Annotated in this window: 96 protein-coding genes, 2 tRNA genes, 3 other RNA genes and 1 riboswitch (2 of these 102 cut by a window edge); of the genes, 44 read left to right on the top strand and 57 right to left on the bottom strand. The window is 57.7% G+C overall.

The window, feature by feature from the left end; genetic code table 11:
* Positions 1 to 233: the 3' portion of a type II toxin-antitoxin system RelE/ParE family toxin gene (locus AFK63_RS19590; protein WP_038866886.1), read on the top strand. It extends 43 nt beyond the left edge of the window; 233 of the gene's 276 nt are visible here — the last part of the coding sequence; its start codon lies off the left edge, out of view; the stop codon is at positions 231 to 233.
* 66 nt (positions 234 to 299) lie between these two features.
* Here the strand turns inward: AFK63_RS19590 and rsmJ are convergent, their stop codons facing one another.
* Positions 300 to 1,052 carry a 16S rRNA (guanine(1516)-N(2))-methyltransferase RsmJ gene (gene rsmJ / locus AFK63_RS19585; protein WP_038866884.1) on the bottom strand — a complete coding sequence of 251 codons (753 nt, stop codon included), beginning with the start codon at positions 1,050 to 1,052 and terminating at the stop codon, positions 300 to 302.
* Between the two features lie 8 nt (positions 1,053 to 1,060).
* The gene (gene prlC, locus AFK63_RS19580) at positions 1,061 to 3,103 is read right to left on the bottom strand and encodes an oligopeptidase A (protein WP_038866883.1); all 2,043 of its coding nucleotides are present in this window, start codon (positions 3,101 to 3,103) and stop codon (positions 1,061 to 1,063) included.
* Positions 3,104 to 3,296: 193 nt separating this feature from the next.
* On the opposite strand from prlC, the gene AFK63_RS19575 reads away from it, so the two are divergent.
* Together AFK63_RS19575 and gorA are read left to right on the top strand one after the other, a co-directional pair.
* The gene (locus tag AFK63_RS19575; protein WP_038866881.1) at positions 3,297 to 4,139 is read left to right on the top strand and encodes a 23S rRNA (adenine(2030)-N(6))-methyltransferase RlmJ; all 843 of its coding nucleotides are present in this window, start codon (positions 3,297 to 3,299) and stop codon (positions 4,137 to 4,139) included.
* A gap of 74 nt (positions 4,140 to 4,213) precedes the next feature.
* Positions 4,214 to 5,566 (top strand): glutathione-disulfide reductase, encoded by a 1,353-nt coding sequence (gorA, locus tag AFK63_RS19570; protein WP_038866878.1) that lies wholly within the window; start codon positions 4,214 to 4,216, stop codon positions 5,564 to 5,566.
* Positions 5,567 to 5,645: 79 nt separating this feature from the next.
* Here the strand turns inward: gorA and AFK63_RS19565 are convergent, their stop codons facing one another.
* Together AFK63_RS19565 and AFK63_RS21760 are read right to left on the bottom strand one after the other, a co-directional pair.
* Positions 5,646 to 7,250 (bottom strand): STY4199 family HEPN domain-containing protein, encoded by a 1,605-nt coding sequence (locus tag AFK63_RS19565; RefSeq protein WP_038866875.1) that lies wholly within the window; start codon positions 7,248 to 7,250, stop codon positions 5,646 to 5,648.
* A 58-nt stretch (positions 7,251 to 7,308) separates the two neighbouring features.
* On the bottom strand, positions 7,309 to 7,488 hold the full coding sequence (locus AFK63_RS21760; protein ID WP_038866873.1) for a hypothetical protein: 180 nt from the start codon (positions 7,486 to 7,488) through the stop codon (positions 7,309 to 7,311).
* 33 nt (positions 7,489 to 7,521) lie between these two features.
* On the opposite strand from AFK63_RS21760, the gene AFK63_RS19555 reads away from it, so the two are divergent.
* Complete coding sequence (locus tag AFK63_RS19555) at positions 7,522 to 8,097, top strand: GNAT family N-acetyltransferase (protein WP_038866871.1); 576 nt, start codon at positions 7,522 to 7,524, stop codon at positions 8,095 to 8,097.
* A 112-nt stretch (positions 8,098 to 8,209) separates the two neighbouring features.
* The gene (locus AFK63_RS19550) at positions 8,210 to 8,608 is read left to right on the top strand and encodes a YdeI family stress tolerance OB fold protein (RefSeq protein WP_007730710.1); all 399 of its coding nucleotides are present in this window, start codon (positions 8,210 to 8,212) and stop codon (positions 8,606 to 8,608) included.
* A 45-nt stretch (positions 8,609 to 8,653) separates the two neighbouring features.
* Here the strand turns inward: AFK63_RS19550 and AFK63_RS19545 are convergent, their stop codons facing one another.
* Positions 8,654 to 9,412 carry an SDR family NAD(P)-dependent oxidoreductase gene (locus tag AFK63_RS19545; RefSeq protein WP_038866866.1) on the bottom strand — a complete coding sequence of 253 codons (759 nt, stop codon included), beginning with the start codon at positions 9,410 to 9,412 and terminating at the stop codon, positions 8,654 to 8,656.
* A gap of 118 nt (positions 9,413 to 9,530) precedes the next feature.
* Between AFK63_RS19545 and AFK63_RS19540 the strand changes: the two genes are divergently transcribed.
* The 3 genes from AFK63_RS19540 (at position 9,531) to AFK63_RS19530 (ending at position 13,120) form a co-directional block, all read left to right on the top strand.
* Complete coding sequence (locus AFK63_RS19540; protein WP_038866864.1) at positions 9,531 to 10,430, top strand: LysR family transcriptional regulator; 900 nt, start codon at positions 9,531 to 9,533, stop codon at positions 10,428 to 10,430.
* Between the two features lie 52 nt (positions 10,431 to 10,482).
* On the top strand, positions 10,483 to 11,517 hold the full coding sequence (gene yhjD / locus AFK63_RS19535; protein WP_038866854.1) for an inner membrane protein YhjD: 1,035 nt from the start codon (positions 10,483 to 10,485) through the stop codon (positions 11,515 to 11,517).
* Between the two features lie 274 nt (positions 11,518 to 11,791).
* Positions 11,792 to 13,120 carry an MFS transporter gene (locus AFK63_RS19530; RefSeq protein WP_038866852.1) on the top strand — a complete coding sequence of 443 codons (1,329 nt, stop codon included), beginning with the start codon at positions 11,792 to 11,794 and terminating at the stop codon, positions 13,118 to 13,120.
* 253 nt (positions 13,121 to 13,373) lie between these two features.
* On the opposite strand, the gene AFK63_RS19525 is transcribed toward AFK63_RS19530, so the two are convergent.
* Together AFK63_RS19525 and pdeH are read right to left on the bottom strand one after the other, a co-directional pair.
* Positions 13,374 to 15,431: an AsmA family protein gene (locus AFK63_RS19525; RefSeq protein ID WP_038866850.1), complete on the bottom strand. Its 2,058-nt coding sequence runs from the start codon at positions 15,429 to 15,431 to the stop codon at positions 13,374 to 13,376.
* 64 nt (positions 15,432 to 15,495) lie between these two features.
* The gene (gene pdeH, locus AFK63_RS19520; protein ID WP_038866848.1) at positions 15,496 to 16,269 is read right to left on the bottom strand and encodes a cyclic-guanylate-specific phosphodiesterase; all 774 of its coding nucleotides are present in this window, start codon (positions 16,267 to 16,269) and stop codon (positions 15,496 to 15,498) included.
* Positions 16,270 to 16,502: 233 nt separating this feature from the next.
* On the opposite strand from pdeH, the gene kdgK reads away from it, so the two are divergent.
* Positions 16,503 to 17,435 (top strand): 2-dehydro-3-deoxygluconokinase, encoded by a 933-nt coding sequence (kdgK, locus tag AFK63_RS19515; protein WP_038866846.1) that lies wholly within the window; start codon positions 16,503 to 16,505, stop codon positions 17,433 to 17,435.
* A 106-nt stretch (positions 17,436 to 17,541) separates the two neighbouring features.
* On the opposite strand, the gene AFK63_RS19510 is transcribed toward kdgK, so the two are convergent.
* The 9 genes from AFK63_RS19510 to bcsR all read right to left on the bottom strand — a co-directional run bounded on the left by AFK63_RS19510 (position 17,542) and on the right by bcsR (position 33,355).
* Positions 17,542 to 19,020: a M16 family metallopeptidase gene (locus AFK63_RS19510; RefSeq protein WP_038866844.1), complete on the bottom strand. Its 1,479-nt coding sequence runs from the start codon at positions 19,018 to 19,020 to the stop codon at positions 17,542 to 17,544.
* Between the two features lie 198 nt (positions 19,021 to 19,218).
* Positions 19,219 to 20,505 (bottom strand): dicarboxylate/amino acid:cation symporter, encoded by a 1,287-nt coding sequence (locus AFK63_RS19505; RefSeq protein ID WP_038866842.1) that lies wholly within the window; start codon positions 20,503 to 20,505, stop codon positions 19,219 to 19,221.
* A gap of 180 nt (positions 20,506 to 20,685) precedes the next feature.
* Positions 20,686 to 22,629 carry a sensor domain-containing phosphodiesterase gene (locus AFK63_RS19500; RefSeq protein ID WP_038866840.1) on the bottom strand — a complete coding sequence of 648 codons (1,944 nt, stop codon included), beginning with the start codon at positions 22,627 to 22,629 and terminating at the stop codon, positions 20,686 to 20,688.
* Positions 22,630 to 22,752: 123 nt separating this feature from the next.
* On the bottom strand, positions 22,753 to 26,256 hold the full coding sequence (gene bcsC, locus AFK63_RS19495; RefSeq protein WP_038866837.1) for a cellulose synthase complex outer membrane protein BcsC: 3,504 nt from the start codon (positions 26,254 to 26,256) through the stop codon (positions 22,753 to 22,755).
* Complete coding sequence (gene bcsZ, locus AFK63_RS19490) at positions 26,238 to 27,353, bottom strand: cellulose synthase complex periplasmic endoglucanase BcsZ (protein WP_038866835.1); 1,116 nt, start codon at positions 27,351 to 27,353, stop codon at positions 26,238 to 26,240. The genes bcsC and bcsZ overlap by 19 nt, the downstream gene beginning before the upstream one ends.
* Positions 27,354 to 27,359: 6 nt before the next feature.
* Positions 27,360 to 29,792 (bottom strand): cellulose biosynthesis cyclic di-GMP-binding regulatory protein BcsB, encoded by a 2,433-nt coding sequence (gene bcsB / locus AFK63_RS19485; RefSeq protein ID WP_071882539.1) that lies wholly within the window; start codon positions 29,790 to 29,792, stop codon positions 27,360 to 27,362.
* Between the two features lie 10 nt (positions 29,793 to 29,802).
* Complete coding sequence (gene bcsA / locus AFK63_RS19480) at positions 29,803 to 32,421, bottom strand: UDP-forming cellulose synthase catalytic subunit (protein ID WP_053531593.1); 2,619 nt, start codon at positions 32,419 to 32,421, stop codon at positions 29,803 to 29,805.
* Positions 32,418 to 33,152 (bottom strand): cellulose biosynthesis protein BcsQ, encoded by a 735-nt coding sequence (gene bcsQ, locus AFK63_RS19475; RefSeq protein WP_038866833.1) that lies wholly within the window; start codon positions 33,150 to 33,152, stop codon positions 32,418 to 32,420. Before bcsQ ends, bcsA begins: the two co-directional genes overlap by 4 nt.
* Positions 33,149 to 33,355, bottom strand: a complete 207-nt coding sequence (bcsR, locus tag AFK63_RS19470) for a cellulose biosynthesis protein BcsR (RefSeq protein WP_038866831.1) — start codon at positions 33,353 to 33,355, stop codon at positions 33,149 to 33,151. Before bcsR ends, bcsQ begins: the two co-directional genes overlap by 4 nt.
* Before the next feature lie 172 nt (positions 33,356 to 33,527).
* On the opposite strand from bcsR, the gene bcsE reads away from it, so the two are divergent.
* From bcsE to bcsG, 3 genes are read left to right on the top strand one after another with little or no spacing between them, the layout of a single operon-like run.
* Positions 33,528 to 35,102 (top strand): cellulose biosynthesis protein BcsE, encoded by a 1,575-nt coding sequence (bcsE, locus tag AFK63_RS19465; protein ID WP_038866828.1) that lies wholly within the window; start codon positions 33,528 to 33,530, stop codon positions 35,100 to 35,102.
* Positions 35,099 to 35,296 (top strand): cellulose biosynthesis protein BcsF, encoded by a 198-nt coding sequence (bcsF, locus tag AFK63_RS19460; RefSeq protein WP_007753678.1) that lies wholly within the window; start codon positions 35,099 to 35,101, stop codon positions 35,294 to 35,296. The genes bcsE and bcsF overlap by 4 nt, the downstream gene beginning before the upstream one ends.
* On the top strand, positions 35,289 to 36,974 hold the full coding sequence (bcsG, locus tag AFK63_RS19455; RefSeq protein WP_038866826.1) for a cellulose biosynthesis protein BcsG: 1,686 nt from the start codon (positions 35,289 to 35,291) through the stop codon (positions 36,972 to 36,974). Before bcsF ends, bcsG begins: the two co-directional genes overlap by 8 nt.
* Before the next feature lie 160 nt (positions 36,975 to 37,134).
* On the opposite strand, the gene dppF is transcribed toward bcsG, so the two are convergent.
* The 13 genes from dppF to AFK63_RS19400 form a co-directional block, all read right to left on the bottom strand.
* On the bottom strand, positions 37,135 to 38,148 hold the full coding sequence (gene dppF, locus AFK63_RS19450; RefSeq protein ID WP_038866824.1) for a dipeptide ABC transporter ATP-binding subunit DppF: 1,014 nt from the start codon (positions 38,146 to 38,148) through the stop codon (positions 37,135 to 37,137).
* The gene (gene dppD / locus AFK63_RS19445; RefSeq protein WP_007703029.1) at positions 38,135 to 39,130 is read right to left on the bottom strand and encodes a dipeptide ABC transporter ATP-binding protein; all 996 of its coding nucleotides are present in this window, start codon (positions 39,128 to 39,130) and stop codon (positions 38,135 to 38,137) included. Before dppD ends, dppF begins: the two co-directional genes overlap by 14 nt.
* Positions 39,131 to 39,141: 11 nt before the next feature.
* Positions 39,142 to 40,044, bottom strand: a complete 903-nt coding sequence (gene dppC / locus AFK63_RS19440; RefSeq protein WP_038866821.1) for a dipeptide ABC transporter permease DppC — start codon at positions 40,042 to 40,044, stop codon at positions 39,142 to 39,144.
* A 9-nt stretch (positions 40,045 to 40,053) separates the two neighbouring features.
* Positions 40,054 to 41,073 (bottom strand): dipeptide ABC transporter permease DppB, encoded by a 1,020-nt coding sequence (gene dppB, locus AFK63_RS19435; protein ID WP_007724059.1) that lies wholly within the window; start codon positions 41,071 to 41,073, stop codon positions 40,054 to 40,056.
* Positions 41,074 to 41,268: 195 nt separating this feature from the next.
* A complete protein-coding gene (gene dppA / locus AFK63_RS19430; RefSeq protein ID WP_038866819.1) occupies positions 41,269 to 42,876 on the bottom strand; it encodes a dipeptide ABC transporter periplasmic-binding protein DppA in 1,608 nt (535 codons plus the stop codon).
* 687 nt (positions 42,877 to 43,563) lie between these two features.
* A non-coding RNA gene (locus AFK63_RS20930) (RtT sRNA) lies at positions 43,564 to 43,699 on the bottom strand.
* Between the two features lie 32 nt (positions 43,700 to 43,731).
* Positions 43,732 to 43,867, bottom strand: a non-coding RNA gene (locus tag AFK63_RS20925) — RtT sRNA.
* Positions 43,868 to 43,899: 32 nt separating this feature from the next.
* A non-coding RNA gene (locus AFK63_RS20920) (RtT sRNA) lies at positions 43,900 to 44,035 on the bottom strand.
* A 32-nt stretch (positions 44,036 to 44,067) separates the two neighbouring features.
* Positions 44,068 to 44,144, bottom strand: a tRNA-Pro gene (locus tag AFK63_RS19420).
* A 91-nt stretch (positions 44,145 to 44,235) separates the two neighbouring features.
* Positions 44,236 to 45,915 (bottom strand): kdo(2)-lipid A phosphoethanolamine 7''-transferase, encoded by a 1,680-nt coding sequence (gene eptB / locus AFK63_RS19415; RefSeq protein ID WP_038866783.1) that lies wholly within the window; start codon positions 45,913 to 45,915, stop codon positions 44,236 to 44,238.
* 216 nt (positions 45,916 to 46,131) lie between these two features.
* Entirely contained in the window at positions 46,132 to 46,563 is a 432-nt protein-coding gene (locus AFK63_RS19410; RefSeq protein WP_007753714.1) for an organic hydroperoxide resistance protein, read from the bottom strand.
* 121 nt (positions 46,564 to 46,684) lie between these two features.
* The gene (locus tag AFK63_RS19405; protein ID WP_038866781.1) at positions 46,685 to 47,887 is read right to left on the bottom strand and encodes an L-lactate MFS transporter; all 1,203 of its coding nucleotides are present in this window, start codon (positions 47,885 to 47,887) and stop codon (positions 46,685 to 46,687) included.
* A gap of 156 nt (positions 47,888 to 48,043) precedes the next feature.
* Complete coding sequence (locus AFK63_RS19400; RefSeq protein ID WP_038866778.1) at positions 48,044 to 48,676, bottom strand: lipase; 633 nt, start codon at positions 48,674 to 48,676, stop codon at positions 48,044 to 48,046.
* 155 nt (positions 48,677 to 48,831) lie between these two features.
* On the opposite strand from AFK63_RS19400, the gene AFK63_RS19395 reads away from it, so the two are divergent.
* Together AFK63_RS19395 and AFK63_RS19390 are read left to right on the top strand one after the other, a co-directional pair.
* Complete coding sequence (locus tag AFK63_RS19395) at positions 48,832 to 49,395, top strand: DNA-3-methyladenine glycosylase I (RefSeq protein WP_038866776.1); 564 nt, start codon at positions 48,832 to 48,834, stop codon at positions 49,393 to 49,395.
* Positions 49,392 to 49,832 carry an N-acetyltransferase gene (locus tag AFK63_RS19390; protein ID WP_038866774.1) on the top strand — a complete coding sequence of 147 codons (441 nt, stop codon included), beginning with the start codon at positions 49,392 to 49,394 and terminating at the stop codon, positions 49,830 to 49,832. Before AFK63_RS19395 ends, AFK63_RS19390 begins: the two co-directional genes overlap by 4 nt.
* Here the strand turns inward: AFK63_RS19390 and AFK63_RS19385 are convergent.
* On the bottom strand, positions 49,801 to 52,080 hold the full coding sequence (locus AFK63_RS19385) for a molybdopterin guanine dinucleotide-containing S/N-oxide reductase (protein WP_407638556.1): 2,280 nt from the start codon (positions 52,078 to 52,080) through the stop codon (positions 49,801 to 49,803). The two genes, AFK63_RS19390 and AFK63_RS19385, sit on opposite strands and share 32 nt — an antisense overlap.
* A 233-nt stretch (positions 52,081 to 52,313) precedes the next feature.
* Here AFK63_RS19385 and AFK63_RS19380 point away from each other — a divergent pair, with 233 nt between their 5' ends.
* Positions 52,314 to 52,976 carry an OmpA family lipoprotein gene (locus AFK63_RS19380; protein ID WP_038866770.1) on the top strand — a complete coding sequence of 221 codons (663 nt, stop codon included), beginning with the start codon at positions 52,314 to 52,316 and terminating at the stop codon, positions 52,974 to 52,976.
* 46 nt (positions 52,977 to 53,022) lie between these two features.
* Here AFK63_RS19380 and zinT read toward each other — a convergent pair whose 3' ends face one another.
* Positions 53,023 to 53,661 (bottom strand): metal-binding protein ZinT, encoded by a 639-nt coding sequence (gene zinT, locus AFK63_RS19375; protein WP_038866767.1) that lies wholly within the window; start codon positions 53,659 to 53,661, stop codon positions 53,023 to 53,025.
* A gap of 211 nt (positions 53,662 to 53,872) precedes the next feature.
* Between zinT and AFK63_RS19370 the strand changes: the two genes are divergently transcribed.
* The 5 genes from AFK63_RS19370 (at position 53,873) to ghrB (ending at position 59,264) form a co-directional block, all read left to right on the top strand.
* Entirely contained in the window at positions 53,873 to 54,892 is a 1,020-nt protein-coding gene (locus tag AFK63_RS19370; RefSeq protein ID WP_038866764.1) for a LacI family DNA-binding transcriptional regulator, read from the top strand.
* A 112-nt stretch (positions 54,893 to 55,004) separates the two neighbouring features.
* On the top strand, positions 55,005 to 55,754 hold the full coding sequence (locus AFK63_RS19365; RefSeq protein ID WP_038866762.1) for a sugar phosphate isomerase/epimerase family protein: 750 nt from the start codon (positions 55,005 to 55,007) through the stop codon (positions 55,752 to 55,754).
* 2 nt (positions 55,755 to 55,756) lie between these two features.
* Complete coding sequence (locus AFK63_RS19360; protein WP_038866753.1) at positions 55,757 to 56,695, top strand: sugar kinase; 939 nt, start codon at positions 55,757 to 55,759, stop codon at positions 56,693 to 56,695.
* Positions 56,696 to 56,936: 241 nt separating this feature from the next.
* Positions 56,937 to 58,217: an MFS transporter gene (locus AFK63_RS19355; RefSeq protein WP_038866751.1), complete on the top strand. Its 1,281-nt coding sequence runs from the start codon at positions 56,937 to 56,939 to the stop codon at positions 58,215 to 58,217.
* Between the two features lie 69 nt (positions 58,218 to 58,286).
* Positions 58,287 to 59,264 carry a glyoxylate/hydroxypyruvate reductase GhrB gene (gene ghrB, locus AFK63_RS19350; RefSeq protein WP_038866749.1) on the top strand — a complete coding sequence of 326 codons (978 nt, stop codon included), beginning with the start codon at positions 58,287 to 58,289 and terminating at the stop codon, positions 59,262 to 59,264.
* 44 nt (positions 59,265 to 59,308) lie between these two features.
* Here the strand turns inward: ghrB and AFK63_RS19345 are convergent, their stop codons facing one another.
* On the bottom strand, positions 59,309 to 60,019 hold the full coding sequence (locus tag AFK63_RS19345; protein ID WP_038866746.1) for a DUF3053 domain-containing protein: 711 nt from the start codon (positions 60,017 to 60,019) through the stop codon (positions 59,309 to 59,311).
* 850 nt (positions 60,020 to 60,869) lie between these two features.
* Positions 60,870 to 60,964, top strand: a riboswitch (guanidine-I (ykkC/yxkD leader).
* A 59-nt stretch (positions 60,965 to 61,023) separates the two neighbouring features.
* On the opposite strand from AFK63_RS19345, the gene AFK63_RS19340 reads away from it, so the two are divergent.
* The 7 genes from AFK63_RS19340 to AFK63_RS19310 all read left to right on the top strand — a co-directional run bounded on the left by AFK63_RS19340 (position 61,024) and on the right by AFK63_RS19310 (position 69,307).
* Positions 61,024 to 62,079: a putative urea ABC transporter substrate-binding protein gene (locus tag AFK63_RS19340; RefSeq protein WP_038866744.1), complete on the top strand. Its 1,056-nt coding sequence runs from the start codon at positions 61,024 to 61,026 to the stop codon at positions 62,077 to 62,079.
* A 14-nt stretch (positions 62,080 to 62,093) separates the two neighbouring features.
* Positions 62,094 to 62,906 (top strand): ABC transporter permease, encoded by an 813-nt coding sequence (locus tag AFK63_RS19335; protein WP_038866742.1) that lies wholly within the window; start codon positions 62,094 to 62,096, stop codon positions 62,904 to 62,906.
* Between the two features lie 9 nt (positions 62,907 to 62,915).
* Entirely contained in the window at positions 62,916 to 63,731 is an 816-nt protein-coding gene (locus AFK63_RS19330; RefSeq protein ID WP_038866740.1) for an ATP-binding cassette domain-containing protein, read from the top strand.
* Between the two features lie 14 nt (positions 63,732 to 63,745).
* Positions 63,746 to 64,456 (top strand): urea amidolyase associated protein UAAP1, encoded by a 711-nt coding sequence (locus AFK63_RS19325; RefSeq protein WP_038866738.1) that lies wholly within the window; start codon positions 63,746 to 63,748, stop codon positions 64,454 to 64,456.
* A gap of 2 nt (positions 64,457 to 64,458) precedes the next feature.
* A complete protein-coding gene (locus AFK63_RS19320) occupies positions 64,459 to 65,094 on the top strand; it encodes an urea amidolyase associated protein UAAP2 (RefSeq protein WP_038866736.1) in 636 nt (211 codons plus the stop codon).
* A gap of 74 nt (positions 65,095 to 65,168) precedes the next feature.
* The gene (gene uca, locus AFK63_RS19315; RefSeq protein ID WP_038866734.1) at positions 65,169 to 68,735 is read left to right on the top strand and encodes an urea carboxylase; all 3,567 of its coding nucleotides are present in this window, start codon (positions 65,169 to 65,171) and stop codon (positions 68,733 to 68,735) included.
* Positions 68,736 to 69,013: 278 nt separating this feature from the next.
* On the top strand, positions 69,014 to 69,307 hold the full coding sequence (locus tag AFK63_RS19310) for an HTH-type transcriptional regulator (protein ID WP_038866733.1): 294 nt from the start codon (positions 69,014 to 69,016) through the stop codon (positions 69,305 to 69,307).
* A 141-nt stretch (positions 69,308 to 69,448) separates the two neighbouring features.
* Here the strand turns inward: AFK63_RS19310 and AFK63_RS21815 are convergent, their stop codons facing one another.
* From AFK63_RS21815 to AFK63_RS19295, 4 genes are all read right to left on the bottom strand, one after another.
* Positions 69,449 to 69,532: a Hok/Gef family protein gene (locus tag AFK63_RS21815; protein ID WP_234004966.1), complete on the bottom strand. Its 84-nt coding sequence runs from the start codon at positions 69,530 to 69,532 to the stop codon at positions 69,449 to 69,451.
* A 376-nt stretch (positions 69,533 to 69,908) separates the two neighbouring features.
* Positions 69,909 to 71,978 carry a glycine--tRNA ligase subunit beta gene (gene glyS / locus AFK63_RS19305; RefSeq protein ID WP_038866731.1) on the bottom strand — a complete coding sequence of 690 codons (2,070 nt, stop codon included), beginning with the start codon at positions 71,976 to 71,978 and terminating at the stop codon, positions 69,909 to 69,911.
* A gap of 9 nt (positions 71,979 to 71,987) precedes the next feature.
* Positions 71,988 to 72,899, bottom strand: coding sequence for a glycine--tRNA ligase subunit alpha (gene glyQ, locus AFK63_RS19300; protein WP_004387598.1), 912 nt, complete (start codon positions 72,897 to 72,899; stop codon positions 71,988 to 71,990).
* Between the two features lie 118 nt (positions 72,900 to 73,017).
* Positions 73,018 to 73,329: a YsaB family lipoprotein gene (locus tag AFK63_RS19295; RefSeq protein WP_038866729.1), complete on the bottom strand. Its 312-nt coding sequence runs from the start codon at positions 73,327 to 73,329 to the stop codon at positions 73,018 to 73,020.
* Between the two features lie 186 nt (positions 73,330 to 73,515).
* Here AFK63_RS19295 and AFK63_RS19290 point away from each other — a divergent pair, with 186 nt between their 5' ends.
* Positions 73,516 to 74,508 carry an acyltransferase gene (locus tag AFK63_RS19290; RefSeq protein ID WP_038866727.1) on the top strand — a complete coding sequence of 331 codons (993 nt, stop codon included), beginning with the start codon at positions 73,516 to 73,518 and terminating at the stop codon, positions 74,506 to 74,508.
* On the opposite strand, the gene AFK63_RS19285 is transcribed toward AFK63_RS19290, so the two are convergent.
* From AFK63_RS19285 to xylA, 4 genes are all read right to left on the bottom strand, one after another.
* On the bottom strand, positions 74,501 to 75,421 hold the full coding sequence (locus AFK63_RS19285; RefSeq protein WP_038866725.1) for a GlxA family transcriptional regulator: 921 nt from the start codon (positions 75,419 to 75,421) through the stop codon (positions 74,501 to 74,503). The two genes, AFK63_RS19290 and AFK63_RS19285, sit on opposite strands and share 8 nt — an antisense overlap.
* Positions 75,418 to 75,960 (bottom strand): isochorismatase family protein, encoded by a 543-nt coding sequence (locus tag AFK63_RS19280; protein ID WP_038866723.1) that lies wholly within the window; start codon positions 75,958 to 75,960, stop codon positions 75,418 to 75,420. The genes AFK63_RS19285 and AFK63_RS19280 overlap by 4 nt, the downstream gene beginning before the upstream one ends.
* 123 nt (positions 75,961 to 76,083) lie before the next feature.
* On the bottom strand, positions 76,084 to 77,538 hold the full coding sequence (gene xylB, locus AFK63_RS19275; protein ID WP_038866721.1) for a xylulokinase: 1,455 nt from the start codon (positions 77,536 to 77,538) through the stop codon (positions 76,084 to 76,086).
* 48 nt (positions 77,539 to 77,586) lie between these two features.
* The gene (xylA, locus tag AFK63_RS19270; RefSeq protein ID WP_038866718.1) at positions 77,587 to 78,909 is read right to left on the bottom strand and encodes a xylose isomerase; all 1,323 of its coding nucleotides are present in this window, start codon (positions 78,907 to 78,909) and stop codon (positions 77,587 to 77,589) included.
* A gap of 383 nt (positions 78,910 to 79,292) precedes the next feature.
* Here xylA and xylF point away from each other — a divergent pair, with 383 nt between their 5' ends.
* The 4 genes from xylF to xylR all read left to right on the top strand — a co-directional run bounded on the left by xylF (position 79,293) and on the right by xylR (position 84,338).
* On the top strand, positions 79,293 to 80,285 hold the full coding sequence (xylF, locus tag AFK63_RS19265) for a D-xylose ABC transporter substrate-binding protein (RefSeq protein ID WP_038866717.1): 993 nt from the start codon (positions 79,293 to 79,295) through the stop codon (positions 80,283 to 80,285).
* Positions 80,286 to 80,351: 66 nt separating this feature from the next.
* Positions 80,352 to 81,893, top strand: coding sequence for a xylose ABC transporter ATP-binding protein (locus AFK63_RS19260; RefSeq protein WP_038866715.1), 1,542 nt, complete (start codon positions 80,352 to 80,354; stop codon positions 81,891 to 81,893).
* Positions 81,871 to 83,061, top strand: a complete 1,191-nt coding sequence (gene xylH / locus AFK63_RS19255) for a xylose ABC transporter permease XylH (RefSeq protein WP_038866712.1) — start codon at positions 81,871 to 81,873, stop codon at positions 83,059 to 83,061. Before AFK63_RS19260 ends, xylH begins: the two co-directional genes overlap by 23 nt.
* 98 nt (positions 83,062 to 83,159) lie before the next feature.
* Positions 83,160 to 84,338 carry a D-xylose utilization transcriptional activator XylR gene (xylR, locus tag AFK63_RS19250; RefSeq protein ID WP_038866710.1) on the top strand — a complete coding sequence of 393 codons (1,179 nt, stop codon included), beginning with the start codon at positions 83,160 to 83,162 and terminating at the stop codon, positions 84,336 to 84,338.
* A 147-nt stretch (positions 84,339 to 84,485) separates the two neighbouring features.
* Here xylR and AFK63_RS19245 read toward each other — a convergent pair whose 3' ends face one another.
* On the bottom strand, positions 84,486 to 85,310 hold the full coding sequence (locus AFK63_RS19245) for a protein bax (protein ID WP_071603762.1): 825 nt from the start codon (positions 85,308 to 85,310) through the stop codon (positions 84,486 to 84,488).
* A gap of 317 nt (positions 85,311 to 85,627) precedes the next feature.
* Between AFK63_RS19245 and AFK63_RS19240 the strand changes: the two genes are divergently transcribed.
* The gene (locus AFK63_RS19240; RefSeq protein ID WP_038866705.1) at positions 85,628 to 87,658 is read left to right on the top strand and encodes an alpha-amylase; all 2,031 of its coding nucleotides are present in this window, start codon (positions 85,628 to 85,630) and stop codon (positions 87,656 to 87,658) included.
* Between the two features lie 175 nt (positions 87,659 to 87,833).
* Positions 87,834 to 89,090, top strand: coding sequence for a valine--pyruvate transaminase (gene avtA, locus AFK63_RS19235; RefSeq protein WP_038866703.1), 1,257 nt, complete (start codon positions 87,834 to 87,836; stop codon positions 89,088 to 89,090).
* Positions 89,091 to 89,143: 53 nt separating this feature from the next.
* On the opposite strand, the gene yicI is transcribed toward avtA, so the two are convergent.
* Both yicI and AFK63_RS19225 read right to left on the bottom strand, forming a co-directional pair.
* Positions 89,144 to 91,465, bottom strand: a complete 2,322-nt coding sequence (gene yicI / locus AFK63_RS19230; RefSeq protein WP_038866701.1) for an alpha-xylosidase — start codon at positions 91,463 to 91,465, stop codon at positions 89,144 to 89,146.
* A 3-nt stretch (positions 91,466 to 91,468) separates the two neighbouring features.
* Positions 91,469 to 92,872: a glycoside-pentoside-hexuronide family transporter gene (locus AFK63_RS19225; protein ID WP_038866699.1), complete on the bottom strand. Its 1,404-nt coding sequence runs from the start codon at positions 92,870 to 92,872 to the stop codon at positions 91,469 to 91,471.
* 290 nt (positions 92,873 to 93,162) lie between these two features.
* On the opposite strand from AFK63_RS19225, the gene AFK63_RS19220 reads away from it, so the two are divergent.
* The 3 genes from AFK63_RS19220 (at position 93,163) to AFK63_RS19210 (ending at position 96,601) form a co-directional block, all read left to right on the top strand.
* A tRNA-Sec gene (locus tag AFK63_RS19220) sits at positions 93,163 to 93,257 on the top strand.
* Positions 93,258 to 93,419: 162 nt separating this feature from the next.
* A complete protein-coding gene (locus AFK63_RS19215; RefSeq protein ID WP_038866697.1) occupies positions 93,420 to 94,583 on the top strand; it encodes a tyrosine-type recombinase/integrase in 1,164 nt (387 codons plus the stop codon).
* Positions 94,584 to 94,597: 14 nt separating this feature from the next.
* Entirely contained in the window at positions 94,598 to 96,601 is a 2,004-nt protein-coding gene (locus AFK63_RS19210) for an AAA-like domain-containing protein (protein ID WP_038866695.1), read from the top strand.
* Positions 96,602 to 97,118: 517 nt separating this feature from the next.
* On the opposite strand, the gene AFK63_RS19205 is transcribed toward AFK63_RS19210, so the two are convergent.
* From AFK63_RS19205 to AFK63_RS19195, 3 genes are read right to left on the bottom strand one after another with little or no spacing between them, the layout of a single operon-like run.
* On the bottom strand, positions 97,119 to 97,685 hold the full coding sequence (locus AFK63_RS19205; RefSeq protein WP_038866693.1) for a phage polarity suppression protein: 567 nt from the start codon (positions 97,683 to 97,685) through the stop codon (positions 97,119 to 97,121).
* 28 nt (positions 97,686 to 97,713) lie between these two features.
* Positions 97,714 to 97,932 carry an ogr/Delta-like zinc finger family protein gene (locus AFK63_RS19200; RefSeq protein WP_024558415.1) on the bottom strand — a complete coding sequence of 73 codons (219 nt, stop codon included), beginning with the start codon at positions 97,930 to 97,932 and terminating at the stop codon, positions 97,714 to 97,716.
* A 2-nt stretch (positions 97,933 to 97,934) separates the two neighbouring features.
* Positions 97,935 to 98,678, bottom strand: a complete 744-nt coding sequence (locus AFK63_RS19195) for a hypothetical protein (RefSeq protein WP_038866691.1) — start codon at positions 98,676 to 98,678, stop codon at positions 97,935 to 97,937.
* Between the two features lie 536 nt (positions 98,679 to 99,214).
* Here AFK63_RS19195 and AFK63_RS19190 point away from each other — a divergent pair.
* From AFK63_RS19190 to AFK63_RS19170, 5 genes are read left to right on the top strand one after another with little or no spacing between them, the layout of a single operon-like run.
* A complete protein-coding gene (locus tag AFK63_RS19190; protein WP_038866689.1) occupies positions 99,215 to 99,481 on the top strand; it encodes a helix-turn-helix transcriptional regulator in 267 nt (88 codons plus the stop codon).
* Positions 99,478 to 100,029: a host cell division inhibitor Icd-like protein gene (locus AFK63_RS20905; protein WP_071603760.1), complete on the top strand. Its 552-nt coding sequence runs from the start codon at positions 99,478 to 99,480 to the stop codon at positions 100,027 to 100,029. The genes AFK63_RS19190 and AFK63_RS20905 overlap by 4 nt, the downstream gene beginning before the upstream one ends.
* Positions 100,026 to 100,253, top strand: coding sequence for a hypothetical protein (locus AFK63_RS19180; protein ID WP_024558419.1), 228 nt, complete (start codon positions 100,026 to 100,028; stop codon positions 100,251 to 100,253). Before AFK63_RS20905 ends, AFK63_RS19180 begins: the two co-directional genes overlap by 4 nt.
* On the top strand, positions 100,250 to 100,570 hold the full coding sequence (locus AFK63_RS19175) for a DUF5375 domain-containing protein (RefSeq protein ID WP_038866681.1): 321 nt from the start codon (positions 100,250 to 100,252) through the stop codon (positions 100,568 to 100,570). The genes AFK63_RS19180 and AFK63_RS19175 overlap by 4 nt, the downstream gene beginning before the upstream one ends.
* A gap of 14 nt (positions 100,571 to 100,584) precedes the next feature.
* Entirely contained in the window at positions 100,585 to 102,918 is a 2,334-nt protein-coding gene (locus tag AFK63_RS19170; RefSeq protein ID WP_038866680.1) for a primase-helicase zinc-binding domain-containing protein, read from the top strand.
* A gap of 331 nt (positions 102,919 to 103,249) precedes the next feature.
* Here AFK63_RS19170 and AFK63_RS21080 read toward each other — a convergent pair whose 3' ends face one another.
* The 6 genes from AFK63_RS21080 to AFK63_RS19150 form a co-directional block, all read right to left on the bottom strand.
* The gene (locus AFK63_RS21080; protein ID WP_050568194.1) at positions 103,250 to 103,708 is read right to left on the bottom strand and encodes a DUF1311 domain-containing protein; all 459 of its coding nucleotides are present in this window, start codon (positions 103,706 to 103,708) and stop codon (positions 103,250 to 103,252) included.
* A complete protein-coding gene (locus tag AFK63_RS21705; RefSeq protein ID WP_038866678.1) occupies positions 103,705 to 104,628 on the bottom strand; it encodes a peptidoglycan-binding protein in 924 nt (307 codons plus the stop codon). Before AFK63_RS21705 ends, AFK63_RS21080 begins: the two co-directional genes overlap by 4 nt.
* Positions 104,629 to 105,759: 1,131 nt before the next feature.
* Complete coding sequence (locus AFK63_RS21700) at positions 105,760 to 106,023, bottom strand: hypothetical protein (protein ID WP_236613134.1); 264 nt, start codon at positions 106,021 to 106,023, stop codon at positions 105,760 to 105,762.
* Positions 106,007 to 106,522: a DUF2778 domain-containing protein gene (locus AFK63_RS20890; RefSeq protein WP_071603759.1), complete on the bottom strand. Its 516-nt coding sequence runs from the start codon at positions 106,520 to 106,522 to the stop codon at positions 106,007 to 106,009. The genes AFK63_RS21700 and AFK63_RS20890 overlap by 17 nt, the downstream gene beginning before the upstream one ends.
* Before the next feature lie 9 nt (positions 106,523 to 106,531).
* Complete coding sequence (locus AFK63_RS19155) at positions 106,532 to 107,023, bottom strand: Hcp family type VI secretion system effector (RefSeq protein ID WP_038866677.1); 492 nt, start codon at positions 107,021 to 107,023, stop codon at positions 106,532 to 106,534.
* Positions 107,024 to 107,276: 253 nt separating this feature from the next.
* Positions 107,277 to 107,897, bottom strand: a complete 621-nt coding sequence (locus AFK63_RS19150; RefSeq protein WP_038866675.1) for a TetR/AcrR family transcriptional regulator — start codon at positions 107,895 to 107,897, stop codon at positions 107,277 to 107,279.
* 75 nt (positions 107,898 to 107,972) lie between these two features.
* Between AFK63_RS19150 and AFK63_RS19145 the strand changes: the two genes are divergently transcribed.
* Complete coding sequence (locus AFK63_RS19145) at positions 107,973 to 108,839, top strand: aldo/keto reductase family oxidoreductase (RefSeq protein WP_038866670.1); 867 nt, start codon at positions 107,973 to 107,975, stop codon at positions 108,837 to 108,839.
* 33 nt (positions 108,840 to 108,872) lie between these two features.
* On the opposite strand, the gene AFK63_RS19140 is transcribed toward AFK63_RS19145, so the two are convergent.
* The 5 genes from AFK63_RS19140 to paoA all read right to left on the bottom strand — a co-directional run bounded on the left by AFK63_RS19140 (position 108,873) and on the right by paoA (position 114,190).
* The gene (locus tag AFK63_RS19140) at positions 108,873 to 109,448 is read right to left on the bottom strand and encodes a nucleotidyltransferase family protein (RefSeq protein ID WP_038866661.1); all 576 of its coding nucleotides are present in this window, start codon (positions 109,446 to 109,448) and stop codon (positions 108,873 to 108,875) included.
* On the bottom strand, positions 109,448 to 110,392 hold the full coding sequence (locus AFK63_RS19135; protein ID WP_038866659.1) for an XdhC family protein: 945 nt from the start codon (positions 110,390 to 110,392) through the stop codon (positions 109,448 to 109,450). The genes AFK63_RS19140 and AFK63_RS19135 overlap by 1 nt, the downstream gene beginning before the upstream one ends.
* Before the next feature lie 71 nt (positions 110,393 to 110,463).
* Positions 110,464 to 112,665 (bottom strand): aldehyde oxidoreductase molybdenum-binding subunit PaoC, encoded by a 2,202-nt coding sequence (gene paoC, locus AFK63_RS19130; RefSeq protein ID WP_038866658.1) that lies wholly within the window; start codon positions 112,663 to 112,665, stop codon positions 110,464 to 110,466.
* Positions 112,665 to 113,618 (bottom strand): FAD binding domain-containing protein, encoded by a 954-nt coding sequence (locus AFK63_RS19125; protein WP_038866657.1) that lies wholly within the window; start codon positions 113,616 to 113,618, stop codon positions 112,665 to 112,667. Before AFK63_RS19125 ends, paoC begins: the two co-directional genes overlap by 1 nt.
* Positions 113,615 to 114,190 (bottom strand): aldehyde dehydrogenase iron-sulfur subunit PaoA, encoded by a 576-nt coding sequence (gene paoA / locus AFK63_RS19120; RefSeq protein WP_038866654.1) that lies wholly within the window; start codon positions 114,188 to 114,190, stop codon positions 113,615 to 113,617. Before paoA ends, AFK63_RS19125 begins: the two co-directional genes overlap by 4 nt.
* Positions 114,191 to 114,385: 195 nt before the next feature.
* On the opposite strand from paoA, the gene AFK63_RS19115 reads away from it, so the two are divergent.
* On the top strand, positions 114,386 to 114,700 hold the start of the coding sequence (locus AFK63_RS19115) for a glycosyltransferase (protein WP_038866653.1). Its footprint extends 735 nt past the window's final position; only the first 315 of its 1,050 coding nucleotides appear in the window; its start codon is at positions 114,386 to 114,388; its stop codon lies beyond the right edge, outside the window.

The raw sequence follows: 114,700 nt of genomic DNA, 5'->3' as shown, positions 1-114,700 counted from the left end.
TTGCGCTTATTAGCGTTGTCGCCAGTGACAATCCTTCCGCCGCGCAGGCGTTATTAACGCGTATTGAAGCGTCGATTTTACCCGCAGCGCATTATCCGGAGATGTTCCGCGAAGGCCGAGTGGCGGATACCCGCGAAATCATCGCCCATCCGAATAATATCGTCGTTTATAACGTCACTTCCGAATACCTGCTGGTGCTGAGCGTGCTGCATGCCCGTCAGCAGTTCCCGTAATGACTATCGCGATATGGGCGAACAGCCAGACCGCCCGATACGCACACGCTTACCGGGCCAGGCTGTTTAGGCCAGCGTGCCCGTGTAGATATCAAACCGATGTCCTTTCGTGACCACGGCATTCGGGGTAGCCACGTCGCCAAGCGGCGGCGCGTAATCGGGGCGTTTAACTACCACACGTTTTGTGGCGAGCGCGCGCGCAGGCGCCAGCAGTCCGTCGGCATCGAGATCCGGCCCCACCAGCGACTGAAACACCCGCATCTCTTTTTTCACCAGGGCGCTCTTCTGCTTGTGCGGAAACATCGGGTCGAGATAGACCACTTCCGGGCGCGGCGTAATGGCTTCCAGCGCCGTCAGGCTGGAGGCATGGATAAGCTGTAACCGCTCGCGCAGCCACGGCCCGATTTCCGCATCCTGATAGCCGCGCGTCAGGCCGTCATCCAGCAGCGCCGCGACTACGGGGTTGCGCTCCAGCATCCGCACATGACACCCCACCGACGCCAGCACGAACGCATCGCGCCCGAGCCCCGCCGTGGCATCCACCACCTGCGGCAGATAGCTGCCCTTCACGCCGACCGCTTTGGCCACCGCCTCGCCGCGTCCACCGCCGAATTTCCGCCGGTGCGCCATCGCGCCATCGACGAAATCAACAAAAATTCCGCCAAGCTTCGGCTCGTCGCGCTTGCGCAATTCAAGATGCGCAGGCGTCATTACCAGGGCCATCGGGTTATCGGCGTCGTGCCTCAGCCCCCAGCGGGCCGCCAGAACAGATAAGGCGCCGTCTCCGGCGCCTGTTTCATCAATCAGACAAATGTTCACGCGTAAGATCAGCCCTGAATGCCATAATGTTCCAGCATCGCGTCGAGTTGCGGTTCGCGGCCGCGGAAGCGTTTGAACAGCTCCATCGGCTCTTCAGAACCGCCGCGCGTCAGGATGTTATCGAGGAACGACTGCCCGGTTTCGCGGTTGAAAATCCCCTCTTCTTCGAAACGGGAATAGGCGTCCGCCGCCAGCACATCGGCCCACAGATAGCTGTAGTACCCCGCCGCGTAGCCGCCGGCGAAAATATGGCTGAAGGCATGCGGGAAGCGGCCCCAGGTCGGGCCTGGCACCACGGCCACCTGCTTTTTGATCTCCGCGAGGGTTTCCAGCACTTTCGCGCCCTGCTCCGGGCTGAACTGCGCGTGCAGGCGGAAGTCGAACAGGCCAAACTCCAGCTGGCGCAGGATAAACATCGCCGCCTGGTAGTTTTTCGCCGCCAGCATTTTATCCAGCAGCTCCTGCGGCAGCGGCTCGCCGGTGTCGAAATGACCGGAGATAAACGCCAGCGCGTCCGGCTCCCAGCACCAGTTTTCCATAAACTGGCTCGGCAGTTCGACGGCGTCCCACGGCACGCCGCTGATGCCCGCGACCCCTGGGGTTTCTATACGGGTCAGCATATGGTGCAGGCCGTGACCGAACTCATGGAACAGCGTAATGACTTCATCATGCGTGAACAGCGCCGGTTTGCCGCTCACCGGACGGTTAAAGTTACAGGTGAGATACGCCACCGGTTTTTGCAGCGAGCCATCCGCTTTACGCATCTGGCCGACACAGTCGTCCATCCACGCCCCGCCGCGCTTGTTTTCACGCGCGTAGAGATCGAGATAGAAGCTGCCGCGCAGTTCGCCGCTCTCGTCATAGAGTTCGAAGAAGCGCACGTCCGGGTGCCACACGTCGATATCTTTGCGCTCTTTCGCGCTGATGCCGTAAATGCGCTTCACGACCTCAAACAGGCCGTTAACGGCTTTGTTTTCCGGGAAATACGGACGCAGCTGTTCATCGCTAATGCTATAGAGATGCTGCTTCTGTTTTTCGCTGTAGTACGCGATATCCCACGGCTGCAGCTCGTCCACGCTGAAATGCTCTTTGGCGAAGGCGCGCAACTGGGCGAGTTCCTTTTCACCCTGCGGGCGCGCGCGTTTGGCCAGATCGGTTAAGAAATCCAGCACCTGTTGCGGGTTTTCCGCCATTTTGGTGGCGAGCGATTTTTCCGCGTAGCTGTCGAAGCCGAGCAGTTGCGCCAGCTCGTGACGCAGCGCCAGGATTTCTTCCATTACCGGCGTGTTATCCCATTTACCGGCGTTCGGCCCCTGGTCGGAAGCGCGCGTGCTGTAGGCGCGATACATCTCTTCGCGAAGCCGCCCGTTATCGCAGTAGGTCATTACCGGCAGATAGCTCGGGATATCCAGCGTCAGCAGATAACCCTCTTGCTCTTTGGCTTCGGCCATTGCTTTCGCGGCCGCCAGCGCGCTTTCCGGCATACCGGAGAGTTCAGATTCATCGGTCACAAGCTTCGTCCAGCCCTGAGTCGCGTCCAGCACATTGTTGCTGTAGAGCGAGCCCAGCTCGGAAAGACGCGCGGCGATTTCGCCGTAGCGCTTCTGTTTTTCTTTCGGCAGGCCGATGCCGGAGAGTTCGAAATCGCGCAGCGCGTTATCAACCGCTTTTTTCTGAGCGGTGTCGAGCTTCGCGTAGTTTTCGCCGTCGCGTAAATCGCGATAGGCCTGGTAAAGCCCTTCGTGCTGGCCCACCCAGGTGCTGTATTCAGAGAGCAGCGGCAGCGTCTGCTCATAGGCTTCGCGCAGTTCGGGGCTGTTTTTCACGGAGTTCAGGTGGCTCACCGGCGAAAAAATACGGCCCAGTCTGTCGTCCGTCTCCGCAAGCGGCTGGCAAAGCGATTCCCAGCTGTAAGGCGCGCCGCGGCTGACTACCGCCTCCACCTGCGCGCGGCACTCTTCCAGCGCTTTCGTCACGGCTGGCACCACGTGCTCGGGTTTAATGGAGGAAAACGGCGGCAGTTCAAAAGGCGTCAGTAATGGATTGGTCATAAGCGCGTCCTGATTAGTGTTTGTTAAGCGCATCTTGCAGCGACAATGTCTTGTAGCATGGGGTTTAGTGTAGTTAATTTCAATGCCCCGCGCTGGGCTTTACCCGTTCAGAGAGCACATCCCGTAAGCGGTCACTTTCCGGTATACTGTTCAAAATCGATGTTCATTTACGCCTTTTGGAAACCCATCCCGCATGCTCAGTTACCGCCACAGCTTCCACGCCGGCAATCACGCCGACGTCCTCAAACACACTGTCCAGAGCCTGATCATTGAGTCGCTCAAAGAGAAGGAAAAACCGTTCCTGTATCTGGACACCCACGCGGGTGCCGGGCGCTATCAGCTGAGCGGCGAACACGCCGAACGCACGGGCGAATATCTCGACGGCATTGCGCGCATCTGGCAGCGGGACGATTTACCTGCGGAGCTTGAGCCGTACATCAGCGCGGTGTCGCATTTCAACCGCAGCGGCCAGTTGCGCTACTACCCCGGCTCGCCGCTTATCGCGCGCCAGCTGCTGCGCCCGCAGGACAGCCTGCAACTCACCGAGCTGCATCCGAGCGATTTCCCGCTGCTGCGCGGCGAATTTCAGAAAGATGAACGCGCCCGCGTGGAGCGCGCCGACGGCTATCAACAGTTGAAATCCAAACTGCCGCCCGCCTCGCGTCGCGGCTTGATCCTTATCGACCCGCCTTATGAAATCAAAACCGATTATCAGGCGGTAGTGCAGGGCATCAATGAAGGCTATAAACGCTTTGCGACCGGCGTTTACGCGCTCTGGTATCCGGTGGTGTTGCGTAACCAGATCAAGCGTATGCTAAACGATCTGGAAGCCACCGGCATCCGCCGCATTCTGCAAATCGAGCTGGCGGTGCGCCCGGACAGCGATCAGCGCGGCATGACCGCGTCGGGCATGATTGTAATCAACCCGCCGTGGAAGCTGGAACAGCAAATGGCGAATGTCCTGCCGTGGCTGCATCAAACGCTTGTGCCGTCAGGCATTGGCCACACCTCGCTGAAATGGGTCGTGCCGGAGTAATCGCAGCCATAGATGGACCCTTTTTTCGTCAGGACTACAATCGCGTTAATTCGAATCATTAAAAGGTAACAGCCATGACCAGACACTACGACTACCTCGCCATCGGCGGCGGCAGTGGCGGTATCGCTTCTGTCAACCGCGCCGCCATGTACGGCCAGAAATGCGCCCTGATTGAAGCCAAAGCGCTGGGCGGCACCTGCGTCAATGTCGGCTGCGTACCGAAAAAAGTGATGTGGCACGCCGCGCAAATCGCTGAAGCTATCCACCTTTACGGCCCGGACTACGGCTTCGACACCACCGTAAACCATTTTGACTGGCAAAAGCTGGTGGCGAGCCGCACCGCCTATATCGACCGTATCCACACCTCGTATGACAACGTGCTGGGCAAAAATAATGTCGATGTGATTCAGGGCTTCGCCCGTTTTGTGGACGCGCATACGGTGGAAGTGAACGGCGAGCGGATCACGGCCGATCACATCCTGATCGCGACCGGCGGCCGTCCGAGCCACCCGGATATTCCGGGCGCGGAATATGGCATCGATTCTGACGGTTTCTTCGCGCTGTCGGCGCTGCCGAAACGTGTGGCGGTGGTGGGCGCGGGCTATATCGCCGTTGAACTGGCAGGCGTGATTAACGCGCTGGGCGCAAAGACGCACCTGTTTGTGCGCAAGCACGCGCCGCTGCGCACTTTTGATCCGATGCTTTCTGAAACGCTGGTGGAAGTGATGCAGGCCGAAGGCCCGCAGCTGCACACCCACGCAACGCCAAAAGCGGTTGTCAAAAACAGCGACGGCAGCCTGACGCTGACGCTGGAAGATGGCCGGTCAGAAACGGTGGACGCGCTGATCTGGGCGATTGGCCGCGAGCCGGAAACCGATAATTTCAACCTGGCGGCGACGGGCGTTAAAACTAACGAAAAAGGCTACATCGTCGTCGATAAATACCAGAACACCAATGTGCCTGGCATTTATGCCGTGGGTGACAACACCGGCGCAGTAGAACTGACGCCTGTCGCGGTCGCCGCGGGCCGTCGCCTCTCCGAACGCCTGTTTAACAACAAGCCGGATGAGCACCTTGATTACAGCAATATTCCGACCGTGGTGTTCAGCCATCCGCCGATCGGCACCGTCGGGCTTACCGAGCCGCAGGCGCGCGAGCAATATGGCGACGATCAGGTGAAAATCTATAAATCGTCGTTTACCGCGATGTACACCGCCGTGACCTCACACCGTCAGCCGTGCCGCATGAAACTGGTGTGCGTCGGGCCGGAGGAAAAGATCGTCGGTATCCACGGGATCGGCTTCGGCATGGACGAAATGCTGCAGGGCTTTGCGGTAGCGCTGAAAATGGGCGCGACCAAAAAAGACTTCGACAACACGGTCGCCATCCACCCGACCGCGGCGGAAGAGTTTGTGACCATGCGTTAATCGCATTTACGCATAATGCAAAAAAGAAGGGGAAGCCAACGCTTCCCCTTTTTGCTGCCGCGCTTTTACCGCCGCGAAATTACCGAATCGTCTGGTAAATCGCCTCGCGAATCTTCACCCATTTCTTTGTTTCGTCGCCCGGATTCGCCTGCGCACGCAGCTGCGCCTGCTCCAGCTCATGCTTCTGGCGCTGTACCACCACCGGCGCGGTGCAAAACGCCTGCAAATATTGTTTACGCATCGACGTCAGCTTTTCGCCCTGCGACATCGCGTGGCTCAGGGTCGTGATCATCCGCCGGCACGGCTTTGACTCATCCATCTGCACGCGATAGCGCAGCAGCGTCTCAAGCGTCGCCTCCTGGTTTTTCGCGAGCGCCTGCTCGGTCCAGGCTAATTTCCAGTTCATCCCGGCTTCTAAAAAGAGGCGCGTAACTACAGCGTCGTCACGGTCGATAGCGGCGCGCAGATTTTCTTCATCCCAGGTGATGCCCATATTGTTGAGCTTGTGGCGCGGGCTGTCGTCATTGTTTTCCGGCTCGGCGGCCATCGCGGTGGCGACCGGCGCCGTGGTGTCGCGCGCCGCAGTCGGCGGGTTGAGCGAATCACTGGCGATAAACAGCGCGCCAACCACCAGCGCGATAGCGCCAAGACCCACCGCACCCCACACCGCGCCCATAACCAGCTGGCGCGTCTCCTGCTTTTTGCCGTCCTGCCGCTTGCTCGGGCTTTCGATAGTGTCGCGCACCTCAAAAATATCGCCGCCGACCACGCTGTTTTTCTTCGCCGCATGCTCGAAAAAGGTTTTTAACTGCGCGTCATCCGCCTTCATCAGCGCGGCAGGATTCACGCGCGTGCGCCCTTCGCCGCAGGCTTTATGCAGAGGTGCGCTGATGGCGTTGAAATAGTTATCCAGCATCACTTCCTGCGCGCCGGAGAGCGGTTTGCCGAGCGTGGCGGTATTACGGATATCACGGATGTCATCCAGCAGCGTTTGCAGCGTTTTACGCGGCTCGACGAACAGCGTCAGCGAGGTCGCGCCCTGGAAAAGCCGGTCGTAATGGCGGGCGAAGAGCTTTTTATCCACTACCAGCATCGCCAGCTCGCTGAACAGCATGCCGCTCAGCACATCGCCTTTATCGCCCATTTTCAGCCAGCGACGCACTTTATCGCCGCCGCACAACTGCTTAAGCTGATTGACGCGCTGCTGTTCATCAGGCCATGCCTCGCGCACCATGCCGCGCAGTGTCAGATCCAGCGCGCGCAGCTGGCGCAGCGCTTCTCCCTGCTTCGCCTCTTTATTCACGTCCATATCGGTGGAGTAGCCGAGCTTCGGCTGCTGGTTGCGTACCTTCTCAAGGCAGGTCACGAAGCGCAGCGCGGCAAGAAGCTGATTCTCGGTAACATCCTGGCCGCTCTCATACTGCGGCACCAGCTGCTGCAAATGGCGTAGTTGCAGGGTGAACTGGGACATGTCGGCGTCGTTGAGATTCAGCCGCCGGGCGACGGTCGCCCAGTTGCCGAGATTCAGGCGCGCCTGATCAAGCTGTTGCAGAAACCATTGCGGATCTTTTCCTTCCGCGACGTTAACGCCAAGCAAAACCAGGATCTCAACCGACGCCTGACGAATCACCGTGAGCGCAGTTTCAAACGTTTCTCTTACCAGAGGCTGTGTGGTGCGGGCCATTTTGCATCCTTTTCACGCTCAACGCCCCGCAATTATCACGAACGGGACGGGCGAAATTTCACTTAAGTATATTGTTATTTCTGAATTTTTTGTCTGCGCTGACAGGCAGTGAAACAACATAACTGAAAATAGCCGGAAAAAAAGTGACAGCGCGATTTTTGCGTAAAAAATCGCCGCGCCCTGCCTGAATTAGCGGGGAAAGCGCGCGCCGGATGACAGCGGCGCGTTTTTCGGGCAAGACTGTTCTGCCTGTTCACGCGACGGAGATTGTATGCCACCCGAGACGCCTTTTAACGACGCTCTGTTGACCTTCGGGTCCGCCAGTCTGAGTTACCGGCCCATTACGCCCGACGACTGGCCCTTCTTTTTAAGCCTGCAACGCGACGACGCCGTGATGCGTTTTGTCGCCGACCCGCGCACTGACGCGCAGAGGATGCAGGATTTCGCCGCACGTCTGCCGCCCTGGACGCCGCTGAGCGCTCACTGGCTCTGTCTGCTTATCCGCGAAACGCGCAGCGGCCTGCCCGTGGGCGTGACGGGGTTTGTCATGCGCGGCGACGGTATCGCGGAAGTAGGGTTTCTGCTCAGCAGCGCCTTTCAGGGGCGCGGCTACGGTTATGAGTCGTTGCGCGCTATTTGCCGCTTAGCCTTTAAAGAATGCGGCCTGCGCCGGCTGGTTGCGACCGTCACCGGCGGCAATATCGCCTCGAAGAAAACGCTGGAGAAAGCCGGGTTTATTCAGGAAGGCACGCTACGTGAGAGCTATTATCTCGGCGGGCGCTGGCACGACGACTGGCTGTTCGGCCTGCTGGCGCGGGATGATAACTACCACAACCCGCAGGGCTAAGGGCGCAGGGCGCGCCCTTTAACCCCCTCACACGCGGCTTTCGCTGAAAGACGTTTTCGCTTCCTTGTGCCAGGCTTAAAAGACATTCACCTGAAACGACACAGGGAGACGTATGAAAAAAACAGTGATTATCGCAACGCTTTCCGCGTTATTAACGCTGCCTGCGCTGGCCGAAGAGAAAGGCGGTTTCAAAAATGACGAAGCGCCGCCACCGCCGCACCAGCTAAAAGATGGCTATCGCGGCATCACGGACGCCCGTTCTATAGACGTGAAGCAGGCCAAAGAGATGCACGACGGCGGAACCGTGACGCTGCGCGGTTATCTGATCAAGAAAAAAGGCGACGATCTCTATCAGTTCCGCGATAAAGGCGGCGATATTGATGTCATGATCCCGCATGCGGTTTTTCAGGGCAAAGACGTGAGCCCGGATGAGCTGGTCGGCATCAGCGGCACGCTCGATAAGAAACAAAAGCCGTACCGCATTCGTGTGAGCCATTTCCAGAAAGAGTAACCCGTCTGAATACCTTGCCCGGTCGCACCGGGCAAGGCCATTGTTTTACAGGAACATCCCGCCAGAAACCTCGATGCGCTGTGCGTTCGCCCAGCCGAGTTCATCGCTGACAATCGCCGCCATCGCCGCGCCGATATCATCCGGCAGGCCCACGCGTCCCAGCGCCGTCTGCGACGCGATAAAGCGGTTAAGCTCTTCGTTATCGCGCACCCGGCCCCCGCCGAAGTCGGTTTCAATCGCGCCCGGAGCAATGATATTCACCGCAATCTTGCGGCTGCCAAGCTCTTTAGCCTGATAGCGCGTCAGCACTTCCATTGCGCCTTTCATCGCCGCATAAGCCGAGTAGCCCGGCAGTGCGAAGCGCGTCAGCCCGCTGGAGACATTCAGGATGCGCCCGCCGTCGTTAATCAGCGGCAACAGCTGCTGGGTCAGAAAGAACGGCCCTTTGAAGTGAATGTTCACTAACTCGTCGAACTGCGCCTCGCTAAACTCGCTGAATGGCGCATAAATGCCAACGCCTGCGTTGTTGATTAAATAATCAAAGCTGTCGCGCTGCCAGGTCTCTTGCAGCTGCGTTTTGACCTGCGCTACAAAATCCGTAAAGGTCGTACTATCGGCGACGTTCAGCGCCAGAGCCGCCGCCTTCCCGCCTTTTTGCTCAATTTCACGCACCACCGCGTCGGCGTCTTCACGCCGATGCTGGTACGTCAGAAGAACACCAATTCCACGCTCTGCGAGCTTCAGCGCTGCGTTTTTACCGAGTCCGCGGCTGCCGCCTGTGATGATTGCGATACGTTGCGTCATAAATACCTCTTCAGGGTCTGGGTGGTCGTTGAGTAAAAGCTTATTAGCTGCTACAAGAACGATAAAGAGCGCCAGGTACGCTTCACTGTTCCATTAAAAACAACAATGAGCTCAAACAATGGATAAAATTCACGCAATGCGTTTATTCGTGCGCGTGGCGGAGCTGGAGAGTTTTACCCGCGCCGCCGAGACCCTGAGCCTGCCGAAAGGCAGCGTCTCACGACAGGTTCAGGCGCTGGAGAACGCGCTCGGCACGCGCCTGCTGCACCGCACCACGCGACGGGTGCATCTCACCCAGGATGGTCAGGTCTATTACGAACGCGCACGCGATCTGCTCGCCAACCTTGATGAACTCGACGGCCTGTTCCTGCACGACCCGGCGAGCGTCAGCGGGCGGCTGCGGGTCGACATGCCGGTTGCGGTGGCGCAAAACGTTGTGATACCGCGCCTGCCGGAGTTTCTTCATCACTATCCCGGCATCGCGCTGGAACTGGGCAGCAGCGACCGGCTGGTGGATGTGGTTCGCGAAGGGTTTGACTGCGTAGTGCGCGTCGGTCAGCTGAAGGATTCCGGGCTGGTGGCGCGACCGCTTGGCAAACTGAGCCAGGTAAACTGCGCGAGCCCGGATTATCTGGCGCGCTTCGGCTGCCCGGAATCGCTCGACGACCTCGCCTCGCACGCGATGGTGCACTACACGCCGACGCTTGGCTCGCGGCCTTTGGGCTTTGAAATCGGGCATGAGAGCGCAAGTGAGTGGATACAAACCGGCGGCGTGCTGACGGTGAACAGCACGGAAACGTATCAGGCCGCCTGCTTTGCCGGGCTGGGCATTATTCAGGTGCCGCGCATTGGCGTACGCGAGGCGCTGCGCAGCGGCAGACTGGTGGAAGTGCTGCCGCAGTATCGCGCCGCGCCGATGCCGGTCTCGCTTATTTACCCGCACCGCCGGCATCTGTCGCGTCGCGTGCATCTGTTTATGGAGTGGCTGGCGTCGGTGATGAAAAGCTACGTTGACTAGCGGCGGGCTATACTTGGAAGCAAGTTGTAAAAAACAAAAGGAATCAACGCTAATGACCACGCCGGAGCAGCCCGCAAAACGTCCGACCGAAGATTTAAAGTATCAGCCTGTCCCACAGCTGGATACCCGCCCGGATGAGAAGAAAACCGACGACAAACCCGCAGAGGGCGTGATCGGCACGGTGAAAGAAAAAGTGGAGCAGGTAGAGCGCCGACCGGCAATCGCCCACCTGATCCGCGCCTTCGAGCGTTTTAACGAGCGCATGGGTAATCAGTTCGGCGCCGCTATCACTTACTTTTCGTTCTTATCAATGATCCCGGTACTGATGGTGTCGTTCGCGGTCGCAGGCTTTGTGCTCGCTTCGCACCCGACGCTGCTACAGGACATTTTTAATAAAATCCTGCAGAGCGTGAGCGATCCGACGCTTGCCAAAACGCTCAGCAGCAGCATTAACGCCGCCGTGGAACAGCGCACCACGGTCGGGATCGTCGGGTTCGGCGTGGCGCTCTATTCCGGCGTGAACTGGATGGGCTATCTGCGCGAGGCTATCCGCGCGCAGTTCCGTGACGACTGGGAGCGCGGCGCGGATGATGAAAAAGAGAAGTGGTGGCTGAAGTACCTGCGCGATTTTATTTCTCTGATTGGCCTGCTGGTGGCGCTCATCATCACCATGGCGATTACGTCCGTGGCGGGCTCGGCGCAGGAGACCATTATTCGACTGCTACATCTGGACGCTATCGGCTGGCTGAAGCCCGTCTGGCACCTGATTGGCCTCGCCGTTTCCTTCTGCGCCAACTATCTGCTTTTCTTCTGGATCTTCTGGCGTCTGCCGCGCCATCGCCCGCGTAAAAAAGCGCTGCTGCGCGGCACCGTGATCGCCGCCATCGGCTTTGAGGTTATCAAAATCATCATGACGTATACCCTGCCGTCGCTGGTGACCTCGCCGTCCGGCGCGGCATTCGGCTCGGTGCTGGGACTGATGGCCTTCTTCTATTTCTTCGCGCGCCTGACGCTGTTCTGCTCCGCCTGGATTGCCACCGCGCAGTATAAAGACGACCCGGAAATGCCGGGTAAAAACCCTGCGTAACCTTGCCGCGCGGGCTGAGAAAAACGCATTTTTTCAGCCCGCCGCCTCCCTTTCAGAATAAAAATCCAGTGCGTAACTTTTCTTTAACCTAAAACCAGTTTTATCATCTAAATATGAAAATCTGTGAAGCATTTCATAGAAGATAATTAGCTGGCGTTAACACTATCCGCTTTTTGGCTATTTTTTGTTCGCTTTTACAGGGCGCGTTGAATTGAAATGTCGTTTTTGCTGTGGCTAATATGGGGTTTCGACGGTACTAAAATAAGAAAATTCTATGCAAGCATCCATCGCAACCCCCATCGACAACGAACAAGACGCCGCGCCCGTTAACTCGCGCAGTAAGGTCGTCATCGCCTCGCTCATCGGCACCGCCATTGAGTTTTTTGATTTCTACATTTACGCCACCGCGGCGGTGATTGTGTTCCCGCACATTTTCTTCCCGCAGGGTGACCCGACCGCCGCGACGCTCCAGTCGCTGGCGACATTCGCTATCGCCTTCGTGGCGCGCCCTATCGGCTCGGCGGTATTCGGCCATTTCGGCGATCGCGTGGGCCGCAAGGTGACGCTCGTCGCCTCGCTGCTGACGATGGGGATTTCTACGGTATTGATCGGTCTGCTGCCGGGTTATGCGTCTATCGGCATTATGGCGCCGCTGCTGCTGGCGCTGGCGCGCTTCGGCCAGGGGCTGGGCCTCGGCGGAGAATGGGGCGGCGCGGCGCTGCTCGCAACAGAAAACGCGCCCGCGCACAAACGCGCGCTGTATGGCTCCTTTCCGCAGCTTGGCGCGCCCATCGGCTTCTTCTTTGCCAACGGCACCTTCCTGCTGCTCTCCTGGCTGCTGACCGACGAGCAGTTTATGAGCTGGGGCTGGCGCGTGCCATTTATCTTCTCCGCTGTGCTGGTGCTGATTGGCCTGTATGTCCGCGTGTCGCTGCATGAGACGCCGGTGTTTGCCAAAATCGCCAAAGCGAAGAAACAGGTGAAAGTGCCGCTCGGCACGCTGCTGACGAAACATGTGCGCGTAACCGTTCTCGGCACGTTCATTATGCTCGCCACCTATACGCTGTTTTACATCATGACGGTCTATTCGATGACCTTTAGCACCACGCCTGCGGCGCAGGGCGGCCTCGGTTTTCCGCGTAATGACGTGCTGTGGATGCTGATGATGGCGGTGATCGGCTTCGGCCTGATGGTGCCGGTCGCGGGCCTGCTGGCGGACCGCTTCGGTCGTCGTAAGAGCATGATTACGATTACGACGCTGATCCTGCTGTTTGCACTGTTTGTGTTCCCGCCGCTGCTGGGCTCGGGCAGCCAGACAATGGTGATGGCGTATCTGCTGATCGGCCTGAGCCTGATGGGGCTGACGTTCGGCCCGATGGGCGCGCTGCTGCCGGAGCTGTTCCCGACCGAAGTGCGCTACACCGGCGCGTCGTTCTCCTACAACGTGTCGTCGATTCTTGGCGCGTCCGTAGCGCCGTATATCGCTACCTGGTTGCAGGCGAATTACGGGCTGCTTTACGTGGGGATTTATCTCGCGGCGATGGCGGCGCTGACGCTGATTGCGCTGATCGCGACCAAAGAGACACGCGATCAGTCGCTGTAATTCCCCCACGTATTAACGAAAAGGCGGCCCCCGGGCGGCCTTTTTTGTTTATGGCGGGAAGCGGAGGCTGGATGGCAGGTGTGTCAACGGCGTGAAAAGGCCGGGGCCTGCCACATGCTTAAACGACATGCGCTTAAACCACGCCACCGGCCTTGCGCACGTCTCATTCCCAGAAAACGAAACCCCGTCGAACACGACACCGACGGGGTTTTCGTTCACGGGCACCCGCTTTTTACGACGATACTGGAGCCCCTTATTGCTTCATCTGCCCCAGGATAGCGCTGCACTGGTTCTCGCTGCCCTCGGATGGCGAAATCAGCGCCAGCAGCGCTGCGGCAGGCGTCACGAGCGTTGCGAGCGCGGCGGCAACCGCCCCACGCGCAATCAACGGCCCTGGCTTCACGCCATAATCCGGCTCCTTAAAGGTACCGCGCACATAGAGCGGCGAGCGCAGCGTCACGATGCGCACTCCTTTACTTTCCGGATTGATGGTCAGATCCAGCCGCTCATCAGCGAAACTGGTGGTGCCGGTGATGTTAATCAGCGCGTTTTCGGTATCAAAGGCGAAAATTTCCGGGCGCGCCACGCCGTTAGTCAGGTTCAGGTTCGCCGCCGCGCAGTTCACCCGCACTTCGTCGTCGCCGAAAATCTGCCCGACGATAAAGTTACCCACGTTCAGGCCCAGAATTTCCATCAGGTTGCGGCTGATAAGCCCGTCATTCATCAGGATCTTCAGGTTGCCGTCGCTGGTGCCGAGCAGCGACGCGACAGAGTTACCGGTGCCGCGCAGCTTCGCGTCGCCGTTGAGTTCACCGAGCGTGCGCTGCATCAGCTCTACGTTCGGCATCAGCTCTTTCAGCTTCAGTCGGCGCGCCTGAATATCCGCCGCGCCCTGCATCGGCTGTTTATCGCCGTCGAGGTGAATATTGGCGTCAATCGTCCCGCCCGCCATGCCGAATTTCAGCGGCCTGAGGCGTAAATCGCCGTTGGTGAGCAGGATATGGGTGGTGAGATCGCTAATCGGCAGGCGCGTGCTGTGCTCAATACGACGCCCTTTAAAGCGCACGTCCGCATCCATCACGTCCCATTTGTTGGTCTCAAAAGTGTCATGCGGCAGAACTTTGTCGCCGGGCTGCGCCGGTTTTTCGCCTTTTTTCTGCTCGGCGTTTTTGCTCTTCTGCGCGCCCGCGCCGGAATCGACGCCAATCAGCGGGCCAAGGTCGGCAAGCCGCAACTGCCGCGACTCCAGATCCCCTTCCAGTTTCGGGCGCGGTTTACGCTGGCTGTAGGTCAGCGAGCCGTGGATGTCGCTCTCGCCGATCCGCCCGTTAAAGCCGCGATAGTCATAGACCGAGCCTTTTTCGCTGTCGATTTTCGCGACAAGGCGGCCATCAGTTTCAAACGGCGGGGTATCCGGCAGCAGTACGCCGGTCAGCTCGTAGAGATCGCCCAGCGAATCGCCGGCGAATTTGAGCTGTAGATCGACGCCGCCCATATTCATCGGGTCGTTAACCGTGCCGACAAACGCCACGCGGGTATCGCCGGAGCGCAGATCCGCCTGCACCGGGAACGGCGTGCCTTCGCTTTTCAGCGCCAGCATTCCGCCGATTTTCCCACTGCCGCGCAGCGGCTGATCGTTATATGTGCCGCGCGCCTTCAGCCCGAACACATAATCGCCGACCTTATCGCCGTCTTTTTTCTCTTTCTCGCCGGTCACTTCGTTAAAGGGCAGCGGCTTACCGAGCGGATCGATAAGAATTTCCACATCGGCGCGGCTGACCTTATCGTCCACCCGCAACCGGCCCTGATCGAACAGAATATTGTCGAGCCGGAACGACCAGGCAGACGGCTGCTGCGTCTCCTCGCCGTCGCTCTGCTTCATGTCGAACGTCCAGTTATTGGTTTTTTCCGACAGACGAATCAGTTGCGCGTCCGGCTTCTGAAATTTAATCCACGGGAGATAAACGGTTTTGGTGAGCAGCGCCAGCGGGGCCAGGGTCGCCTCCACGCGCGGCAGGTGAATCATGGTTACCTGCGGAATATCGGGCGGGTTGCCGAGTACGACATCTTCAGCATGCACATGCGGCCAGGGCACCCAGCTTCGCCAGCCGGGCTCTTCTTTGTTTCGCTCCCATACCACGCCCAGATCGCCACGTATGGCAAAGGGGCGGTTTAGCTCCGTGGAGACCTTCTGGTTGATGGTCGGCTTAAGCCGATTCCAGTCAAACGTCGCGATAATGATGATAGCGACAACGACCAGCAACAAGAAAACCCCTGCTACCACGCTGATTATTTTGGTTGTTTTTGTCATCCTCACACCTCGTCCTGATGATGCCTGCCTTCACTAAAGATAGTGCACGACAGCGCAAAGCTCATCAGGAGAGTCTGAGTATTACCGTTTCCAGCGTTTCGAAGGGCACAGGGCGCGAGAGAAAATAGCCTTGCGCGGCCAGCGCAGGCGACTGCTGCACATCCTGCCACTCTTCGAGCGTTTCCACGCCTTCGACGATCACGCCTTCGCAGTAGCGGTTCATCAGTTGCAGAAGCATTGTAAACAGCGTGCGGCCTTCGGCGCTCTGACGCAGCATGATGAAAAGATCGCGCGCCACTTTAATGTAGTCATAGCGCACTTCGCTCAGCGCGGAGAAGTTCGCCATGCCGGTGCCGAAATCGTCCAGCCATAGCGGGCCGAATTCGCAGAAGCTCGCGAACGTCGAGTTTTGCGGCAGGCTGATATGCTCCACCAGCTCAAAGCGCACCCACGGCAGCGCTTCGGTCATGGCGCGGATCTGCGGCATGTCGCGCATCGCCATCAGCGTCGGGCCGTCGACATTAACGGACGCCAGAATATTATTTTCCGTAAAAAACGGCGCGCGCGCGCAGAGCACCTGCAACTGCTCTTCAATGACTTCCACACGATAGCGTACCGGCAGGCCGGCGAAATAGCGGTCTGGCGCGATGCGGCGCGTCGGCTCGCTCGGGTGCGTGACAATGGTCAGCAGCTCCACCGCCAGCAGTCGCCCGTCGGTTCTGTAGATCGGCTGATAAGTATAGGTTCGCTCGCACTGCAGCCAGTAGCGCCGCTCATGCAGGCTTTCGACACTCGCCGACGGCAGCGCCAGCCGGTGAGTGACCTGTTTTAAATTCATGGTAATTGGTCCTGTTATGTGATGGCTTACCGGGACTCGTCCTGGAATTATCGGCGCTACGGTTGAGAACTTTATGCACAGTTGTCCGACCCGCAGGGTTATAAGGAATAACGCTTTTTGTCGGGAATTCTGGGGTAGCTCAAAAAATACTGGAACAGCGTTTTAAAACGTTTGACTGCGCGATCGCGGCGGCACACACTAACGCCCATCTTCTCGTTTTCAGGTGAGTCACTATGTCAGAGCAAAAGATTGCCGTGATTGGCGAATGCATGATTGAACTGTCGGAAAAGGGCACGCAGGTAAACCGCGGCTTTGGCGGCGATACGCTAAATACCTCGGTCTATATCGCCCGTCAGGTGAGCCCGCAGGCGCTCTCGGTGCATTACGTTACCGCGCTTGGCAAAGACAACTTCAGCCAGCAGATGCTGGACGCCTGGCAGGCCGAAAACGTGAAAACCGATCTGATCCAGCGCATGGATAACCGCCTGCCAGGGCTTTACTACATCGAAACCGACGAACGCGGTGAGCGCACCTTCTGGTACTGGCGCAACGAAGCCGCCGCCCGCTTCTGGCTGGAGAGCGACGAGGCCGACGCCATCTGCGCGCAGCTGGCGCGCTTTGATTATCTCTACCTGAGCGGCATTAGCCTGGCGATTTTAAGCCCGCAGAGCCGCGAAAAGCTTCTCGGCCTGCTGCGCGCCTGCCGCGCCAACGGCGGCAAGGTGATTTTCGACAATAATTACCGCCCGCGCCTGTGGGCGAGCCGCGAAGAGACGCAGCAGGTGTATCAGCAGATGCTCGCCTGCACCGATATCGCTTTTCTGACGCTTGATGACGAAGACGCCCTGTGGGGCGAAAAACCCGTCGACGACGTGATTGCGCGCACCCAGGCGGCGGGCGTGCGTGAGGTGGTGATTAAACGCGGTGCCGAATCGTGCCTCGTGGCGGTGGCGGGCGAGCCGCTCTGTGAAGTGCCGGCAGTGAAGCTGCCGAAAGAAAAGGTGATCGACACCACCGCGGCGGGCGACTCGTTCAGCGCCGGTTATCTGGCGGTACGCCTGACCGGCGGCAGCGCGCAAGCGGCGGCGAAACGCGGCCATTTGACCGCCAGCACCGTGATTCAGTATCGCGGCGCGATTATCCCGCGCGAGGCGATGCCGCAGTAAGCCGCACGCGTTAATGCGCCCGGCCCACAAGCCGGGCTTTTTATTGCCTGTCGCACCCAGAAAAAAACCCGGCGCCAGGCGTCGGGTTTTATCACCACCGTAATGATTAACGGGCGGGCGGAATGTCTGTGACATCCGTGCGCGCGTCATCCTGCGTAAGCGGCGGCGTTACGGGCGTCATAATACGATCCCACGTCTCCTTGAGCGCCTTCACGCTGTACTCCTCTTCGCCCTTCGGTTGCAGCAGGATAAGCGCCATCTCCTGCGAGAGTTGCTGGCGTAAATCCTGATTCAGCTCGGCGGCGGTCAGGTTGTTGAGGAAACTCTGGCGCAGGTTCTGATACTGCTCCGGCGCGATGTCCACCACCTGATTTTGCAGCGAGCGCATCCGCTGGTTAATGAGCACGTCGGTATCGGTACGCGCATAGGTCGCGAACAGCTTTTGCAGCTCCAGTTTTTTCTGGGCGATCAGCGCGTTGAACTCATCCACCGACAGGCCGTTTTCGCGCACGTTCGCAAGCTCACGGGCAATCAACGCCAGGTTGCTGTCGAGCTTGTCGTTTGGCGACTCCAGGTTGATGGCGCACTGGGCGCGCTGGAACAGCACGCGGCAGTCAAAACCAATGCCGATATCTTTAATGTTGTTTTTGCTTAAGTTCTGCTGAACGTGCCAGAACAGCGCTTCGCGCGCCAGGTCTGCGCGCCAGTAACGTTGCAGCGCGGCGGATTCGCGGATAGGCTGCCACGGGTTGTCCCACATAATCGAGAGGCGATCCTGGCGCACGCTGTCAGTCATGATGGAGACGGGTTCACGGCGCAGCGGCGACAGCGTCGGCACCGGGGCTGGCGTCTCGCGTTTGCCTTTCAGCTCACCGAAGGCTTTGTTGATTTGCTCCGCCACCGCGCGGCTGTCGACGTTGCCGACCACGATAAGCGTCATGGCGTCCGGGGTATACCACTTCTCGTAATACGCTTTCAGCTGCTGCGCATCCACTGGCTGCTTCAAATCGACTGAAGGATCATGGCCCAGCAGCGTGGAGCCTTTCAGCCGATGACGCCACCAGCCATCCTGGGTATCGGGCCAGGTGGCGACCATATCCTGCGTCTGCAGCGCTTTGGTGATACTTTCCGGCGTAATGGCGACGCGGCCTGCGGTATCGGAGAGATAAGTCAGTGCTTCTTTGAGGAGATCGTTGCGGTTATTCGGCAGGCTCAGGTTAAACAGCGTGTAGTCATAAGAGACGACCACCGGCGGCATCGGGCGTTTGGGATCGATGCTTTGCTGCCAGAGCGAGCGCGCCTGCACAGCCTGGAGACTCCCGCTCTGAGTCAGCGCCAGCCGCGGCAGAAAACGGGTGTAGCCGCTTTGCTGGGTGGTTTCGGCGAGCGACCCGGCGTTAACGGTCAGGCGAATTTCAACGCGATCGCTCGGGCGCTGCGGAGTGGAAAGAATTTGCCACTGAAAGCCATTGCTCAGCGTGCCCTGTTGCCAGGCCGGGTCGGGCTGGAGCGGTTCTGCCTGCACGAGGCTGGCGGCCGCCATCAGTATGCCGCCAGCGATAAGTCGAATTCTTGTGCCCTGCATGTATACCCCTGATCAACATTCCTGGTTAAAAACAGTCAAATGGCGACAAGAGCTGCTGTGGCCCGCCGCCAAAGATAGCGCTTAAACTTTTCGTTAGACCGCAAAAATGCGGAAATGTCGCGCAATAGAGGGAAATAAACGCTAATTATGCGCAGGCACCCGCCGCCAGAGCAAGCAGCGGCGGGTTAAAGAGTGTGATCAGGAGGAGATTTGCTGCGTTTTGGAGCCAGAATGCTTGTTATTGAGCGTTTCGCGCAGCTGATTTTCATCAAGCTCTTTCACCCACTTCGCCACTACCACTGTCGCCACGCCGTTGCCCACCAGGTTGGTTAATGCGCGCGCTTCAGACATAAATCGGTCAATGCCGAGGATCAGCGCGAGCCCTGCCACCGGCAGATGACCGACCGCCGAAATAGTGGCCGCCAGCACGATAAATCCGCTGCCCGTCACGCCCGCCGCGCCTTTCGAGGAGAGCAGCAGCACCACCAGCAGGGTTATCTGATGGAAAATATCCATATGGCTGTTAGTCGCCTGAGCGATAAATACCGCCGCCATCGTCAGATAAATCGACGTGCCGTCGAGGTTAAACGAGTAACCGGTCGGGATAACCAGCCCCACCACCGATTTACGGCAACCGAGCATTTCCATTTTATCGAGCATACGCGGCAGCGCGGATTCCGACGACGACGTCCCGAGCACGATCAGCAACTCTTCTTTGATATAGCGAATGAACTTGAAGATGTTAAAGCCGGTGGCCCGCGCGATGCTGCCCAGCACGACAACCACGAACAGAATACAGGTGATGTAGAAGCAGATGATGAGCTGGCCGAGCTGCACCAGCGTGCCGACGCCATATTTACCGATAGTAAATGCCATGGCGCCGAATGCGCCGACAGGCGCCAGACGCATGATCATATTGATGATGCCGAAAATCACCTGCGAAAAGCTTTCGATCACGTTGAAAATCAGCTGGCCGTTGCGGCCCAGACGGTGCAGCGCGAAGCCGAACAGCACGGCGAACAGCAGCACCTGGAGAATATTGCCGCTGGCGAACGCGCCGATAACGCTTGAGGGGATGACATCCATCAGAAAGGCGATGACGCCCTGCTGCTGCGCCTGCTCGGCATAAACTGCGACGGCTTTAGCGTCGAGCGTTGCGGGGTCGACATTCATCCCGGCGCCCGGCTGTACCAGGTTGACGATAACCAGGCCGATAATCAGCGCCACGGTACTGACAATTTCAAAATAGAGTAGCGCGACCGCGCCCGTACGCCCCACCGCCTTCATGCTTTCCATACCCGCGATGCCGGTCACGACGGTACAGAAAATCACCGGCGCGATAATCATTTTAATCAGCTTCACGAAGGCGTCGCCCAGCGGTTTCATCTGCGCGCCCAGCTCCGGGTAGAAGTGACCGAGCAATATCCCGATCGCTATCGCGGTCAATACCTGAAAATAGAGGCTTTTGAAGATAGAGAGTTTCATAGGGGTGTCCTTGAAGGTAATAACCACAGGAATTGTGTGTGAAAATCCCGCCTGTAGCGCTAAAAGTAACACCCGTAAAACATGTCAGATATATCGAAGCATCATTTTGGAAACATAAATGTTAAATTTTATGAGCTGAAACGCGTCAGCCTGAACGGTTTTACACCCTTTGCAGCGGTTTTAGGGTTTTGACAGCCAGGCGTCTTCAAATGCCGCCGGCGTTGCCGCTTTGCCGAACAGAAAGCCCTGGCCCACCGTTACGCCCGCGCTCAGGAGCCAGTCGCGCTGCGCCTCGTTCTGTATGCCTTCCGCCACCAGATCGAGGTTAAGGTTTTTCGCCATATTGATGATTGCCGATACCACGCTGTCATCATCCGGCAGATTATCAATAAAGCTTTTGTCGATTTTCAGGCTGTCGACCGGCAGCGCTTTCATCTGCTGTAGCTGACTTAAGCTTGCATATCCCATGCCGAAATCATCAAGCGCGATGCGCACGCCCGCCTCACGCAACGGGCGCAGCATGGCGATGGCCGCGCCGGTATCCGTGATGCGCTGGCTTTCCGTCATCTCAAGCGTCAGCGTGCCAGGCGCAATGGCGTAACGTGCCAGCCGTTGCAGCATGGTCTGCACCAGATCGCGGTTTAACAGTTGCAGCGACGACACATTCACCGACAGCGGCAGCATGATGCCGTGCGCCTGCCAGCGCGCCAGCAGCTGACACGCCTCTTCCAGCACCCAGTCGCCGACGGTGACGATAAGCCCGCTTGATTCAATATTCTCAATAAGCCCGGCGGGCAGCGTCCAGTCGCCGTCCGGCTGGCGTTCGCGCAGCAGCGCCTCCGCGCCGACAATCTCGCCGGTGCGCATATCCACCTGTGGCTGTAGCCAGACCGCGTACTGGCGGCGCGACAGCGCGTTTTGCATGGCGTGTTCCTGCGCGTTCGCTGATTTTTCGCCGAAAAACGCCACCTGATTCACGCCCTTGCGCCGCGCGTCGAGCGCTGCGGATACCGCACTCTGATAGAGCGTCGAGGCGTTCTGGCGGCCATCAAACATCGCCACGCCGATGCTGGCTGCGGCGGCGTGAACAGCGGAATGCGGCTCCAGCGGCTCGTGAAGCGCGGCCAGCAGCTGTTGCGTCAGCGTGACCGCGTGCTCCGGCGTCTTCACGCCGTGGGCGATAATCGCGAAATCGTCCTGGCTAATTTGCGCTAGCACCATGCGCGGCGTCAGTACCGAGCGCAGCTTTTCCACGCGCGCCAACGCCAGCGCCCCGGCTTCACGCAGCGGCTCGCAGGCCACATACAGCAGCGCCGTCGCGCCGCCGCTCGCTACGGCTTGTTCCAGCAGCGCCATCAGCAGCGCCTGGTTCGGCAGGCCTGTTTGCGCAAAACGCGTGGCGCTGGAGCGCGCCTCGTCAAACTGACGCGCCAGCGCCTGCTGGTTGCGGTTGTAGCTGCGCACCAGCATGCCGATTTCGTCATCCTGATGCAGGCGCGGAATGGTGAGCTGATGATGCGCCAGCTCATGCGCGTCAAGCTCATTCAGCGTACGGGTGATATCCCGCAGCGGGTGGAGGATCAACCGGTTAATGCACCAGGTGATTGCCACAGAGAGGATCAGCGCCAGCAGCAGGAACGTCGTCAGCAGCGTCGAAATAGCGTTGATAATGAAGCGATACATGCGCCAGGAGTCGGCCTGAAGCACCAGATACGCCAGCGGCTGCGGGTTGGCGGGCCGCTCCAGCGAATAGAGCGGCAGGGTTATCTGCACCGGCAGCTCGAAAACGCGCGCCAGCGTCACCGGAATGGGCCGTTCGGGCGTAAAGCGCATGCGCAACGCCTGGAACTGATTGGGCAACACCACGTCAGCGCGGCTTATCACGCCAGCGGGTTTGATGTCGCGAAGGATAGACTCCGCTTCCGGAATGTTAGCCTTCAGGATCGCGGCGGAGAGCGGCTGGCGCACTGAGCGGGCGATGCTCTCCATCTGCATGGCGGTGTGGTAACGGTGCGATTGCACAAAATGAAACAGCAAAACGACGCTGAAAATAAAAAGAAAAAAGACGGAAACGGCCGAAACCATCGCCATTTGTTTAATCGTTAAGGAACGACTGACTCGCAACTTGATTCTCCACTGATGCCACTGCCCGCATGATAATCACTCATAATTATCATTGCGGGCGGAAGTATACTGCATTGTTGTGGAATTTAACCGCGCGGCCGGGCCGAACGGGCATTATTCTCGTTACCTGTCGGCGTATGGCGTCAGCGTCCGCGGCGGCATATCCATGTCTCCCTGCCAGCCAGCCTGCGAGTAGCGGATAAACAGCGAGAAATTGCTCGGCGTGTAATCCTTCGCCTGCTGAATGTTCACCGCCGCGCCGACCGACCAGTTTGCGGTGATGCGCCGTTCAATCAGCGCGTTGGCCGTATACCCCCAGCCAGCGCTGCTGTCGCCCTCTTCCTGCGCATCTTTATCGGCGTAACGGTTCAACGCCGGATTAGCCGGGTTGATGACCGGCGTCGGGATCAGGCCCGACAGCGGGTAACGGCGCTGGTCTTTGGTGCGCGTATGCGACCATGAACCTGAAGCGCCAAGCTCCCAGGACCAGTTTTCGGTTCGCATTCGCCACGCCACCGGCACCGCGAACGAGACGTACTCCTGCGGGCTGTAGTAACCGCCCTGGCCTAAAGAGTAACCGCTCAAATCTTTCTCATAGTGCCACACCATGTTGTTGAGCCCAATGGTGAGGCGCTGATTATTTTCGTTAATCAGCTTGTAGTAATAGCCGCTCATCCAGCGGACACGCCAGTTATCAGCGACGTTTTTACCGGTGAGCTGATCGGCGTTGAGGCTGGCCCAGACGCCATGCGCCTCGCCGCGATCGTAGCTGATGCTCGCCCCGCCGCCCGTCGCGCGCACGCCGCCCCAGGTGGTGCCGGTGTTGGACGGCGCGTCACGCTGTCCGCCGAAAGCCAGCATGGAGCTGGAAATCGGTCGGCGATGGGCGTTAACGGTATAGCCAATCGGGCCGAGATCGCTGCTGTAGCTGACGCCGCCCACCACATCGACCACGTTAAACCCGATTGGCGTGGTGCCGAGATCCACATCCCAGGTCTCATTCTGCCAGCCTGCCGCCACGCTCACGCCGGAGGCGCGCTGTTTCGCGTTGCCTGAGCAAGGCGTTTCGGCGCAGGTGCCCCAGGTTTCGCTGTAGCTGTCACCGCTGAAGCTGCCCGGATTCATATTCACCGCGTCGGTGCGCAGGAACATCCGCCCGTCGCGCAGCGGCGCGTCCACCTGCAACATAGTGGTGTTCGCTTTCAGATCCGAATACCCCGGCGTACCGCTGGAGCCCCAGTAGTCATGCTGGAGCGTCACGTTTAAATCCTGCTGACGATACAACTCCGCCGCATCGCCGCGCACGCTGCGCTTCAGCCAGTCATCGCTGGCGTCATTGCGGGTGAGACGCGTGAAGGCGTCGTTATCGGCAGGTCGCGTCGGGGTGATGCCCGAGGCCACCATCGCGTCGCGATACGTCTGCAACGCCTGCTGCGGCTGACTGTTCTGGCGCTGGAAGCGCGCGGCGTCACGCAGCACCAGCGCGGTTTCCTGCGACGGCGGCTGCGTTCTGGCGGTAGCGGCAAGCACGGCGAAAGCCTGTTGCGCGCGCTGCGTGTCGCCAAGCGCCGCCTGAGCGTTGGCGAGGCGTCGCAGCGTGCCAGGCGAGCGCGGTTCGCCGTTTGCAGCAGGCGTCGCCAGCGCGGCGAGCTGTTCGCGCGCGGCCGCATTATCGCCTTCGGCAATCAGCGTTTCGGCAAGCCCGAGCTGCGCCTCTTCGCTGCCCGGCGTGCGCGTCAGCACCGTCTGGTATTGCGCGCGCGCCGCCGCGTTATCGCCGCGCTGCTGCGCCCAGTCGGCGAGCGTTAAATCGATACGGTCAGAGGCGGGCTGCTGGCGCAACAGCGCAATGGCCTGCGCCTCCTGACCGCTGTCACGCAGGCGATTAGCGGTCGCCATGAGTTCATTGGTTTGCAACCGCTGCGCCAGTTCGAGAATATTCGGCGTCCATTTATCGCGCGGCAGCGTGTTGAGATGCGTGAGCGCGGCGCGCTCGCGATCGCTGCCGGAAAGATAGAGTCCGTATGCGTAGACCTGCTCAGGGTCGGTCGGCCTGCGCTGGGCCAGTTGCCCCAGCAGAATATCGGCATCGCGGCGTTGTCCGGCGGCGGCCAGATCGCTTGCCAGCCGGTAGGTTATCCAGACGCTTTCCGGGTCGAGCGCCAGGCGCTGGCGCTGTAGCGCGGCGGCCTCAGCGAAACGCCCCTGGCTTTCCAGCGCGCTGGCCTGCTGATCGAGGCGATCGTTGGCGAGGCTGCGCTCAATATCTTCAATGCTTTGCCGCTGGCTGGCCGAGAGCGTGGCGATAAAGGCATCTGCCCGCTCTGGCGACTGGCGGCGGTAAAGATTCGCCAGTCCGCGTACCGCGTTGCTGTTGGCGTTATCCATGCGCAGCGCCTTCTGGTAATAGCGCTCGGCCTGCGCATCGTCTTTGCGCGCCACCGCTACGTCGCCCAGCCCCAGCACCGCGTAACTGTCGGTATTGTCCACCGTTGCGGCCTGCTGATATTTCTGCTGCGCCTGCGCCAGATTATTGGCTTTCAGCGCCGCGTCGCCTTGCTCTATCAACAGCCAGTAGCGGTTGACCTGCAACAGGCTCTGCCAGCGGCCGCTGTTGGGGCTGTTCGGGTCCTGTTTCAGCGCCTGCTCCAGCAGCGGCACAGCGCGCGCGCGGTTGCCCTGTTGGGAATAAGCCTGCGCGAGCGCGCCAAGCGCCTCGCTGTCGTTCGGGTTCGCGGTGACCGCGCGGCTCAGATCCGCCACCGCGCTGGCGCCCTGTCCCTCTTCCACTTTGGCGATGCCCTGCATTCTGGCGCGATAGGCCGGGTCGGCGAGCTTGCTTTGCTGCTCCGCCAGCAGCCCTTTGGCTTTATCCGCCGTTTCACCGCTGCTGAATACCTGTAAGAAGCGCTCCAGCGCGGCGACGCTGGCATCGCTCGCGGGCATGCCCTGAATCTGCTGATACCAGAGATCCGCCGCCGTTTCGCGTCCGCCGCCCGATTTCGCCATCTGCTCCAGAATGCTAAAGCCTTCCTGCTGGCGGTTGGCGGAAAAGAGCTGTAGCGCAAGTTGGGTACGCAGCTGATCGTTGCCCGGCGCGCGGGCGTTCAGCGCCTGCATCTGGCGGATCGCCTCGTCGCGACGCGCCGGGTCTTTCGCCACCAGCGTCCAGTATTCAACGGCCAGATCGCCGTCCGGCGGCGCGCCGTTAAACAGTTTTTGATACGCCGCGAGCGCCTCCTGGGTATGCCCGGTGGTGCCGAGCAGACGCGCCTGTTGTAACTGTTGACGCCCCTCCGGCGAGGCCAGCGCCAGGGTGATGCGCGCCTGTTGATATGCCGACGATTGCGGCGCGAGTTTGCCCAGTCGCGCAAACTGCTGCTGCGCGCCTGTGTTATCGCCCTGGCGCAGCAGATAACGCATCCGCGCCGCGATCACGTCCGGGTCGTCCGGGCTTATCAGCTCCAGCCGGTAGAGCGACTGGCGCACCAGATCGTCACGTTTGGCGGATTCGCCAAGGCGCACCTGTTCGAGCAACTGCTGCCTGGCGTCCGGCTGCGCCTGCGCCTGCCCTGAGAGGGCGACGCCGAGCGTCAGCGCGGTGATACTTAACGCGAACTTGTGCATGACTCTCCCCAGGCGGGTTGTAGCTCACCGTCTACGGTGAAGCGAAAACGGTGTTGATCCCATCCCTGGCCGAACAGGGTTAATACATAGCTGTAATAGGCGTCCTGCTGCGGGTAGTTATCGACCACGCGCTGACGCTGCAACGCCTGGGTATCGCGGTTTTGCAGGAACGGCAGCAGCGCGGCGGAGAAGCCCACCGGCCCGTTGCCCTGGGTTTTACCGTCAATGACGCGCGCTTTTTCCGGCGGCAGGCCCGCTTTCTGCGTCGCGGTTTCCATTGCGCTGAGCCGTTTGAGCAGCGGTGCCTGCTGTTCATCCGCCGGGTTCATCATGCCGACCCACAGGTAAACACGGATAGCGTCGTAACTGCTGATAAGCGGCTTTTGCGGCTTCGCGGGCTTGAGTAGCCAGCCGTTGTCAGCCTCATAACTCACCCAGTCAGGCGAAAAGCCTTCGGGGGCGGTTTCCAGCAGCAGACGCAGGTTGGTCTCCCGGAGCGTCGTCCAGGGTTTGCCGTAACGGGTGAAATAGCGGGCCAGTTGCGGCGGCAGATAACTCGGGTTAAAGCGCCAGAGCGTCGGCTCGGCGAAGCTGACTTTGCCCGGCAGCAGCATGTCGCCAAGCTTCGGCACGGTCACGACTTCTTCTTTGGCGATACGGTCGAGAAGCGCTTTGCCGGTGTCGGTGTAGCGCGGCTCTTTCCACAGACGCCCCGCCTCCAGCAAACTCCAGGCTATCCATAAATCGGCGTCCGAAGCGGAGTTGGTGTCGAGCGTCGTCCATTCGTCCGGCCCTTTCATGCCCCACAGCCAGGCCGGCAGCGTATTTTTGAGCGAGCCTTCGGCGAGGTTGTTTTCGGTCCAGAGCAGAATTTTGTCGAACGCCTCGCGGTCGTTGGCCGCCAGCGCGAAGAACAGCGCGTAGCTCTGCCCTTCAGACGTCGTGATTTTGCGCGGATCGCTGGGGTCAATCACGCGCCCTTCTTCGCTGATATAGCCGCCTTTGAAGCGATCCCAGTCGGGCCAGCTACAGGCGGCATGGGCTGAAACCGTCGCCAGCAACACGCCCGCCGCCAGCCATCTGCAAAGATTTTTCATAACACGTTACCCATGATTACCCGGATCAAGACGACGGCGGCTCAGGATACGCAGCAGACGCCACAACACCCAGGCCAGCAACACCACGCTGATGGCCGCGAAAATCGCCAGCAGGATCGGGTGGTTCGACAGCGCGTACCAGATGCGTTCAAACCACGGCAGGTGGCCGACGTAATAGACATCGCCCACGCGCAGGCTGTTAACACCCGATTCACGCACAATAACGACCGAGCCGTACATCGCGGCGCGTTTGCCGCTGTCGTTGAGCGCGTCGTTCAGCAATTCATAACCACGCGGGCTGTCGGCCAGCAGCGCCACGACGCTGCGCTGATCATGGTACGGCGACTGGAAGCCCACGACCGCCGCCATCGGCCCGGAAGAGCGCACTTCAGTCTGCGTCAGCGGCTGGCGGTCGCGGGCGTCGGTATCGGCGAGCGTCACGTCGCGCGACGGGGTTTTTACCCAGCTTTCGGTGGCCTGCACCAGCATATCAACATGTTTTTCATCTTTCAGCGATGCCGGCAGCGTGCCGATCACCAGAATGTCAGCGTCTTTACTCTGCATCTGGCTGCCATCGTCGGTAATAGTCAGGTTAATGGCCGGGAAACCGGTCTGCGCGCCGATAGTGCCCGCCGTGTCCAGCAGCGTGGTGAGTTGCGCCGGGTTCGGCTGTTTGGGCATCACGATAATCGTATCGGCGAGATCCGCCATCCGGCTGAACGGGAAACCGGAATTTGCAAAGGAGCGCAGATCCGGCATCGCGATAAAGTGGTGATAGCTTGAGAAATCGAGCGTCGAGTCGTCGCCTATCACGACACGGTTAGGCACCGTCTGGAAAGTGACGCAGTTTTCCAGCGTGCCGCCCGGCAGCGGGTTGGTGTATTCAAAATCAAAGCGCAGCTGGTTGGCCGCGCCGAGGCGCAGCGTCGGCAGCGTCACTTCGCTCTTGCCGTCCAGTAACCCCTGCAGCAGCGGCAGGCGCAGCAGCAGACGGTTGGTATCGTCTTTCGGCAGCAGGTTGAAGGATTGCAGGAACTGATTGTTCAGGCTGATATCCATCCGCGAGTTATCACGCGTGGCGGGCGCCGAATAGCGGTAGCTCAGGCGCATATCAATGCCGTTGCTGCGCAGCAGGTAGAGATCCGGCGGCAGGTTGAGCGTCAGGTTAATCGGGTTCGGCTCAAGGCCGGTCGCCTGCAACTGCTCTTCATAGCTTTTCAGCTCGCCGAAGGTGACCGGACGGTCGGTGCGCACCCAGTTCGGCGCGTCGTAAGGCTGACGCGCCAGCAGCGGTTTCACCTCGCCCACTTCGACGCTGTCGCCGCGGAACAGCAGGCTGCCCTGCGCGATGCCTTTGGCGGCCTGCAACAGGTCTTTGTCATCGCGGCCCTGAATCACCAGCAGCTTCACCCACGGATTTTGCGGGTGGCTCATCATGCGCACCATCGGGCCTTTAGCGGGCGGCAGGTCGCGCAGGAAATCAGGACGTTTGTCGTTGGTGGCGAACACCACGGCGTGACGCGTCGGAAGCTCGTTATACAGCACCGGGAAACGCTGGCCGCGCCAGCCGGAGCGGGAGCCAAACCAGGAGGAGACAATGCTTGCCGCCTGCTGGGTGACGAGATCCGGCGAGGCGGCGAACACCATCGGCAGCTCCAGCGGACGGTTGTCACGTGAATCAAAGAACGGCACCGGGAAGTGCGACAGGTCATTTTGCAGTTGCAGCGTCTGGAACGTCAGGTTCAGCGCGCTGTTGCGCCCGATATCCATCCACAGCGTATTGCTGGCCTGGTTTTCACACACGTCGCGGTAGTGGCCGACAAACTCCAGACGCACGCGGTTGAAATCGCTGACGTAAAGCGGGTCGATTGGCACCTGGGCGGTGGTTTTCTTGCCGAGCTGCTCTTTGGTGACCGGCAGCACGTCCATCAATTCATCGTTCAGATAGACCTTAAGCTGCGACTGCACCGGCACCAGCGACGGCGACGGGGTGTAGGTCAGGTTCAGCGTGGCTTTCGAAATCACTTCGTCGCTGCGCATCCCGAACTCAACAAAGCCGTTCGGGCTGGTGCCTTTGAGGACCATGCTGCCCGGCGGCGGCGCGATGCTCGCGAAACTCAGCGTGACGTCGCGCGCGGGCGCGCCGTCCTGCACCACCGGCGCTCCGGCACCCTGCACGCCCGGCATGACCTGCCCGAGCACCGCGCCTTCCGTCGCGGGCGCAGGCTCGGTGCCCGCGGCAGGCGGCGTGGCGGGCGTTAACGCCTCGGTACGCGCAGGCGTCGCGGTCATAACGCCTTCGGTTGCCGGGGCGACGACCGGCACCGTCGGCGCCGCGGTCGCGTTCGGATCGTTTGTGGCTTCAGGCGCACCGTACGCTGCGGGCAACAGGCTCATTCCTACCGCCACAGCGCACATCAAGGAGAGTTTTCTTTTCATCGCGTATTCATCATTGTTGAGCCATAACCGGGAGCGCACGCTCCCCCAACGACGTCCGCTCCGGACGACGGGGGATAAACGACACTATCCAGGAAACCAGCGTGGTAAGGGTGCGAAAGACAATTTTTAATGACGCTGGCGCGAACTCCGCCAGGTGTCGATAGCCCCGGAAGCCGAGCTTGAGGATATCGAGCATGCTTTCCAGCGGTTTGTCTTCCGGGAAGCTGTCCTGCCAGAGCGCCCAGGTATCGGCGCGCGCAAAGGTGCACTGGACGAAATCGATATGCTGGCGGGTGGTCAGGCCGTCGAGATTCAGGCCCACTTCATCGCCAAAGACGCGCACGACTTTCGCCGGGAAGACATACTCCTGCGCGCCGCGGTTCATCAGCAGGTTCACTTTCTGGCCCTGCAGGAGCTGCGCGCCGCCGTGGACTTTGATGCCGAGGCCACCGTCAGAGTAGTCCTGCACCGTACAAGAGAACAGATGGCCGTCTTCGCGGGCGATTGCCGCTGGCATCACCATCTCCACGCGATGAGAGCGTCGCACCTGTTTGCTCTCCACTGACACCGCCACCGCGCCGCCGAGAATAATCAGGTTATAGAAGACCCAGACGATACTGACTACCACGGTGAGCATTTCATTCGCCGGGCCGTAGAAGTAGCGCCAGATGCCGACCAGGATGCCGAACAGGTTAATCAGCACCAGCATCAGATACGGGCGCGAAATCACCCAGTCGACATACTCTTCTTCCACCAGGCCGCCTTTGGCGGTGACGTTGAACTTCCCTTTGTGCGGGTTGAAGAGCGCCACCATCGTGGGCCGCGTAATATACCAGGCGAGTACCGTTTCGTAGATTTCGCTCCAGAACGAGTGGCGGTATTTGCCCTGGATTTTGGAGTTGGTGAGGCTCGCGTGCGCCATATGCGGCAGTACGAACAGCGCTATCATCAGCGCCGGGGCGTAGATGATGTAAGCATGCAGCAGCAGGAACGCCAGCGGCGCGGTCAGGAAGATAAGCCGCGGCACGCCAGAGAGGAAGTGCAGCATCGCGTTGACGTAGCACAGACGCTGCCCAAGCTTCAGCCCTTTGCCGAACAGCGGATTGTCGAGACGGAAAATCTGCACCATGCCGCGCGCCCAGCGGATACGCTGGCCGATATGCGCCGAGAGGCTTTCTGTCGCAAGCCCCGCCGCCTGCGGAATACGCATGTAGGCGGAGGTGTAGCCGCGCCGGTGCAGGCGCAGCGAGGTGTGGGCGTCTTCGGTCACCGTTTCGACCGCGATGCCCCCGATCTCATCAAGCGGGCCACGGCGGATCACGGCGCAGGAGCCGCAGAAAAAGGTCGCATCCCACATGTCGTTGCCGTCCTGCACCAGGCCGTAGAACAGCGTGCCTTCATTCGGCGTTTTACGAAAACGCCCGAGGTTGCGCTCGAACGGGTCCGGTGAGAAGAAGTGGTGCGGCGTCTGCATCATCGCGAGTTTTTTGTCTTTCAGGAACCAGCCGAGCGTCATTTGCAGGAACGAGCGCGTCGGCACGTGGTCGCAGTCGAAAATCGAGACAAAATCGCCCTTCGCAAGCTTCAGCGCGTTGTTGATGTTGCCCGCTTTGGCGTGCTCATGCGTCGTGCGGGCGACATACTGCACGCCTACCGATTCAGCAAAGCGACGAAACTCTTCGCGGCCGCCGTCGTCGAGGATCCAGATAGTCAGCTTATCTTTCGGCCAGTCAATGCCGAGCGAGGCGTAAATCGTGTTCTTCACCACGTGCAGATCTTCGTTATAGGTCGGCACGAAAATATCGACCGACGGCCACTCTTTAAGATCTTTCGGCAGCGGCACCGGCTGGCGGTTGAGCGGCCAGATAACCTGGAAGTAGCCGAGCACCAGCACCACCCACGCGTAAGTTTCCGCCACCAGCAGCACCAGCCCGCACACCAGGCTTACCGGATCGTTCCAGTTCAGCGTGGAGGTGTAACGCCACCAGATATAGCGGCAGGAGACGGTAAGCGACAACACAATCAGCATCAGCGCCGAGAAACGGCCCGGCAGACGGCGCACCAGCATCGCCACGCCCCAGAGCAGCATCAGGAAAATAAACTGCGACAGCGGGTTAAACGGCTGCGTCACACAGAGAATGGCCAGCACCAGCGAGAAAAAGATAACCACACCCAGCACGACGCGCCGCAGGCGCTCGTTGATATGGCCCAGCTCTTTCTCCTCGTTAAGATGGTGGGTCTCATCGCTAAAACGCTGCGGGAGCGTTTCCAGCCAGAGGTTAAAACGCTCGCGCCAGAGTTGAAGCTTCGAGACCGCCCGCCAGCGCGGCGCGGCCACGGCACGCCAGGGCTGGAGCGTCAGCAGCCACAGCCCTTGTAACAGATAACGCACGATATCCAGCGGACGCGGACGGTCGGGGTTGATATGGGGAAACAGCAGCCCGTGCCGGACGCGGATCGCCTGCCAGTGCGGATTTTCCAGCGGCAGCAGCAGCCAGGCGAGCGTCAGCCACATGCAGCCCAGCGCCGCGCTGAAAGGCGGCGCGCCGTTGCCGCGGTAAGTGAGATAACGCTCGCGCAGCCGCGCGCGGGCCGGCGGCGCGAGCAGCAGGGCGGAGATGCTTATCATGCCCTTTCTCTCCCGTAATGCAGCAGACACCAGTTCGCCAGCGTGACTATCTCTTCCGCCACCAGCGAATCCGGGCGGTATTCGCCCACCGGCTGTTTAGCGGCGAAGCTCTCCATCATCGCCTCGTCGCGGTGAATCGCGACCGGCACCAGATTACGCTGCGTCTGCAGCCAGAGCTGCCAGATGTCGTTCTGCACCTGGCTTGAAATCAACCGAAAGTTTGCCAGCAGATCGCCGCCCTTGGGCAGCGCCTGCTGATGCAGGCGCGCGTGGCAGTTGGCGTCAGGCTGGACCACGCAGAGCGTGCGGTCGGCGACCTGCAACAGACTGCGGGTGACAGCGTCGAAACCGCACGGCAGATCGAGCAATATCCAGCGCCAGTGGCCGCTCGCCTTGAGATGCTGAAGGTGGTTGGCGAAAACGCCGAGCGACGCCGTCAGCGCGCCGCTGTTTTCCCATTCCGCCTGACGCAGCGAGCCATACGGCAGTACATCCAGCCCCGGCGCGTAACGCCAGGCGGTGGACTGCCAGGCTTTGCCGTCCAGCAGCGCGCGCGCCCAGCCGTCGGCGTGGTCGAAATCGATATTAAACGCGAGGCGCAGCAGGTTGTCCGGCGAGGCGTCAATCACCAGCACCGATTCGCCGAGCTGATGCAACGCCCAACCGAGCGCCGCCGTTAAAGAGGTAGTGCCCACGCCGCCCCGCACGCCCTGTAATGCCAGAACGGTCATCCTTCTTGCGCTCCTGAATCACGACGCGCTAATTCCGCCAGCAGCGGCCAGCGCGCAATCGCCGTCGCGAGTTGTTCACGTTGAGAAATGTCGGTGTAGTCGAAATCTGGAAGTGAAAACACCCGGCTGAGTGCTTCGAAATCGTTCTGAAAGGTATAGCCATGATCGGGCTGGCGTGCGGCCTTAGCGTCATTCTCAGGCATATATTCTGTTTTTCCTTAGAGCAATATCACTAAAGCCAGCAAACGATAACAAAGAATCTGCGCAGTCCCGGTTTGCATGCTAATGATCATGTTCTTTAATTTCAATGTTAGGTTTATTTCCTGGCTTTCGCTAGTAAACTGACAGTCATACTCTTTGTATATTGAGGGCGCCATGGCTCTTGTTTTTTCAATTGGCATTGATTCGCTATGGGATGAGCTGCGCCATATTTCGGCAGGCGGGCTGGGATGGATAAATTGCGACCGCTATAGCGACGCAATATTGTTCGTTAATCAAACACTTCAGGCACAAGCGCCGCAAACGAAAGTGGCTGTCATTACCATGAGCGCCGCGCCGGAAACCCTTATTTCTCCGCTTCCTCCCGCGCCGGCAGGCCCGGATGAAGTACGTCTGTTTACCATGCCGAATAGTCAGGATGCATTTCATCATCTGCATCACGATCTGCTTTGCAGTTTTGAACCGGAAAACTATTTTATCGTCCTGCTGTGCGCGGAAAACGCCTGGCAGGGTGTCGCGCCCGCTCATATTAAAGCCTGGATAAGAAAAAGCCAAAGCTGGGCACAAGAACAGCGCTGCACATTGCTGATTATTAATTCCGGCGCGCAGGCCGATCGGCAAACGTCAATGTTAATGAGCGAATACCAGCACCTTTCCGGCCTCGCCACGCTGCGCTATCAGGGCGATGCCTGGCTGTATGATGTGGCGTTCTGGTTTAACGATAAAGGCGTGAGCGCGCGTCAGCAGTTGCAGGTCACGTACGCCAATGGCCGTCTGGCGCTGGTGCCGCGTCAGGAAGTCTCGTTGCAATCGCGCAGCGACGAACGCCGTGTGCTGAGCCATATCGCCGTGCTGGAAGGCGCGCCACCGCTCTCCGAAAACTGGACGTTGTTTGAAAGCAACGACGCGCTGTTTAACGAGGCCCGCCAGGCCCAGGCCGCGACGGTTATCTTCTCGCTCACCCAAAACAACCAGATTGAAGGACTGGCGCGTCACGTACATGCGCTGCGCCGCCAGCGCGGCAGCGCGCTGAAAATTATCGTGCGCGAGAACAAAGCCAGCGTGCGCGCCACCGATGAACGACTGCTGCTGGGCTGCGGCGCGAATATGGTGATCCCGTGGAACGCGCCGCTCTCCCGCTGCCTGACGCTTATCGAAAGCGTGCAGAATCAACAGTTCACCCGCTTTGTGCCGGAAGATGTGAATACGCTGCTGGAGGCGATGCAGCCGCTGAAAATGCGCGGCTATCAGCCGTGGGACGTTTTCTGCAACGCCGTCGGCGCGCTGATGAATAACGTACTTATCCCGCAGGACAACAAAGGCATTCTGGTGGCGCTGCGCCCGGTGCCAGGCATTCGCGTCGAACAGGCGTTAACGCTCTGCCGCCCCGGGCGCATGGGCGATATCGTCACGCTCGGTGAAAACCGGCTGGTGCTGTTTCTCTCGTTCTGTCGGATAACCGATCTCGATACCGCCCTGAGCCATATCTTCCCGCTGCCGATAAGCGAGCTGTTTTCCAACCGCATGGTGTGGCACGAAGATAAGCAGATAGCCGCAGAGATTTTCCAGATGAGCGCGATGCGCCCGGAGCAGTGGACCGCGCCGCTTGCGATGACGCGTCAGGCGAGCCAGACCGCCGCCATCCTTACGGATGCGCCGAAAACTCCCGTACGCCGTACGCCGACGCCCATTACGCTGCTTAACGATCCGGCACAGGAGCGCGCGTTATGATGTCGATTAGCGATATTCTTCAGCTTATTGCGCTGTGCGCGCTGGTGTTCATTCCTTTGGGGTATGCGCTGTGCGTGGGTAAGCGGCGTATGATGAAAACGCTGCGCCCGTTGCTGTTTCGCCCCCGCTTTGTTAAACCCGCTGGTACGTTGCGCCGCCGCTCTACCGTCAAGGCTAATGTAAAACATGACTAATCACGTTCACTCCGCTCCCCTTGCCCGCTCGGGCTGGCAAAACTGGCGCGGTCTTTCCGGCTGGAACTACTATTTCCTGCTGAAATTCGGCCTGCTCTGGACGGGCTACCTGAATTTTCATCCACTCGCCAACCTGGTGTTTATGGCGTTTCTGCTGTTTCCGATCCCCAATCTGCGCCTGCACCGTCTGCGCCACTGGATAGCCATTCCGGTCGGTATTGGCCTGTTCTGGCACGACACCTGGCTGCCGGGGCCGCAAAGCATTATGAGCCAGGGCTCGCAGGTGGCGGGCTTTAGCACCGACTATGTGCTGGACCTGGTGACGCGCTTTATTAACTGGCAGATGATAGGCGCCGCCTTTGTACTGCTGGTCGCCTGGATGTTTGTCTCCCAGTGGGTGCGGGTGACGGTATTTGTGGTGGCGATTTTGGTCTGGCTTAACGTGCTGACCATTACCGGCCCGATCGTCTCGCTATGGCCTGCCGGGAACACCGCGCCCGCAACGGTGACGACCACGGGCGGCGGCGCGGCGCCGACGGTGGCGAATACCGCCAATAACCTGGTGGCGGGCGATATACCGCTGCAAACCGCCCCCGCAAGCTCACAGAGTATTAATGACTGGCTGAACAGTTTCTACGCCAGCGAGGCCAAACGCCAGACGACGTTCCCGGCGAGCCTGCCAGCCGACGCCCAGCCGTTTGATCTGCTGGTCATTAACATTTGTTCGCTGGCGTGGGCCGATGTGGAGGCCGCCGGCCTGATGTCGCACCCGCTGTGGTCGCATTTCGATATCGTGTTTAAGAACTTTAACTCCGGCACATCATACAGCGGCCCGGCGGCTATCCGTCTGCTGCGCGCCAGCTGCGGCCAGCCGTCGCATAAAAACCTGTATCAGCCCGCCGGCGAGCAGTGCTACCTGTTCGATAACCTGGCGAAGCTCGGCTTCAAGCGTCACCTGATGATGGACCATAACGGCGTGTTCGGTAACTTCCTCAAAGAAGTGCGCGAAAACGGCAATATGCAGGAGCCGCTGATGGATCAGTCGGGGCTGCCGGTGAATCTGCTGTCGTTCGACGGCTCGCCGGTGTATGACGACGCGGCGGTGCTTAACCGCTGGCAGCAGACCGTGAAGGGCGAAGGCAGCGGCGATCGCAGCGCCACGTTCTTTAACCTGCTGCCGCTGCATGACGGCAACCACTATCCGGGCAACAGCAAAACCGCCGATTACAAAGCGCGCGCGCAGAAGCTGTTTGACGAGCTGGACGCGTTCCTCACGCAGCTCGAAAAAGAGAATCGCAAAGTCATGGTGGTGATCGTGCCGGAGCATGGCGCGGCGCTGCAGGGTGATAAAATGCAGGTTTCCGGCCTGCGCGATATCCCGAGCCCGGCTATCACGCACGTGCCGGTCGGCATCAAGTTTATCGGCATGAAGGCCCCGCATCAGGGCGCCGCGGTTGAGATAGATCAGCCAAGCAGCTTCCTTGCGATTTCGGAACTGGTAACGCGGATGCTGGATGGGAAAAACTTTGTGGCCGATAACGTGGACTGGCAGGGGCTGACCAGTAATCTGCCGCAGAGCGCGCCGGTCTCTGAGAACGCTAACGCCGTGGTGGTGCAATATCAGGGGAAACCCTGGGTGCGCTTAAGCGGCGGCGATTGGGTGCCGTACCCGCAGTAAGCCGGTGTGGTGGAGCGTGGCGGGGGCGCAGGCTTACCCGCCCTATAACGACGCTACCGGTATTATTCGCAGGGACACGCGAAGCGCATCCACCACGGCCTGCCATAACACCCATAAAAAAAGCCGACGCTCTGCGTCGGCTTTTTGTTTCGCGCGTAGGTTATGGAATGCGCGGCTCGCCGGTTTCATCCTGATCGACGGCGAAACAGGCCACTAACTGACCGTTATACTCCTTCAGCTGCGGCTGGATCTGCGTGCACGGCCCGAAACGGCGGCGGCAACGGGCGCTGAAGGCGCACCCCGGCGGCGGATTCAGCGGGCTTGGCAGCTCGCCGGTGAGCTTGATGCGCTCGCGGCGGTCGTCCGGGTTCAGGCGCGGCGTCGCGGAGAGCAGCGCCTGGGTGTACGGATGACGCGGGTTCGAGAAAATCTGGTCTTTGGTGCCCTTCTCCACGCAGCGGCCCAGATACATCACCATCACTTCATCGGCGATGTGCTCCACCACCGACAAATCGTGGGAGATAAACACATAAGAGAGCCCCAGATCCTGCTGCAAATCCATCATCAGGTTCAGGACCTGCGCGCGCACCGAGACATCAAGCGCCGACACCGGTTCGTCGGCTATCACCACATCCGGGTCGAGCATCAGCCCGCGCGCGATAGCGATACGCTGACGCTGGCCGCCGGAGAACATATGCGGATAGCGGTCGTAATGCTCGGTTTTGAGACCGACTTTCGCCATCATCGCCAGCGCTTTTTCGCGGCGCGCCTCTTTGCTGAGCGAGCTGTTAATGAGCAGCGGCTCCTCAAGGATTTGCCCCACTTTTTTACGCGGATTCAGGGAGCCATACGGGTTCTGGAACACGATCTGGATTTTCTGGCGGCGCAGTTTCTCCGCCGTTTCGTCGGGTTTCAGCAGATCCTGGCCCTGATAGTAAAGCTCGCCGCCGGTCGGCGTTTCTATCATCGTCAGCAGACGGCCGAGCGTGGATTTCCCACAGCCGGACTCGCCCACCACCGCCAGCGTTTTGCCGCGCTCAAGGGTAAAGGAGACGCCGTCCAGCGCCTTCACCAGACGTTCCGGCGCGAAGAAACCCTTCTTCACCGGGTAGTGTTTTTTCAGGTCGATAGCCTGCAACAGCGGGTGCTGCGTGGTGGCCTCATGCGTGCTCATAATTGGTTGGCCTCCCGGCATCATCGAGGGGATAGTGGCATTTCGACTGGCGGCCGTTGTCCACCAGGTTTAACGCCGGTTCTTCGGCGCGGCAGCGCTCGGTGGCGTAGGGGCAGCGCGGGTTGAGCAAACAGCCCGTCGGACGGTCATATTTCCCCGGCACCACGCCCGGCAGCGACGCCAGACGCGCTTTATCCTGCGCGAACTCCGGTAGCGCGCGCAGCAGCGCCTGCGTGTAGGGGTGGCGCGGCGCGCGGAAGATATCCCGCGCCTCGCCGGTTTCCACCACCTGGCCTGCGTACATCACGATGATTTTGTGCGCCGCTTCGGCCACCAGCGCGAGATCATGGGTGATAAGGATCAGCGCCATGTTCTCTTTTTGCTGAAGCTCCAGCAGCAGTTCAATAATCTGCGCCTGGATAGTTACATCCAGCGCGGTCGTCGGTTCATCGGCAATCAGCAGCTTCGGACGACAGGCGATCGCCATCGCAATCATTACGCGCTGGCTCATCCCGCCCGACAGCTGGTGCGGGTAGACGTCAAGACGCGACGCCGGGTCCGGAATGCCGACCAGGTTGAGCAAGTCGATCGCGCGCTGGCGGCGGGTCTTTTTATTGCCGCCCTGGTGCACTTTGATCGCTTCCATAATCTGGAAACCCACGGTGTAGCAGGGGTTCAGACTGGTCATCGGATCCTGGAAGATCATCGCCACTTCGGCGCCCACCAGGTTACGGCGATCTTTTTCCGAGATACGCTGTAAATCCTGGCCGTTGAATTCCAGTTTGTCCGCCATCACGCGGCCAGGAAAATCGATAAGGCCCATGATAGCCAGCGAGCTGACCGATTTGCCCGAGCCCGATTCCCCCACAATGCCGACCACTTCGCCCTGGTTCACGCTGTAGCTTACGCGGTCTACGGCGCGGAACGGGGTGCCTTCGTCGCCGAAGTGCACCGATAATTTATCTACATTCAGTAACGCCATCTCGTGCCTCTTTACTGCTTGAGTTTGGGGTCGAGCGCGTCACGCAGGCCGTCACCCATCAGGTTAAATGCCAGCACCGTCAGCAGGATTGCGAGACCCGGGAAGGTCACGACCCACCAGGCACTTTGCGCGAACTGCAACACGTCGGAGAGCATGGTGCCCCACTCCGGTGTTGGCGGCTGCGCGCCCATGCCGAGAAAGCCCAGTGCGGCCATATCGAGAATGGCATTCGAGAAACCAAGCGACGCCTGAACAATCAGTGGCGCAAGGCAGTTAGGGAAAATATTCACGAACATCTGGCGCATCGCGCCCGCGCCCGCCACGCGCGAGGCGGTGACGTAATCGCGGCTCACTTCCACCAGCACCGCCGCGCGGGTTAAGCGCACATAGTGCGGCAGCGCCACGAAGGTGAGCGCCAGCGAGGCGTTAACGATGGACGGGCCGAAAATCGCCACCAGCACCAGCGCCAGCAGCAGGCTCGGCAGCGCCAGCATAATATCGACCACGCGCATGATGATGGTGTCGACGATGCCGCCGAAATAACCCGCCACCAGGCCGAGCACAATGCCCATCACCAGCGACAGCACCACCACCAGACAGCCGACCAGCAGCGACAGGCGCGCGCCGTACATCAGGCGCGACATCACATCACGGCCTACGTCGTCGGTGCCGAGAATATGCGCCCAGGTGCCGCCATCCTGCCAGACCGGCGGGGCCAGCAGCGCGTCGCGGAACTGCTCCGCCGGGTTATGCGGCGCGATAAAGTTCGCGAAGACGGCGATGATTATCATCACCACCACATACACCAGGCCGACCACAGCGCCTTTGTTACGTTTGAAGTAGTGCCAGAACTCCTGCATCGGCGTCATCGGCACCGGTGCGGCCACCACTTTGTTTTCAGTCATTTGCGTCATGATGGCCCCTTATTTCTTATGACGAATACGCGGGTTCACCACGCCATAGAGCAGATCGACCAGCAGATTGACGAGAATAATCATCGTCGCCACCAGCAGCACGCCGCCCTGCACCACCGGATAATCGCGGCGCTGCAGCGCGTCAATCAGCCAGCGGCCGAGCCCCGGCCAGGAGAAGATGGTTTCCGTCAGGATAGCGCCCGCCAGCAGCGTGCCCACCTGCAGCCCAATCACCGTCACGACCGGCAGCATGGCGTTACGCAGCGCGTGAATGATAATGACGCGCATGCGGGTCAGGCCCTTGGCGCGCGCAGTGCGGATGTAATCTTCGCCGAGCACTTCCAGCATCGCGGAGCGGGTCATACGCACAATCACCGCCAGCGGAATGGTGCCGAGCACCACGGCAGGCAGGATCATATGCGCCAGGGCATCGATAAAGTTGCCCTCTTCGCCCCAGATGGCGGTGTCAATGAGCATAAAGCCGGTCAGCGGATTGGTGTCGTCAAGGAACACCATATCGCTGACGCGCCCGGAGACCGGCGTCAGGTTCCACTGCACCGAAACCAGCATGATAAGCATCATGCCCCACCAGAAGATAGGCATGGAGTAGCCAGTCAGCGCCAGGCCCACCGCGGTGTGATCGAAGATGGAACCGCGCTTCACGGCGGCCAGCACGCCGACCGGAATGCCCACGGCGACGGCGAAAATCATCGCGCAAATGCCCAGTTCCAGCGTCGCTTTAAAGCGCGGCACGAACTCTTCCCAGACCGGGAGGCGGCTTTTCAGCGAGATCCCTAAATCGCCATGCAGCACGCCCCAGATGTAATGGAGATACTGTTCCCACAGCGGCTTGTCGAGGCCAAGCTCGGCCAGCAGCTGCGCGTGACGCTCAGGGGAAATACCACGTTCGCCCGCCATGATCATCACCGGGTCGCCGGGGATCATATGGACGAAGGCAAAAGTGAGAAGGGTGATACCGATAAACGTCGGGATAACAAGCCCCAGACGTCGGAGGATGAACTGCAACATAACCCGGATTCTCTGTAATGACGCACAACCAGGGGATGTGGTCTGTATTGCTCACAAATCTCATTCCCTCCCCTGTGAGAGAGGGAATAAAGCACTGCTGCCGGGTGCGCTGCCCTTACCCGGCCTGCAAGTGTAGACCGAGATAAGCGCAGCGTCGCCGGACACGGGGCGCTCACGCGCCCCTGATGGTTTTAATTATTCAACGGAGACGTTTTCGAAGTGGTGTTTGCCCAGCGGATCGACCACGTAGCCTTTGACCTCTTTACGCACCGGCTCATACACGGTGGAGTGCGCGACGATAAGCGCCGGCGCCTGATCGTGCATCACGACCTGAGCCTGTTTGTAAAGTTCGATACGTTTGTTGTGGTCTTCAGTGGCGCGCGCCGGCTGAATCAGATCTTCAAACGGCTTGTAGCACCAGCGAGAGTAGTTGGAGCCATCTTTCGCCGCGTCGCAGCTGAACAGGGTTGCGAAGAAGTTATCCGGATCCCCGTTGTCGCCGGTCCAGCCCATCATCACGGCCTGGTGCTCGCCCGCTTTGGCGCGTTTCAGATACTCGCCCCACTCGTAGGTCACGATTTTGGCCTGAACGCCGATTTTCGCCCAGTCAGCCTGGATCATCTCGGCCATACGGCGCGCGTTCGGGTTGTACGGACGCTGTACCGGCATCGCCCACAGCTCAACGGTAAAGCCTTTATCCTGGCCTGCTTCTTTCAGCAGCGCTTTGGCTTTCTCGACGTCATAGGTGTAATCCTTCACGTCGTCGTTGTAACCCCACATGGTCGGCGGGATCAGGTTTTTGGCGGCAACGCCCGCGCCCTGGTAAACCGCTTTGATGATGGCGTCTTTATTCACCGCGTAGGTCAGCGCCTGACGCACTTTCACGTCGTCAAACGGCTTTTTCTCGGTGTTGAAAGAGAGGTAGCCGACGTTCAGACCCGCCTGCTCCATCAGGTTAATGTTTTTATCCTGCTTCATGCGCGCGATATCTGCCGGGTTCGGGTACGGCATCACCTGACACTCATTTTTCTGCAGTTTGGCGTAACGCACAGACGCATCCGGCGTAATAGAGAAGACCAGACGGTCAATCTTCGGCTTAGTGCCCCAGAAGCCCTGGAACGCTTTATACAGAATACGGGAGTCTTTCTGGTATTGCAGAAGCTGGAACGGGCCGGTGCCGATCGGGTTCAGGTCGACTTTCTCCGGAGTGCCGGCTTTCAGCATATTGTCGGCGTATTCTTTAGAGAGAATTGAGGCGAAGTCCATCGCCATATCCGCGAGGAACGGCGCTTCCGGGCGCGTCAGCACAAACTGGACGGTATGGTCGTCGACTTTTTTCACTTCGCTAATCAGCGTCGGCAGGCCCATGCCTTCGAAATATTCGTAGCTACCGCCAGAGACTTTATGATACGGGTTTTGCGCGTTTTTCTGACGATCAAACGAGAACACGACATCATCGGCGTTAAATTCGCGCGTCGGTTTAAATTCTTTATTGTCCTGCCATTTCACGCCTTTACGCAGATGGAAAGTATAGGTTTTACCATCTTCGCTGACGTCCCATTTTTCCGCGAGCCCCGGAATAATTTCCGTGGTGCCGGTTTTAAATTCTACCAGGCGGTTATAAATAGGCACAGAGCTTGCGTCATAGGTGGTGCCAGAGGTGAAGAGCTGTGGGTTAAAGCCTTCAGGCGAGCCTTCTGAACAGTAAACCAGGGTTTTGGCTTGTACGCTTGCGGCGCAGGCCATAGCCAGCAGGCTCAGACCAAACTTCAGCATCCCTGACTTCTTCAAGGAAATACTCATTCTTCTGCTCCAATGTGATAGGTGTTGTGTTATCCGTCAGACCTTTTTTATTTTTTGCCCGGTCCGATCGGTAATGGTGAGGCTGGGGATTCCTTTCGCAAGGGAGACTGAGTTGCAGTACAGATTGTCCGTAAAATGACCCTCACGCCCTACAATCTGTCAACAGAACAGGCAAACGTCAATACAGCTATCCGGGATTTACAACCGGGGTGAGAAACGGCAAACAAAGATTAAAAAAACCTCATGGCCGTGTTTTCAGCACGGAAATTTATGCTACGCCCATGCTGGCAGAATAATCATCTTGATAATTTGTAACATCCAGCGCTTATGTTTTATGCGGTTAATCTAAAATTTCTCGCGCTGTGGCGAACTTATGAACGGTTTATGGCGAAATTTGTTAAGCATGCAGCAAAAAATGCTAAGGCGATATATAAGCAGAGGGGAAAGTATGCGGCGTGTTTCATAACTATTTTCAATGAAATATGTCACAGAATCGTGTTCAGACGACAAAATCGAAGCTAAATAAGACGGGCGAATTAAGCGGCGCGTCAGCGTTCGACAGATAATGCCTGGCGCCGATTCTTAATGGGGCAGAAATGCGATAGCGTGAATGAATAAAGCCTGCCTTTTCGGTTTCATAAACGCCGGAAAGCAAAAAGCCTGCTCACTGAGCAGGCTTTTTAAATTTGGTCGGTGCCAGAGGATAACTCGCCGCTGCGCGGCTTCGCCCTGCGGGCCGTTGCTGCGCAACGTTCTCTCGCTACGCTCGGGTCGAATCTCCCTGCCCCTGGAGGTTCTCATCCTCGCAGACGCCGGAAAGCAAAAAGCCTGCTCACTGAGCAGGCTTTTTAAATTTGGTCGGTGCCAGAGGATAACTCGCCGCTGCGCGGCTTCGCCCTGCGGGCCGTTGCTGCGCAACGTTCTCTCGCTACGCTCGGGTCGAACCTCCCTGCCCCCGGAGGTTCTCATCCTCGCAGACGCCGGAAAGCAAAAAGCCTGCTCATTGAGCAGGCTTTTTAAATTTGGTCGGTGCCAGAGGATAACTCGCCGCTGCGCGGCTTCGCCCTGCGGGCCGTTGCTGCGCAACGTTCTCTCGCTACGCTCGGGTCGAACCTCCCTGCCCCCGGAGGTTCTCATCCTCGCAGACGCCGGAAAGCAAAAAGCCTGCTCATTGAGCAGGCTTTTTAAATTTGGTCGGTGATAGAGGATTCGAACCTCCGACCCCTTCGTCCCGAACGAAGTGCGCTACCAGGCTGCGCCAATCACCGAATGCGGGGCGCATATTACTGCGCACCCTAATCCTCGTCAATCCCTTACTTTAAAAAAGCCGCGCGATCGGCTGAAAAGCCAGCGATATGGCTATTTTGCCGCATCAGGAACGTGGCACCAGTTGTTATTCTGGTTGATGCCGCCGTCCGGCGACTGATAACCCAGACAGCCCATAATGGTGTCGAACAGCTCAACGTGGCGATGCGGACGCTTCTGCTGCGCCTGCAGTTTAAGCTGCGCGAATGCCTGCGCGTGTTGCGGGTCGGCCAGGTAGCTGTCAGACATCCAGACCATCATCGGCACGCGGAACTGCTCCGGCGGCGCGATATTGCGCGGCGTACCGTGCAGATGCTCTTTCTCGTTGATCGACTCGCCATGATCCGCCGCATAGAAAACAATCGCTTTCTTGTTACGCACCTGGTCGATGACATCAGAGATAAAGCTGTCGACGTACAGCACCGAGTTATCGTACGCGTTAATCAGCTCCTCGCGGCTACAGCTGGAGTCAACGCCCATGCACTCCGGCTGCCAGCGCGCGAAGCTGCGCGGATAACGCTGCACATAGTTATAATGCGAGCCTTTGGTATGCAGGATGATGAGGTGCTTGCCCTTCTCGTGGTTGGTCAGCGAGTTTTTCATCTCATCCACCAGCAGCATGTCATCCACCTGCTTGCCGCGGTTGCGCGGCTCGGCGCCTATCTGCTCGCGGTAGGCGATGTTGTCCGCCATCGTGTTGCTGTAAAACCACATCTCGCTCTGCATCGCATAGAGATCTGCGCTAAAGCCCAACTGCTTGAGCACTGCGAAAACGTTCTGCTCTTTCAGGGTGCGCTGTGGATTATCGTCCGCGCCGCCTTCACGAACAAACATACAGCGCAGCGACAGTTTGGTCGCCGTGTCGCACGACTCGCCGCGGAACGCCGCCAGGTTTTTCTCCTGCGCGAGTTTCGGCGTGGTGTCACGGTCGTAACCGAGCATGCCCATGTGATCCCAGCGCGTGGTTTCGCCGATGATAAACACCACGTAGGTGTCATCGATGCCCTGCGGGGCCTGCCAGGTGAATTTTTTGGCCGGGTTCAGCAATGATTTGTTATCGCTCGACTCGTCCACCTGCGCCCAGGCGTAGAGGCCCAGCGCAGAGAGCCAGTTCGACGGCAGATAAGAGTTCGCCACCACGCCGCCGTAGCTCGGCATATCGACGCCAGAGGTGCGTTCTTCGTTCTTCTGCTGCAAATCCAGCAGGCGAATCGGCGCCCAGACCAGCAGGCCGGCCACAATCACCACCGCCGCGCTTTTCAGGCGTTGATCGCGCGTGCGCAGCTGGCGCAGCAGCGTATCGCGGCAGCGATTGCCCCAGATAAGCGCCAGCGGCACGATACATACCAGCACCATCCAGGCGATAAACTGCCAGCCGATCACCTCTTTTGAGAGATCAATATCAGTAGTCATCACTGACGCGATGATCCCGTAGCCAATCACGACGTTCATAAACGTCATGTAATAACTGGCCGCGGCGGAGAACAGGACGATAAGCGTCGTCAGCACGCGCCAGACGCGTCGCCCGAACAGCGACAGCACGCGCAGCAGGAAGAACGTGACCAGCACAGTCGCCGCCAGCTCCACCACCATTGAGACGCCATTAACCCAGGTGAGATTTTGCGCATAACCATCAAAACGACGGTACAGCACCGCGCAGTTCAAAAACAGACCGATGTATACCGCCAACAGAAAGCTCAGCTTCTGCTGGGTCATCGAAAGGATGTATTTCATGCAAACCGTCCAGGCAAAGCAGGCACTAAAAACCCTTTACCCAAAAAAGGAAAAAAGAATGTACAGGTAACGGCCGTGAGGGAATCAGGAGATTCTTAACTCAGACGCGGGGAAGTAGACCACAGAAGCGGGAAAAAGTGCGGGCTTTTAGGGCGGTCCGGCCTCTATTTACAAAAATATGAGGCCGGAACCGCATTTTATGGCGCGTGAAGCCGGTTAGTCGGTAATCACATTCAGCTTAACGTCGATATTGCCGCGCGTGGCGTTGGAGTACGGGCAGACAATGTGCGCTTTCTGCACCAGTTCTTCCGCTTCCGCACGATCCATGCCCGGCAAATGAATATCCAGCTGGGCTTCAATTCCGAAGCCGGTCGGCAGCGGGCCAATCCCCACCTGACCTTCGATAAACGCCTCCTGCGGCACTTTCTTTTTCTCCTGCGCGGCGACATGCTTCAGCGCGCCTAGGAAGCAGGCGGAATAGCCCGCCGCGAAGAGCTGCTCCGGGTTGGTCACCTGACCACCCGCGCCGCCCATCTCTTTCGGCACGCCGAGTTTCACATCCAGCACGCCGTCATCAGACGTTGCCCGGCCATCACGGCCGCCAGTCGCTTTCGCTTTTGCGCGATAAACCACTTTTTCTAAGGACATCTTGTTCTCCTTTGTGTTGGCAATCACAGCTAGTAAGCATAGAACGTCTGAGCGAACTGGGGAGAAAGTGAGAACAATCGGGGAAACAGCGCCGCCGCAGGATGCGGCGGCGAAGGGCGAATCAGGCGCGGGCGTGTTCCCAGGTTTCGCGGCGCGGCTGGCGAATGGTGGTGGAAATCGCCAGCGACACAATCAGCAGCGCGAAGATAACGCAGAAGGTGACGTAAAAGCCGCCAAACAGCGAGGCGATAATCGAACCGCAGATGCTGCCGATACCGAAGCCGAGATAAATCACGCCGTAGTTTTTAGCAAGATTATTAAGCCCGAAGAAATCGCTGACCAGCGACGGATACACCGTGATCGTGCCGCCGAAGTTAAACGCCACGCAGGCGATGGCCGCGAAGAACGTCACTTCATTGAGCGGGGCGAAAAGCAGCGCCGCCATACCAACCAGCGACACCACCTGGCCCAGCGTAATCACGCGAATGCGCGGCATTTTATCGGAGAGAATGCCAAGCACCAGACGGCCCGCCAGGTTGGCGATGGAGATAACGGTAACGGCGTTCGCGGCGGTAGCGGCGTCGAGGCGCACCATGCCCTGGGCGATATCTTTCGCCACGCCAATGACATACAGGCCGCTCATGCAGGCGGTCAGGAACATCAGCGCCAGCATCCAGTACTGCGGTTTACGCATCGATTCGGCAAGGCTGTAATCGCCTTCACCTGCGTTATTGCCCGCGCTTGCAGGCTGCAGCGGCGCGTCTTTCATCAGCAGCGCGCCGCCGATGATCATCACCATCACGAGGCCGCCCCAGATAATAAACGTATGCTCAAGCCCGACGGATGCCAGCAGATGGCTGTCGATAAATTTAAAGCCGAGGCTGCCGAGACCATACGAGCCGATGGAGAACGCGGAGATAAGCCCTTTGCGCTCCGGGAACCACTTCACGCAGTTCGAGAGCGTCAGCAGATAACCGGCACCGTCCGCGAGGCCCACCAGCAGCCCGGCGCTCAGCCAGAGCATCAGCAGATTGCTGGCGTGAGAGGTTAACACCAGGCCCAGCCCCAACAGTACGCCAGAGGCGATCGTCACGCGTTTTACGCCGAAACGCTCCTGCAACTTCCCGGCTACCGATGATGACAGCGCCAGCCCCAGGCTCAGCAGCCCGAAGGAAAACGCCACCTGGCTTACCGGCTCGTCGAGCTTTTGCGATAGCGCGCCGTTAAACAGGCTCCAGGTATAAACCGAGCCCAGCGCGAACTGGGTCACAATGGTGCCCACCAGGGTGAGCCACCGGGTACGCTGTTGGATGGATGTATTCATGGTTGTTATCCCAAAGAAAAGAAGAAAGCTTCACTACCTGCAACGATAGCGAAACCCCTACTTTTGCGGGGGAAAACGGCATGAGATGCCGCTGACGCGGAATGAACTGCATGAAAAAAGGCATGGATGGCCTTGAACGGGCGGCAAATGCCCGCCCTAAAACGTCGCGCTGACGCCGAGATTGTACATTTGCGCGTCGTTTTCACTCAGCCGCCCTTCCGCCTGGGAGAAGGACGCCCAGGCCGCAACATGCTTGTTAATCGGCATATCGGCACCAAACGAGACATCCATCCATGAGCCATACTGGCTGGTGGGCAGCAGCGGCTGCATATTCCACAGCGGATCGCCGTGCTGTTGGTTATAGCTGACCTGCGCCCAGGGCCGCAGAGCGCCGATACGCGAGTCGAGCCGCCAGCCCAGCGAGCCGACGCTCGGGTGCCAGTATGCGTCGTCCGCGCTCAGGCCGTTCTCCTGAACGGGAAGCCCGCTGGCCTCGCGCCGCCAGCCAGCCACCGGGCGCGCGACGACCGGCAGTGGCAATGACAGATTCAGCCCCGGCGACGTGATTAACGTGTCGTCGCGCTGCGTCTGCGCCACCCGTTCGGCGAGGATCTCCTCATAGCTCGGGGTGCGATCGCTGTCCCACGTATAGCGTTCAGACGTATTACTTTGCGGGTCAACAGCGATATATTCCTGTTGCCAGGCGTGTGCCGCCTGCGTAAAAACCAGAGACCACAAAAGCACCGCCGCGCGTCGCAACGCATGGCGTCCAGAGATTGTTATCATCATCAAGGCGACTCCAGAAAAGAGCCGATTCCGGCAGTTTTTATTGGCTTTATTAGCGGAAATGCGAATAACCCTGAATTAACTATTGTCTCTTTATTCGCAACGTCAAGCCGCTTCAGAAAATCGCCAGGATGTTTATGACCATAAGGAAAAGCAGGATGGAACGTTGCGGATGGGTCACTCAGGACCCGCTTTATCTCGCCTACCATGATGATGAGTGGGGCAAGCCTCAAAAAGATAACCACACGCTGTTTGAAATGCTCTGCCTGGAAGGCCAGCAGGCAGGGCTTTCCTGGATAACCGTGCTGAAAAAACGCGAACACTATCGCCGCTGTTTTCACGGGTTTGATCCGAATGCTATCGCGCAGATGGGGCCGGAGGCGGTTGACGCGCTGGTGCTTGAGCCAGGGATTATCCGCCATCGCGGCAAGATCGAGGCGATTATCGCCAACGCGCGGGCGTATCTCGCCATGCAGTCGCAAGGGGAAGATTTCGCCAGGTTTGTCTGGTCGTTCGTTGATGGCGCGCCGAAGATCAACTCACCCGCCACGCTCGCGCAGGTGCCGGTCACAACGCCGCAGGCGCAGGCGCTCTCAAAGGCGCTAAAAAAACGCGGTTTTAAATTCGTCGGCCCCACCATTTGCTACGCCTTCATGCAGGCCTGCGGGCTGGTGAACGATCATCTCGCAGGCTGCGGCTGCCACCCGGAGAACCGGCCGTGATCCGCGCGCAACGCCCTGCCGACCGCGAACGGGTGCTGGCGCTGTGGCTTGCCAGCACTACCGCCGGACATCCGTTTATCCGCCCCGACTACTGGCGCGCCAGCCTGCCGGTGGTGCGCGATGTCTATCTGCCCGGCGCCTGCACCTGGGTGGAGGAAGAAAACAACGCGTTACGCGGCTTTATCAGCGTGATGCATGAGAAATTTATCGGCGCGCTGTTCGTCGCGCCGGCGTGGGCGGGAAAAGGCGTCGGCACCGCCCTGCTCACCCATGTGCAGTCGCAGTACGACACCCTGAACCTTGAGGTCTATCAGAAAAACACCCGGGCGGTGAATTTCTATCACGCCCGGGGGTTTCGCATTGAAGAGAGTGCGTGGCAGGAGGAGACCCGCCACGCGACGTGGATTATGCGCTGGCAGGCGGATCAAACGCCGTAACAACCGGCGCCGGGCCTTCATATTTCTCCACGCGCACCAGCGACGAGTTCGCCGCGCAACCGTTGCCGAGCCGCGAGGTGGGGATATCGCGCGTCAGCACATTTACCGCGCCGTTCTTGCAAAGCCCCTTCTGCTGCCAGTCAAAATCGGGCCACGCGCCCTGATGCAGGCAAATGACGCCCGGTTTAATGCCGTCGGTCACTACCGCGCCGGCCAACACCTGGCCGCGATCGTTCCATACGCGCACCAGATCGCCATCATGGATACCGCGTTTACGGGCGTCGTCCGGGTGCAGCGTCAGCGGCTCGCGTCCGGCCACTGCGTAACGTTCGCGCAGCGCCGAATAGTTGAGCTGGCTGTGCAGGCGGTGCGCAGGGTGCGACGAGAGTAGCTGCAGCTCGTCCGGCTGCGCGTTGCCGTGCCACTCGTCCGGCTCAAGCCATGTCGGGTGCGGCGGGCAGTCGGCATAACCGAAACTCGCGATACGCTCTGAGTAGATCTCAATTTTTCCGCTCGGCGTACTGAGCGGGTTCGCCGCCGGATCGGCGCGAAACGCGCCAAAACGGACAAATTCGGCGTTTTTCGGGTTCTCCGGCATCTCGATTATCTGGTTCGCTTCCCAGAAATCCGCGAAATCCGGTAGCGTCACCTGCTGGGCCGCGCCGCGCTCGCGGGCGATGTTGTAAAACGTCTCCAGCCATTCGAGCTCGCTTTTGCCTTCGGTGAAACGCTCGCGCCCGCCGGTTTCCCAGCGCCCGGAGAGTTCAGCGAAAATATCGAAATCGTTGCGCGCTTCATACTGCGGCGGCACGACCTGCTTCATCGGCACCATATGCTGATTGCTGTAGTCGCCGGTCATGGTCATGTCGTTGCGCTCAAAAGATGTCGTCACCGGCAACACGATATCGGCGTGCTTCGCCGCCGCCGTCCAGAAGCATTCGGAAATCACCACCAGCTCCGGCTTCTGCCATGCGTTGATAAGCCGGTGGGTTTCCTGGTGATGAGTGAAATTCGCGCCGCCTGCCCACCAGATAAAGCGAATATCGGGGAAAATACGTTGCTGGCCGTTATGCGGGTATTCGCCGCCGGGGTTTTCCAGCGCCTCGACGATGCGCGCCACCGGGATTTTATCCACCGCGTCGGTACCGTCCGCGACTGTGCCCTGCATGGATGCCAGCACCGCGGCGCGGCGCGTCGGGTTGCCGCCATTCGCGAAGTGATAGGACAGCCCAAAGCCGCCGCCCGGCAGGCCAATCTGGCCGAGCATGGCCGCGAGCGTCACCAGCATCCAGTGTTTCTGCTCGCCATACTGCTGGCGCTGCATGCCCCAGCCCGCCATCAGCATGGTGCGATTCTGGCTGAAAAGCCGCGCCAGCTCGCGGATGGTCGCCGCGTCGACGCCGCAAATCGCCGCTGCCCAGGCGGCGTTTTTCGGCGTGCCGTCGCGCTCGCCGGTCAGGTAGGCCGCAAACTGCGCGTAGCCATGCGTACAGGCGTTAAGGAAGTCATTATCCTGCCAGCCGTTTTCCACCAGCGTATGGGCGATGCCAAGCATCAGCGCCACATCGGTGCCCATATGCGGGGCTATCCACTCCATGCGCTCGCCGAAGAAATCGGCGGTTTCCGGGCGCATCGGGTTGATGCAGATAAGCTTTTTACCGCTCTCTTTTAACTGCTCGAAATAGCCGATGCCCTGTTCGTCAGAGGCGTTCCAGGCGATTTTCAGCGTATTAAGCGGGTTGGCGCTCCACAGCACCACCACATCGCTGTGCTCCAGCACCAGCGGCCAGCTCGTCTGCTGCTGATACACTTCGTTGCCGCCCAGCACATAGGGCATGATCACCTGCGCGGCACCCGTGGAGTAGTCCCCAAGATGGCCGGTATAGCCGCCCGCGAGACTCATATAACGTTGCAGCAGCGTCGCGGCTTTATGCAGCACGCCGTTGGAGCGCCAGCCGTAGGAGCCTGCGAAAATCGACGACGGGCCGTAGCTTTCGCGGATACGCCGGTGCTGCTGGTCGATCAGACGCAGCGCCTCATCCCAACTGATTCGCACAAATTCATCCTGTCCGCGCACGCCCTGCGGGCTGTCCGGCGAGGCGAGAAACCCCTTGCGCGCCATCGGGTAGCGCACGCGCGCCTTGCTGTGCACCTGATCCGGCACGGCGGTTTGCAGCGAATTCGGGTGACGCGTCGGCAGCGCGCCCTGAGAGGACAGAACGGTCTCACCGTCGGTCTCAACCACCATAGGCCCCCAGTGGGCGGCGGTAACGATGCGTTTTAAAGCAGATGGGTTAGCCAAAACGGGCTCCTGACTGGCGTTTGCAGATGAGGCGGCGTGAGTATGGTCACTTTGTCGCCGCTCGATTCGTTATGGATGACAAAATCGGAACACTCCCCGGAATTTTCATCATATTCACCCCTCATAATCAACCTCCGCCACTCCAGGCGTACCAGAATTAAATTGAATAAGGATATGCGATGAAAAAACGCATCATGTTTGTGGCCGCGATTGTCAGCGGCGCACTGGTTATTTCAGGCTGCACCACTAACCCTTACACCGGCGAACGTGAAGCGGGTAAATCCGGCATCGGCGCGGGCCTCGGCTCGCTGGTCGGCGCGGGCGTCGGCGCGCTCTCTTCATCGAAAAAAGATCGCGGCAAAGGCGCGCTGATTGGCGCGGCGGCGGGCGCGGCGCTCGGCGGCGGCGTGGGGTATTACATGGACGTTCAGGAAGCGAAACTGCGCGAGAAAATGCAGGGCACCGGCGTCAGCGTTACCCGCAGCGGCGATAACATTATCCTGAATATGCCGAATAACGTGACCTTCGACAGCAGCCAGGCGAACCTGAAACCGGCGGGCGCCAACACCCTGACCGGCGTGGCGATGGTGCTGAAAGAGTACCCGAAAACCGCCGTGAATGTCGTGGGCTACACCGACAGCACCGGCGGACAGGCGCTGAACATGAAGCTGTCGCAGCAGCGCGCGGAAAGCGTGGCCAGCGCCCTCATCACCCAGGGCGTCGCCGCTAACCGCATCCGCACCAGCGGTATGGGCCCGGCGAACCCTGTCGCAAGCAACAGCACCGAAGAGGGTAAAGCGCAGAACCGTCGCGTGGAAATCACCCTGAGCCCGTTGCAGTAACAGGCAACCGCCTCACCGGAAATGGCCGGCGAGGCGGTATCACGCCTTAGTGATGCAGCATTTCGTCGACGATCTGCGCTTTGCTGAGCTGATACGGATAGTACGTCGGCCAGTTATCCATCTCTTTCAACAGCGCCTCATGCGAGGTATTGCCCATATAAATATGGAAATGCGCGGACTGGCGCGGCGCGATGGTGTGATCGCTGAATTGCACGAATTTTGGCGCTTTCGACGCGCTGTCGGTGCATTCAAACAGGTAACGCACGCCTTTTTTACCTGAGACGTAATGCAGGATCTTATAGCCGTTATATTTGTATTCGCAGGCATTCACGGTGTCGCCCACGTGAAACTCCATCACGTTGTTTTCAATGCCAATCATCCCGACATCCGTGGCGTAACCTTTTTTATAATACGCGCGATATTCTTCGACGGTTTTGCCGCCTTCTTTCGCTTTTTTCGCCAGCACCGGATCTAAATCGCCATTCAGCAGATACGGGTTAAGCGATTGCCAGACCCCGTCCCAGTTACTGAGCGGGCGATCTTTTACGTCGTTATCGTTAAACACCCCTTCGCTGGCCTGGCGCTCTGCTTCGGTCAACGGTTTGCCGTGATGATGGCCGTGGGCCAGGCTTTGGGTGCTGGTAAGCAGAAGCCCCATTCCCAGTAACAAGGCTAACTTCTTCATTGGTCTCACTCTCCTGTGTAAGCGACTGTCATGAATTGATACGTTATAACATAAATATAAACAGCGCTACAAAATCGTGATATCGCGAAAAGCCGCCAGTGGCGATAATGCACGGTCTGGCCAACACTCGCTTTACGGCGGCCACCCAAATCATCTAATAATAAAAACCGTCACCTGCCCCACCGGCGTTGTAGCCTGAGAAGGAAATCTCATGACCCCAAAAGCGTCCCGCCCGACCATCAGTGATGTCGCCCGCGCCGCGAAAACCGGTAAAACCAGCGTCTCCCGCTATCTGAACGGCGAAAAGCACCTGCTTTCCGGAGATCTTCTGGCCCGTATTGAACAGGCCATCGCCCAGCTCGACTATCGCCCAAACCAGATGGCACGCGGGCTGAAACGCGGCCGCACCCGGCTTATCGGCCTTATCATCGCCGACATCACTAACCCGTATTCGGTCAATGTTTTAAGCGGCATCGAGGCCGCGTGCCGGGAAAAGGGCTTCACGCCGCTGGTCTGTAACATCAATAACGAACTCGATCAGGAGCTGCATTATCTGGATTTGCTGCGCAGCTATCAGGTGGAAGGGATTGTGGTAAACGCGGTGGGAATGCGCGAAGAGGGGCTGAACCGGCTGCAACAGTCGGCGCTGCCGATGGTGCTTATCGACCGTAAAATTCCGGATTTCGCCTGTGACGTGGTTGGGCTCGACAACACACAGGCGGCTACCACCGCCACGGAGCATCTGATAGAACAGGGCTTTGAGGCGCTGCTGTTTTTAAGCGAGCCGCTCGGCACGGTCAACACGCGCCGCGAGCGCCTGACCGCGTTTCGCGCCACCGCGGCCCGCTACCCCGGCGTGGTGGCGGAAAACGCCGAAACGCCGTTGCATGAGGCGGACCATCTCGACAACACGTTACGCCACTTCCACACGCGCTATCGCGGAATGCGCAAAGCGGTGATCTCCGCTAACGGCGCGCTGACGCTGCAGGTGGCGCGTTCGCTTAAACGCATCGGCCTCAACTGGGGCGCGGATATCGGCCTGCTCGGCTTTGATGAACTGGAGTGGGCGGAACTTGCGGGCGCTGGCATCACGACGCTGAAGCAACCGACCTGGCAAATTGGCTACGCCGCGCTGGAGCAGGTGGTGAAGCGCATTGAGGGCCAGTCGCAGGCGGTGCGGGAGCAGCTTTTCTCCGGCGAACTGATCGTGCGCGGCTCGACGGCGCGATAATCGACGGTTCGTGACCCCGATCATAAATTCACCATCCTGGGCTTCTCTTTGGAACCGGTTCCATCTAGCGTAATAACTATGTTATGCAGATGTAACCACTCCGGAGAAGTTAATGGAGAGAGAAATTATCGTCGTCACCGCCGCCTATGGTAACGACAAAATTAAAGCGCTCGGCGGCCAGCAGGCCGTGCTGCCGATTATCGCCGAAGCGGGCGCTGACGGCGTGGAAATTCGCCGTGAACTGCTCGACGCCGCCGAACTGGCTTCCCTGCCGGTGCTGGCGCAAGCCATCGCTAATCACCGGCTGAAAGCCTGTTATTCCGCACCGGAGCCGCTGTTTGAACACGACGGCAAAATCAACGCGCGCCTGCCCGCGCTGCTCGCCGAAGCGCACGAACTTAACGCCCGCTGGCTTAAGCTCTCACTCGGACATTTCAGCCAGTCGCATCAGGCGGAGCCGCTCGCCGGCCTGCTCGCGCTCAGCGACGTGGCGCTGGTCGTGGAAAACGATCAGACCGAATGCGGCCGCCTTGCGCCGATGCGCCGTTTTCTCGCCGCCAGTAAAGCGCTCAACCTGCCTGTCCGCCTGACGTTTGACATGGCCAACTGGCTGTGGGTGGACGACGCGCCGGAAGACGCCGCGCGCGCGCTCCACACAGGCGTCAGCTATATCCACGTGAAGGCCGCCACTGCCCATCATTACCACTATCGCGCCATCGCGCTGGATGACGCCGGGCCGCGCTGGCGCGCGCTGCTGGAGATGCTGCCGGCAGACGCGCCGCGCGGCATTGAATTTCCGCTGGAAGGGCGCGATTTAACCGCCGTGACCCGCCACTACGTCAACCTGCTGCGCGAGGAGTGAACATGGAACAGCCACTGGATGTGATTACGATTGGCGAAGCGATGGCGATGTTCGTCGCAACCGAGCCAGGCTCTCTTTCGCAGGTTGAACACTTTATCAGACGCGTGGCGGGAGCGGAGCTGAACGTCGCCACCGGCCTTGCGCGTCTCGGCCTGAACGTGAGCTGGGTGAGCCGCGTCGGCAATGATTCTTTCGGCCGCTTCGTACTGAACCAGCTGGAAAAAGAAGGTATCGCCACCCGTGGCGTGACGATTGATGACCGTTTCCCGACCGGCTTTCAGCTGAAATCGAAAGTGACAGATGGAACCGATCCCATCGTGGAGTATTTCCGCAAAGGCTCTGCCGCGAGCCATCTGAGCACCGAAGACTTTAACGCGCCCCTGTTTTACAGCGCCCGTCACTTACATCTGAGCGGCGTGGCGGCGGCGCTTTCCGGCACCTCTTACGATCTGCTGGATCACGCGGCACGCGCCATGAAAGCCCAGGGCAAAACGCTCTCCTTCGACCCGAACCTGCGCCCGGTGCTGTGGAAAAGCGAGGCGGAGATGATCGAAAAACTCAATCACCTCGCCAGCATGGCGGACTGGCTGCTGCCGGGCCTGAAAGAGGGCCAGCTCCTGACCGGCCAGCAGAGCCCGGAAGGCATCGCGGATTTCTACCTGACGCGCGGCGTGAAGGCCGTGGTGATTAAAACCGGCGCTGACGGGGCGTGGTATCAGGCGGCAAGCGGCGAGCAGGGCATGGTCGCCGCGGTGAAAGTCGAGAACGTGGTGGATACGGTGGGCGCGGGCGACGGCTTTGCGGTAGGCGTGATAAGCGCCCTGCTGGAAGGCAAAACGCTGCATCAGGCCGCGACGCGCGGTAACAGGATTGGCGCCCTGGCGATTCAGGTGCAGGGCGACAGCGAAGGCCTGCCGACCCGCGCGCAACTGGGCGAATAATCCCCTCGCTCTCAGGAGAGAGAAGCCCCCTTGCGGCTGCACAAAGATATGGCCTGAGACCGGGCGCCAGACGCAACAAAAAGTATCCCCTCACCCGCCAGGCGAGAACGATTTTCCCTTCTCCGTTCGGGAGAGGGCCGGGGTGAGCGGTTGCTCATCACCCTGGAACAGACAGTATTAACAGCGTCCGTCGTCCCCTACACCGATGAGACGCACCCACCTCAACCACAGAGGGAATACGATGAAAAGTCCGACTAACGCTTCAAAACGCTGGTGGTACATCATGCCAATCGTGTTTATCACGTACAGCCTGGCGTACCTCGACCGCGCAAACTTCAGCTTCGCCTCGGCGGCGGGCATCAATGACGATCTCGGCATTACCAAAGGCATCTCATCGCTGCTCGGCGCGCTGTTCTTTCTGGGGTATTTCTTCTTCCAGATCCCCGGCGCGATTTATGCCGAGCGCCGCAGCGTGCGCAAGCTCATTTTCATCTGCCTGATCCTGTGGGGCGGCTGCGCGTCGCTGACCGGCGTGGTCAGCAATATTCCGATGCTGGCGGCGATCCGCTTCATTCTCGGCGTGGTGGAGGCGGCCGTGATGCCCGCCATGCTGATTTACATCAGTAACTGGTTTACGAAATCGGAGCGCTCGCGCGCTAACACCTTCTTGATCCTCGGCAACCCGGTCACGGTGCTGTGGATGTCGGTGGTGTCAGGTTACCTGATTCAGGCGTTCGGCTGGCGAGAAATGTTCATCATCGAAGGGGTGCCCGCTGTCATCTGGGCTTTCTGCTGGTGGGTGTTGGTTAAAGACAAACCGACCCAGGTGAAATGGCTGGCCGATAACGAAAAAGCGGCGCTGCAGGCGCAACTGGATAAAGAACAGGAAGGCATCAAGGCGGTGCGTAACTACAGCGAAGCCTTCCGTTCGCGTAACGTGATCCTGCTGTGCGCGCAATATTTCGCGTGGAGCATTGGCGTTTACGGGTTCGTGCTGTGGCTGCCGTCGATTATCCGCAGCGGCAGCGAAAACATGGGCATGGTGGAAGTGGGCTGGCTCTCCGCCGTGCCGTATCTGGCCGCGACTATCGCCATGATTATCGTCTCCTGGGCCTCCGATAAAATGCAGAACCGTAAACTGTTCGTCTGGCCGCTGCTGCTGATTGGCGGGCTGGCGTTTATCGGCTCCTGGGCGCTCGGCGCAAACCATTTCTGGGCGTCCTATACGCTGCTGGTGATTGCGGGCGCGGCAATGTATGCGCCATACGGCCCTTTCTTCGCGATCATCCCGGAGATGCTGCCGAAAAACGTGGCAGGCGGCGCGATGGCGCTTATCAACAGCATGGGCGCGCTCGGCTCGTTCGTGGGCTCGTGGGTAGTCGGTTACCTTAACGGGGCTACCGGCAGCCCGTCTGCCTCATACATTTTTATGGGGGTAGCGCTTTTCGCCTCCGTGTGGCTCACTTTAATTGTCAGACCCGCCACCAGCCAGTCCCTGCCGGTAGGCGCGCGCCACGCGTAACACGCAGCGGGCGGCGTAACGCCGTCCGCTTGTCTATTCTTTCTTTTTTGTTCAAAGCTGGAGATCTGCATGAAGCCGTCCGTCATTCTCTACAAATCCCTGCCCGACGATTTGCTGGCCCGCCTCGAAAACCATTTCAGCGTGACCCGGGTGCCAGACCTCAGCCCGCAGACCGTCGCGGCGCACGCCGATGCCTTTAGCCAGGCGCAGGGTTTACTGGGCTCCAGCGAAAAAGTGGACGCGGCGTTGCTTGAGAAAATGCCCCACCTTCGCGCCACCTCGACGGTGTCCGTGGGCTATGACAATTTCGACGTGGACGCGCTGAACGCGAAACAGATAGCGCTGATGCACACGCCCACCGTGCTCACCGAAACCGTTGCCGACACGCTGATGACCCTGGTGCTGGCCACCGCGCGCCGCGCGCTGGAAGTGGCCGAGCGGGTGAAAGCTGGCGAGTGGACCGGCAGCATCGGCCCGGACTGGTTCGGCACCGATGTGCATCACAAAACGCTCGGCATCGTCGGCATGGGCCGCATTGGGCTGGCGCTGGCGCAGCGCGCGCATTTCGGCTTTAACATGCCGATTCTCTATAACGCGCGCCGTCATCACAGCGAGGCGGAAGAGCGCTTTAACGCGCGCTACTGCGATCTCGACACGCTGCTGGCGGAGTCAGATTTCGTCTGCGTTATTCTGCCGCTGACCGACGAGACGCATCATATGATTGGCGCGGAGCAGTTCCGCAAAATGAAAAAATCCGCGATTTTCATTAACGCGGGCCGCGGCCCGGTGGTGGATGAACAGGCGCTGATTGCAGCACTGCAACGCGGTGAGATTCATGCGGCGGGCCTGGATGTGTTTGAACAGGAGCCGCTGGCGAAAGACTCGCCGCTGCTGTCGCTTAAGAACGTGGTGGCGCTGCCGCACATTGGCTCCGCCACCCATGAGACGCGCTACAACATGGCTGCCTGCGCGGTGGATAATCTTATCAACGCGCTTAACGGCGACGTGTCGCAGAACTGCGTGAATCCGCAGGTCGTGAAGAAATAAAAGATCGTGAAGAAATAAAAAACGGCTCGTAAGAGCCGTTTTTTTTACTGCATCGCGTTGGTCGCGGTGGTGTAAGCCTGAGTGAAGGCCTGATGCTGGGCGGCGAGCGGTCCAATCAGCGCATTATACTGGCTGGCCTGCTGCGAGGTCGGGAACTGAATGCCGTTGGCGGCAAAGCCCACCTGCGTGCCCTGCTGGGCAATGAAATCTCCCACCTGCACCAGTTGCTGAGTGAACGTCTGCGCGGCGGGGATCAGCGGTTGCAGCGCATTGGCCGGGCCGGTCACCACTTTCTCATAGGCTTTATCAAACACCGGCTTCAGATCGTCCGCCTGCTTCAGCGAAAAACGGGAGCTGTCGGCCTGCATTTTCGCATTCTGCAACTGCTGGCTCATCACGCCCAGCGAACCGTTCGCCTGGCGCAGCGCCTCGCGCTGAGTCATATAATCCTGCGGCACACGAATGCTGTTTACGCTATCCACTACCGGGCGGATACCAGCGTCCATCGCCTGGTTCACCTGCTGAGAGTAGCTGTAAAGGATGGCATAGTCGGATACGAACGGACCGAACTGTTTTTTCTGATCGGCGGTCAGCGTCGGCAAACGTTCGCCGCTACGCATCACCGTGTTTTGCAGGAAATCGACGAACGCTTTGCGCTGGTCACCCTCTTTATCAAAACACCCGCTCAGGCTGAATACCATTAACAACGCCGCCAGCGGCGCGAACCAGCGAGAGCAGGACTTACCTGTCGCCATTTTTTTGCTCCTTTCACTCATCAACGCGCACACCACTGCCAGTGTGCTTCAACGCCCACAAGGATAGTTCAGACGCGCCGCGCAGGATACCCTTTATTGCGCCGCGCAAGCGATTATGCGAAGGCCCACGCGCCGTTCGCCCTGTGACCGTAAAAAAGGGCCGCTGACCTGCGCTGACGCTCCTTGATAAAGACGCTCGCAGCCCTGCTCACATTCAGCGTCGCCTGGCCTGAAAAGGCGGGTTTACTCCGCCTTCTGGCAGCGACTTACCAGATTCGTAAGCCAGAAACACAGCGCCCTCCCGCTACCTGTCCTTATGGCGGATTTCGCACAGATAAAGAGCGTGAAGATGAATAACGTGACACAAACGATGAATACGCATCAGATAAGCGCATTTCGCCGTTGTTTCATCAGCTTCTGGCAGGCGAGAGGCTTCTCTGCATAGGTTCAGCAGAGAGAGAGTCTCGTTGGTTAATGAAAATTGGTCTTCGGGGCTTTCTTATTTTTGCCTCCGGTAACCGGCGGTTTACCGCTCTGGCGGATGGCAAAAAGCCTCAGGTGCCGGGGATGATCCCGCGTCCCCGCTTCTGGCTACCAGAAAGCGATCCTTTTCAGAACCTGATACGGGCATCTTTCCCGCATCGTATGCCAGGCAGCACATGCCGTGCGCCACAACGGTGCAACGCGCCTTTCAGGGGCGCGCTTTTCGCGCATGTTTTCCAGCGCATCTGAGTAATCTCCAGAAAATCCCACAAAAACAACGAATTAACGTATAAAAAAATCTGGCATGCGCCTTGCTTAAATAAAAACGCAGGGGTGACAACCACAAGCCGGTGTCGCCAGACAATTTGCAATGGATCACTAGGGTTCCGGTCGCAAGACGCTGGTCCGAGAGTGATCGACCGCCCTCTGGCGGTTACACGGCGGGATAAAAGCCCGGGAGGATAAGCGACACCACGCGCCGTCCTCCTGCCTTTTATCAACGCAACGTCAGAGGAACCACCATGCTTAACGCCTGCCAGAAAGCCCTTCTGATCGCCGCGCTCGCGCTTTTCAGCGTGACCGCCAGCGCGGCTAAACCCGCCTTTAAGCTCTGCTGGTCTGTCTACGCAGGCTGGATGCCCTGGGATTACGCCCAGCAGACCGGCATCGTCAAAAAATGGGCCGATAAATACAACATTGATATCCAGTTCGTGCAGGTGAATGACTATATCGAGTCGGTAAACCAGTACACCGCAGGCGGCTTTGACGGATGCACCATGACCAATATGGACGCGCTGACTATCCCGGCGGCGGGCGGCGTGGAAAGCACCGCGCTTATCATCGGCGACTACTCCAACGGCAACGACGGCATCCTCTCTAAATCCGCCACCAGCATCGCCGCGCTGAAAGGCCAGCCGGTCAATCTGGTGGAGCTCTCCGTTTCGCACTATCTGCTGGCGCGCGCGCTGGAAACCGCCGGGCTTAGCGAAAAAGATATCAAGGTCGTCAACACTGCCGACGCCGATCTGGTCGCCGCGTATGGCACGCCGGATGTTAAAAATATTGTCACCTGGAACCCGCTGCTGGCCGAGGCGCAAAAACAGCCTGGCTCGAAAACCCTTTTCACATCCGCACAAATTCCGGGCGAAATTCTCGATCTGCTGGTGGTGAACAGCGCCACCCTGAAAGCGCATCCGGAACTGGGCAAAGCGCTGGTCGGCGCCTGGTTTGAAACGCTGAAAACCATGCAGGGCGACAGCGAAAGCGCCAGAGCCGCCCGCACGCAAATGGGTGAAGCGGCAGGCACCACGCTTGCTGGTTTCGACGCCCAGCTCGCCGCCACGCAGCTTTTCATCACGCCGCAACAGGCGCTGGCGTTTACCACCAGCCCGCAACTGAAAGCCACCATGCAGAAAGTAGCGGAGTTCTCTTTCGCGCACGGTCTGCTGGGCGACGCCGCGCCCGCTGCGGATGTGGTCGGCGTCACCACGCCTGCGGGAAACTGGGGCGATGAGGCCAACCTCAAACTGCACTTCAGCGACGAATTTATCCGCCTCGCCGCCGACAATAAGCTCTGACCACGGAGGCGCCCATGCGCAAAATGATTAACTTCCAGCCGCAGCCCATGAGCCGCGTTATGCTGGGCGCGCTGCCGCTGCTGGCGCTGATCCTCTTTTATCTCATCGCCTCTGACGCGCGCCTCGCCGCTAACAGCGCTGATAAACTGCTGCCAGGCTTTGACGCGATGTTCGCGGCCATTGACCGCATGGCCTTTACGCCCAGCCCGCGCACCGGCGACTACCTTCTGTGGGCCGATACCGCCGCGAGCCTGGCGCGTCTGCTTACCGGCACGCTGATAAGCGGCGCGGCGGCGCTACTGCTCGGGCTGTTCTGCGGCGCGCTGCCTGCGGTGCGGGCGGTCGTCTCGCCGTTGCTCACCGTCGTAGCGCTCATTCCCCCGCTCGCTATTCTGCCGATTTTGTTTATCTGCTTCGGGCTTGGCGAGCTCTCTAAAGTGGTCCTGATTGTCATCGGTATCACGCCGTTTATCGCGCGCGATTTACAAATGCAGGCGATGACAATCCCGCAGGAGCAGCTGGTAAAAGCCCAGACGCTGGGCGGGCACAGCGCGCAGATCCTCTGGCGCGTCATTCTGCCGCAACTGCTGCCGCGCCTGCTGGACGCGCTGCGTTTATCGCTCGGCGCCGCCTGGCTGTTTCTTATCGCCGCAGAGGCCATCGCCGCCACCGAAGGGCTCGGCTACCGCATTTTCCTGATGCGCCGCTACATGGCGATGGATGTGATCCTGCCATACGTCGCCTGGATAACGCTGCTTGCCTTTCTGCTCGACCTGGCGCTGCGCTGGCTCAATCGCCGCTGTTTCCCCTGGTATCACGCCCGGTAAGGAGCCTCTATGCCATTGCTCGAACTGAAAAATATCGAAAAACATTACGGCGACCAGGTGGTGCTGGAGCGGCTTAACGTCACCGTAGAGGAAGGCGAATTTGTCTCGGTCGTCGGCGCGTCCGGCTGCGGAAAAACCACGTTTCTGAAGATGCTGCTTGGCACCGAGGCCCCCAGCAAAGGCCAGTTGCTACTGGACGGCCAGCCGCTGCCCCAGGAGCCGGACGCCCAGCGCGGCGTGGTATTCCAGCGATACTCGGTGTTTCCACACCTGACGGTCATTGGCAATGTCATGCTGGCGGATGAATTTCGCGAAGCGCGACTGCTGGGACGCGTCTGGGGCCGCCCGCGCGCCGCCCTTCGCGAGCGCGCCCGCGCGATGCTGGATCAGGTGGGATTGCTCGCGGCGCAGGATAAATACCCGCATCAACTGTCGGGCGGGATGCAGCAGCGCCTCGCGCTGGCGCAGGCGCTGATGAAACAGCCGCGCATTCTGCTGCTCGACGAGCCCTTCGGGGCGCTCGATCCGGGCATTCGCGGCGAGATGCATCTGCTTATCAGCGAGCTGTGGGAGCGCCACCGGCTGACCATTTTTATGATTACGCACGATCTCAAAGAGGGCTTTTCGCTCGGCTCGCGGTTATGGGTATTCGACAAAATACGTCACGACCCGCAGGCGCCGGACGCGTTTGGCGCCTGCATTACCTATGACATCCCGCTGGATCGCGCCCCGGCCGGCAAAGTCAGGCCCCCTGACCCGGTCGTGCGCCCTTTTCCCGGTTCTGATCCCACACAACGCCCGCTGGCTTTGATAAGCGAAGGCTAACCTAAGGAGACGCTATGGAAACTTTTTATGAAACTCGCCTGCCCGCCGGTAGCCACTGGTCGCTGCTGATGCGTCGCGGCACGGCCCTGACGCTCACCGACATCGCCGGCGGCGTTAACGCGGCGGCGCTGTTCTACAACCCGGACAACCTGCTTGAGCGCTACAACGCGCCGGACACGCTGAAATGTCAGCATACGTTTCGCCTGACGGAGGGCCACTGCCTCTATTCCGACATGGGACGCATCTTCTGCGGCATTGAGGATGACACTTTCGGCTGGCATGAAACCGTCTGCGGCAGCAGTAACGCCTCGCAGGTAGAAGCGCAGTTCGGCGCGCTCCGCTACCAGCAGGCGCGCAACGAGCGCCATCAGAACGGCGTCGACAGCTTTCTGACCGAGCTTGCCAAATATGGTCTTGGCAAACGCGACATGGCTGCCAACGTCAATTTCTTCGCCCGCGTGGAAACCGGCGACGACGGCGCGCTCGCGCTCACCGCCCAGGGCCTGCCCGGCGCCCGCGTCCGGCTGCGTTTCGCGATGGATACGCTGGTGGTGCTACACACCTGCCCGCACCCGCTCAGCGACGCCGCAGCCTATCCCACCGCGCCGCTCGGCCTGACCTTTGACGCCACGCGCCAGCCCTTGCCGGCACGCTGTCTGGCGCGTGCGGAAAACCAGCGTGGTCTGCGCAATAACCAACTCTACTATCTCAGTGAAGGAGTGTGACGATGCTGACTGAAAGCCCCCGTAACCCGCAGCAGGCGGCGTATCGCGCCACTGTCGAAGCAGGCGACTACTGGATCTGGCGGCTGCGCGAAGGGGAAACGCTGCGCATTACCGATCTCGAAGGCAACCAGGCCGCCGACACGCTGTTCTTTAACGCTGACAACACGGCCGAACGCTACAGCGTGACCGATACCCTGCGCGGCCAGCGCAATGTGTTCCTCACTACCGGCAGCGTGCTGCGCTCAAACGACGATCGGCCGATGCTGGAAATTGTGGCCGACACCTGTGGCCGTCACGACACCCTGGGCGGCGCCTGCTCGTGCGAAAGCAACACCGTGCGCTATGACCTCGAAAAACGCCATATGCATGCCTGCCGCGACTCATGGATGCTGGCAGTGGCGCAGCACCCGGAATTTGGCCTGACCCGCCGCGATATCACCCATAACGTCAATTTCTTTATGAACGTGCCGGTGACGCGCGACGGCGGGCTGACTTTTGCCGACGGGATTTCCGCGCCGGGCAAATATGTGGAGCTGATCGCCCGAATGAACGTGCTGGTGCTGATCTCCAACTGTCCGCAGCTGAACAACCCCTGTAACGGCTATAACCCGACGCCGATAGACGTGGCTGTCTGGTAATCCTGGCGCTGCGGGACGACCCGCGCACAGCGCGAAAAACCACGCAGGACGACCTGCCCGCCGGAGATCCGGTTATGTTTACCCGAATTCTTATCGCCAACCGCGGCGCTATCGCGGTGCGTATCATCCGCACGCTGAAACAGATGGGCATCACCGCCGTCGCGGTTTACGCCGACGCCGATAAACACGCTGAACATGTGCGCCTCGCCGATCTGGCCTTTCCGCTTGGCGAAGGCAACGTGCGCGACACCTATTTAAACCAGGACAAACTGTTTGCCATCCTGCGCGAATGCGGCGCGCAAGCGGTGCATCCCGGCTACGGTTTTTTGAGTGAGAACGCGAGTTTCGTGGCGCGTTGCGCCGACGAAGGCGTGATATTTCTTGGCCCGACGCCTGAACAGATGGCGGCCTTTGGCCTGAAACACCGCGCCCGCGAGCTTGCGCAGCAGAATAATGTGCCGCTCCTGCCCGGCAGCGGGCTGTTACAGTCGCTGGAGGCCGCGCTGGAGGCCGCACACGCCATTGGTTACCCGGTGATGCTGAAAAGCACTGCGGGTGGCGGCGGCATTGGCATGCAGCGCTGCGACGACGCGCAGGCGCTGAGCGACGCGTTTACCCGCGTGAAGCGCCTCGCAGGTAATAATTTCGCCGATGATGGCGTCTTTTTAGAGAAATTTATCGCCCGCGCGCGGCATATTGAAGTACAGGTCTTCGGCGATGGCGACGGCAACGTCATTGCCCTGGGCGAACGCGACTGTTCGGCCCAGCGCCGCAATCAGAAAGTGATTGAAGAGACGCCCGCGCCGCGCCTTTCCGACGCGACGCGCGAGGCGCTTCAGGCGACCGCGGTGCGGCTGTGCCAGGCGGTGAACTACCGCAGCGCGGGCACCGTCGAATATGTCTATGACGACCAGGCGCAGCAGTTCTGGTTTCTTGAGGTCAATACGCGTTTACAGGTAGAGCATGGCGTCACCGAGATGGTCTACGGCGTGGATATTGTGCGCTGGATGGTGGAGCTTGGCGCGCAGACGCTACCGCCGCTGGAAACGCTGCGCCCCATGCCGCAGGGCCACGCTATCCAGGTGCGCCTCTACGCCGAAGATCCGGCGAAAAATTTCCAGCCGGTGGCCGGGCTTTTGAGCGACGTCGCTTTTCCGGAGCACATCGCGGGCGCGCGGCTGCGCGTCGACAGCTGGGTGTCGGCAGGCTGCGAGGTCTCGCCGTTTTACGACCCGATGCTTTCGAAAGTCATTGTTCACGCGTCCACACGCGACCAGGCGCTTGACGCGCTGCGCCAGGCGCTTGACGCAAGCCGCCTCTATGGCATTGAAACCAATCTCGGCTGGCTGCGCCATCTGCTGCGTCTGCCGGAGGTGCGGCACGGCAACGTCATTACCGCGACGCTCGGCCAGGTCAGCTGGCAGCCCGCCACGCTCGACGTGCTGGCAGGCGGCACGCTGACCACGATTCAGGACCTGCCGGGGCGCACCGGCTACTGGCACGTCGGCGTGCCGCCTTCCGGCCCATACGACAGGATGGCGTTTACGCTCGGCAATGAACTGCTCGGCAACCCGCAGGATGCCGCCGGGCTGGAAATCACGCTGCGAGGCCCGACGCTGCGCTTTAATCGCGCCTGCTCCGTGGCGCTTACCGGCGCGGAAATCGACGCTGAGCTCGACGGTCAGCCGCTCGCGATGGGCGAGACGATCGCGGTGGCAGCCGGACAGACGTTACGCCTGGGCGACATCCGTGGAGCGGGTTGTCGTAGCTACCTGCTGCTGGCGGGCGGGCTCGATTGTCCACGCTATCTCGGCAGCCGCAGCACTTTCACGCTCGGCAAATTCGGCGGCCATGCCGGACGCGCGCTGCGCACCGGCGACGTGCTGCATCTGGCGGCACCGGATCTGCGTGCGGCGGCGACGCTGGCGCCAGACGCCTGCCCCGCGCTCACGGATCACTGGCAACTGCGCGTTATTTACGGGCCGCACGGCGCGCCGGAATTCTTTACGCCGCAGGATATCGACACGTTTTTCGCCGCACGCTGGCAGGTGCACTACAACTCCAGCCGCACCGGCATTCGGCTTATCGGCCCGAAACCCGAATGGGCGCGGCCGGACGGCGGCGAAGCGGGCATGCACCCGTCCAACATTCACGATAATGCCTACGCCTTCGGCACCGTGGATTTTACCGGCGATATGCCCGTCATCCTCGGGCCCGACGGCCCGTCGCTCGGCGGTTTCGTCTGCCCCGCAACGGTGATTGACGCCGACCTCTGGAAGCTCGGCCAGCTAAAGGCGGGCGATACGCTGACGTTTGTGCCGGTCACGCTGGAGACGGCGGACGCCACCACCGCGACCGCGCGGGCACCTGCGCCAGCGTTGCCGCTCCCCTCGCCCATCCTCTGGGAGGAGGCGGCACGCGACGGGATGCCCGCCATGACGATACGCGCCGCAGGCGATCGCTTTTTGCTGGTGGAATATGGCGAGCAGAAGCTGGATATCGCCCTGCGTTTTCGCGTCCACGCGCTGATGCAGCAGCTCGAACGCCAGCCGCAGCCAGGGAGGCTTGAGATGACGCCCGGGATCCGCTCGCTACAAATCCACTTCGACCCGACGATCTGCCCACGCGCGATCCTGCTGAAAGCGCTGATCGACGCCGATCTCCGTCTCGGGGATCTGCATGATGCGCGGGTGCCGTCGCGTACGGTCTGGCTGCCGCTCTCGTGGGACGACGACGCCTGTCGCGAGGCGATTGCCCGCTATACCCAGTCGGTGCGCCCCGGCGCGCCCTGGTGCCCGAGCAACATTGAGTTTATCCGCCGCATTAATGGCCTTGAAAGCGTTGAGCAGGTCAAAGAGACCGTCTTCAACGCCTCTTATCTGGTAATGGGGCTTGGCGATGTATACCTCGGCGCGCCGGTCGCCACGCCGCTTGATCCGCGCCACCGCCTGGTGACGACCAAATACAATCCGGCGCGTACGTGGACTGCGGAAAATTCGGTGGGCATTGGCGGCGCGTACCTGTGCGTTTACGGAATGGAAGGGCCGGGCGGCTATCAGTTTGTGGGCCGCACGCTGCAAATGTGGAATCGCGATCGAAAAACCCGCGACTTTACGCAACCCTGGCTGCTGCGTTTTTTCGATCAGATACGCTTTTATCCGGTGAGTCACGAGGCGCTGGCGGAGATCCGCGAGCGCTTCCCGTGGGGCGACTACCCGCTTCGTATCGAAGAAGGCGAATTCAGCCTGCGCGATTATCAGCAGATGCTTCAGGATGACTCCGCCAGCATTGGAGCGTTTCAACAGCAACGCCAGCAGGCGTTTGATGAAGAACTCGCACGCTGGCGCGCCGACGGGCAGTTCACGTTCGACAGCGCCCTGGCGGAGCAGGAGGATATCGTTGAAGCGATACCGGAGCACTGTTGCGGCGTGGAAAGCCAGGTGGCGGGCAGCGTCTGGCAGTGGCTGGTGCAGCCTGGCGAGCAGGTTAGCGAGGGGCAAATCATCGGGATTCTGGAGTCCATGAAAATGGAAATTCCGGTCACGTCGCCGGTGACGGGTACTATCCGCGCATTTCAGCGCCAGCAGGGGCATCAGGTACAGGCCGGGCAGTTGCTGATGCTGATTGAAAAGGCGGCGTAGCGCGCTCACGTCGGGCAGGGAAGCCCGGACTGACGCGATCCCGCCCCGCTCATCCGGATCGTCACAGGATCATTTACAAAATTATACTCAGGCCCAGAAAAATCTGAATATCAGCCGGTTAGCACGCGATTTTTCACCAGCGAACCGGTAAATCCGCGGCTTGCGGAGCTGCCGTCACAAGATTCCCTGCTACCCTGCCCGCAGGTTGTTTTTTCCGAACTATGATTAAGAAGCTTCTTAGTTGTTCACGATCCCGCTGTGTGATTTAGGAGTCCAAAATGGAATCTAAAGACCCTATGTTTGAGTTGCTCAGCAGCCTCGAACAAATTGTATTTAAAAAAGATGTCGCCGGGACGGTTACCCTGGCGCAGAAACCCAACGCGTTTTCAGAATTTGAACTGTTACGCAAAAGAACGGGCCTGAAAACAGATGATTTGGCGCGTGTAATGGGTGTCAGTGTCGCTATGGTTCAGGAGTGGGAATCCCGCCGCGTGAAACCCTCCAGCACCGAACTGAAGCTGATGCGCCTGATTCAGGCGAATCCCATGCTCAGTAAACAGCTCATGGAATAAACCGGTAGTCAGAACACTTTTTTTCGCAAACAAAACGCCCCCGCTTTTGCGGGGGCGTTGCTTTTCAGAATAAATTTGGGTGCCTCCAGGCGCGCCCAACATGCTGACCGTTGGGTGGGGGATCGCTCCCCCATCCAAAGGCTACTTCCCTGGTTCGTAAGCAAGGATGGCCCGTATTTCCCGGCTTCCCTCTTTAATGGTGAATTCACATAAGCGGTCACGCATTATTAAGGCGAAACACAGCACCGTAATACAGAGCGCTAATATGCTTAAAAAAGCATATCGGGATTTTACTGGCATAATTGCCTCCTTATAGGGAAGAGGCTACAATCAGGCTGTTGGGTACTGATTGCAGCCTCCCCCGAGGTTAAATGGAATTAACTTAGGGGGGCATTCATCTGACCAGCCTTTGCATCATGCCCAGGCCAGCCAGCCTGAGCACCCGCGCGCTATATTATCCGTAACCCGCTTATTAATAATTCCGTGAACCCGTAATAAGGCCACGCTTTTTGCGTTGCAGGAATAAAATAAGAATACGGCGTAGCGGAAAGCGTATAAAAAAACCCGCCAGCGGCGGGTTTTTTATTATTAACGAAACGTGTTACTGGAGCAGGGAAATATCCGCGACCTGCAGGAACAATTCACGTAATTTAGACAGCAGCGTCAAACGATTAATACGCACCTGCGCGTCATCCGCGTTGACCATGACTTTCTCGAAGAACTCATCCACCGGCTCGCGCAGCTGCGCCAGTTCGACCAGCGCTTCCTGGTAACGGCCTTCCGCGAACAGCGGTTGCAGCTTGTCGCGCATCACTGCGAGCTGCAGCGCCAGGCGGATTTCCGGATCTTCTTTCAGCACCGACGCGTGAACCTGATCGTTCAGCGGCTCGGTCGCTTTGGCCAGAATGTTGGAAACGCGCTTGTTGGCTGCGGCAAGCGCAGCGGCTTCGTCCAGCGTACGGAAGTGCGACACCGCTTTCATGCGGGCATCGAAATCCGCCGGGCGGGTCGGACGATTCGCCAGTACCGCCTGGATGGTGTCGACGCTGTAGCCTTCGTCCTGATACCAGGCGCGGAAACGGCCCAGCATGAAGTCGACCACCTCATCCACCACTTTCGCATTGGTCAGCTTGCTGCTGTAGAGGCGTACCGCTTCTTCAGTCAGCGTTTGCAGATCGAGCGGCAGATTTTTCTCAACGATAATACGCAGCACGCCGAGCGCGGCGCGGCGCAGCGCGAAAGGGTCTTTATCGCCTTTCGGATGCTGGCCGATGCCGAAAATCCCGGCAAGAGTATCCATCTTATCGGCAATCGCGACCGCACAGGCGACCAGACTTGACGGCAGCGCGTCGCCCGCAAAGCGCGGCATGTACTGCTCGTTCAGCGCAACGGCCACGTCTTCGGCTTCGCCGTCGTGACGGGCGTAATGCATCCCCATAACGCCCTGGGTGTCGGTAAATTCAAACACCATGTTGGTCATCAGGTCGCACTTGGACAGCAGGCCCGCGCGCGTCGCGTGGTTGACATCTGCGCCAATCTGACTGGCAATCCAACCGGAAAGCGCCTGAATGCGGTCGGTTTTATCGCGCAGCGTACCGAGCTGTTGCTGGAACAGCACGGTTTCAAGACGCGGCAGGTTGTCTTCCAGGCGTTTTTTACGGTCGGTATTGAAGAAGAACTCGGCATCCGCCAGACGCGGACGCACCACTTTTTCGTTACCGGAAATAATCTGGTGCGGATCTCTGGACTCAATATTCGCCACAAAGATAAAGTTCGGCAGCAGTTTGCCGTCGGTGCCGTAAACCGGGAAATACTTCTGGTCGCCCTTCATGGTGTAGACCAGCGCTTCCGCCGGCACTGCCAGGAATTTCTCTTCGAATTTCGCGGTCAGTACGACCGGCCATTCCACCAGCGAGGTGACTTCTTCCAGCAGGCTATCGCTCAGATCGGCATTGCCGCCGATTTTCGCGGCCGCGGCTTCGGCGTCCTGCTGAATTTTAGCTTTACGCGCGTTGTAGTCGGCGATGACTTTGCCGCGCTCCAGCAGGATCTGCGGATACTGCTCGGCGTGGTCGATGGTGAATTCCGGCTCGCCCATAAAGCGGTGGCCACGGATCACGCGGTCAGACTGAATGCCCAGGATGGTCGCCGGCAGCACTTCATCGTCCAGCAGCAGCGTCACGGTGTGTACCGGGCGCACGAACTGCACCTCGGACGCGCCCCAGCGCATCAGTTTCGGGATAGGCAATTTAGAGAGCGCGACGCTGACCATGTTCGGCAGCAGCGCCTGCGCGCTTTCACCTTTCACATGGGCGCGATACATCAGCCACTCGCCTTTATCGGTCACCAGGCGTTCAGCCTCTCCGACCGTAATACCACAGCCGCGCGCCCAGCCTTCCGCCGCTTTGCTCGGGTTGCCCTCGGCGTCAAACGCCGCAGAGACCGCCGGGCCGCGTTTTTCAACTTCGCGATCCGGCTGCGACGCGCTCAGATTCGCCACTTTCAGCGCCAGGCGACGCGGCGCTGCAAACCAGCTTACAACGCCGTGGGTCAGGCCCGCAGCGTCCAGTTCAGCAGTAAAGTTCGCAGCGAAGGATTCCGCCAGGCTGCGCAGGGCTTTTGGTGGCAGCTCTTCAGTGCCAATCTCCACCAGAAAAGTTTTCTCAGACATGGCAGCCTCTTATTTATTTCTGTTGCACATCGGGAAGCCCAGCGCCTCGCGGGAGGCGTAGTAGGCTTCGGCCACAGCTTTGGTCAGCGTGCGGATACGCAGAATGTAGCGCTGGCGCTCGGTCACCGAGATAGCCTTGCGCGCGTCCAGCAGGTTGAAGCTGTGGGCGGCTTTCAGAATACGTTCATAAGCAGGCAGCGGCAGCGGGTTTTCCAGCGCCAGCAGCTGTTGGGCTTCTTTTTCGTACTGCTCAAAGCAGGTAAAGAGGAAATCCACGTCGGCGTATTCGAAGTTATAGGTGGATTGCTCCACTTCGTTCTGATGGAACACGTCGCCGTAAGTGGTTTTGCCGAGCGGGCCGTCGCTCCACACCAGGTCGTAAACGCTGTCTACGCCCTGGATGTACATGGCAAGACGCTCAAGACCGTAAGTGATTTCGCCAGTCACCGGTTTGCACTCCAGGCCGCCAACCTGCTGGAAGTAAGTGAACTGCGTGACTTCCATGCCGTTCAGCCACACTTCCCAGCCGAGGCCCCAGGCGCCGAGCGTCGGGTTTTCCCAGTTGTCTTCGACGAAGCGAATATCATGAATGGTCGGGTCCATACCCAGCTCTTTAAGCGACCCCAGATACAGCTCCTGAATATTGTCCGGCGACGGCTTGATGATCACCTGGAACTGGTAGTAGTGCTGTAAACGGTTGGGGTTTTCGCCGTAGCGGCCATCGGTCGGGCGACGAGAAGGCTGAACATAAGCGGCGGCGATAGGCTCCGGGCCCAGCGCCCGCAGGCAGGTCATCGGGTGGGAGGTGCCGGCGCCGACTTCCATGTCCAGAGGTTGAACGATGGTGCAGCCCTGACGAGCCCAGTAATCCTGTAAGGTCAGGATCAGGCCCTGAAAGGTCCTGGTATCAAACTTTTGCATATGATTTCGCACGCGATACGAGTGGGTTTATTTGGAAGCGGTCAGTATACCCGTTGACCGCCAGATATACAGCCTCAATCCACGTCCAAAACCAGGCTGTTGACGCGTGGTTGCGCCATTAGCGCATAGAAAGGTGTAAAAATTGACCATTGGCGTCGAAAGAACAGGTAAAGCCCTCTTCGCGCGCTGTATAGCCCCGCATTTCATAGCTTCCCTGGAACGCCTCGAAGCCGTTAACGGTAATTTTCTGCGCAGCGGTGTTATAGCGGCGGGCGGCTTTATCTTTGCAAAGCTGCTCCATTTCCAGCGAATGCGGCGCGCTGACGCGGCCTTTTTGCGCATGCTGCGGATGCGCCTCTTCATGACTGCAACCGGCAAGCGCGCCCGTAAAAAGAACCAGCCAAAGCGTGCGGGGCAACAGCCTCGTCATAGTGTGTTATCTCCATGTTAAAATGACGACCAAACGCGGGGTATCGCAGCGAACAAGGGGCGTGCATTCTGCGAAACCGTCCCCAGGCTGACAATAGCCCGTCCTGAAACTCAGACTGTTCCGTGGTGCAGGATCCCGATTCAGGAAGTCACACTGCTGATAATTAAAGATGGTACAGAGGAACTGATGCAGCAAAAAATTCACTGGATAGATAACCTGCGCGCGATAGCCTGTCTGATGGTCATCATGATCCACACCACCACCTGGTACATCACCAATCCGTCGCTGGTAAGCCCGCTGAACTGGGATTTCGCCAACCTGCTGAACTCCGCATCGCGCGTTAGCGTACCGCTGTTTTTTATGATTTCAGGGTATCTGTTTTTCGGCGAGCGCAGCGCCGGCCAGCGGCATTTTCTGCGTATCGCGCTCTGTCTGGTGTTTTACAGCGCCGTGGCGCTGGCTTATATCACATTGCTTACGCCTATCAATGCGGAGCTGTCGCTTAAGCTGTTGTTGCAAAAGCCCGTTTTCTACCATTTATGGTTTTTCTTCGCGATCGTGGTGATTTATCTGCTGTCGCCGTTGATTAGCGTGAAACGCATTGATGGCCGCACGGCGCTGGCGCTCATTGTGCTGCTGGGCGTGGTGGCGAACCCGAATACCGTGGCGCAAAAGCTCGACGGCGTGCAATGGCTACCGGTGAATCTCTACATTAACGGGGATACGTTTTATTACGTGCTCTATGGCCTGATGGGCCGCGCTATCGGGATGATGGAAACGCAGCAGCGGCCAGTAAGCCTGCTGGCGGGCGTGTTGCTGGCGGTGAGCACGGTGTCGATTGCCAGCGGCACGCATCAGGCGCTGGAGAGCCACGGTAATTTTGCCGACACTTTTTACCTCTACTGCGGCCCGCTGGTGTTGATCGCCGCGTTAAGCCTGCTGGTGCTGGCGAAAAACACGCTTAACCGCGAGCTTGCGCCGTTGTCGTTTATTGCCCGTTATTCGCTGGGGATTTACGGTTTTCATGCCCTCATCATCCATTTTATGCGCACGCGCCATCTCGAACTGACGGCGTGGCCAGCGCTGGATATCGCCTGGATTTTTAGTATGACGCTTGCGGGCAGCCTCCTGCTGGCCGCGCTCCTGCAACGTATCGATCGCCGCCGTCTGGTCAGTTAATCGCGCGCAGGCGGGCGCGCTGAAGCTGCCGGGCAGATGAAAACCCGGCAGCCAGCGCCGCCTGTTCAGCGCCCTGCCCCTGAAGCAAACACTGACTGGCGAACGCCACGCGCAGTTGCTCCAGATAGTCACGCACACTTATCCCTAAATGTTCCTTAAAGAGCCGCGACAGGTGACGCGGGCTGACATGCGCCCGGCCCGCGATCTCCGTCAGGCTCCACGCGCCCTGCGGATTGGCGGCCAGCAGATCCTGAGCCCGATGTACGGCGGGGTGTAGATGGTTACGGTAACGCAGCCAGGGCGACAGCTGCGGATCGTCGCCGGAGCGGCGAAACCAGACCACCATTTCGCGCGCCACGTCGAGGGCCGCGCGTGGCCCGCTCAGTCGATGAATCAGATGCAGGCTTAAATCGATGCCGGAGGTAATGCCCGCGCTGGTCCAGATGCCGCGGTCCTCCACGAAAATGCGGTTATCGCGCACCAGTGCACCAGGCGCGGCGGCTTTGAGGCGCGCCAGCACATCGTGATGCGTGGTGCACTCCACGCCATGCAGCAGCCCGGCGCGGGCCGCCAGAAGAGCCCCGGAACAGACGCAGATAAGCGTGATCTTCCGGCTGTGGATCTGCGGTTGCAGGCGCATTAGCCAGTTACGGGCGGCCTGCGCCTCTGTCGTATCAAACCAACGGCTGGAATCCGACACGCCAGGCAGAACAAGCAGACTGCCTGGCGGCAGTGTGTCTGGTAACGGGGCGATACCGGCGATCTGCAGGCCGGTCGACATCGTGACGCGCGCTTCAGGCCCGATATAGTTCAGACTGAAGGCATCGCCCGCGAGCGCGAGCGTCTCCGCCGGGCCCGTTAAATCGAGCGCCATGACGCCAGGCAACACCACAAACCAGACAGGAATAGTCATCCCAAAGACTCCAGACATTGCGCTACGCTGCTAATCGTCGCGAAACGCCCTGCCAGCACCGTTTCAGTGCGGTGGCGCAGCGTTTCCACATCCAGCGTCACGCCTTTCCAGGTCATCGGGAAGGTCAGCGTCGCTTCGCTGACAAACGTCACCCGATAGCCCAGATCAGAGGCGACCCGCGTAGTGGTTTCGCAACACTGCTCGGTACGGATACCGCAAATAATCAGGTGGTTAATATCTCTTTGGCGCAGCCATAAATCCAGCCCGGTATCGGTGAATGCGTTATGAACATGCTTATGAAATGTCACGGCGGCCTGATGACGCAGAAAAGGCATTGGCGCGACAAAGCCGGACTCCAGCGTAAATAACGCATCGTCATCGACGTGAAAAATATCAACGACCGGTACATTACGCGCCCGGCAGCCGTCGATGAGTCCGTTCATGGCCTCACAGAACGCCGGAAAGTCATCTTCCCGCCAGTAGTCACGATGAAGAAAGGATTGTTGAGTATCAATATTCAGCAGAGCGGTACGCGTCATTTCAGGACACCTTAGTGAGGGGGGATAAACCCTATTCTCACAGGCATCCCTGATCGTGGGCAGGCCAGAAAAGGACAAAAACCGGGTGTTTCAGGACGCCTTTTGCTGACCACCCGGTTCCCGTTAAGACATCAGCGGCAACAGCTGTCGGTAAAGCTGGCGGAAGGTTTCCCGCTGCTCGCCGTAGCGCTGATGGCGCACCGTATCTGGTTGATGCTGCTGTTCCAGCGGTAGCGGCGGCAATAGCGTGTTCAGCGCACGCTCCGGTGTCAGCGCAATCTGTGCAAGCCTTGCCGCGCCAAGCGCCGGGCCTACGTCGCCGCCGGTGCGATAATCCAGCGGCATGCCGCTGATATCTGCCAGCATCTGTCGCCAGTACGTACTCCGTGCGCCGCCGCCGATGAGCGTGACGCTTTGCGGCGTCACGCCGCACGCGTGCACCGCGTCCATACCGTCTGCCAGCGCATAGCCGACGCCTTCCAGCACCGCACGCGCCAGTTCAGCCGGGCCGTGCTCATGCGTCAGCCCGAAAAATACGCCTTTCGCCAGCGGGTTGTTATGCGGCGTGCGCTCGCCTGAAAGATAAGGCAGAAACCAGACCGTGCCCGCCTCTTCACGCGCGCGTTGCGCGGCGGCCAGCAGCGCCGGAACGTTATCCGCGCCCGTCAATGACGCGGCCCAGTCAAGGCATGACGCGGCGCTCAACATCACCGACATCAAATGCCAGCGCGCTGGTAAGGCGTGACAAAAGCTGTGTACTGCGCTCTCCGGCCTGGCGCGGAATCCATCGCTGACCGCAAAGTAAACGCCTGAGGTGCCGAGCGACAACATCGCGTCGCCAGGATCGGCAAGCCCGACGCCCACCGCACCCGCGGCATTATCGCCACCGCCTGCGACAACCGGCACCGCATCCATGCCCCAGGCCGAGGCAACGTCGTGCTTCAGCTCGCCAGTTATTTCACTGCCTTCGAACAGCGCAGGCATAGTCTCACGTTGCAGGTGACAGGCCGCCAGCATCGTGTCGCTCCAGTCGCGCTGCGCCACGTCGAGCCACATCGTGCCTGCCGCGTCAGACATGTCGCTCGCAAAAACGCCGGTCATGCGCAGCCGCAGATAATCTTTCGGTAGCAGCACTTTATCGGTTTGCCTGAAAATGTCTGGCTCGTGACGTTCAACCCACAGCAGCTTCGGCGCGGTGAAGCCGGGCATCATTAAATTACCGGTAATCGCGCGCGAATTGGGCACCTTTTCTTCAAGGATCTCGCACTCCTGCGCGCTACGTCCGTCATTCCATAAAATCGCCGGACGCAGGACACGTTGCTGTTTATCGAGCAGTGTGGCGCCGTGCATCTGGCCGCTTAAACCGATCGCTTTCACGTCTCGCAGGCTGCGCTGTGCGCCGAGCGCCTGCATGGCGCGGTCCGTCGCCTGCCACCAGCTTTCAGGATCTTGCTCCGACCACAACGGATGCGGACGGGAGACCTGCAGCGTTTCACTGTGCGAGGCCACCAGCGCGCCCTGCTCATCCAGCAGAATAACTTTTACCCCTGACGTTCCAAGGTCGATCCCAATGTACATAGCCAGCGCTCCTGAGCAAGAACGCCGCCCGAAGGCGGCGCCACGCGTTTACTTATCAAACAGATAATAATTGACCAGATTTTCCAGCAACTCCTGATGCCCGCTCTGATGTTGCGGCGCCAGATTGTGCTGCTCCGCGTACTGTGCCAGCTCGGCAAGCGACATTTGCCCTTTGAGGATCTGCTGGCCCAGCTCGCCGTTCCAGCCTGCATAGCGGCGGGCGACGCGTTTATCCAGTTCGCCATCTTCCAGCATTTTCGCCGCCACTTTCAGTGACAGCGCCATCGTATCCATCGCGCCGATATGGCCGTAGAAGAGATCGTATTTATCGGTGCTCTGACGGCGCACTTTGGCGTCGAAGTTCAGGCCGCCGGTGGTAAAACCGCCCGCTTTGAGGATTTCGTACATCACCAGCGCGTTCTCTTCGACGCTGTTCGGGAACTGATCGGTGTCCCACCCAAGCTGCGGGTCGCCGCGGTTCGCATCCACCGAGCCGAAAATACCGAGCGCAATGGCGCTGGCTATCTCATGATGAAAAGAATGCCCGGCAAGCGTGGCGTGGTTAGCCTCAATGTTGAGCTTAATCTCTTTTTCCAGGCCGAACTGTTTCAGGAAGCCATACACCGTCGCAGCGTCATAGTCATACTGATGTTTGGTCGGCTCCTGCGGTTTCGGCTCGATAAGCAGCGTTCCGCGAAAGCCGGTTTTATGCTTATGTTCCACAACCATTTGCATAAAGCGACCAAGCTGTTCGCGCTCCTGGCGCAGGTCCGTGTTGAGCAGCGTTTCATAACCTTCACGCCCGCCCCACAGCACATAGTTTTCACCACCCAACTGGTGCGTCGCGTTCATGGCGGTTACCACTTGCGTGGCCGCCCAGGAGAAGACTTCCGGATCAGGGTTGGTGGCGGCACCCGCGCCGTAGCGCGGATGGGTAAAGCAGTTGGCGGTGCCCCACAGCAACTTCACGCCGCTTTCCTGTTGCTTCTGCGCCAGCACCTCGATCATCTGGGCGAAATTATTCAGATATTCTTTTAGTGATGCGCCTTCCGGCGACACGTCGACATCATGGAAGCAGTAGTACGGCACGTTGAGCTTATGGAAAAACTCAAACGCCACGTCGGCTTTGCGCTTCGCAAGGCTGAGGGCGTCGCCCGCCTGTTGCCACGGACGCTCGAAAGCGCCCACGCCAAACATATCCGAGCCGTTCCAGCAGAAAGTGTGCCAGTAACAGGCGGCGAAACGCAGATGATCTTCCATACGTTTGCCAGCCACCAACTCGTCGGGATTATAATGGCGGAATGCCAGGGGATTCGTGGTTTTCGGGCCTTCGTAACGCACACGTTCAAGTTGGTCGAAATAAGTCGGCATAATTGACTCCGTAATCAGGGGCTGTTGCAGCGAGAATAAATTAATCCTGGAATTTCCTTTGCCGTTGCTCAATTACGTTATTTCACACTGCGATTAAGAGAATGCACAAATGTGCGCTGGCTCGCAAAAAACAGGTTTCTTTTACTCAATATTGCATTGCGGGATAAATTCCATTTTGTTTGTGAAACTTTTGGATTTAACATTTGAAATCCGATCGGCGTCATAAAATCAGAAATAAACAAAAAAACATAATCCAAAGATAAAAATCTGTAATTGATCGCCAGCCTTTCCGCGCTAAAAATTCCTGCGTCCGTAAGTGTGAATGTCCGTTTCGTCCCCGATGAATTAAGCCCATTCGTAACACTGGAACAGGTATAAAAACCATGAAAATAAAGCAGCTTATTCTTACCCTGTGCGCGTCGCTGGCGTTGACCACCTTCAGCGGCATCGCAAAAGACATTAAAATCGGTATGGCTATTGATGACCTGCGGCTGGAGCGCTGGCAGAAAGACAGGGATATCTTTGTCAGCAAGGCAGAGTCGCTGGGCGCTAAAGTGTTTGTGCAGTCAGCGAACGGCAATGAAGAAACGCAGATGTCGCAAATTGAAAACATGATTAACCGTGGCGTGGATGTCCTGGTGATTATTCCCTACAACGGTCAGGTATTAAGTAATGTGGTCGCCGAGGCGAAGCGCGAAGGAATTAAAGTACTGGCGTATGACCGTATGATTAATAACGCCGATATCGATTTCTATATTTCTTTTGATAATGAGAAAGTCGGCGAAATTCAGGCGCAAAGCCTGGTGGATCAGGTGCCGCAAGGCAATTATTTCCTGATGGGCGGCTCGCCGGTTGATAATAACGCGCGCCTGTTCCGCGACGGCCAGATGAAAGTGCTGAAGCCCTTTATCGATAGCGGAAAAATAAAAGTGGTCGGCGACCAGTGGGTTGATGGCTGGCTGCCGGAAAACGCGCTGAAAATTATGGAAAATGCGCTGACCGCAAATAATAATAAAATCGACGCCGTCGTCGCCTCTAACGACGCGACCGCAGGCGGGGCCATTCAGGCGCTGAGCGCGCAGGGCCTTGCTGGTAAAGTCGCGATTTCGGGTCAGGATGCCGACCTTGCCGGTATCAAGCGCATCATGGCCGGCACGCAGACCATGACCGTCTATAAACCTATCACCCAGCTTGCTAATACCGCGGCGGAAGTCGCCGTCGAGCTTGGCAACGATAAGCAGCCCAAACCCGACGCGACCCTGAATAACGGGCTGAAAGAGGTTCCGGCGCGCCTGCTAACTCCCATCAAAGTGGATAAATCCAATATCGAATCCACCGTTATAAAAGATGGCTTCCATAAAAAGAGCGATCTGTAATCTCGCGGCGTTCGCGGTATTTCGCGAACGCCAGGCCGCTGTTCGACCTCTGCAGGCGGAATCGTAATGCCTTATTTACTCGAAATGAAAAACATCACCAAAGCCTTTGGCGCGGTAAAAGCGGTAGATAGCGTGTCGCTCGCGCTGGCGCCTGGCGAAGTGATGTCGCTGTGCGGTGAAAACGGCTCTGGTAAATCAACCCTGATGAAAGTGCTCTGCGGCATTTACCCCTGGGGCAGTTATGAGGGCGAAATTGTGTTTGCCGGCGAGCCGCTCACGCCAACGCATATCCGTGATACCGAGCGTAAAGGTATCGCGATTATTCACCAGGAGCTGGCACTGGTGAAAAACCTGACGGTGCTGGAAAACATCTTTCTGGGTGCCGAAATCACGCGTCACGGCGTGCTGGATTACGATGCCATGACGCTGCGCTGCGAAAAACTGCTGGCCCAGGTGAGCCTGCACATTTCGCCGCATACCCGCACGGGCGATCTCGGGCTTGGGCAGCAGCAACTGGTGGAGATCGCGAAAGCGCTCAATAAACAGGTGCGTCTGCTGGTGCTGGATGAGCCGACGGCCTCACTTACCGAGCAGGAGACCGCGCTGTTGCTGGATATAATCCGCGATCTGCAACAACACGGCATCGCCTGTATTTATATCTCTCACAAACTGAATGAAGTGAAGGCGATTTCTGACACTATCTGCGTGATCAGGGATGGCAAACCCGTCGGCACGCGCCCTGCCGCGCAGATGAGCGAAGAAGAGATCATCGCCATGATGGTAGGCCGTGAACTGACGGCCCTTTATCCGAGCGAGCCACACAGCCCCGGTGACGAAATTCTGCGCGTTGAGAATCTGACGGCATGGCACCCCGTTAACCACCATATCCGCCGCGTCAGCGATCTCACTTTTTCACTGCGCCGTGGTGAAATCCTAGGTATCGCCGGGCTGGTCGGTGCCGGGCGCACCGAGGCGATGCAGTGCCTGTTTGGCGTCTGGCCGGGGCGCTGGCAGGGCAGCATCTTTATTGACGGCAAGCCGGTCACTATCCGCAACTGCCAGCAGGCTATCGCCCACGGTATCGCGATGGTGCCGGAAGACCGCAAAAAAGATGGCATCGTACCGGTGATGGCGGTTGGCCAAAACATCACGCTTGCCGCTCTGGATCAGTTTAGCGGGCCACTCAGCGCGCTGGATGCGGCGGCGGAGCAGCAGTGCATTCTCGATTCGCTGCAGCGGTTAAAAGTAAAAACGGCCTCACCGATGCTGGCGATTGGTCGCCTTAGCGGCGGCAATCAACAGAAAGCGATTCTGGCGCGCTGCCTGCTGCTCAATCCACGCATTCTTATTCTGGATGAACCGACGCGCGGCATTGATATCGGCGCGAAATATGAAATCTACAAACTCATCCACCAGCTGGTGCAGCAGGGTATTGCCGTTATCGTTATTTCTTCGGAGCTGCCGGAAGTGCTTGGCCTGAGCGACCGGGTGCTGGTGATGCATGAAGGCCGACTGAAAGCCAATTTAATCAACCATCAGCTGACGCAGGAACAGGTGATGGAAGCCGCACTGAGGAGCGACCGCCATGTCGAAAAGCAACCCGTCTGAAATTAAGCTGACCGCGACGTCAGCCTCGTCGCCGATATCTTTCCGCGCCCTGAACAAAATCAACTTTCAGGTGTTCGTCATGATCGCCGCCATTGTGGCCATCATGCTGTTTTTCACCCTGATGACGGAGGGCGCGTACCTGAGCGCGCGTAACATTTCTAACCTGCTGCGCCAGACCGCGATTACGGGCATCCTGGCGGTGGGGATGGTGTTTGTCATTATCTCGGCGGAAATCGATCTCTCTGTCGGCTCAATGATGGGATTGCTGGGCGGGGCCGCGGCCATTTTCGATGTCTGGCTGGGCTGGCCGCTTCCGCTGACGATTGTCGTCACGCTACTGCTCGGTCTGCTGCTGGGCGCCTGGAACGGCTGGTGGGTGGCGTACCGGAAAGTACCCTCGTTTATCGTCACCCTGGCGGGAATGCTGGCGTTTCGTGGCGTGCTGATTGGCATCACTAATGGCACAACGGTTTCGCCCACCAGCCCGGCGATGTCGCAGATTGGACAGAGCTACCTGCCGGGCGGCGTTGGCTTCGCCATTGGCGCGCTGGGGCTGGCGCTGTTTATCTTCTGGCAATGGCGCGGGCGCATGCGGCGTCAGGCGCTTGGATTAACGTCCACAGCGTCAACAGCGGTCGCGGGCAAGCAGGCGCTGACGGCGGTCATCGTGTTGGGCGCCATCTGGCTGCTTAATGATTATCGCGGCGTTCCGACGCCAGTGTTGATCCTGACGTTTCTGCTGCTGGCAGGCATGTTTATGGCGCTGCATACCGCCTTTGGCCGCCGCATTTACGCGATTGGCGGGAATCTGGACGCCGCAAGGCTTTCGGGTATCAATGTGGAGCGCACCAAGCTCGCGGTGTTCGCGATAAACGGCTTAATGGTGGCAATTGCCGGCCTGATTTTAAGCTCGCGGCTCGGCGCAGGCTCACCGTCGGCGGGAAACATTGCCGAGCTGGACGCCATCGCCGCTTGCGTCATCGGCGGCACCAGCCTTGCAGGCGGCGTCGGGAGCGTAGCGGGCGCGGTAATGGGCGCGTTTATTATGGCGTCGCTTGATAACGGCATGAGCATGATGGATGTTCCCACGTTCTGGCAATACATCGTCAAAGGCGCCATTTTGCTGCTGGCGGTCTGGATGGATTCCGCCACCCGCAGGCGCGTATAACCATAACCTGCAATGGATCACATTGCCGGTGCACGGTTATTCCGCCTGGCGGGATATGTGTTATTCAAACAACAGGTTCAAGGCCGGATACTGACACTATGTTTGAAAAGCGTCATCGCATTACGCTGCTGTTTAATGCCAACAAAGCTTATGACCGCCAGGTGGTTGAAGGGGTTGGCGAGTATTTACAGGCTTCTCAGTCAGAGTGGGATATCTTCATGGAAGAGGATTTCCGCACCCGGATTGAGAACATCCGGGAGTGGCTTGGCGACGGGGTGATCGCCGATTTTGACGATCCGGAAATTGAGCAGTTGCTGAAGGATGTGCAGGTGCCGATTGTCGGCGTCGGCGGCTCCTATCATCGCCCCGAACATTATCCGCCGGTGCACTACATCGCGACGGATAACTATGCGCTGGTGGAGAGCGCGTTTTTACATCTCAAAGAGAAAGGGGTACACCGTTTCGCTTTTTATGGGTTGCCCTCTTCCAGCGGCAAACGCTGGGCCGCCGAGCGCGAACATGCGTTCCGCGAGCTGGTAGCGCGTGAAAAATATCGCGGCGTCATTTATCAGGGGCTGGAAACCGCGCCGGAAAACTGGCAGCACGCGCAAAACCGGCTCTCTGACTGGCTGCAAACGCTACCGCCGCAAACCGGCATCATCGCCGTGACGGACGCGCGGGCGCGTCATCTGCTGCAGGTGTGCGAGCATCTGCATATTCCGGTGCCGGAGAAGCTTTGTGTTATCGGGATTGATAACGAAGAGCTGACCCGCTATCTCTCTCGCGTGGCGCTCTCGTCCGTGGCCCAGGGAACACGACAGATGGGGTATCAGGCGGCAAAATTGCTGCATCGCCTTCTGGATAACGAAAATCTGCCGCTGCAGCGCGTGCTGGTGCCACCCGCGCGGGTGGTGGAAAGGCGCTCTACCGATTATCGTTCATTGCACGATCCAGCCGTTATCCAGGCGATGCACTACATTCGCAATCATGCCTGTAAGGGCATCAAAGTCGAGCAGGTGCTGGATGCGGTGGGCATCTCCCGCTCTAATCTTGAGAAGCGTTTTAAAGAAGAAGTGGGCGAAACCATTCACGCCATGATCCACGCCGAGAAGCTGGAAAAAGCGCGCAGTCTGTTGATCTCGACCTCATTGAGCATTAACGAGATTTCCCAGATGTGCGGCTACCCGTCACTGCAATATTTCTATTCGGTATTTAAAAAAGAGTACGACACCACGCCAAAGGATTATCGCGACCGATTCAGTGAAGTGATCATATAGAACGTGCTGTTCCGTATGGTTACAACGTTAAGCGACGCTTATGCCGCTTCGCGTAAAAAAAAGAAGTGTGCTAACCGCTAACGACGACAATAAAAAACGTCTTCCGAAGAAGACGTTTTTTACGCTCAGGCCAGGAGAGCCGCTACATTAGTTGGTTGCCAGCAGGTGCTGATTATCCTGATACATGGCAAACAGATAATTGTTATAGCTTTTTCCTTTGGTGGAGTAGCCTTTCAGCTTATGGATCATATTGCTGGCGGTGACTTCCTGGTCCGCTTTACGAAGCTGCAGGCGGGATTTACGGAAAGAGGCATAAGCCGGATGCGTATTCAGGTTTACCGCATACGCATTAACGGATTCTTTAACAGAGTTAAAGGTTGAATACCCTTTCACTTTCCCGGGCGCGTTATTACAACGCTTATTGCCGCATTTCATGCCGAACAGATTGTTATTGTTACGGGCAAGTTTCGACGTACCCCAGCCGCTTTCCGCTGCCGCCATCGTCGCGACCATGCTGGCAGGAATAATATCAACGCGTTCAAGCAGCGTATTCCACGGTACACGACGCGTATTGCCGTTCCATTTCACCTTGTAGCGCTTCGCGATATCTTTCAGGCGCGCGCGCTCAGACGGCGACCACTGGGCGTCGTACTGCTTTGAAATAAGCCAGTTACGCTCAGCCGAAATGGCGGCATTTTGGCTGGTAATGTAAGGCATGACGGTCCGGAGAAACGCTTTTTTCCGTGGTGTTCCGGAAGGGTATTTTCGCAAATCAGGCAGTGAACCACTTATTACACTATTGCGAGAATACTCTTTTTTACTGCTTGCCAGTTTTTTACCGCTTGTCTTTTTAATATGGACTGTGTGGCTCTTTTTCGTCGTGTGCTGCGTTGCCAGCACTTCACCCGAAAATGCCAGGGTGGCTAACATACACAGCGCCGCCCCTAATCGTCGAATTGAAGTCGATATCATCAGGTCTCCTGGTCGGATTTCAGCATTCCAACACCTTATTATTTAATTAAATTTAAGAAAGGAATCTTAAATCGTATCAAAAATACCTCTATGGATCACCTAAAGAAATAAGTCGATTCTGAATTATGGCCTGAATCCTGCCGCTTAAATCACTGAAAATTAATAGTAAAAAGTGGAAATTTTAGCAATTTATGCTGGCGATGAGACGGCACGGCTCATCCTTGCGTTTCCTCCCCTTTCACTGCCGCTTAAGGATGAGGCTTTTGCAGCGTCGCCATGCGAGACTGGACAAAAATCGCACAGGATGCAGATAACTCATGAACCTCTCCCCTCTCGCGTTGTGTTTACTGCCCGGTATTGCGCTTGCGCAGTGGTCTACCCCCGGTCTTCCCGCGTTTAAGGAACAGACGCCAGGCGTGTTTGTCAGTAAAGGCGCGCTGAAAAAAGGCGCTGATCCGCTGCGCCTGACGCTTGATAACGCCTGCTGGCAACCCGCAGGCCCGGTCAGGCTCAACCAGATGCTCTCGCTTAAGCCCTGCGCTGAGCCGACGCCCGAGTGGCGACGCTTTCGCGACGGCAATTATCAGGTGCAGATAGACACGCGCTCCGGCACGCCGACGCTCATGCTGAGCGTGGAGCAGGAAGGCGAGAAAGCGACGACGGAAGTCGCGCGCCAGTGTCCGAAATGGGACGGTAAACCACTCACCATTGCCGTCAAAGAGACGTTCCCCGAAGGCAGCCAGGTACGCGATTTCTACAGCGGCAAAACCGCCACCGTCACGCAGGGGAAAATCACCCTCACGCCCGCGCCCGGGAGCAACGGGCTTCTGCTACTGGAACGCGCTGAATCACCCGCACAGGCAGCCTTTAACTGGCACAATGCCACCGTCTATTTTGTCCTCACCGACCGCTTCGTTAATGGCGACCCGACTAACGACAACAGCTATGGACGCCATAAAGATGGTATGCAGGAGATCGGCACCTTTCACGGCGGCGATCTCCGGGGGCTCACCGGCAAACTGGATTATCTGCAAACGCTTGGCGTTAACGCGCTATGGATAAGCTCGCCGCTGGAGCAGATCCACGGCTGGGTGGGCGGCGGCACTAAAGGCGATTTTCCGCACTACGCCTACCACGGCTACTACCCGCAGGACTGGACAAAACTCGACGCTAATATGGGTACCCCGGACGATTTACGCCAGTTGGTGGATGAGGCGCACCGGCGCGGCATTCGCGTGTTGTTCGATGTGGTCATGAACCACGCGGGCTACGCCACGCTTGCCGATATGCAGGAATTTCAGTTTGGCGCGCTCTACCTGAAAGGCGAGGAGCTTAAAAAAACGCTGGGCGACCGCTGGACGGACTGGCGTCCTTCACCGGGTCAGAGCTGGCACAGCTTTAATGATTACATTAACTTCAGCGATAAAAGCGCATGGGATAAATGGTGGGGGAAAAACTGGATCCGCACGGATATCGGCGACTATGACAGCCCGGGCTTTGATGATCTCACCATGTCGCTCGCTTTCTTACCGGACCTGAAAACCGAATCGACGCAGCCCTCCGGCCTGCCGCATTTTTATCAGCACAAGCCCGACACCGCCGCGCAGGCTATCGACGGCGCCACTCCGCGCGATTACCTGACGCGCTGGCTCAGCCAGTGGGTACGCGATTACGGTATTGACGGTTTCCGGGTGGACACGGCAAAACATGTTGAGCAGGCAGCCTGGCAGCAGCTTAAAAATGAAGCCAGCGCCGCGCTCGCCGACTGGAAAGCGAATAACCCCGATAAAAAACTTGATGACGCGCCGTTCTGGATGACGGGCGAATCCTGGGGCCACGGCGTGATGCAGAGTGATTACTATCGCCACGGCTTCGACGCGATGATCAATTTTGATTATCAGGAGCAGGCGGCAAAAGCCGCCGCCTGCCTGGCGTATATCGACCCAACCTGGCAGCAGATGGCAGAAAAACTTCAGGGCTTTAACGTACTGAGCTATCTCTCCTCGCACGACACCCGGCTGTTCCGCGAAGGCGGATCGCGCGCGGCAGAGCTGCTGCTACTCGCCCCTGGCACCGTGCAAATCTATTACGGTGACGAGAGCGAGCGGCCTGTCGGGCCTGGCGGATCGGATCCGCTCCAGGGCACGCGATCGGATATGAACTGGCAGGATCTCACCGGAAAAAGCGCGGCGACGCTGGCGCACTGGCAAAAGCTCGGGCAGTTCCGCGCGCGTCACCCGGGCATTGGCGGCGGCAAACAGACCACGCTTTCACTTAACCAGGGCTACGGCTTTGTACGCCAGCAGGACGATGACGTCGTCATGGTTATCTGGGCGGGTCAGCAGTAAACGCCAGGCGGCGCGTCTTTCCCCACGCGCCGCCCTTTTAACCAGCATTAAATCCTGTCAGTCTTTACCATCGAAACATTTTGCATCAGAAAAGCGTTCACCCGCCGATTTGCACCATGCCAGTTGTAGCGCTATGGTTAGCCTCTTTTTAAAAGAATGCGACAGACTGACCGCTATGACGTTTTCACTTTTCGGCGACAAATTTACCCGCCATGCAGGCATTACGCGCCTCATGGAGGATCTCAACGACGGATTACGCACCCCTGGCGCTATCATGCTGGGCGGCGGAAACCCGGCGCAAATCCCGGCGATGAATGCCTATTTCCAGGAGCTGCTGGCCTCGATGCTGGAAAGCGGCAAAGTCACTGATGCGCTTTGCAATTATGATGGTCCGCGCGGAAAAAGTGAGCTGCTGGTGGCCCTGGCGGGGATGTTGAGAAAAGAGTTTGGCTGGGATGTTGAACCACAGAATATTGCACTGACAAACGGCAGCCAGAGCGCATTTTTCTACTTGTTTAACCTGTTTGCTGGCCGTCAGGCAGACGGCACCTCGAAAAAGGTGCTGTTCCCGCTCGCGCCAGAATACATCGGCTATGCAGATTCGGGGCTGGAAGAGGATCTGTTTGTCTCCGCACGCCCGAATATCGAGCTGCTGCCGGAAGGCCAGTTTAAATACCACGTCGATTTCGAACATCTGCATATCGGCCCGGAAACCGGCATGATTTGCGTGTCGCGTCCGACCAACCCGACGGGTAACGTCATCACCGACGAAGAGCTTATCAAGCTCGACGCGCTGGCAAACCAGCACAATATTCCGCTGGTTATTGATAACGCCTACGGCCTGCCGTTCCCCGGCATTATCTTCAGCGAGGCGCGCCCGCTGTGGAATCCTAATATTATTCTTTGCATGAGCCTCTCCAAGCTCGGCCTGCCGGGCAGCCGTTGCGGCATTATCATCGGCAACGAGAAAGTCATTTCCGCCATCAGCAACATGAACGGGATAATCAGCCTGGCGCCGGGCGGCATCGGGCCGGCGATGGCTTGTGAAATGATCAAACGCAACGACCTGCTGCGTCTGTCGCAGGACGTGATTAAGCCTTTTTACCAGCAGCGCGTACAGGAGACGATCGCCACGATTCGCCGCTACCTCTCGCCGGAACGCTGCCTGATCCACAAGCCGGAAGGCGCGATTTTCCTGTGGTTGTGGTTTAAAGATTTGCCGATCACCACCGAACTGCTTTACCAGCGCCTGAAAAAGCGCGGCGTGCTGATGGTGCCGGGCGATTTCTTCTTCCCGGGGCTGGATAAACCCTGGCCGCACACGCATCAGTGCATGCGCATGAACTATGTGCCGGAGCCGGAGAAAATCGAAGCGGGCGTGAAAATTCTGGCCGAAGAGATCGAACGCGCCTGGCAGGAAGCAGGTCAATAACGCGTACTTATCATCTCAGGCAAAATGCCGCCCGTGGGCGGCATTTTTGTTGCTTACAGCGTAATACTTAACGCCTGCGCGCCATGCCCGGGCGTTACCACGACGCCCCATTCGCTGCCCGCGCCGCTGCCGCCCTGCACGCTCGCCACCTGAGGAACGTTGCGCAGGCAGAGCGTCCAGCCTGTCGCATTGCCGTTCCCTTCGACTGTCAGGCGATTGCCCTCACGCTTCACGCACAGCGTAAACACCGTCGTGCCGTCAGCAGCAGGCACCTCGCAGCGCGCTTCACGGCCCTCCTCCAGATTAAACAGCTGGAACGCGGTGCCCTCATGCCAGGCATAATCGGGCTTTTTATCGTTATTTCCGAGCGCCAGCAGCGTGTTGTCGCGCACATAGACCGGCAGGCTCAGGAAGTCATGACGCTGGTTATGCCAGCGACTGCCGGAAAGCTCGTCGTTGCGCCACAGGTGCGTCCAGCGCCCTTCCGGCAGGTAAAACACCACGTCGCCCGCCTCACTGAACACGGGCGCCACCAGCACCGCATCACCAAGCATATACTGGCGGTCGAGGTAATCGCAGGCCGGGTCATTCGGAAACTCCAGCATCATGGCGCGCATCACTGGCGTGCCGCGCTCGTGCGCTAACGCCGACTGGCGGTAGAGATAAGGCATCAGCCGGCATTTCAGCTGCGTGAAGTGGCGCACCACGTCGCAGGCTTCGTCATCGTAAGCCCAGGGCACACGGTACGATTTGCTGCCGTGCAGGCGGCTGTGGCTGGAGAGCAGCCCAAACGCGCACCAGCGTTTATAGACATGTGCCGGCGCGGTGTTTTCAAAGCCGCCGATGTCATGGCTCCAGAAGCCGAACCCGGAAAGGCCGATAGACAGCCCGCCGCGCAGGCTTTCAGCCATCGATTCATAGTTAGCGTAGCAGTCGCCGCCCCAGTGCACCGGGAACTGTTGCGCGCCCACCGAGGCCGAGCGGGCGAACAGCACCGCTTCTTCCTCGCCCACGGTCTCTTTGAGCACGTTCCAGACCAGCGCGTTATAGAGGAAGGCGTAGTGATTGTGCATTTTTTGCGGGTCAGCGCCGTTATGCCACACGACATCGGTCGGGATACGCTCGCCAAAATCGGTTTTGAAGCAATCGACGCCCATTCTCACCAGCCGCTTCAGATGGCCCGCGTACCATTCGCACGCCGCCGGGTTGGTGAAGTCGACGATACCCTGCCCCGGCTGCCATTTATCCCACTGCCACACCGCGCCGTTCGGGCGTTTCAGCAGATAGCCTTTTTCCATCCCTTCGCGGAACAGCGGCGATTTCTGACCGATGTACGGATTGATCCAGACGCAGATTTTCAGCCCGCGGGCTTTGAGGCGCGCTAACATGCCTTCAGGATCCGGGAACGTCGCCGGGTCCCATTCGAAGTCACACCACTGAAACGCCTTCATCCAGAAGCAGTCGAAGTGAAAGACATGCAGCGGCAGTTCGCGCGCCGCCATGCCGTCGATAAAGCTGTTTACCGTCTCTTCATCGTAATTAGTCGTAAATGATGTGGTGAGCCACAGCCCGAACGACCAGGCGGGCGGCAGCGCCGGACGGCCTGTCAGGCGAGTATAGCGCTCCAGCACCGCTTTCGGCGTCGGGCCGTCGATAACAAAATACTCCAGATATTCCCCGGCCACGCTGAACTGTACTTTCGAGACTTTTTCAGAAGCCACTTCGAAGGAGACGCACTCCGGGTGATTGACCAGTACGCCATAACCGCGGTTGGTCAGATAAAATGGTATGTTTTTGTACGCCTGCTCGGTGCTCGTGCCGCCGTCGCGATTCCAGGTCTCCACCGTCTGACCGTTCTTCACCAGGGCAGTAAAGCGTTCGCCGAGCCCGTACACCGTCTCGCCGACGCCCAGATCCAGCCGCTCAAACATAAAGGTCGCGGCGTTGCCGTCCTGAACATAACCGCTGTTCTTTACCTGGCTGCCGGTAATCCGCTCGCCGTCACGCAGAAAATCGAGCGCCCAGTTTTCGCCTTTGGTCACCCGTACGCTGAGGCTGCCGCTTTTTAGCTCGGCATAGCTCTCGGTTTCGCACATCGCTACCGGCACGTTTTCCTGAACCTTGAGCGGGTAATGCGGGCCGTTATCCGGCACGCCCTGAAAATGCGCGATACGCACGCCGATAATGCCCTCCTGCGGCGAAAAAAACCGCAGCGTAAAGAGCGGGATATCCAGTTGCCCGGCACGTTCGCGCACATCACGCGGCGCGGCACAGACAATCATTTCGCCGTCGCGCTGCTCGACATCAAACACCTGAATGGGATGCAGCAGGCTTAAACCCGGCTGGATCAGCCAGTTCCCGTCACTGATTTTCATGGCTTACCCCTTCGACTCATGGAATGCGTCGCTAACCGGCAGCGTTTCAAACTCTTTCTGGTTATTGCGCGCGCCCTGCGCCAGCTCCGCCAGGATATGTTTCAAAAACGGTGTCTTTAGCGTGTAGTAGCGTTTCGCGATGATGGCGCTCAGCACATAGCAGACGCCCGGCGCCAGCGTGAACAGCGCGATAATGATGGTGAGCGTCGCGCCGTTCTGGGCTTTCGCGGCGGCGTCATAGCCACCGCCCGCCAGCATCCAGCCGATAAGCGCGCCGCCGAGCGCCAGACCCAGTTTCAGGACAAACAGCGTGCCCGCAAAACTGATGCCGGTCAGACGTTTGCCGTTACGCCATTCACCGTAATCGACCGTGTCGGACATCATGACCCACTGAATCGGCGTGACCAGCTGGTGCAGAACGCCGATAACGAAGATAAAGCTGAACATCACAATGGTGGCGCTCATCGGCACAAAGAACATGGCGACGCTCAGGACCGCCAGCGCGGCGTTGGTCCACCAGAAGACGCTGACTTTGCACTTCCAGTCGGTGAGCGGTTTGGCGAGTGCGCTGCCGAACAGGTTGCCGACGCAGTAAAGCCCGAGGAACCAGGAGAACAGCGCGGCGTCGCCCATAATCCAGGTGACGTAGTACATCATCGCCCCGCCACGTACGCAGACCGCGAGAATATTAAGCAGGGTCAGCATGCCCACAACACGCCACTGGTCGTTTTGCAGGATATCGCGCAAGTCTTCACGCATGGTCGAGGTCGTCGGCGGCGCCTCGACACGCTCTTTGGTCGTGAAAAAACAAAACGCGAGCATCAGAAACGCCACCGCGGCCAGCACCGCTATGCCCGCCTGAAAGCCGAACGCTTTATCTTCGCCGCCAAAAAAATTTACCAGCGGCATCATCAGTACCGTAGAGAGCATGCCGCCCGCCGTCGCCAGCACGAAACGCCACGATTGCAGCGAGATACGCTGCTGCGGATCGCTGGTAATCACGCCGCCCAGCGCGCAATAAGGAATATTCACGACGGTGTACATCAGGGTAAGCAGCGTGTAGGTCGCGGCGGCGTAAATCATCTTGCCGGTGAGGCTGAGTTCCGGTGTGCTGTAAGCGAACACGCACACCACGCCGAACGGCAGCGCGCCGAACAACACCCACGGGCGAAATTTACCCCAGCGGCTGCGGGTGCGGTCCGCAATCAGCCCCATCGCCGGGTCGGATATCGCATCCAGCGCGCGGGCCAGCAAAAACATCGTGCCGACGAAACCGGCGGGAATGCCGAAGATATCGGTGTAGAAAAACATCATATAAAGCATTACGTTATCAAAGACGATATGGCTTGCGGCGTCTCCCATGCCGTAGCCTATCTTCTCCTTCACGGTAAGCGCTTGCTCACTCATCGGGCAGTCCTCATCGGCGATACGCGAAATTTCACTTAGGTTTTAACGCCGTTCGGATCCCCCAGAAATTCTGTTTTCTGGTAATTTCTTTATGATTCTTGTTTTCTGTGATCGCGTTAACTCGCTGATGCAACGAATGAATAATTTTTGTGGCCGATAACAGGCAAAAAATACTTAAGCAAAACCGTATCACGCCCGTCAGACGGGCGAAAAAAGAGTGTGGCGGGGGTATTGGTAAGCGTCAGAAACGCGCCTATAATGCGCCGGCCTCCATGTAGCAATGCAGGCGCGGAAGATCGTCGTCTCCGGTGAGGCGGCTGGACTTCAAATCCAGTTGGGACCGCCAGCGGCCCCGGGCAGGTTCGACTCCTGTGATCTTCCGCCAAAGTTCCTCCTCACCCATCCGAGAAAGTCTTAAAAATCCTTTATTTTCAATCACTATTGTAGATTAATCATCCGTAGCAGTCCGACAAGATCTCCCTGAATCCATGAAAAATATGTATAGTGATGTGTATAGATTTTTTATACACATTTTTGGCTTATACACATGGCACTTACAGATATACAAATCAAACGAGCAAAGCCCCAAGACAAGCCATACACATTGAACGACGGGCAAGGCCTGTCATTGCTTATCAATCCCGATGGCTCGAAGGGCTGGCGTTTTCGTTTCCGCTTTGCCGGGAAAGCGCGGTTAATGTCATTTGGCAGCTACGATTTGGTAAGCCTTGCAGAAGCGCGTGAGAAGCGTGACGCCGCCCGTAAGCAAGTTGCTAATGGCATTGACCCAGTAGAGGAACGAAAAGCATTAAAACTCGCTCAAAAGCTATCAACAGAAAACTCTTTCGAATCAGTAAGCCGTGAGTGGCATTCAACTAAAGCTGATCGTTGGACGGTTGCTTATCGTGAGGAAATCATCAAAACATTTGAGCAGGATGTTTTCCCTTTTATTGGTAAACGACCTATAGGTGAGATTAAGCCACTAGAGTTACTTGAGGTGCTGCGACGTATTGAAAAACGTGGGGCTTTAGAGAAAACCCGAAAGGTGCGACAGAGGTGTGGAGAGGTGTTTCGCTATGCCATCATAACAGGGCGTGCTGATTACAATCCTGCGCCTGATTTAGCTATCGCGCTGGCCGTTCCCAAGCAAAAGCACCATCCATTTTTATCCGCTGAAGAGTTGCCTCATTTTATTCGAGATCTTGAAGCGTATACCGGTAGCATCATCACCAAAAATGCTACGAAGATAGTCATGCTGACTGGTGTAAGAACGCAGGAGATGCGCTTTGCTACGTGGGAAGAAGTAGACCTCGAAAAAGGTATATGGGAGATACCAGCGGAACGTATGAAAATGCGTAGACCTCACATTGTTCCTTTATCTACTCAGGTAGTTGACCTTTTCAAACAGCTCAAACCTATTACCGGCCATTACCCTTACATCTTTATTGGCAGGAACAACCGCAGCAAGCCAATCTCAAAAGAAAGTGTTTCACAAGTGATTGAGTTACTTGGTTACAAAGGGCGTGCTACAGGTCACGGTTTTCGACACACGATGTCGACAATATTGCATGAACAAGGTTTTGATAGTAACTGGATAGAAATGCAGCTAGCTCATGCTGATAAAAATATCATAAGAGGTGTATATAATCATGCCTCGTATCTTGAAAGCAGAAGACAAATGTTAGAATGGTACTCTAATTACTTGTATTAATATAAGAGGTTATAATGCAACGCAGCACTCAAAGTTTCGATAAACCGGGTATTTTATCAACACTAAACATTGAAACTAGAAGCCAGAATGAGAAAAAAATAATTGAAGCTATTTCACAAATTTGGTTTGTGACTTTTTTCAAGTCAGCAAACTTCAAAAGCAGTGAGTATCATTTTTTCTTTGCAAAACCTACCCGGGAAATTTCAGAACAATTTCACTTCTCTCGTGAGGTATTGGTTTTAATAAGTCCTTCGTCACATTTCATGCCGAGATGCCTTGATTTTGTTGATAAATTAATGGGTGATTATCAAAATAGATTAGATAAATTATGTGTTTTTATCGTTAGTAAAGACGAGCAAGTTTCAGAAAAAGTACAAGGTATTATTTTACAGGACAAAGAGTCAAGAATAATAGTACCATTTACTTACAATGAACTCATTAATAACTCAGATTCAAGTGAATTACAAATAAACCGGCTAAAGAAAAGTTTTTATGAACGAGATCTTTTCTCTTATGAAACCCCTCTCAAAACAGACACATATTTCTTCGGGCGTCATGAAGCAATACAATCTTTATACGGAAAATATCAAACAGGCCAGTGTAGCTCCTTATTTGGATTAAGGCGAATTGGCAAAACATCTGTTATTTATGCAATATTGAGAATGATGGATGTAAGGGACGAGCCAAATGTTTATTTGGATTGCTCTGAAACATCATTTCACATGCGCAGATGGAATGAATGCTTATTCTTCATCGTAAACGATATTTCAAAAAAATACTCACTACCGAAACATCTTAAACTTTCAAAAGAAGAAGACTACACAGAAAAAAATGCCTCCATATGCTTCGAAAGAGACATTGAATCAATATATAATTATTTTAAAGGCAAGCGTTTGTTAATTGCTTTAGATGAAATTGAAAATATAACATTTACATTATCGCCAACTATTCATTGGAAAGAGAGTTTAGATTTTATCTATTTCTGGCAAGCTTTACGATCATTATTCCAAAAAAGACAAGATCTTTTTTCCGTTATGATTTCAGGCGTCAATCCTATTTCAATTGAAACTCCAATTGTTAACACTTACGACAATCCTATATATAGATTTATCTCTCCATCATATCTCCCTTTCTTTGACGCAAATGAGGTAAAGGAAATGGTGAGTACAATCGGAAATTATATGGGGATGAGATTTGATGATGAAATTTATACCTATCTAACAGATGATTTCGGAGGGCACCCATTTATAATAAGACAAGTTTGCAGCTATTTATTCAAGGAAAAGAAAGGCTTAAAAAGCATTTCTATTACCAAATATGAATATGAGAGAAAAAGAGAAGAGATAAATAATAGTATTATTGATTATCTAGACCTTATCATAACTGTTTTACGTGAACGATATCCAGATGAATACCAGCTCATTGAATATCTGGCAGCAGGAGATCAAAAAACATTTGCCGAATTTTTCGGCATGTCAGAAAAATTAGTAGAACATTTAATTGGTTATGGCCTTGTTAAACGTGATGCTGAAAATTTTCACTTCACAATTAAAACCATTTCGTCCTATATAAACACGCAAAGTCGCATCCGACTGCTGCCAACAACCAGAGAAGAAAAATGGCATCGTCTTTGTGAAGGAAGAAATAAACTTGAAACTGATTTAAGACAGCTTATAAGTCATACATTAAAATATAAACACGGCCCAGACAAGGCCAAAGAAATATTTTTAGCCATTATATCTCCACCCGATAGGCAAAAAAAACTTTCATTGTTAAAATTCAGTGATATATTCAGATCCAAACTATATTTCGAGGATTTAAGAAAACTAATTGAAAAAAACTGGTCTGATTTTGAAAAAGTTTTCAACAATGAAAAAAGTAAATTCTCTCAATATATGGCCATTATAAACTCAACAAGAGGTGACGCTCATGCCAATGATATTAGTGATGACGACATGGGTTTGTTTGAGATAACTATTGATTGGTTGCAGAGGAAAGTTGACAATTATTTAGAGTGAGAGCAGTTATAATAAAGATCATGACTAGTTAGACCATGAAAGCCGCTTAACAGTGGCTTTTTTTTTACGAAAACAACTTTGCAAACCCAAATCTTAGCATGTAATTACCCAACCTATTATTAATTATAAAAAACATAGCAATCCAAATCAGTTGAACGCCAAATAATTAGCATAGCCTCTTGATTGTTAATTAAAATTGAATAGACTCTTCTTTACCCCTCCCTAAAACCTACTGTTTATTTTCTTAAACCATTTATCCTACATTTTTGTTTTAAGCATATACTGTCGATGTTGTGTGCTTCGATAATTAAAAAATTAATCTGCGTGCTCGCGCAATGCTATCCCCGCCCCGCCTGCCCGCTTAACGGGGCGCTTTTAATGCAGGTGCATTAACGGCATCAGGGCTTGCCAGTACTGGCGCTGGCGGGGGATTCAGTGTCGGCGAAACGCATGCAAAACCATGCACCTTATGCATGCATGGTTTTTGGCGGGAAAAAGGCGGGATTTTCGGAGAGAATTAACGGTTCTGATGCGCGGCCAGTTCTGCACGGCGATGGGTGTAATTCAGGTTCTGTGCGGGTGTGAATTTTTCCCGGCTGTCATCGCGTGAAGCCGCGTCGGGCCTGAATCCGATGGCCGTTAAAATGTCCTCATCCTGTGCGGAATAATTAATTTTTTCTCCGGCGGAGAGCCAGACCTGTAGCGCCTCACGCAGATAATCAAGTGAATGCTGCATGGCGCAGTGCTGAACGGCGGGATGCTGGCCGGAATATTTCATCAGCTCGGGGGCAAGGGCGGCGGCCAGCGCCGCGCCGTGCGCCTGCATAAAATCATTCAGCCGGTTGCGGATGCTGATGCGCTGCACCTTTTCATGCGAACGGATATAGCGACCGGCAGCCTGGTTAATTTCCCACTTTTTCACGTCGATAATGTCGCGCAGCATTTGCAGGCGCTGGCCGTTGCGGTTATCAGCGGCAAGCTGTTCCCGGTATGCCTGTTCAGTCTGGGCAAGTTCAGCCCTGCGTTGCAGCCAGGCAGATTTGTCTGCCTGACAGGTTTCAAAGGCTTTCTGTAGTGTTGTCACGTGCGTTTCTCCTGATGGCCGTGCATGGTTACGCACCGGCGCGGTTAACGGTGGCTGCCGGTTCGGGTGCCGGGATAGCCGGCTCTGTCGCCGGTGAACGGATGACACCGTCCACGGATTCCAGCGTGCGGAAGGTCGCCGAACATTCGATATTCACGCACTGGTGATAGCGCTGTTTGACGTTATCGGACAGATAGCGACTGGTGCGGGCGTGCGCACTGGTTTTGCAGAACGGACAGTGAAACATGCTTAAGCCTCCGCCTTTGTGCCGCTATTTTCAGCCAGTGCTTTAGCCAGCATCATTCGCTTCGCCGGGCTGTTCAGCAGCTCCGTATCCACACCGGCAAGATGCGGCCGGTGCATGCCCGTCACGGACAATACCGGCTCCTGCGTCATATCGAACTGGTACTCACTGCCCAGGCGGCTCAGGACGTCGCGCAGCTCTGCGAGGGCAGCAGACTGTGGTGAGGCTTCTCCCTTCATTTCAAGGGACCGGGTGCGCAGCACAAAAGCACGGACAAGCGTGGCGGGAACAGCGGCCAGTGCCTGCGACCATTGCGCACCGGCGTAAGTGGAGAGGGCGTCATCATATGCCGCGCGGTACTTATTCCCTGTGGTGCAGGCGCCGAGCATGGCGCGCTTACGGTCATTCTCCAGCTCGGCAATCAGGCCGGTGAACTCGTCTGCCAGTTCGCGGCTGGCGATGCGCCTGCCGTGTTCTGCTTTCATCTCAGGAGTGAGGTTGCCGCGCAGGCTGCGAAAACGGCTGCGCCAGTCCTGCTCTGCCTGTGTGCTCTCCTCAAGAGCAGCCTGCCGTTCCTGCTTGCAGCGTTCAATGGAGGTATCAATCTCTTTCAGCGCCTGCATGCTGGCCGCGTGGGCGTCTTTTGCCGCAGTGAATATCGTCAGCTTACCAGCGATGTGCTGGTTACTCTCTTCGGGCTGTTTAGCGACAGCATTCTGGCGGGCGTTAATAACAGTTTCGGTTTTCATGTTCAGGCTCTCCGTGTGTTCAACCTGAAATGATTCTGCCCTTCATCAGACAACATCTCGATGTATTACCGTTGTGGCATTTCTGGCACAAACGACACTTAAAATCCGGCTTGCCAGAGAAAGGTCTCCGGGAAACCCTTCTCACCTTTGTTTTTTTACAGTTAACTGTTCACTACTGTTCACTTTCATAAAAAATAAAGCAATACAGTAAGTTAAGTGGTGAACGGTTGAGAATATAACTGTTCACCAACTCTTCACTACTGTTCACCCTCCGGTTTTAATAATGACGGCGGCATTTAGATTTTATTTCGATTACCAAGGGGGGATATATAACCAGAAGAAATAAATTTTGCTGCAATGTCGTGCAGTGAATTGCAACGGTTTGCCAGCGTTTGCCATCGTTTTAGTTACAGAAAAGTCAATGTTTGTTTTCCTGAAAATCACACATGACCTGAGAAAAAATATAAACATAATAAGGAGCTACCCGAAGCCGGAAGGACACAACCGGCACTGTATGAACTTAATGAGGTAGCCCGATGCACACTGCTTTTTCTTCCCCGTCTTCTGCCCCTGCCGCGCCACTAATCCCGGTCTCTGATGCCGTTCAGGAGCGCTTTATCCGTCTGCCTGAAGTGATGCATCTGTGCGGCCTGTCCCGGTCAACCATTTATGACCTCATCAGCCGGGAAGCCTTTCCGAAGCAAATCAGCCTCGGCGGTAAAAACGTGGCGTGGGCGCAGTCCGAAATCACCGCATGGATGGCCGACCGTATCGCAGCACGTGACCGGGGATATGACGCGTGATGATGGCCGTTCAGCAGACAACCCCTTTTTCTGGCTTGCTTCCTTTCGTCGTTTCCAGGTATAGTTTTCCTGCTGTCGCAAAATCGGCAGCCGGGATTGGCGTCCCGAATACAACATTGGCGACACCAGACGCGCCTTGCGTCTTTTTTTGTGTCTGTGCCTTGATGCACCCATCTTTCGCGCAATGGTTTGTGTTCCGTTGCGCCTGTCGAATAATGGTGGCTCAGGCGGGGGCTTCTTACGAAGCGCCGGTTTCCAATGTTGCCGGTTACGCCAACCCTGTCTGGGCTACCACCAGTGAAATTGGCGTTTCCGGTGGTAGCGGTACAATACAAACATTGGAGGCTGCCATCATGGCTACGACCCTCACCCTGTCTCACCCGCAGTTTGTCTTTGTGTTTGCCGCCGTTCGTCGTGCAGACCGCACACCCCGAATCTGCATGCTCCGCACCGTGGCCGGTGACGAGCGCAGCGCCCGCCGTTCCCTCGTTCGCGATTACGTGCTGGCGTTCGCAGCCCGCCTGCCGGTGGCGGAGGTATGCGCATGAAACAGACCACCATTACCACCCGTGACCTTGAATGCCTTGAGCATATGCGTAATGTCGGCCGGCTCGTCGGCGAGCTGATGCAGGTGCAGGACTGCACCACTGTGTGCCCTGACCCGGCGCAGCAGCTACAGCTCACCTCCGTAATTTATCTCATGACCGCGCAGCTCGACGGCGTGGTGGAGCGCTGCAACCAGCGCTGGCTCGCTGAGGAGACACGCGTATGAAGCCCGTACTGCCCGCCGTGCTGCGCTCGGCCCTTTACCGCCGCGCCGTTGCCTGTGCCTGGCTCACCGCGTGTGAGCGCCAGCACCGCTACCCGCACCTCACCCTTGATGCGCTGGAAAGCGCCATTGCTGACGAGCTGGAAGGCTTTTACCTTCGCCAGCACGGCGAGGAAAAAGGCCGTCAGATTGCCTGTGCGCTGCTGGAGGATTTAATGGAAGCCGGACCGCTGAAAGCAGTACCGTCGCTCTCCTTTCTCGGGCTCGCCGTCATGGATGAACTCTGCGCCCGCCATATCACATCGCCTGTGCTGCACTGAGGGAGAAAATAACAATGAAAATGAACGTAACGGAAACCGTTAAACAGGCGTGCGGCCACTGGCCGCGCATTCTCCCGGCGCTGGGCGTGAAGGTCATTAAAAATCGCCATCAGGCCTGCCCGGTATGCGGCGGCTCTGACCGCTTCCGCTTTGATGACAAAGAGGGGCGCGGGACATGGTTCTGCAACCAGTGCGGCGCGGGTGACGGCCTGAAACTGATCGAAAAAGTGTTCGGTGTGAAACCGGCTGAGGCCGCCCGTAAGGTGGACGCCGTGACCGGCAACCTGCCGCCGGTTGCCCCGGAAGTGATTGCGGCCGCAGAGCCTGAAACCGAAGCCAGCCGCAGGGCGGCCGCCGCGCTGGCGGCGGATATCATGACGAAAGTCCGCCTGACCTCCGGTAACGCCTACCTGGACCGCAAGGGGCTGGCTGACCGCGAATGCCTGACGCTGACCACCATGCACAAAACCGGCGGTGTCACGTACCGCGCCGGGGATGTGGCCGTACCGCTGTATGACGATACCGGCACGCTGGTTAACCTTCAGCTTATTAATACTGACGGTCTCAAGCGCACCCTGAAAGGCGGTCAGGTCAAAGGGGCATGTCATGTCATCGAAGGGAAAAAACAGGCCGGAAAACGCCTGTGGATTGCGGAGGGTTATGCGACCGCGCTCACCGTGCATCACCTCACCGGTGAAACCGTCATGGTGGCGCTGTCCTCCGTGAATCTCCTTTCTCTGGCGAGCCTTGCCCGACAACAGCACCCGGCCTGCCAGATTGTGATTGCCGCCGACCGTGACCTTAACGGTGTCGGCCAGACCAGCGCCGCAGCGGCCGCAGAGGCCTGCGAGGGCACGGTAGCCCTGCCGCCGGTGTTTGGTGACTGGAATGATGCGTTTGTGCAGCAGGGGGAGGAGGCCACGCGTCAGGCGATTTACGATGCCATTAAGCCGCCAGTCGCCAGCCCGTTCGACACCATGAGCGAGGCGGAATTTACCGCCATGAGCGCCAGCGAAAAGGCGATGCGGGTACATGAGCATTACGGCGAAGCGCTGGCCGTGGATGCGAACGGCCAGCTCCTGTCGCGCTATGAAAGCGGCATCTGGAAGGTGGTATCGCCAGCCGAATTTGCGCGTGACGTGGCCGGGCTGTTCCAGCGCCTGCGCGCCCCGTTCTCATCGGGCAGAATTGCCTCGGTGGTGGAGACCCTGAAGCTGATTATTCCGCAGCAGGCGTCACCGGCGCGGCGCCTGATTGGTTTTCGCAACGGGGTACTTGATACCCAAAGCGGCATATTCAGCCCGCACCATAAATCACACTGGCTGCGCACGCTGTGCGACGTGGATTTTACCCCGCCGGTGGAAGGAGAAACGCTGGAGACCCACGCGCCGAATTTCTGGCGCTGGCTTGACCGCGCGGCCAGCCAGAATCCGCAAAAACGCGACGTGATTCTGGCAGCACTCTTTATGGTGCTGGCGAACCGCTACGACTGGCAGCTCTTTCTCGAAGTGACCGGGCCGGGCGGCAGCGGGAAAAGTATTCTCGCCGAAATTGCGACCCTGCTTGCCGGTGAGGATAACGCCACGTCGGCTGATATCGACACGCTGGAAGACCCGCGCAGGCGCGCATCCCTTATCGGCTTCTCGCTCATTCGCCTTCCCGACCAGGAAAAATGGAGCGGCGACGGTGCCGGGCTCAAAGCCATCACCGGTGGCGATGCAGTTTCGGTTGACCCCAAATATCAGAACCCGTATTCAACACATATTCCGGCAGTCATTCTGGCCGTGAACAATAATCCGATGCGCTTCACCGACCGCAGCGGCGGCGTCTCCCGTCGCCGGGTGATTATTCACTTCCCGGAGCAGATTGCGCCGGAAGAACGCGACCCGCAGCTCAGGGATAAAATCGCCCGCGAGCTGGCCGTGATTGTTCGCCAGTTGATGCAGAAGTTCAGCGACCCGATGACCGCCCGCGCACTGCTTCAGTCGCAGCAGAACTCCGGTGAGGCGCTCAGCATCAAGCGCGATGCTGACCCGACGTTTGATTTTTGCGGCTATCTGGAAGCGCTGCCGCAGACGAACGGTATGTTTATGGGTAATGCGAATATTGTGCCCCGCCAGCCCCGTAATTATCTCTATCACGCCTATCTGGTCTATATGGAGGCCAACGGCTACAGGAATGTGCTGAGCCTGAAAATGTTCGGGCTGGGGCTGCCGGTGATGTTGAAAGAGTACGGACTGAATTATGAAAAGCGTCACACCAGACAGGGCACTCAGACGAACCTGACACTTAAGGATGAAAGCAACGGCGACTGGCTACCGAAATGCAACGAACCCGCATCGCCATGACCCACTCAGACCGGCCTCTGCCGGTCTTTTTATTACTGGCACCTTGGTCATACTCAGCAGTAACTATTCTCCTACTAACCTGATAAAAGTACATTACAAAAGCATCTATTGAGCATTTTGCAGATAAAAATTTTTTTAGCATAAAAGCGATCAACCCGCTCAGTGTTAGAGCGACGTTACTTCCTATTTTTAGATAGGAAGCATGTCTCTCAACCACTATTACGATAATATCCTGCCGCAAATAAATTAATTAGCTGGCTTAAACTTGCTTAAACCAGCTGAACTATAAATATTCACTTAGCGCACAATCACGTTCATTTTATGAAGTCATTTACTTTTCATCTGCGCGAATCATTTTAATCTCTTCAACATGCCTTTTATTTAGGTTGATTTGGCACTGATAAATATAAGGCCAGTAGTCGTAGGCATCTTTCCCGATTTGCGAACCAACGCCTAAACAGAGAGTCTTACGATACTCCTTCCAAGAATTTTGCGAGTCAAGGAAAAGGTTACTGAAGACGTCGCCAATGGTCTGTTGAGGATCCTCACTTTTGTAAACGGGACCACTATTGTTCTCTTTAATTTGCCTGACTGTTTTGGCAATTAACTCGTCCATTTCCTTATTACTTTTGTCACTAAGAGCATTTAAACATTCAGAAGCTTTTCCTCGGTCAGCATTATTACGCCAACAATTATCAATTTCTGGGCCAGCTATAATGTCTAATTTTTCAGCACTGTAAGCTGACGGAAATAAGGCCATTAAAATAATCGTTATCAATGTTTTTTTCATTGTAAATACCTGATTCTTTGCCTTGCAGGTTCATAACGCATCAGGGCTGGGTCTTCCCGAATGAACTTTATAAGCGCTGTTTTGCCCGCTAATGCAGCCTCAACTAAGCTGGCTGGATATCGCGTGCCCTGATAAAAAATATCGACAAGAACATCTTTAATTTTCTGATCAAGCTCATCCCATGATGGTGCATTCGGTTTTGTTGTCGCTGTTTTGACGTAAAAGTGGTATGCGTAATTCTTTTTCTCTAAATAAGAACGCTTGAATAATTCAATCTGCTGAGCATAGCTTATCTCCCCAAATAACTGCCATGTGGTTTCGACAAAAAGCTTTGCCTGCCTTCCGCTAAGGTATGCAGCATTTGACGCAATCACCGCACGATATTCTTCTATACCAATACTTCGCAATGTTGAAAAAATCTCGCCGGCAGTCCGCATTTTCATGTCATAACCGCGCCCTAGTGTGACGCCAGACACACCACCAGGCCAATGCAGTATCCGGGAAAAAAAACCTGTTCTTTTAGGCGCTCTCTTGGGAGCATAATCCGGAAAGACATAATCATTCCCTTCAGCATCAAAGGTAACCTGGCCTTCAGGCACACTTAGCTGTACCGCCCCGACAGTCTTACGCCAGGGTTGTAAAATAACATTATTTATCGCTTCCTGAAGCCAGATGTCTCCGGGATGGATCATACCAGTAGGCTTCATAGAGAGCATATTCTGAAACCAACGGATGCCATCAATTGTATCTTTGTCACACTGGCCAGTAATCTTAACATCTCGCCCGGTTAGTTCTTGATAGCCGGACTCACTGAGCGTTTGCTGAAACCATAAAACCTCTTCAGGCTTGTTGTTGCCACACTCCCCCACTGTGGAGCCAATCCGCATAATATGTGGCCTGAATTTTTTTCGACTGCTCATGAACACTCCCTTATCCCTTAACGCGTCAAAAGATTTTTTTACTATTATGCAAGGTTAAAGACAAAATCGTCATCAGAAAAAACTGTAACAAAAAGCTATAACACTTTTACAAAGTTCAAAATAAATGAATAAGAGATACCTTTTTTGCGGACTGCCTACACCTCTGGAGTATTCACAACCTTGTAAAGCCATTTGCGCTGACTTGACACCCTGCAATGGGAGCCATCCATTAATACGCGATTACAGCCAGCCCTCTTGCCCGGTAGAAAGCGACATGGAAGTTTCGATGCCAGCGCTCACATTTATACTACTGTGACGAACAACACTGCATTTTTATATTGGAGGTTTTGTCCAGTATAGATCCGCCAAGCATCGAGCGGATTAAGAGACGATACTCTTATCCGGCTGGATTCTAACAGATCTAGGAATTTCGCGCTGTATGCGGCACCTAATAACACATCATTCGTCGGGAAACGGCAATAGTGCGTTTCTATTCAAAACTCCCGCGAGTTTCGCCACATCTTTTATATATCCAGTGGATATCGTGCTATTGACTTCAGGATGTCCGCATCTCGCTCGCAGCAGACTATAACAGTTGTACCTGTGGCCTGTGGCCTGTGGCGATGAACGGTAAACCCTTAACTGCTCACTGACCACTCTCTATTTATATCATTGAAAGTAAAACAAAAAATTATAGGGTGAACAGTGTGAATAATTTTTCCAGAAAAAATTTTTTAGATAAGAGCGGCCACTGATACTTAATTCATAACACTTTTTAATCAAACAAATGTGTATAAGCATGTGTATAAAAAATAGGTTTTGCATTTAAAAAACTAATAAATACAAGATGTTGCGCATCATATGCCGCTCCTGTGATCTTCCGCCAAAATGCTTTTCCTGGTTTATGATGTGTAGCCCTTCTGCTGAATGCCCGCCTCTCTTCTCCTCCTGAGTATTTTTTCTGTCACTCTAATTATTAAGGCAAATAACAGTAAGGTCAGAATAGTGGTAGAACTCACAAAAAACAGCTCAAACAGCGTATCCATTTGTCCTTCAAGATCAATTATTTGTTTTGCCGAAGAATAATGATTAACAAGATACCAGGCGAGATAACTTGACGCGTAATCCAGTTCAGAAAAAAGCCAGACAAGAAGTAATATACCGTAATAAACACTGCCTTTTATAAGCCTGTTCCAGGACCACCAACCGACAAGCCGGATAATCAATCCCCATAAAAAAAATATTTAATAAAAGGAAAAGACTTACAGAAGCAACCGGATTTATTCCCTCGCCATAGCTCCCCATACCTACAAAAAAGATATTAATTAACGGTATAGTGATTAACGCCGCCAGTAATGACAATTTATATAAGAAGGTCTTAGGATAATCTGGCATAAGGCATCCCTATAACATTTAATTGTCCATACGCCTTCAAACCGCTACAGTGGACCACATATCTTACTGATTTTAACAGTGCTCTTCTTAATATGTAAAAATCCGATCGGTTATAAAACGTCACGCAACCGTCAGAAACACCGGTGCCGTCTGGCCGCAATGGATGAAGACGAAAGCTTCCACGAAAAGTCCCGTCTACGAACGTTTGATCATCAATAAAGCCGTCCTGCCTGAATAAAGCAAACCACTCATTATAGAGATTCCCTGTATCTCTCTTTTTCTGCCACGTACGATACCTCGAATAAGGTCCTCCTCGTGGCCGCTCAACAATCCAGTATCTCCCCAACGGAATCGGCCCATTACGCCTGCCGGCAAATTCAAGGGTGTTTTTATAACTCCCCAGCCCTGAAAAAACCGGGAAAGAGCCTACACCGGCGCAGCGCAAAATCAATCTGCCATCAGATGTTTTTTCGTTGTAATTGAGTTCGCAAGAAATCATATCGCCATCCTAAGCATAAACCTGACTGTTCCATTGGTCCGTATACTGAATATTACCATTCAGGTATTTCCACGTGATTTTACTGTATATCAGGGCCACGGATTCTACGGGTGTGGAAAGAAGTCCTTCTGGGTGTTTAAAATTTTGCATATTAGGATGAATACCCGTAATCCTGACCGATTCGAGCACCATCTGGAAAAACTCCTCTTCCATTCCGGCCCGGTTTATTCGATACCAGCGAATAATTGCCTGCTGAAGGTTTTCGCTGGTGGCAACAGCCCGATAAAGATAAGGAGAGGATTTATCGAACTCTTTTTCAATATTCATCAGATTATGAACACGCGTGGCGGTCAGCCTGCCGGTATTACCATCATAAGGCACTGCCAGCCCATGCCCAAAACTCTGGATCTCTATGCTGCCCTCACGTCCAGTGACGTCGGAACCGCCAGCAATTAACACGCCTGAGGCGTCGTAGAGCCATAAATGTGCCGGAACTGCCATAATTATCTCCTTTTATTAACCATAGCCATGTAATCCTGCCAGGTATTTCCCAACCAAATAAATTAAAAACACTGGCGTGATTATTTAGCGTAAATCAGATTAAAAAGTAAAAAAGAGATATTTTGTAATAGCGATATCTTTGACTAAAATTAAAAAAGTACTCTACGCATTCACGCAAAAAATACGAAACCAACCACTATATTATTAATACATTAATCGATGCCGTTACGCCTTCTGTCAATCCCCTTCCCCTTTACACGCCTTGCAAATACCCCGCCAGCAGGCGGGATAAGTGCGTCTGAAATTGTTCCGTGTAGCCCGGTGGAATAAATCCTTCGAGAAATGCCTTCGTCGGGCCGGTTATGACGCCAAGCGCGAGATGCGCGGTAAAAACCGGGTCGGGGAACGTGTTATCCGGCGCGGTGGCGAGCATTTGCGCTATGGCGTTAACCATCCGCTGATAAATCACGCCCATCAGACGCGCGCCGTCGCGCTCTGCCGCAACGGCGTATAGCGCTTTTGACTCATCAGGATTGGCTAATTTCAGGCTCAGATAAGCCCGCACTATCGTCCTTGCCATTTCCGCGACAGGTTTACCGCGTGCGGAAATACAAGCGGCGTCGAGCGCGTCGGCAATTTTAGTTAAGTGCAACCCCAGCACGCCGGAAAGGAGCGCGTCGCGATTAGGGTAATACTGATAAAGGCTGCCGACGGACATCCCGGCGCGGTTTGCGACACGCGTTGTCGTACAGCGGCTTAATCCTTCATTCACTAAAACCTGAATGGTTGCCGTATGAAGCGCCTCCACCGTTGCGACAGAACGGCGCTGGACAGGCATTTTACGCGGGCTAAGGGGGGCTGCGGTCGTCTTCATGGAATGCGAATTCTTAAACTGAAGGATGCTTCATATACTAATACTTCCTCACCACCGATACAGCAAGCAGGCGTTATGAACAGTATTGAAAAGAGCGGAACTTATTTACTGGGCAACCGTGAAGTCAAACGGTTTGGTTACGGCGCGATGCAGCTGGCAGGGCCTGGCGTATTTGGGCCGCCGAAAGATAAAAGCACGGCGCTTAGCGTATTACGCGCCGCCGTCGAGGCAGGCGTAAATCATATCGATACCAGTGATTTTTACGGGCCGCATATTACGAATCAACTGATTTGCGAAGCGTTATATCCCTATCGCGGCGACCTGACGATTGTTACGAAAGTGGGGGCGAAACGCGGCAATGACGGCTCGTGGAACCCGGCGTTTTCCGCTGAGGAATTAACTCAGGCGGTGCATGATAATCTGCGCAATCTGAAACTCGACGCGCTGGACATTGTTAATCTGCGCGCGATGTTCGACGTGCATGGTCCGGCGGAAGGGTCAATCGAAGCGCCGCTGTCGGTACTGGTGAAATTAAAAGAAAAGGGGCTGATTAAACATATTGGCTTAAGCAACGTCACGCCCGGTCAGGTCGCCGAGGCGCGGAATATTGCCCCGATTTGCTGCGTACAGAATATGTATAACATCGTCCATCGCAACGACGAGGCGTTAATTGACGAGCTTGCCGACGCCGGAATTGCATACGTGCCGTTTTTCCCGTTAGGCGGTTTCTCACCGCTGCAATCCTCGACGCTTGCGTCTGTCGCTGCGCAATTATCCGCCACCCCGATGCAGGTCGCGCTCGCCTGGCTGTTACAACGCGCAAAGAATATTTTATTAATTCCGGGCACCGCGTCAGTCGCGCATTTTTATGAAAACAGCAAGGCCGCAGAATTAACGCTTTCACCGCAAACGCTGAACGCGTTAAACCAACTGGCGGCCTGATAAACAGACGCCTTCAGACGGTACTGATTTTATTTAAACATCACTACCGCCTGCGGGCGTTATTTTATAATTTTCTGCCGCGATGAGATCGCCTGGCACGTCAACATCCAGCACCACGCCCGCATCGTCAAGTGCCAGCGTCAGCACCTCGCCGCGCGCCCGCGCCGTCTGCACAACGGATTTTGCGCCCTCGTCGCCGGAAAGCGCAGTCAGCGCATCAAAATACTCACGCCGGAACCCGACCGGATGGCCGTGGCGTTGCTGGTAGTGCGGCACCACGACCGGTTTCTCGTTAAGCGCCTGCGCCACGCGGCGTATCGAGGCCGCGGTGATAAACGGCAGATCGCCCGGGAGGATCAGCCAGCCTGCGGCATCCGGCGTCGCTTTTACGCCAAGCGCGATCGATTCCCCTATCCCGCCGGTGCCGCCTGCCGGCCTCACAAGATGCCAGCGCAGGCCGGAAGTTTCCGCTGCCGCCAGTACATGCGCTAACACCGGTTTGCCATGAAGCAGGGCGTCCAGCTTGTGCGTAGTCGCGCCGCCTGCGCGAAACCGCTCGCCCTTTCCGGCGGCGAGAATAATGATGACCGGCGGTGTGGTCGCAGGCATTAGCCTGCCGCCTGTGGTTCTGCAAGACGCTGCCGGGTCGCCGCGACGTCAGCCAGGATGCTGAGCGCCAGCGATTGCGCGTCGCGGGCTTTGGGGAAAATACCAATTGGCGCTTTAATGCGGGCGATATCCTCCTCGCGCCACCCGCGCTCGCGTAGCGCCTCCGTGCGCCTGGCATGCGTGCGCTGGCTGCCCAGCGCGCCGATATAAAACGGCCCGGCGGCCAGCGCGGCGTTAAGCACCGGCAGTTCACGGTCAAGATCGTGATACAGCAGGATCACGGCGGTATCGGCGTCCATCAGCGCGGCATCGGCCTGCGGCTCCGCGCCGCTACTGACATGCACGTCATACCCTGCCGCCCGCGCCACATTCGCCGTCGCGTCGGCTTCAACGGAGCGCCCATAAATGATAACGCGCGCGCAGGGCACATAGCGCACCTCGAAACCGTCGTCGCGCCAGCCCGTTTCCCTCGCCGGCAACACGCTTTGTAGCGTCTGCGAGGCCGGATGATAACGCATCCCGGCGGCTTTACGCTGCGCCAGCGCGTTGAGCGTCGCCAGCAGCGGCGTGACCGACCGTAACGGATGAATGCTGAGCGTAATGCCGCCGCCGCAGGGCAGCACAATATCGAAATATGGCGAGCCTTCGCCGTATTTCACCACGCGGTCTTTGCCGCAGGCTATCGCCTCCAGCGCTTCATAAGCGGCGGCCGATTCCACGCAGCCGCCGGAGACAAAACCGCAGTACGCGCCATCTTCGCGCACCGCCATGTGCGCCCCGAGCGCGCGGGACGAGCCGCCGCGGATATCCACCAGCGTGACCAGCGCCGTCGCCATACCGGCGTTCAACGCCTGCATCGCGAAGCGCAAAATTATCGCGCTGTCGTCGGTTAACAACGCCGCCTCAGGCCGCGCCTGTTCTGTCAGGAGGGATTGTTGCAGCACTTTTTCTCATCCTTCAGTCAAACTGCGATGCGATACCGCTGACGACGCGGGGCCGCCAGCGGACGCGTTCCTTACGAGGCAAGCTCAGGCAGGCCTTCAAGTAATTTATCGAGCGTGATGGGGTATTCCCGCACGCGTACGCCGGTTGCGTTATAAATCGCGTTCGCAATGGCGGCGCTAACGCCGCACAGGCCCAGCTCGCCGACGCCTTTGGCTTTCATCGGCGATGACACCGGGTCGGTATCTTCGAGGAAAATGACCTCCTGCGTCGGGATATCGGCGTGAACCGGCACCTCGTAGAGCGCCATGTCGTGGTTGACGAAAAAGCCGCGCCGCGTGTCGACAAACAGCTCTTCCATCAGCGCACCGCCAAGGCCCATCGTCATCGCGCCAATCACCTGGCTGCGCGCGGTTTTCGGGTTGAGAATGCGACCGGCGGCGCAGACGGCCAGCATGCGGCGCACGCGCACCTCGCCGGTGTTCGCCTCCACCGCCACTTCAACAAAATGCCCGGCGAACGTAGACTGCTGAAACTCCTTGTCGAGGGAGCCATATTCCATGGTGTCTTCTGCAGTCAGCGTACCGTCGGCGGCAGCCTGCGCGAGCGGCGCGGCCCTGCCTTCGCTGCGGATCTGACCATCGGCGAATTCCACGCTGTTCGGGTCAAATCCGAGCCGTTTCGCTGCGTCTTCGCGCAGTTTGACGCAGGCGGCATAGACTCCCGCCGTTGAGCTGTTGGCGCCCCACTGCCCGCCGGAGCCGGACGAGATCGGGTAATCGGAATCGCCCAGGCGCACTGTCACGCTCTCCAGCGGCACGCCCATCATTTCAGCGGCGGTCTGGGCGATAATGGTGTAACTGCCGGTGCCAATGTCGGTCATGTCCGTTTCCACCGTCACCCGGCCCTGCGCATCCAGATGTACGCGCGCGCCGGAGGGTGTCACCAGGTTATTGCGAAACCCGGCCGCCATGCCGAGGCCCACCAGCCAGTCGCCTTCACGCACCTGGCCTGGCACCGGATTACGCTGCTGCCAGCCGAAATGCGCCGCGCCCGTGCGCAGACACTCCACCAGCTGGCGGCGCGAGAAAAAGCGCTCCGGATGCGCCGGGTCGACCTGGGTGTCATTCATGATGCGAAACGCCACCGGGTCCATGCCGAGCTTCTCGGCCATTTCATCCATAGCTATCTCCAGCACCATCATTCCCGGCGCTTCGCCGGGCGCGCGCATGGAGTTGCCCTCCGGCAGGTCGAGTTCCGCCAGCCGCAGCCCGGTATGGCGGTTCGCCCCTGCGTACAGCAGTTCGGTCTGGTTGGTCGCCGTCTCCGTCGGCCCGCCCGGCAGGTTGCCGGACCAGCTCTCGTGCGCGATGGCGGTAATGCGCCCGTCCTTACGCGCGCCGAGGCGCACCCGCTGGATGGTCGCCGGGCGGTGCGTAGTGTTATTGGGAATAAACGGTCGCGGCAGCATCACTTTCACAGGGCGCTGCACCGCGCGGGCGCCGAGCGCGGCCAGCACCGCGTCGCTTCGCAAAAAGAGCTTGCTGCCAAAGCCGCCGCCGATATACGGCGAGCGCACGCGAATGTTTTCCAGGGGAATGTTGAGCGTTTTAGCGAGATCGCCGCGCCACCAGTTAATCATCTGGCTGGAGGTCCACAGCGTGAGTTTATCCCCCTCCCAGGCCGCCATTGACGCATGCGGCTCCATCGCCATGTGGCTTTGATCCGGCGTGGTGTAGGTGGCGTCGAACTGCACGTCGGCGCGGTTGAACGCGCTGTTGAAATCGCCGACCGTTTTATCGGGCGTATCCTCCGGCGGCGTCGTCACGGCGGGCTTTTCTTTCGCGAGATCGTACGCGCCCGGCGCTTCTTCATACGTCACCGTGATCAGCCCGGCGGCGGCGCGCGCCTGCTCAAAGGTCTCCGCCACCACCACGGCGATAGCCTGATGGTAATGCTCTATCTCCGGGCCGCCCAGCAGCGTGGCGGCGTTCATGTCGCCTTTGCCGAGCGGGCCGGCGTTCTGCGCGGTGATGACCGCCAGCACGCCGGACGCCTGTTCCGCCGCCCGGGTATCCATAGCGGTAATACGTCCTTTGGCGATGGCGGAGCCGACCACATGGCCGTAAGCCGCGTTCGGCGCTTCATCGTGCCATTCATAGGCGTACGTCGCCTGCCCGGAGGTTTTCAGCGGTCCGTCGATGCGATCGCGTGGCCGCCCGACCACGTTTTGCTGGTCGATCGGGTTCTGTGTTGCCGGTTTATCGAATTTCATCAGCCTGCCCTCGCTTGCGTCAGTACCGAGGCGAGCGTGCGCTTCGCCAGTACCAGCTTGAATGCGTTTTCCGGTGTCGGTTGCGCGTCGGCAAAGAGCGCGTCGTAGACGGCCTGCGCGCCATGAGGCACCTGCGCGTCCGCCGCTTCAACCCGCCAGGGCTGATGCGCCACGCCGCCGAGCGCCACGCGTCCGGTGCCGTCCGGCTGCACAATCGCCGCCACCGAAACCAGCGCAAACGCATACGAGGCGCGATCGCGCACTTTACGGTAGATCTGCGTGCCGCCCACCGGCGGCGGCAGCGTTACGGCAGTGATAAATTCGCCGGGCGCAAGCGTGGTTTCCAGGTGCGGCGTATCGCCAGGCGCGCGGTAAAACGCCGCGATGGGGATATGCCGCTCCTCGCCTTGCGGGTCGATGGTTTCCACCACCGCATCCAGCAGACGCATGGCGACCGCCATATCGCTCGGGTGCGTGGCGATGCAGGCGTCGCTTGCGCCGACCACCGCTAACTGACGGCTGTAGCCCTGCATGGCGGCGCAACCGCTGCCGGGCTGGCGTTTGTTGCACGGCTGGTTAGTGTCGTAGAAATAGGGGCAGCGGGTGCGCTGAAGCAGGTTCCCGGCGGTCGTGGCCCGGTTGCGTAACTGCCCGGACGCCCCGGCGAGCAGCGCGCGGGAGAGCACCGCGTAATCGCGGCGCACGCGCGGGTCCGCCGCCAGATCGGTGTTGCGCACCAGCGCGCCTATGCGCAGGCCGCCCTCGTCGGTGGGCTCAATTGTGTCCAGCGCCAGGCCGTTCACGTCGATAAGATGCACCGGCGTTTCTATCTCAAGCTTCATAAGATCGAGCAGATTCGTGCCGCCTGCGATGAATTTCGCGCCGGGTGTGCGCTGGGCGCTGGCCGCCGCCTCTGCAGGCGTCGCGGCGCGTTCATAAGTGAAAGCTTTCATGAGGATCCACTCCCGGCGACATCTTCGATCGCGGCAAGAATGTTGGAATACGCGCCGCAGCGACAGATATTGCCGCTCATTCGCTCGCGGAGCTCGTCGGCGGTCATTTCCGGGGGCGAGACTAAATCGTGCGTCACATGGCTTGGGATGCCCGCTTCTATCTCTTTCAGCATGGCCACTGAGGAACAGATCTGCCCCGGCGTGCAGTAGCCGCACTGAAAACCGTCGTGCTCGACAAACGCGGCCTGCATCGGGTGCAGGTTGTCCGGCGTGCCGAGGCCTTCGATAGTCGTTATCTCTGCGCCTTCGTGCATGACCGCGAGCGTCAGGCAGGAATTCACGCGTCGCCCGTCGACAAGAACCGTACACGCCCCGCACTGGCCGTGATCGCAGCCTTTTTTGGTGCCGGTCAGGGCCAGATTTTCGCGCAGCGCGTCCAGCAGCGTGGTGCGGGTGTCAACGTCCACCTGTCGGGTCTCGCCATTTACCGTCAGCGTCAGCGCCATATACTGCGGCGCGCCGTCCGCCTCGCGCCGATGCGCGTTGTGTATTTCATCGCCTTGGTTGCTCATGCCAGGCCTCCAGTATCGTCAAAGCAGAAAGGGCATAAACCGCTACGATGCCGCGCGGTTTTTTTTATAACGGACTGTTAATAATAGACGGCGCTGGCACGCTGACCGCCGCCGCTAAAAATTTGCCGTCCGCCGCCGATACCTCTGGTATCGTGAATTCCTCTGAAGCCGCCCGAACCGCCTGAGCCTGACACTATGATTTCCATCTGCATGATTGTGAAAAACGAGGCGCAGCACCTTGCCGCCACGCTGACCTCCGTCGCTGCGCATTTTGACGATATCGTGATTGTCGATACCGGCTCGCAGGACGAGACCAAAGCCATCGCGCGCCGCTTTACCGATAATGTTCATGACTTCGCCTGGGTGGAGGATTTCTCGGCGGCCCGTAACGCCTCGCTGCACTATGCGCGTCACGACTGGGTGCTGGTGATTGACGCCGACGAGGCGGTAGCGGCGGTCGATGTCCCGGCGCTACAGGCGCTTATCAATGCGCATCCGCAGGGCGTGGGC

Source organism: Cronobacter muytjensii ATCC 51329 (assembly GCF_001277195.1).
Classification (GTDB): Bacteria; Pseudomonadota; Gammaproteobacteria; order Enterobacterales; family Enterobacteriaceae; genus Cronobacter; species Cronobacter muytjensii.
The sequence above is the reverse complement of the archived record's forward strand: the minus strand, read 5'-3'. Positions and strand labels throughout refer to the sequence as shown.

Excerpts from the sequence above, each read along its gene's own strand:
- AFK63_RS19280 (WP_038866723.1), bottom strand. The coding sequence starts at position 75,960 with ATGACGCGTACCGCTCTGCTGAATATTGATACTCAACAATCCTTTCTT.
- AFK63_RS19410 (WP_007753714.1), bottom strand. The coding sequence starts at position 46,563 with ATGTCCTTAGAAAAAGTGGTTTATCGCGCAAAAGCGAAAGCGACTGGC.
- AFK63_RS19365 (WP_038866762.1), top strand. The coding sequence starts at position 55,005 with ATGGAGAGAGAAATTATCGTCGTCACCGCCGCCTATGGTAACGACAAA.
- glyS (WP_038866731.1), bottom strand. The coding sequence starts at position 71,978 with ATGTCTGAGAAAACTTTTCTGGTGGAGATTGGCACTGAAGAGCTGCCA.
- AFK63_RS19395 (WP_038866776.1), top strand. The coding sequence starts at position 48,832 with ATGGAACGTTGCGGATGGGTCACTCAGGACCCGCTTTATCTCGCCTAC.
- AFK63_RS19345 (WP_038866746.1), bottom strand. The coding sequence starts at position 60,019 with ATGGCGACAGGTAAGTCCTGCTCTCGCTGGTTCGCGCCGCTGGCGGCG.
- bcsZ (WP_038866835.1), bottom strand. The coding sequence starts at position 27,353 with ATGAAAAATCTTTGCAGATGGCTGGCGGCGGGCGTGTTGCTGGCGACG.
- kdgK (WP_038866846.1), top strand. The coding sequence starts at position 16,503 with ATGTCAGAGCAAAAGATTGCCGTGATTGGCGAATGCATGATTGAACTG.
- AFK63_RS19150 (WP_038866675.1), bottom strand. The coding sequence starts at position 107,897 with ATGAAGACGACCGCAGCCCCCCTTAGCCCGCGTAAAATGCCTGTCCAG.
- AFK63_RS19170 (WP_038866680.1), top strand. The coding sequence starts at position 100,585 with ATGAAAATGAACGTAACGGAAACCGTTAAACAGGCGTGCGGCCACTGG.
- prlC (WP_038866883.1), bottom strand. The coding sequence starts at position 3,103 with ATGACCAATCCATTACTGACGCCTTTTGAACTGCCGCCGTTTTCCTCC.
- AFK63_RS19545 (WP_038866866.1), bottom strand. The coding sequence starts at position 9,412 with ATGACGCAACGTATCGCAATCATCACAGGCGGCAGCCGCGGACTCGGT.
- xylH (WP_038866712.1), top strand. The coding sequence starts at position 81,871 with ATGTCGAAAAGCAACCCGTCTGAAATTAAGCTGACCGCGACGTCAGCC.
- AFK63_RS19260 (WP_038866715.1), top strand. The coding sequence starts at position 80,352 with ATGCCTTATTTACTCGAAATGAAAAACATCACCAAAGCCTTTGGCGCG.
- pdeH (WP_038866848.1), bottom strand. The coding sequence starts at position 16,269 with ATGAATTTAAAACAGGTCACTCACCGGCTGGCGCTGCCGTCGGCGAGT.
- xylA (WP_038866718.1), bottom strand. The coding sequence starts at position 78,909 with ATGCCGACTTATTTCGACCAACTTGAACGTGTGCGTTACGAAGGCCCG.
- dppD (WP_007703029.1), bottom strand. The coding sequence starts at position 39,130 with ATGGCGTTACTGAATGTAGATAAATTATCGGTGCACTTCGGCGACGAA.
- AFK63_RS19575 (WP_038866881.1), top strand. The coding sequence starts at position 3,297 with ATGCTCAGTTACCGCCACAGCTTCCACGCCGGCAATCACGCCGACGTC.
- bcsQ (WP_038866833.1), bottom strand. The coding sequence starts at position 33,152 with ATGACCGTTCTGGCATTACAGGGCGTGCGGGGCGGCGTGGGCACTACC.
- bcsG (WP_038866826.1), top strand. The coding sequence starts at position 35,289 with ATGACTAATCACGTTCACTCCGCTCCCCTTGCCCGCTCGGGCTGGCAA.
- AFK63_RS21705 (WP_038866678.1), bottom strand. The coding sequence starts at position 104,628 with ATGAGCAGTCGAAAAAAATTCAGGCCACATATTATGCGGATTGGCTCC.
- AFK63_RS19320 (WP_038866736.1), top strand. The coding sequence starts at position 64,459 with ATGCTGACTGAAAGCCCCCGTAACCCGCAGCAGGCGGCGTATCGCGCC.
- ghrB (WP_038866749.1), top strand. The coding sequence starts at position 58,287 with ATGAAGCCGTCCGTCATTCTCTACAAATCCCTGCCCGACGATTTGCTG.
- AFK63_RS19335 (WP_038866742.1), top strand. The coding sequence starts at position 62,094 with ATGCGCAAAATGATTAACTTCCAGCCGCAGCCCATGAGCCGCGTTATG.
- AFK63_RS19175 (WP_038866681.1), top strand. The coding sequence starts at position 100,250 with ATGAAGCCCGTACTGCCCGCCGTGCTGCGCTCGGCCCTTTACCGCCGC.
- AFK63_RS19210 (WP_038866695.1), top strand. The coding sequence starts at position 94,598 with ATGCAACGCAGCACTCAAAGTTTCGATAAACCGGGTATTTTATCAACA.
- AFK63_RS19215 (WP_038866697.1), top strand. The coding sequence starts at position 93,420 with ATGGCACTTACAGATATACAAATCAAACGAGCAAAGCCCCAAGACAAG.
- glyQ (WP_004387598.1), bottom strand. The coding sequence starts at position 72,899 with ATGCAAAAGTTTGATACCAGGACCTTTCAGGGCCTGATCCTGACCTTA.
- gorA (WP_038866878.1), top strand. The coding sequence starts at position 4,214 with ATGACCAGACACTACGACTACCTCGCCATCGGCGGCGGCAGTGGCGGT.
- AFK63_RS19510 (WP_038866844.1), bottom strand. The coding sequence starts at position 19,020 with ATGCAGGGCACAAGAATTCGACTTATCGCTGGCGGCATACTGATGGCG.
- AFK63_RS19540 (WP_038866864.1), top strand. The coding sequence starts at position 9,531 with ATGGATAAAATTCACGCAATGCGTTTATTCGTGCGCGTGGCGGAGCTG.
- AFK63_RS19310 (WP_038866733.1), top strand. The coding sequence starts at position 69,014 with ATGGAATCTAAAGACCCTATGTTTGAGTTGCTCAGCAGCCTCGAACAA.
- AFK63_RS19550 (WP_007730710.1), top strand. The coding sequence starts at position 8,210 with ATGAAAAAAACAGTGATTATCGCAACGCTTTCCGCGTTATTAACGCTG.
- xylB (WP_038866721.1), bottom strand. The coding sequence starts at position 77,538 with ATGTACATTGGGATCGACCTTGGAACGTCAGGGGTAAAAGTTATTCTG.
- AFK63_RS19405 (WP_038866781.1), bottom strand. The coding sequence starts at position 47,887 with ATGAATACATCCATCCAACAGCGTACCCGGTGGCTCACCCTGGTGGGC.
- AFK63_RS19565 (WP_038866875.1), bottom strand. The coding sequence starts at position 7,250 with ATGGCCCGCACCACACAGCCTCTGGTAAGAGAAACGTTTGAAACTGCG.
- AFK63_RS19155 (WP_038866677.1), bottom strand. The coding sequence starts at position 107,023 with ATGGCAGTTCCGGCACATTTATGGCTCTACGACGCCTCAGGCGTGTTA.
- bcsB (WP_071882539.1), bottom strand. The coding sequence starts at position 29,792 with ATGAAAAGAAAACTCTCCTTGATGTGCGCTGTGGCGGTAGGAATGAGC.
- bcsR (WP_038866831.1), bottom strand. The coding sequence starts at position 33,355 with ATGCCTGAGAATGACGCTAAGGCCGCACGCCAGCCCGATCATGGCTAT.
- AFK63_RS19355 (WP_038866751.1), top strand. The coding sequence starts at position 56,937 with ATGAAAAGTCCGACTAACGCTTCAAAACGCTGGTGGTACATCATGCCA.
- yhjD (WP_038866854.1), top strand. The coding sequence starts at position 10,483 with ATGACCACGCCGGAGCAGCCCGCAAAACGTCCGACCGAAGATTTAAAG.
- AFK63_RS19295 (WP_038866729.1), bottom strand. The coding sequence starts at position 73,329 with ATGACGAGGCTGTTGCCCCGCACGCTTTGGCTGGTTCTTTTTACGGGC.
- AFK63_RS19555 (WP_038866871.1), top strand. The coding sequence starts at position 7,522 with ATGCCACCCGAGACGCCTTTTAACGACGCTCTGTTGACCTTCGGGTCC.
- AFK63_RS19240 (WP_038866705.1), top strand. The coding sequence starts at position 85,628 with ATGAACCTCTCCCCTCTCGCGTTGTGTTTACTGCCCGGTATTGCGCTT.
- avtA (WP_038866703.1), top strand. The coding sequence starts at position 87,834 with ATGACGTTTTCACTTTTCGGCGACAAATTTACCCGCCATGCAGGCATT.
- paoA (WP_038866654.1), bottom strand. The coding sequence starts at position 114,190 with ATGAGCAACCAAGGCGATGAAATACACAACGCGCATCGGCGCGAGGCG.
- dppC (WP_038866821.1), bottom strand. The coding sequence starts at position 40,044 with ATGACGCAAATGACTGAAAACAAAGTGGTGGCCGCACCGGTGCCGATG.
- AFK63_RS19200 (WP_024558415.1), bottom strand. The coding sequence starts at position 97,932 with ATGTTTCACTGTCCGTTCTGCAAAACCAGTGCGCACGCCCGCACCAGT.
- AFK63_RS19290 (WP_038866727.1), top strand. The coding sequence starts at position 73,516 with ATGCAGCAAAAAATTCACTGGATAGATAACCTGCGCGCGATAGCCTGT.
- AFK63_RS19195 (WP_038866691.1), bottom strand. The coding sequence starts at position 98,678 with ATGAAAACCGAAACTGTTATTAACGCCCGCCAGAATGCTGTCGCTAAA.
- AFK63_RS19225 (WP_038866699.1), bottom strand. The coding sequence starts at position 92,872 with ATGAGTGAGCAAGCGCTTACCGTGAAGGAGAAGATAGGCTACGGCATG.
- bcsA (WP_053531593.1), bottom strand. The coding sequence starts at position 32,421 with ATGATAAGCATCTCCGCCCTGCTGCTCGCGCCGCCGGCCCGCGCGCGG.
- zinT (WP_038866767.1), bottom strand. The coding sequence starts at position 53,661 with ATGAAGAAGTTAGCCTTGTTACTGGGAATGGGGCTTCTGCTTACCAGC.
- AFK63_RS21080 (WP_050568194.1), bottom strand. The coding sequence starts at position 103,708 with ATGAAAAAAACATTGATAACGATTATTTTAATGGCCTTATTTCCGTCA.
- dppA (WP_038866819.1), bottom strand. The coding sequence starts at position 42,876 with ATGAGTATTTCCTTGAAGAAGTCAGGGATGCTGAAGTTTGGTCTGAGC.
- AFK63_RS19325 (WP_038866738.1), top strand. The coding sequence starts at position 63,746 with ATGGAAACTTTTTATGAAACTCGCCTGCCCGCCGGTAGCCACTGGTCG.
- yicI (WP_038866701.1), bottom strand. The coding sequence starts at position 91,465 with ATGAAAATCAGTGACGGGAACTGGCTGATCCAGCCGGGTTTAAGCCTG.
- bcsC (WP_038866837.1), bottom strand. The coding sequence starts at position 26,256 with ATGCACAAGTTCGCGTTAAGTATCACCGCGCTGACGCTCGGCGTCGCC.
- AFK63_RS19370 (WP_038866764.1), top strand. The coding sequence starts at position 53,873 with ATGACCCCAAAAGCGTCCCGCCCGACCATCAGTGATGTCGCCCGCGCC.
- bcsF (WP_007753678.1), top strand. The coding sequence starts at position 35,099 with ATGATGTCGATTAGCGATATTCTTCAGCTTATTGCGCTGTGCGCGCTG.
- AFK63_RS19190 (WP_038866689.1), top strand. The coding sequence starts at position 99,215 with ATGCACACTGCTTTTTCTTCCCCGTCTTCTGCCCCTGCCGCGCCACTA.
- AFK63_RS19145 (WP_038866670.1), top strand. The coding sequence starts at position 107,973 with ATGAACAGTATTGAAAAGAGCGGAACTTATTTACTGGGCAACCGTGAA.
- AFK63_RS19380 (WP_038866770.1), top strand. The coding sequence starts at position 52,314 with ATGAAAAAACGCATCATGTTTGTGGCCGCGATTGTCAGCGGCGCACTG.
- AFK63_RS19140 (WP_038866661.1), bottom strand. The coding sequence starts at position 109,448 with ATGCCTGCGACCACACCGCCGGTCATCATTATTCTCGCCGCCGGAAAG.
- uca (WP_038866734.1), top strand. The coding sequence starts at position 65,169 with ATGTTTACCCGAATTCTTATCGCCAACCGCGGCGCTATCGCGGTGCGT.
- AFK63_RS19525 (WP_038866850.1), bottom strand. The coding sequence starts at position 15,431 with ATGACAAAAACAACCAAAATAATCAGCGTGGTAGCAGGGGTTTTCTTG.
- AFK63_RS19340 (WP_038866744.1), top strand. The coding sequence starts at position 61,024 with ATGCTTAACGCCTGCCAGAAAGCCCTTCTGATCGCCGCGCTCGCGCTT.
- AFK63_RS19125 (WP_038866657.1), bottom strand. The coding sequence starts at position 113,618 with ATGAAAGCTTTCACTTATGAACGCGCCGCGACGCCTGCAGAGGCGGCG.
- xylR (WP_038866710.1), top strand. The coding sequence starts at position 83,160 with ATGTTTGAAAAGCGTCATCGCATTACGCTGCTGTTTAATGCCAACAAA.
- AFK63_RS19180 (WP_024558419.1), top strand. The coding sequence starts at position 100,026 with ATGAAACAGACCACCATTACCACCCGTGACCTTGAATGCCTTGAGCAT.
- dppB (WP_007724059.1), bottom strand. The coding sequence starts at position 41,073 with ATGTTGCAGTTCATCCTCCGACGTCTGGGGCTTGTTATCCCGACGTTT.
- AFK63_RS21700 (WP_236613134.1), bottom strand. The coding sequence starts at position 106,023 with ATGCCAGATTATCCTAAGACCTTCTTATATAAATTGTCATTACTGGCG.
- paoC (WP_038866658.1), bottom strand. The coding sequence starts at position 112,665 with ATGAAATTCGATAAACCGGCAACACAGAACCCGATCGACCAGCAAAAC.
- bcsE (WP_038866828.1), top strand. The coding sequence starts at position 33,528 with ATGGCTCTTGTTTTTTCAATTGGCATTGATTCGCTATGGGATGAGCTG.
- eptB (WP_038866783.1), bottom strand. The coding sequence starts at position 45,915 with ATGAAATACATCCTTTCGATGACCCAGCAGAAGCTGAGCTTTCTGTTG.
- xylF (WP_038866717.1), top strand. The coding sequence starts at position 79,293 with ATGAAAATAAAGCAGCTTATTCTTACCCTGTGCGCGTCGCTGGCGTTG.
- AFK63_RS19245 (WP_071603762.1), bottom strand. The coding sequence starts at position 85,310 with ATGATATCGACTTCAATTCGACGATTAGGGGCGGCGCTGTGTATGTTA.
- AFK63_RS19285 (WP_038866725.1), bottom strand. The coding sequence starts at position 75,421 with ATGACTATTCCTGTCTGGTTTGTGGTGTTGCCTGGCGTCATGGCGCTC.
- AFK63_RS19530 (WP_038866852.1), top strand. The coding sequence starts at position 11,792 with ATGCAAGCATCCATCGCAACCCCCATCGACAACGAACAAGACGCCGCG.
- AFK63_RS20890 (WP_071603759.1), bottom strand. The coding sequence starts at position 106,522 with ATGATTTCTTGCGAACTCAATTACAACGAAAAAACATCTGATGGCAGA.
- AFK63_RS19360 (WP_038866753.1), top strand. The coding sequence starts at position 55,757 with ATGGAACAGCCACTGGATGTGATTACGATTGGCGAAGCGATGGCGATG.
- AFK63_RS19400 (WP_038866778.1), bottom strand. The coding sequence starts at position 48,676 with ATGATGATAACAATCTCTGGACGCCATGCGTTGCGACGCGCGGCGGTG.
- AFK63_RS19385 (WP_407638556.1), bottom strand. The coding sequence starts at position 52,080 with ATGGTGGTTGAGACCGACGGTGAGACCGTTCTGTCCTCTCAGGGCGCG.
- AFK63_RS21815 (WP_234004966.1), bottom strand. The coding sequence starts at position 69,532 with ATGCGTGACCGCTTATGTGAATTCACCATTAAAGAGGGAAGCCGGGAA.
- AFK63_RS19330 (WP_038866740.1), top strand. The coding sequence starts at position 62,916 with ATGCCATTGCTCGAACTGAAAAATATCGAAAAACATTACGGCGACCAG.
- AFK63_RS19505 (WP_038866842.1), bottom strand. The coding sequence starts at position 20,505 with ATGAAACTCTCTATCTTCAAAAGCCTCTATTTTCAGGTATTGACCGCG.
- dppF (WP_038866824.1), bottom strand. The coding sequence starts at position 38,148 with ATGAGCACGCATGAGGCCACCACGCAGCACCCGCTGTTGCAGGCTATC.